Below are 115,343 nucleotides of genomic sequence, written 5' to 3' on the forward strand. Positions count from 1 at the left end.
GTGTCAAAACGTACAAAAAAATCGAAGCACTGACACAGCGAATGAACTGGGATGGCTTTACCACCGCTCAACTTGCTCAACATTTGTCTATGACTGTGCGTAATGCCCAACGGATTATGAGTAGCCTTTGTCAAATTAAGCTTGCCGAGATAGAAGGTGAGGAGCTACAAGCGCTACGAGGGAGACCACGCAAAATTTACCGTTTAACTCAAGTGCATAGTTCTTCTGAAGCATCACTTGAACAGACCAAGCACAGTCTAGATTAAAGGGGGAGCAATGTTGGATAAGAAGCTTATTTCATGGAGTAACGGGATCAAATTATATTACATTATTGTAGCGGCAGTCTGGGTTTTTCTGATGATCCGCAAATCAAATCTGATGACACAGGGCGCGAGTACCGCTCAGCAACAATCGTTGTATGTGGCAGTGATAACAGTAGGGATTTTGGCTATCGTTCCTGCTTTGATTCTGGCATGGAGAGGGTTGTATCGCTGGATAAGCAAATCACCGGATGTGTCTATATCTATGCGTCGTTTTCTGTTAATTATTAGTATTCCGATGTTGCTAGTGATTGGTTATATGGTGGAATTGATTCTCATTATGATTTTTGTAGGCTTAGGAGGATAACATTATGATCAATACCGATACGATTCATCGCTCGATAGACGATCGTCAACACAAATGGACAACGATCAGTGATCAGATCTGGGAATATGCAGAGACTCGTTTTGAAGAAAAGCAATCTGCTGAATTGTTATGCCTTGCTCTAGAGAACGAAGGATTCCGTGTGGAGCGTGGAAGTGGCGGTATTGAGACTGCATTTATAGCAAGTTATGGAAGTGGTCAACCTGTGATCGCTTTGTTAGGTGAATATGATGCATTATCCGGACTTAGTCAGCAATCAGGAAGTGCCATCGAACAAGCGGTTGTTGCGGGTGGCAATGGTCATGGATGCGGTCATAATTTGCTCGGAACAGGTGCATTAGCGGCGGCAGTTGCGGTGAAAGATTATATGGAGCAACATGGATTGTCTGGAACGGTACGCTATTACGGTTGCCCTGCGGAAGAAGGCGGCTCTGGCAAAACATTTATGGCGCGTGAAGGGTTATTTGACGATGTGGACAGTGCAGTGACATGGCATCCTATGGATTATCATAGTGTGATGTCGGTTCATACGCTGGCGAACTTTCAGATTTATTACAAATTCAAAGGCAAAAGCGCTCATGCCGCCGCCAGTCCACATTTAGGACGAAGTGCGCTTGATGCAGTGGAATTGATGAATATTGGCGTGAATTACTTTCGAGAACATATTATTCAAGAAGCTCGTATTCATTATGCAGTGACTCATACCGGTGGATTATCGCCTAATGTGGTACAAGCAAATGCAGAAGTGCTTTATCTGATTCGTGCGCCTCATGTACGAGAAGCCGCTGATATTATGGAAAGAGTCCATGATATCGCCAAAGGCGCGGCACTGATGACAGGCACAGAAGTAGAGATTGTATTTGATAAAGCATGTTCCAATATTATACCGAATACGACGTTAGAACAGGTTGTGTGTGAGCAATTTGCTCAATTTCCGATTCCTGAACATACTTCAGAAGAATTAGCATTAGCTACTGCTGTTCAAAATACATTAACTGTACAAGAAAAAAAGGGTAGCCAGCATCTTCCTGCTACGCTTCAAGGTAAAGTGTTAGCAGATCATGTGAATCCGTATCTGCATGGACTGATGTTGTACGGTTCAACCGATGTATCCGATGTAAGCTGGATTACGCCTACAGTACAATGTACTACAGCATGCTTTGCAATTGGAACGATGCCTCATAGCTGGCAATGGGTTACGTTAGGTGCAACGTCTATTGCTCATAAAGGCATGCTCTATGCCAGTAAAATTATGGCAGCTACCGCTATCGAAATCATGCAGAATCCACAGTTACGTCAATCTGCGCAAGCAGAATTGAAAGAGCGATTACAGGGCGAGACTTATGTATGTCCGATTCCAGCAGATGTTGTTCCTTCTGCGACCAAATAAAATCAGTAAGATCAACAGCAAAAAGCTATCTAAGTAGAGTATAGATGTACTCCTCATAGATAGCTTTTTGAGTTATTTTCAACTATTGAATGATATGCCTTGATTTCAAATCTTATTGTAGAGATTCGACTTCAAATACAGGGATCGTGACATTAGATTCTAGGTTAGCAGGAGCATCTGGAGCTTCTAAGCCATAGTCTGGTTCTTGCAATAGCCCTGTTTCATCTGTTGATTCGGTTGTTCCATTTTCTTCGGTAGGCGTACTATTTCCATCTGTCGAATCGGTATTGCCTGATCCTAATGTACTTGTAAATGGCTCAAATTCACCTCGAAATACACCGGAGACGACAAAGGAACCTGTATTCCAATTCAGTTCACCTCGAAGACGAATATATTGCTCACCGACTAATGCAATCGCTCCTTGATTATCACTATCAGTGGATACAATATTGACTTCAAATGAGACAGGTTGATTGAGATAGCTTGTTAATGTGCTTCCATCAATAGAAGTGTATTCATTTTGAGTCTCGGTACGTGTGTAATCTCCATCTTGATTGCGTGTGTAAATAGCAGTCTGCCCTTTAGCCAGATCAGATGGATTTTGGACTTGGATCGTTTGATTGTCACCGATTGTATATCCATCGGCTTCGACTGAAAGCAACGCGCGAAATCCACTATTTTCAACTGCATAAAAAGAAAAAGTAGCGGTACGATCTGTACTGGGCTCGGATTGGATTTCAATCACAGGTTGATCAGGTGTACCTAATGTATTCACAATCGCCAGACTACGGATCTGAGCCGCTTGTTGCGCAATCTCTCCAGACAAAATACTGGTATCTCCATTAGCTGTCATCCTACCGATATAAAGATGATTTGCTGTATCGGTTGCCAGTGCATACACATCGGCATTTAGCCCGTTCGTGCCTCCTACGACATGTTGATACGTCACCGAAGGGTTAGAACTTTGCAACACATAGAGCGGATCACTAGAAGCCCACGCAACCTTCGTCTGTGCTACCAGTGTCGTTGTGTCTTGGACAGGTTGTAATGCTTGATAGATATCAAGCGCTTGTTGATACTGTCCTGCTGTTACCATATTATTGGCTTCAAGTAGTAATGAATTAATCTCATTATTGATCGTGGTAGTTACAGGAGATGAACTTAAATTAACGCTTGTTACCCACTGATTAAAACTTTGAGCATGAGTAACAAAATTACTAATCTGCTGATTAGCAATATCTTTGGCAAGAGTCTGAGCTGCATTGTTTTGCGCCGCAGTCAGTACCCAGGTAGCACTCCAATCATGTTGTTGGTAACCCTCCCATGTGGTACGTGCTTGTTCTAGAAAAGCAGTGAAATCACCTGCTGCTGCCAGTCTTGTTAATTTGGTCTGATCATACGTTTTGAACAATGTATTCAAGTAAGCTTGACGTGTACCTTTGACTGCTAGATATTTTTCTGGAATCAGCAACAGATTCCATTTATCGGATTCATCAGTGTAATTGCGTTTTTGTAAATTATTTTGTAGCCCTGCTTCAAACAATTCACGAAAAGCTTGAAAATCCGTCTTGAGTTGCTCATTGATTTTCGATTCATTGGTAATTTGCTTGTATTGAACTGCATACCTTTTGTCAGCTTTTTGTTGCTGGCTGAGACGTTGTTGCCATAATTTATAAGCGGTAAGATACGCTTCAAATTGCTGTGTACTTGCGGCAGATTGAAGCTGTTGTTGACTGGAACTTACTGTCTGCTTCCAATCGGTAATCGGTAACAATTGCAATAACCGATTAGCAATATGTTCATTCTGGTATTGAATCGATGTGTTGGTATTCGCTTGTTGATAAAAGGTTTCAGCTTCTACCCATTGCTTCTGAGCGTAATAGCGATCTGCTTCTTGCACAGCCTCAATTTTTTGCGAAATTTGAATCCCTTTATAGACCGCTAGCCCCGCTGCTATAGCACAAGCTACGATTAACAGATTACGTAATGCAAATAAACGAATGATACTCATGAGATACCAATTCCAGGAACAGCAGGCTCAAAATCAGAATCGCCTTTATATAGCTCTTGGCGAATACTTTCTACATCTATCGCCATCGCACTGCCTTTTTGTGCAGGATCGTTATGGATCATCCGGTACAATCGCAGAAAGCGGTCTTTAGGTAAAAAGCGTGCATAACGGCGAACAAATCCAGGATACATCGTGACATAACGCTTCATTCGTACGGCAGCAGAAGTAACACTCACTAGAATATTCATTCCATTTTCTAATTTCAAAATCTGAGGTTCATTGGCTATCACATAGCGAATTGCTCGATCTTTCACCATTTCGCGTTTGATTTTGGCAATTTCACCGATATATTCGGCTAATAAAGGATCAAAATCATGCACAATCAATGAATCCAGATCAAGATCCATATCACTACGCAACCGGAAATTTTGCAATAAAGATAGTTGAGCCAGACGCAGACGATCATTATGCACAACAACGGCTGCTTGACGTAACATATGATATCCTTCTACATCTTCACCACTACGCACAGCAGCTACAGCCGTCGATTGATCACGTACAGTGCCCTCATAGATCGTTTTACCATCTGTTTTAAATAGTCGTGCTAACTGCCTTAGTGTTTCTTTGGATACCATACGGCGTTGGACTAAAAGAAGAGCGCTGATAAGTACTACGCCTGTAATCACAGAAATAACGATTTGGGTGATCTCTTTAGATAGCACAACCGCTATAATAGTAAGAAGAAGAGCAAATAGAATCTCATTCACCATTTTGCGTTTAGCACGCAGACGGGCTTGGTGAGTCACAGGAACCAGTGCTTGTTTGCCACAATCAGGACAAGCATCCCCGGGTAAAATAGTGTAATTTTGGCATTTCCGGCATATTCGCAAATTATCGTATACACGCCGGGTGCGGTGAAGTACCGGTAATTGAATCGATTTTTTAGTTGTTGTCATAGATTAAGATCACTCACTATACATCGTATTTATAAAGAACATCAGGAATCTGCTAACAAGGAATTGGGTGAATGTGCGAATCTGTTAGCTTCTTTGGTTAATAGTAGATAGTAACTGCTTTTCTAATTCATCTTCTGTTGGAACACGTTTGCGTTTAAATGCGTACATAGACAATCTTAGGATAACAAAAAGAAACAAAACAGCGAGACATACGTATGCAAACATATGACATTCCTTTCTTAATCAGATTTATCGAGTCTAACTTTAATCTAAGGGAGGATCGTGATTGCTCGTTGAATCATAAAGTGTTCAACAACCTCACTATACCTATATTGTAGCGCATAATCTATTACAGAATAGCGAAAATCGGGAGTGATATTCAACTTTTAGCCTATAGTCTAGTCGGTTCCCCCGTCTTAAGGTGGGGAAGAAATTTGCGAATATGCGTTATAATGGTATCCGGCTTGTTATGATAAATAGCGCATAGGTGTTTGTGATTTATGATCTAAAATGGAGTAAAATGGATATATCGATAAGAATAGTATCAAATTTTTCACTTTATGATTTTTAAGGCATGTTAAGGTGAATTTAACCGGCGCTTAATGCAAATGTCGTAAGATGGTGTACGATAGTGCCATCTATCTATCCAGTGAAGGAGTAGACTTATGTCCCGAAGAAATACAAACTTTATGTATATCCTGCTAGCTTTGGTTCTGTGTCTGACACAGTTGCCTAGCACAATGTTCGCTGCTTCAGCGACAAATAGTACTAATAATTCAACTACACCAATTGATGCGGTTTTGGTGCTGGATGCTAGTAATTCTATGAAATCCAGTGATCCGCAACAATTAGGCAGTGAAGCGATGAAATTATTTATAGATATGCTACCATCGCAAGGCGATCGAGTAGGAGTTGTATCGTATACAGATCGGATAGAACGCGAAAAGGCATTGACTGCTATTCAGTCTGCTGATGATAAAACACAGTTGAAATCTTTTATCGATGGTCTAACACGAGGAGCTTATACCGATATCTCGGTAGGGATGAAAGAAGCCGTTACTATTTTGCAAGACAATGCACAGCAAGGGCATGAACCGATGATTGTTTTGTTCGCTGATGGTAACAATCAATTGAACAGCAATTCTGGACGTAGTAACAGTCAAGCAGATGCTGATCTGAATACAGCGGTAGAACAGGCGAAAAAAGATGGCTATCCTGTCTATACGATCGGGCTCAATGCAGACGGTAAGCTAAATCAAGAAGCATTGAAAAAGATTGCTGATGATACAGGTGGTAAATCTTTTGTAACAACTTCGGCTGAAGAGTTGCCAGAGATTTTGAGTGAAATTTTTGCTGATCATCAAGAAGTTAATGTAGTACCGGTTGATTCGATCACCGGAAATGGACAATTTCAAGATGTAAAAATTCATATTCCGAATGCCAATGTAAAAGAAGCCAATATTTCTATTATGTCGTCAGAAGCGGTTGAAGTGAAATTAGTTGATCCGTCGGGCAATGCTGTAGCGGTACCGTCAGACAAAGTAAGCATGTCTACTTCCAAAAGCTATTCGCTTGTCAAATTACTCTCTCCACAACAAGGAGATTGGACATTACAGGTTAAAGGTGTCGATCAAGACAAGATTGATATTAATCTGGTGTTCAACTACAACCTGGAATTAGCACTAGATCCTATTCCGACCAAAGCGTACAGTAAAGGCGATAAAATCGATATCGTTTCGTATTTAACAAGCGGTGGTCAGAAATTAACAGATAATTCGCAAGCAAGCAGTATGAAAGCTGTGCTTAATGTGAAAGATATGGATACAGGAACAACCAGTCAAGTTCCTTTGACCACAGATGGTAGTGAATTTAAAGGTACATTTGAAGTGCCAGACAATCATGTCTATCAACTGGTTGCTCGTGCAGAAGAACAAAGCTTTTATCGTGAGACGGCTCCAGTGACAATCGATGCCAAAGGCGGTGTATCCGGTAGCGGTGAAAAAGCTGGATTGGGTCTGGTTACATGGATCATTATTGCAGTCGTTGCACTACTGATACTTGCAGGATTGTGGTTCTTACTTGGCTTCTTGAAAAAAAGAAACCGCGGCTTTGTCGGACAAATGGTTATCGAGATTCGTGATGAAAATACCGGCGAACGCTCCTATCCGCAATACAAAAAACTAACTACATTCCGCGGCAAGTTTAACCTGCATCAACTGGTTCAACTTGCACCAGAACTGAAAGAAACCGAAAATATTATTTTCACACCAAGCAGTAACGACCGCATTATGATTCGGAATAACGGAGATAATGTGATTGAAAAATCTGCTCGTGCGATCGATGCTTCGAAAGGCTTTGAACTCAAAAGCGGCGACCGCATCACAATCAGCTTACGTCAGGTCGACAAAACGATTTTGCTTGAATATCTAACGTAATCCTGTACACAAACTATTCATATGCATGAGGTATACTAAAAAATTATAAAATTCCTTATCCATCATCTAGCTTTTCTTTCCAAAATCTAATATTCATTCGTTACAATATATTATTGAAACCAAAACTCGTATTTTAAAGTATGTATCTCATGACATATATCTCGAAGTGAAATCTAGTACTCATCCTATTATCACAGTACTTCAAGCTTTTAAATAATGCGTAACTACAACCCAGCACCGGATTGCAAATCCAAGCGCATTCAATCTTTCTTCTTCCTACTCAAGCGCTCCAAAGTGGAAGGATGCACAAGCGAAGGGAATGGAATCGTTCTGAAAGTCGCCTTTAAGACTCGGATATCGACCACTTCGTGGTCATTCAAGATATCCGATCTTACCAGCGACGCCAAGAACGATTCCACCCCGTAGCGCTTGTCCTCACATCCACCCATCACCAAATAAAGAAATTTAATTCGCCCAAGGGGGATCATTCATGAAACCAATCGTTAGAGAACACATTCAACAACTGGACGTATCACTTGGCGGTGGTATTGTCAGTGATAAAATACGCGTCGATACGATCGACAACCCTATTTTGATTATTGGACTTGGTGGTACAGGTATTGATGCATTATTGCGCCTTAAATACCAGATCAACCGCCGCTTCAAGCTTCCAGAAGATCCTATGACTAAGAAAAAACAAGACAAACCCGATAACGTTGAATTTCTTGCATTTGAAACGAATGAACAAGATCGTAACAAAAAATATAAAGGTATCGGGCTTGATCCAATTAACGAATTTGTATTGCTGTCCAATGCAGAGATCGGTGGACTACTGCAAAACCGTAGCCTACTAGAACCGTATATCACGGAATGGTTATCTCCAGAACTAGGCATCACTGACGGTATGAACGGTGCGGCTGGTGTACGCCAAGCAGGACGTTTGCTGTTATTTACCAAAATTAATCAAGTCGTACAAAGTATCGATAAAAAAATCAAAACGCTGTCTGTCGGAACCAATAAAAAGCTTATGGTCTTTTTACTGACAGGGTTATCTGGTGGTACAGGTAGTGGTTGTTTCTTAGATATTTCGTATATCGTACGTGGTATTGTAGAACGCGATTATGGTGCAGCAGGGGTAGACCGTCTGAATATGCTAGGTTACCTATTTACACCGGACGTGAATTTATCCAATAAAAGTCTAAGTGAGCATACACGCGAATATATTCGCAAAAACGGGTATGCCGCTCTCAAAGAACTGGATTACTGGATGAATGTGGATAGTCGTGGTGAACGTTTCAAACAGCAGTACGGCAGTATACTCAATGTAAATTCACCGCTGGCACCATTTAATCTATGTCATTTGATCTCAGCAACCAATACCGAAGGTAAATTGCTTGAAAATGCTTATGATTACTGTATGAATGTAACGGCGGAAAATATCACTAACTTTATGGCAAGTGAAGAAAAAGCGTCTGGTGAAGAATTTGCGATCCATGACTATATCAGTAATATTCGTACGAATATTGCACAGATGAACCGTGCGTATCCTGCGAACTATGAATACAATATTATCGGTGCTTCTTCTGCGGTATTGCCAATTGAAGAAATGACCACTTATCTCGCTTATCGTCTGTTCCAAAAAATGGACAAAATGTTTGATCAAGCGCCAGATCAAGAAGCTGTTGAGAACTTTGCCCGCAAATTAGGGGTAGATGTCGAGACGATGACCAAAACATTTGAGTCTCGTGTACCTGAACCGTTGCCTGGATTTGAAAATAGTGAACGTCTAAGCTTCAATAATGTAGTTAAAATGCAAGCTGTGAATATGGATACGGAACTGGAGCAAACGTTCTTGATTCGTGCTCGTGAAGAATACATCAAAGCGAAGCAACAATTACCAGGCGAGATCGTCGGACAATTTTCGGATCAGATTCGCCGTATGTTCTTACATCCAGAACAAGGGCCTTTCTATGTATCACGTCTGTTGTACTCGGAAAAAGGATTCTCGTTATTGAAAATGCTTCTATCTTATATCGAGACATTGCGTGAAAGTCAGACACGTATTCCGCGTGATATTGAATCAGCGGCAGATTATGCGAACGAACGTCTGGGTGATGCGAAAAGTGCTTTTGTATCCAAAGACAAAAAGAAAAATGTATATATTGAAGCTAAAATCGACGAATACTGGTTGCGTGCTGATGTAGAACGTACGCAACAAATGATCGAATTTTATGAAGATTTGTATGAAATGCTGAATCGCGAAAATAACCGAATCTACGGTGTATTTACAGAAGTATTGAATGCATTAAGCTCTATTTTTGAGAAAAACGGTGAGTTGTTGACCAATGCGAATGAACAAGAGGATCATCGTGGTAACAAAACGTATTACTGGAATCTCGTTAGCGTACCAGATATCTCCAAAGCAGTGAGCGATATTATGGATAGCAAAGATGGCGATGATCTGATTCGTGATTTCTCTGCGCAATTGCTAGAACATTCTGATCAATGGGTGAAAGAGCAAGAAGTCGATATTGTACGCTCGATCTCTGATTTCTTGAGCGACAAATTCGGTGATTTGATTACACGTTCAATGGAAGACTTCTTAGTGATGAAATATGGTCAAGATGAGCCGATTGAGAAATTTGTAGAGCGTACTATTGCTAGCAAATTGGATGATGAAGCTGTACCGGTGTTCCATTTAAGCAACAGTGCAGGTAATCTGCATTTCCCTTCATGGGGATTTGTATCGGTACCGGTTCAAGCACCAAGTATTTTGCGCGGTATCCGTAACTTCCAGAACAATGCACTTGGTAAATCACACTTTACGATCAAAGAAAGTAAAGTCAAAAACCGTATATTCTGGTTGAACACTCGTAATGGTGTGCCATTGTTCGTATATACACCACTGAAAGTATATGAAGAGAACTATGAGCGTACGATTCTAGATCGTGAAGGTATTGGTCGTCATTTAGTACAGACTGAGAAAGAAAACTGGACATACTTGCCTTCGCCTATCCCTGAGCAATCATGGGGTGAAACGTACACTAATGCTCGTGTACAAAGCTATAACGCTCGTGTGCGTGCAGATTATGCGCGTGCGAAGCAATTAGGCATTATTGTAGAAAAAGATGCCGACCAAAATACAAGCAGTCGTTTTGCTGTTCATTTTACACAGCCATTCGATTTAGTGCCTACGCTTGCTAGTTACGATATGCGTCTGGATGCGCCTCGTCCGAATCTAGGTGAAGTGAAACGTGCATTAGCAGAACTAAGACGTTTGATGACAGAAGGCTTGCCACACGAATCGACGAAAGATATTTTTGGTAGCTTTAACGAAGATCTAGCACGCGAAAACTTAATTCGTTCACCAAAAATGATTGAACGTGTACGTGCAGAACTAGCGAAATATGAAAGTATTCAAGGCAAAATTGCAGAATTAGAAGGTATGTTAAGTCGTTACGAAGGCGAAGAAAAACTAACTGACCAGTTCTTACAAGCACTTTATACCGATACGATTACTAAAAAAGGTGCATTGTACGTCTATGATCGTGATCCTGAAGAAGAAGCTTGGGATGCATTTGCGAATCTGATGAAGAGCCGTAATTTTGTAGAATTTGAAGTATTTGAACATTTCCGCAATCTAGATCAGAAAAATCGTGCAACATTAATGCGTAAAGCAGATCGTCGCGACAATGAAATCACTTCGTCTGAAGATATTGCGCCACTGCTAAATAAATTAGATGAATTGTATGAAGCGTATCTGGAAGCAAGAGATCGCCTGGAATACGAACGTGTAGAATTAGCTAATGGAGATGAAGCTTACCAGTTCTACAAACAAATGGTTACCAAATTAAGCGATATTCGCCGGAAGTTGAAATAAGATGGACGTTCGGCTGAAACAATTCGCAGATGCATATGCTGCTGACGAGGAGAAAACAGCCGGGCAGGGAGATGGGCGGAGCAGTATTCACTACCCCGCCGTTTTCCTGTTTATCGGGGATCTGATTCAAGATGCTGTCCGTCCTGTTATGCAGATTAATGCTCAGAAGTGGGATAATAGTGCTGGTGTTATGTATGTAGAGATTGCTCCTGAGCCTACAGGAGAAGAACAGCAAGCTAGACGAGCTAATGAAGCCCGATATGAACAAGAACAGAATGTCAATTCTATGCGTACAGGTCAAAGTACTGGTTCGTTAGAAGCGCAAAAAATCACTACTTTTTTATCGCGTCCTACTGTTAATGATCATAGTAAAAAAACGCAACGACCTGATTGGCATCATCATTTTCAAAAAGATGGCAAGCATCTGCTGGAACTGAATCGTACGTTCCGGCAGGCGGCTCGCCGTTTAGCTGAGTTTGGACGGATGTATTCTTCTTTTGATCGATTGCATGTATCGGTGATAACGCGTGTCGATGATCCGATGAATATTTTGGTGCCAGAGATCTCGCTATTAGCACGTTCGATTCTAGGGCAGTCTTTCAAATCGGTACAGATGGATATATATGCGCTTATCTATGAAGGTGATCAAGAAGAACAATTTGGATATGCCAGTTCAGCCGGAGTAGCATTTCTAAAAGAATTGGAACATATACAATCAGCAGATTATACACTGACTGCACCATTACAACGTACTGAAGATGGATTAGCAGTGATGGTGCAACATTCACCATCGCCGTTATTTGAATTAGCTTATGTATTATCCGATCGTAATGAGCGTGGTATCTCGGTTAATGGTGGCATGGAAAGTAGTTACGATATTATTTGTCGGATCAGCTTGCTCAAAAATCGTCAACGTCTGGAAACGGGCGGGGAATCTTCTGTTTACGGCTCTGATTATAACAATAATGCGTTCAAAAATAATGTACGCAATGGAGAAGGTAATCAAGGGTTAGTTTCTGCTGGATTTGCTAGAGTCAGACGACCAGATCGAGCAATTGCTTTAACTGTTTTAGAGCAATTTTTCTATGGCATCATGAAGCGAATGAAACATACAACAATTCTAGGTAGTCGTGACAAGTTCGAACTATTAGGTCTGGACGAGCAACGTATCGATGAGCGAGTAGATATGTTAGTGCCTAACAGCAGTCGCTTGGAAGATATGAATGGTCTAATGACCCGTACAACAAGCTTTAGTCATCTGAAATCGCTGAGTCTACGTGAAGCAGAACATGCGCTATTTGAAAACGGTGGAGAAAGCTTTTTCTATGATAATTATGAACAAGAAATGATGAAGCGAATCGACCAATGGGATGCAGGACGTGAACTTCAAGCGAATATTACAGAGATGCTTCGTCAACATCCGCATCTCCATTTTTATCAGCTTGCAGAATGGACAGATGAATCTGGTGAACAGAGTATCTGGAATGATTATCATGCACGTACTCGTGATCTAATGAATACGCTTGAACGTGCACAGGCTGAATTGGACGAATGGTACGATAGCCGGGCAGACGATTTATCTTTTCAACGGTTACCTTTTATGGAAAAGCATAATATTCGCGGTCTAACCCGTGCATTGATTGATACGATTTATCCACGTAAACTGCATATTCTACGTCTACAAACCAGATTGCGTCTGTATCGTCGGTTTGAAGAACATCTGACTACTATCCATCAGGATCGTATGCAACAGGTGAAAAGTATGGATACGATCGGTTCTAATCTACAAGCGGCTGCAACAGACAGTATTCGTACAGCAGATGATTATATCGGTCAAAATATTCATGATTACTATAGTCGTCTTACTGCTGAAGTGATGGATGAAATTGAGGAAAAACGCGGCGATGGTGCTTTTTTTGAAGAGCGAAGTGTAGGCGATGTGACGCTACTGTTACAACAAGGAGCTTCTACACTTGTGGAACGTCTGATGGATGTGTGTCGTAAAGAATTATTAGCATCCCGTTCATTTACACAGACATTTGAACAAGAACTGCTGAATCGAGCAAATGTTACGATAGCGTATGAGAACAAGCAAGCTTTATCGCAGGAAGATTTGTTCAAAGAATTGTATCGTACGCTTGAAGATCGAGCAGTGATCCATATTCGTCTGCTAGATTATACGCACAAGCATCGTTATGAAGAAAAATATATGTTTGGTAATGCTAACGGTGAGTTTGTCCGTTATGCCGCAGGGGTAGATAATACGACTCGCATTTACAAAACAGGATTCGTTCATGAAGATCGCACCAGTGGTGTAGAAAAGCTGAATCTGATGGGTGGATTTACGATCGAAGATTTGATTTACTATCGTAATGGTAAAACATACTACGATACGTATATTGCAAACGGGTATGATTTTCACGTCTAGCTTTTACTCTGAGTTTGACCGCTTCGGGAAGGAATTACTCTTATCGTCGCTGTTGCAAGATTGTCCGTTGAATAACTGCTTTGCGGTCGGGACAATCTTGCAAAGGCGATCGCGGTTTATGCTTCCGAAGTAGCTTTCTTACGAAAGCTTGTAACTCTTTCAGAGCAATTTCCTTCCCTCCGCTCAGAGCGGGGAGTACATGCTAAAAGTTCAAAATAGGAGCGTTTGCCTGGCAGGGTGAGGCAAGGGATAAAGGATAAGAGCAAGTTACTTTTACATTTTAGTTTCTTGTTTTTTGAAGCGGTGTTCATCAAAACAAACCATCTACATAGCTTTTTCATCTATATCATTACAATTCAGATGTAATGATACACTTCAATCACTCAAATGTATAAACGGAATTTCACATATTCACATGAAAGGGGAGATGTCACGTATGCAACGCAAAGTGAATTGGCTTATGGTATTATTCAGCCTCATCGGAGGCGCGATCGGATTTATTATAGGAGAATGGTTGATCCATTCGTATTTTGATCGAATGCCACGAGTTATTTTAATCGGATTGTATTTTGGAATTATTAGTCTATTTATTGGTGGATTTTGTTTGTTAGCTGAAACCATTTCACCGAAGTTAAATGGAGCATCCTGGCGTCAGCGCTATGCAGGGCTTTCTTGGAAATTATTTGTGCCAGCTACATTGGTTCTTATGTTTCTTGGAGGTCTTGGAGGCGAAGCGATTTACCAGATCGGATTTAATGGAGTCAAATCGATTCGTGATGTTGTCGTAGTGATTGATAACTCCGGCAGTATGCTCGAAACCGATGCGCAAAACCAACGGTTTCAAGCGGTGAAAAATATGGTCAATTCGATGGACGATGACAAACGGGTTGGGATTATCGGATTCAGCGACCAAGCGAATGTCGTATTGCCATTGACTGAAATCAATGATGCATCCAAACAGCAGATTACGGCTACGATGGATGCAATGACAACGACTACGGGTGGTACTAATTTTACAGGTGCTTTAGATACGGCTATGCAACAGATCACTGCTCAAAATGATGATACTCGTGGTACTGTCGTTATTATGTTGTCTGATGGATACAGTGCATTGGATATGTCGGCGCTGGCCCCTTATCAAGCTAAATCGATCTCGATCAATACTGTTGGTTTGAATTTGACAGATGCAGGCGGCACTAATCTTCTTACAGATATCGCTAGTCAAACAGGTGGTAACTATTACAATGTAGCAGATGCTTCGCAATTGCCACAGACGTTCCAACAAATTTACGATACGTTAGATAAGCGTACACTGGTAACAGAACGTAGCGAACCTTTTTATAGTAATCTGTATTATGTGATTCTGCATGTGATACTGGTCATGTTATTAGGCGCATTGATGGGTGTAGGCATGGGATTGATGTTCGATAACCGCTTTTTGGCACGTAGCTTCGGAATCGGTGGCGGTGTAGCTGGATTACTGGCTGGATGGTTATTGGAATGGGGTATTGGCAAAACGGATTGGACAGATGGGGTTATACGCTTTTTAGCAGTTATGATTCTAGCACTGATTATTGCACTGTTCACACTGATTGTTCCGATTGGCGAAAATAGTAAACGTATGATCAAACGCAGTTCTACACCACCGCCACCTACACCTTCAGAAGGGCCGCGTCGCCGCCGGGGAACAAGTAGTGGTACATTTCAACGCTAACAATAATTGATTATAAAAAAGATCAACTCATAGATAGAAGTAGACTCAGAAGGGGGATCTGTATATGCTGTACACCGAACTGAAAACCAATCAAGGAATTCATGGCTTAACCGGGCAAGCACAAGATGGATTGTGTACATTGCGTTGGTTATGGCCACGCGATATAGAAGCGGTCTATATTGAAAAAGTAACACAGATGTCCGCAGTTGGCGAAGAAGAATATCGTTCATCGGATCAGCCAGATTCTTCTCCTGCTAGTCTACGTCTATATACCAAAGAAGAATATAAAGCGAACAATGGATATATCGAAAGAGTCGATCATTTTGGAAGAATGAACTATACCGTATATATGACGTATGAAGAACAAGGAGAAACAGTACTTGTACGTCAACCGGATGGTCAAAATACGATAGAACTTAGTGCAGGCAAAGCCAAAATTTATTACTCAATTAAGCAACAAGGTGTATGGTTTGGCAAACGTAAAACAGTACGAATCGAAGTGCATGCAGAAGTACCTATTCCGAAAGAAGTATTATGTTATGTGAAAAAAGAAGGCGGCTACGCTGTAAACAAAGACGATGGAATTGTATATCCATTCGCAGCTCCTTTTCAAGCAGGACGCAATGAATTACCGGCGATTGAAGTAGGCAAAAATGAATATGTAAGACTCTTTTTTACCGATGGACGTACATATGGACAGATGTACGAATTGATTTTGGAGTAGGGGGAAGATCGTTGAGATGAATATCTTCGATTGGTTCAAAAAGAAACCGGAAGCTGCGCCTAGACCGTTATTTTATGATATCGTTTGCCCGTTTTGTTTTAATAAATTTTCACCGGAAGAGGTAGAATTTCGCGCTTCGCATCATCGTGAAGATGATGAAGATTATGGACTCGGTGAAGATGCAAAGTTAAATAAATACCGTTCTCGCTTTGGACTGGATACAGTTCACGATATGGAAGCCGTATTGCTACCAACAGATGTTCCTGAAGAACAGCGTATTTATTCGGATCATGTGCTAGTAGGACTCAATGATCGCTATGGTGAAGTTACACGTCGCCGTCTGTGTCCGCATTGTCATAATGAATTACCTGTCACTTCCGGCAAAGTACCTAGTAATATTATTTCGATTGTTGGTGCTTCGCAGGTAGGTAAATCTGTCTACATGACAGCACTAATCCATACGTTGCAAAATACTACAGCAGAAAATTTTGATGCGGCTTGTATGCCACTGACGACAGAGATTAGTCGCAAATTCCGTATTAATTACGAAGAACCTTTATTTGAACGTGGCGATCTACTCGGTTCGACGCAAAAAGAACGGATGCAAGAACCATTTATTTTCCAATTCGTATTCAAAGATGAATCGAAGCCACCGTTAACACTGGTGTTTTTTGATGTGGCTGGTGAAGGTATGGTCGATCAGGATTATCTTGGATTACATGGTCAGCATATTAAAAACTCTGCGGGAATTTTATTTATGGTCGATCCACTTCAGATTCGCTCGATTCGAGATCGTATTCGGATCAAGCTTGGAGATGATAAGGGCGAATGGGTGTCTCGTTATGATGAGCCTCGTGATGTTGTCTTAACGTTATTTAGCGACTTTATCGCACATCAAGAAGACAGCAAAACCGATATTCCAACAGCTATTGTACTGACGAAAAGCGATATGCTGGAATCATTACGTGGAGATGAAGGCGAATATATCAAATCCAACAGTAATGTGTTCCATAATGTCATTCATCGTGATTATTTTGATTTGAATGAATTTGAAAATATAGATGGTGAAATTCGTCGCTTTATTGAGCGTGTCGATCGTCCATTTAAAGGAACGATGGATGTATATTTCAAAGATACCGCTTATTTTGCTGTCTCTGCACTAGGAAGTAATCCAATCGACCAGAAGCTACAAAGTGTAGTTAGTCCGATTCGTGTAGATGAGCCATTTATCTGGTTATTGTACAAACTGAATTATATCGAGGGGAGAGGAAACGCTTGAGTTTATTCTCGAATGCCCTGATCGATCAACAGATGTATACCCGGGAGAAAAGTGGTATTTTCCGCTCGACCGAAGGTTACGATACGATTGCCAAATCGTCTGGACTGGATAACCAGTTTATTAAAAAGTATATCCATCCATTATGTGTATACGATGCGCCAGCAGAGCTGTTAGCGAAAGGTGAAAAAGAAGATGCTTTATTTCCGTCTGCTTTACAACTAATACGACTGGAAAATGGCGATATCGTTCTTGGAAATAGCCATTATGTAAATGCTGATTTTACAGGGCTAAGAAGTACGTTTTTTTCTCACAATTATGTTATTCCTGCGGCACGTGCTGAAGAATGGGTACATCACTATGAGCGTTGGTTGCAAGCGAGTTTTGAGGAGAAATATGATGTCGAGCAAGGACAAGACTTGCCACAACTGCAAGATATTCCGTCTACTTCTACTCCTTCCAATCATATCGCTGTCTTAGAGCAATTAGGTATAGATGGAGCTACATTTCGGCAATTGATCGGTGCAGTGATGTCTGCGATTCATAAGCGTCGTAAAGTGTATATTTCACTTCATGTACCAATTACAGAATTGTCTGTATATGCGAAGCGACTAACAGCGGTGATTACAGAAGCTTTGCCGTATGCTTTCCGTCGTCGTCTAGGCTTTACCACTTATGCTAAAGAACCCGAAAGTCGCAAAGGCATGCAATTGATGTTTGTTGAAAGTGGTTCTATTCGTGCAGGTGATCGCAATATTGAGCGTGATTATCATTTTGATTGGAGTACAGGTCGTATTCATCCAGCTCAACCGGAAAAAGCAGGTCAAGTATATACCGAGTGGGTCTGGGAGCATATCACGCAACCGGATCAATTGCGTGCATTACAAGAATTTGCCGATAACGGGCAAGCTGGAATTGATGCTTCGACAGAAGAGTTACCTGATCCTGCTCAATATGATGAGTGGACGACTCTGTTTCGCGTAGAAGCAGGAGACGAACAATTGTATAGTGAGCATCCTGCTTCTATTTTGCAATCGTTGCTTACACATTTACGTCCGGCAGGTGCACTGGATTCAGCTATGCGTGTAAATGATTTATTTTTATCACGTTTTGATCGTGAATTTGATGAAGTACGGACAGGTGTTGTACCGGATATTGCGATTGCAGAATGTTTTGCAGAGTATTACGGTATCGATGAAGTACATACCGGACGCAAAATTGTAGAGTATTTTATCTGGGCGATTCGTAATGCAGTAGCAGCAGGACAGACAGCAGCAAGCCAGGCTTTATATATCATGATGGAGAAACATCCTGCTTTAAATGATGCTTTTATCAAAATGGCAGGCAGTCAGCCCAGTCTGGCGGTTATGTTATTAAATCCTTTAATAGAACGTAAATTCCATCAAGCACAGACTGTCGAAGAAGTTATTCATTTGGCTGTAGAATGGGGTACTACCTATCCGGATTTACTGGATATGGACGATTATTGTGATCGTGCAGGTCAATCTTTTATGGAAGCATTACGGCATAGCCCTGACTTGATGATAGCCACAGGGAAAGTATTTACTTTATTAGATGAAGTAGATACAGGTTCGCTACAGGGCAAAGTGATTCCGCCCGAAGCTTGGAGAAAATCAGGTCTAGGCGATGATATGCGAGCTTCTGCTGAACGATTGTTATTGAATGACTTGGAATGGTCTTCGTTGACTCGTGAAAAGTTGTTACAAGCCGATTTCCTTTCGCTTCCGTTACCAAGTGATGAATATCCTGAACGTGCGGATCGTCGTTTGAATGCCAAAAAATTAGCATTACAATTGTTATATATTTGGTTTACTGAAAAAGAATTATCCGCAGAGTTAATGAATTTACTGCATCAATTGCAACCGAATGAGAAAGACCAAGTACAACAGCTAGGACGCTTATGGCTAGCAGAGGATATTCGAAAAGGTCAATTTGGACGCTTGGCAGCGGCGTTTAGTTATAGTGCTGAGCCGAATGATTTGGATTATTCAGCGATGGTAGAAGCGGTTCGTCAGCATGCAAGTACTTCTGAACAAATCTATGATTTTTTCCATTGGTCAGAAGGACGTGCAGAATTTATGCGACCTGATCCTACTCAATCGGCTACAGATCAATTGTTAAATAAAGATATATCTCATAAAGCCGATACGACCCGAAAAGCATCTGGTCGCAAGTCGCCAAGTCCAACATTTGTACCTGCTTATGAGACTGCGATTTTAGCGTATTTTCGCAGACATGATCCAGAAGCATTTCGTAAAGGAGCACTGGCTTCGCAAGCGAAAGCTGATTTTCCAAAAGAAGGGCCAGCGTTGCGAACAGTATACCTCAAAGCAAGAGATGAATTAGCTACACCATTATCGAAATGGTTCAAACGTAATCGTAAACGTATGCCCTTATTAGCGCTACTAGCGATTGTATTACTGGTAGCGATCGGTGGATTATCTGTCTATGCGTTAAAAGTATTTGGCGTTATTACTGTCGAGCAAGCGGCGCCTGCGGTTGATCCAATACCAGACGTGACCGAACCGCCAACAGAAACGGTGCAATTGCCAAAAGTCGTAGTTACATTGTTGACTCCAGATGCGGGTACTAGCACAAAGCCAACAACGGGTACAGATGGTACGAGTAATAGTACTACTACAGGTCTAGCTTTTCATTTTGCTGATCTGGCTACTTGTGAAGCATTCAAACCTACTAAAGCTACATTGCTGATGGGGAACGGGCAAAAAGTAGATTATACTCAGTTAAATGCCAAGTCGATCTGCAAAGCACCAGCAAGCACTGGCGATACCTCTTCGGATTCTTCATCAGAAGATGCTACCACCAATAGTAACGACGATACAGCCAGTACAACAGGTGTCAGCGATAGTCCTAGTATAGCTACGGTATCAGCAACTTCTGAATCGATCACAGAATCGACAACCGATTCAGATACAACTAATACTACAGATACGAAAGGCTCAACAAATACTATTGATACAGAAGCAACCGATTCTTCTACATCCAGTACAACACCGATGGAAGAAGAAGCAGAGCCTGTATCTGAAGCTCAATTGACTGAAAGTAATCCGTATACAGTCACAATTGATTTACCAGCCAAAACGGATAGTCATAATATCAACAAAATCAAAATTGACAGTACTGAATATGCGATCACATCTATTAGTGCTGATTCAACTTCAACCGATTCATCTAGCTAGACGTTTTGATGTGTAAAAGCTCGCTTTTCTGTTTCTAAGAAAGCGAGCTTTTACTATATGTTGTACTATAAAATTACAACAACGGTAGTATGCAAAGGAGAGCATAATGGAAAAAAGATTGACGATTGGCATGATGATCGGCTGGAAAATACGATTAGATTTACCTCTGGCTTGTGCATTGATAGCACACAGTCAAGAAGTTGATTTTTTTTACTTTTATCCTTCGGGTGTAGATGAACAGGCGCGTACGATTGAAGGCCAAGCATGGGACGGTACACAATGGGTGGTTGGAACATTTGCCTATCCCGATGTTATCTATGATCGTATGCGCCGCAAAGGTTCAGATCAATTCGGTAATATTTATGAAAAATTAGAAGGAATTCCAATCACTCATACACTGAAAGGACGTTCTATCGTCAAAACGAAAGTCTATAATGCGCTTCGTCGGGATGAGAGTCTGAAAAAGTCACTGATTCCGTTTATGACGATGAGAGATCCTGAGAAAGTGATCGAATTTGTGCATAAGCATCAACGTGTAATTTTCAAAGCCGATGGTGGTGCATCTGCGCAAAATATGTTTACGGTAGAAGTGAACGAGGATCGATATGAAGTGTTCGATCAGACGTATTTGCATACCATGAATCAGGAACAAATGGTTGAGGTAGTGACTTTACTAATTGAACGTAAATACTGCGCACAGAAATTAATTCAAAGTACAACAGTGCAAGACTTTCCCTTTTTTATTCGTGTGCATGTATCCAAAGACGGTCAAGGGAAATGGATGGTGGCTTTCTGTTCCGTCTCTTTGTCACTTAATCCGATGATTAAAGTGACGAATAGCGAAAGTACATTTCGGGTGACAACCACATGGACTCGTTTTCTTAATCATCAATTTGGTGAGCAACCGGGTGGTTTAATGGATACTAAAATTCAAGCCTATGCGATTGAAATTTCGCAATATCTGGAACAGCAATGGGGTACAGGCTTTCATGAAATAGGACTCGATCTCGGAATCGATAAGCAAAATAAAATTCGATTGTTTGAAGCCGGCTTGGGGATACCGGATACTTCTTTTCATAATATAGAGCTGGCTCAGCCTGCGATCGCCTACTGTCAATACTTAGTGCGTCAGTCACAATCTTCTTGATAGGCGCTATTCGCTTGGGTCGCATTACACTTTGAGAAGAGCAAAGGAGAATAATATGAAGAAGCGATTGTCGATTGGGATGCTGATCGGTTGGAAAGTAGAACCCGAGTTGTGTCTGGCGAGTGCGATGGCAGCTAGCAGTCAGCAAGCGGATTTTTTCTATTTCTACCCTGGAGATGTGAAAGAAGCAACACGTACGATTCGTGGCAAAGAGTGGAATGGGACAAAATGGGTCTACAACACTTTTGATTATCCAGATGTTGTCTATGATCGAATGCGCCGTAGAGGTTCAGATCAATTCGGAAACATTTATGAAAAGTTAGCCGGTATTCCGATGACTCATACTTTGATTGGCAAATCGATGTACAAAACCAAAGTCTACAATCTACTGCTTGATGATCCCGAACTCCAACAGATTGTGATTCCTTTTATAACTATGCGCGAACCAGAACAAGTCATTGCATTTATTCATCAGCATCAGCCTGTTGTGCTCAAAGCAGATCGAGGAGCCAAAGGTGAGAATACATTTACCGCAGAATTCAAAGGAGACCTGCTTGAAGTATTCGATCAGACGTATATTCATCAGATGGATACCGAGCAAACGATGGCTTTGGTAAAGTTGTTGATTGAACGACGCTATTGTGCGCAAAAATTGGTACAGAGTTCTACTGCTATACAAGATTTTCCTTTTTATATTCGAGTGCATATTGCCAAAAATGGTAAAAATGAATGGATCGTTGCTTTTTGTTCAGCAGGAATTTCTTTAAAATCCAATATGAAAATCGTTAATAGTAAAAAAACACTGATGGTATCGACCACATGGAATCGGTTTTTGGAACATCAATTTGGTGAAGAAGTGAATGGGCCGATGGATCAAAAGATACAAAACACTGCATTGCAATTAGCCCGTTATTTAGAAAAGAAAATCGGCTCAGGTTTTCACGAAATCGGCTTGGATATCGGTATTGATGAAGATCGCAATATCTGGTTATTTGAAGCTGGCATCGGACTGCCATCGACTCTTTTTCATTACACAGAATTGGCTCGTCCAGCTATCGAGTATAGTCTATATCTAGCCCGTCAATCTTTGAAATAGGATGTCGTATTATCTTTGACATGAAAGGAAGGTAGATATGATCACTAACTCTGATATTGATCCGCATACGCCTGATTGTGATGTATTGATTGTGGGTGCAGGGCCTACAGGACTTACGCTGGCAATTGAACTAGCGAGACGTGGTATATCTTACCGGATTGTCGACAAAGCACCCTATCCTTCCCAATATTCCAAAGCGTTAGGTGTAATGGCGCGAACATTAGAATTGCTACATCAAGCGGATGTAGCAGATACTTTAATCGCTCAAGGGCATCAGGTTACAGGGATGCAAGCATCTAGCTATAACAAAGTATTGGCACAGGTGAACTTTACCTCATTAATCCAAAGCCCTTACCCGTACGTACTCATGGTTCCGCAAAGTATCACCGAACAGGTATTAATAGATCGCTTATTATCACTTGGAGGCACTGTAGAGCGACAAGTTGCATTAACTGCTCTGCAACAGTCAGATCAGCCCTATCAATATGTACAAGCCACGATTCAGCATACAGGTGAATCTGCTCGGTCGGAAGAACAGATACTGGCACGCTGGGTAGTCGGTTGCGATGGAGCTCATAGTACAGTGCGTCATCTCAGTCATATTGCTTTTGAAGGCGAAGTACTGGCTCAATCGTTTGCTTTGGCTGATGTACAGATTGATTGGAAGCAAGATCATAATAAGCTGTATGTCTATCTCAATAAAGGATATCTGACAGCGTTGTTCCCGATGCTGAATCATCGACACCGGATCATTATTGGTATGCCACCCGATCATTCTTTGACCTCTTCTGCTCACGATCAATCTATCGAATTAGCAGATATTCAAGCGGTGCTGGATATTTGTCTACCGATCAAAGTCACTATTTCAGATCCTATCTGGTTATCGAAATTTGCTGTTCATCAACGGAAAGTGAAGCATTATCGTACCGGTCGCATTTTTCTAGCAGGAGATGCTGCTCATATTCATTCACCTATCGGTGGGCAAGGAATGAATACAGGTATACAAGATGCTTTTAATCTAGGTTGGAAATTAGCGCTAGTGTGTCAGGGGTATGTTTCCGATATGATATTGGATAGCTATCATGCGGAACGTGAACCGATAGGACGACAATTATTACGTGGAACCTCTTTGTTCACCCGCTTAGCAACCACCCGTTATTCTGTACCGATTGCGATTCGAAATACAGTAGCTCCATTACTATCTTCACGTAAAGTGATCCAAAAACGATTATTCAGTCTTATCTCAGAAACAGGGTTGTCTTATCCTCACAGCTCTATTGTGCAACAAGGCAAAGGCTGGCAACGACCGATGCTTCATGCAGGAGAGCGCGCACCTGATGGAGGATACGGGCAATCGTCCCGACATACGTTACTTTTATTTACAGGAGAACATCCTGTGATCTCAAGCCCCAAGCCACCTACACTCGAAGATGATATCGAAGAGCCTGATCATCGTTCTTTGCTCACTCAAGTAGCGGCGAAATGGAACGATATTATCGATATCCATATTTTAGTACCGGATCAACCATTAATGACTCCTTTACCGCTACCTTCTCATATTCATGTAGATTCAGACAACGATCTTCATCAGCGGTATGGAATGAGCAAAGGTGGATATGTGCTAATTCGTCCAGATGGATATATCAGTTATATCGGTAATCTGAATGATGAAATGGACTTGATCGGCTGGGTTTATCGTTCTTTTCAGATTCCAGCCAGACCTCTATCATCTACCCAATTGTAGAAAATATGTAGAAAATAAAAAGAAATAAACGAAAATATGTTCGTAACCTATACCATTCTCCGGTCTGCTTCATGTATAATGGGATATTATGTTTACCAAACGGATCATCAATATTATTAAAGGAAAGGCAAGGAGTCTACTATGCATTCACCATCGCCACTATCCTATACAGACAGAACCTATACGGCATTATTAAGCTTCGAAGAAGATCGAGGCTTTTTCCTGCATATTTCGCGTGCCGATGGAGTCGTTGAAGAGGAGCAAGCTGAGGAAGTACAGCAGATGGTTATGGGTAAAACACTTCGTAATGCTGAACATAGATGGCAACACTCCTCTTACGGTCATAGCGAATGTCTGCTCAAACCGGAAGAAGCGCACAAATTATATACGCGATTATCCAGATTAGTACCGGGCACACTCGAATTGTTTGATGGCACACCGATTGAAGCAAGCTATGATGGTAGCGCTGAAGCTGTTCTTTCTGGTGGGAGCGAACCAACAACTATCGCTATCTCTACTTCTTCAGAATCAAGTTATGCAGTAGATGATCTGGATCATTATCTTGAAGATGTGCCTGATGAAGAAATCATCTATGGCATCGATCCTGCTTATGCACAAGATCAGTCTTTTCAAGTCGCTGAAGATTATATTCCTTATGCTGCTCCCGAAGAATTTACAGATAGTATTCATATGGATGCCAAATGGGTGCTCGAAGGCAGACGGGACGAAAAAAACGGTGTCGGACAAGTTACTGCTGTACCGATGATTGAGATCAGTGGGATTCGCTATCCTGCGGTAGAATTATCACGCCGTCTGGGTGCTTCTGGAACATATGTCGGCTTACATGAGCATGGACAGATCGAAGCAGATTTACTGCGCGAATTAGGGTTAGGGCCTATGGGTAGAATGGCTGACGGTACATCACTTGATAAAAATAGTAAATTAACATCACAAGAAATTATTCAGCGCGGTTCTGAACGATTAAGTGGGCCGTGGGAACAATTGCTTATTCCAGATTTGGCTTTGCCAAGTACAGAACGTGATCTAGAGCAACATTTTCATTTTTTGACACATTGGGGTATCTCTGGAGGTATCTTAGGCGGAGTTATGAATCATAGTGAGTCGTTACAGCATTTTCTGGAAGCTTATATTCGCAAATTTCCAGCGTGTAAGATTGCGATTATTGGTAAAAAGCCATTGCTGACTGGATTGCAAAAAGTATGGCAACCGACACTCGGCTCCTACTGGCAAGAAGCATCTGAATTACCGAGCAAAGCAAGCTCTGCCAAAAATAAATCAACATTACCCTTGATCGCTGTACCTGCTAGTCTATTAACTGGAAGAACAGCATTATTGCCAGGTGGAGTCGATATTGCTATTTATTTGGAACCTGATGAATTAACAGACAGTGTAACTAGCAAAGTGTACAAAGCAATGAACAAGTTAACGACTCGCTTACGTTTGGCAATCTATGCCGAAGGTCAACATCTAGATGAACCTCATATGCGAACGGCTCAGACCAGTCTGCTCAAATTATTTCATTCTGTAGTACGCGAATATGCGATTGTCGATCCTGATCATCCATTAACCGAGTTACCGCCTGCTTTTCCTATGGTGGTGAAGCGTGCACTTCAATCGGGATTGCCACAAGTGAGTGAACGCAAAGGTGGATTTGCTGAATTTGAATGGGGGACAGAAGAACGAGGGTTACGTATTCCTGAACGTCCTGCTGATCTTTCTATCGATACCAGCGACCCCACTTTAGACGAAGATTGGAAAAAAGATCATATTATCTATGACCATCAAGGCTGGTTACAGTCTTTTCAATATAAAAAAGAAGATATTCCTTCGGTTACTTTGCCACCGGAATCTACAGCAGATCAACCATCTACAATAGACAGAGAGCAGGATGATATAAGTAGCTACGAAATAAATCTTAATCAACCGGCTACTTACAAAGTAGTTCATTCTACTCCACAGAGTGCTTCTATTCCGGTCGATCCTGCTTCGATGTCTGCATGGACGATTCCACCTGTAGATGCTACTGAACATGAGGTAGTTCATTCGCAGAATAGAGCCCAAGACGATGGAGCAGAAGTCGATTCAGCGGGTAATCATCGTGTTGATCCTGATCACCATGCACCAGAGATTATGATCGATAGCGAAATTGCACCACGTTATGTATCGTATGCCGAGTCATCGAAATATGGTTCATCAGAGACCGATGAAGAATTACGTTCTCAATCATCAATTCAGACCGCAGAGCATGTTTTTGCGAAGCGTGCACATGAAATGATTGAACACCGCGAAGAAGAAGCTGAATTTGTACCTTTTATGAGTTATTGGCCGACATACGAGAGTATGACATGGCGGCAGAAAAAGTGGTATTTCTACTGGCGTCAAGAAGTGCGTGAAGGTCGATATCCGGCGACTGATTTATCTTATATTTTCTTAATGTGTTACGAAATTATCAATGGCGCAGGCTGGACAGAACCGTTAGAAGGACATCAATATCTAATGAATCTCTGGCGTCAGTATCGCAAAAAATTTATCAAATTAGATCGATATATTCCGCAGTGGGTGCTCGACTTTGGACAGGTGCATAATCTGCAAGAACCGCTAAGTGAATTTATGATCGAAGCATCGGATCATTTGCCTACTGAATTAGCGGATCTAGAATGGGAACGTATCTGGTCAACTCAACCTGTGCAGATTCCTTTTGTATTGATTCATCAATTACTTGATTATGATATGCAACGTAGCCGATTCTATATCGAAAAAGGTAGCGAATGGATACAAGAATATGTCCCTAAAGTGTTGGCTGCGGTAGATGCTTTTCTAGATAAGCAACAAGGAGCACGACTGATTCAGATTTTCCGTCCACCGGTATATCGCGAGACCGAGCGTTATTTATTCCGCAGTGCTGTGTATGATGCTACGATTTACGGGCGAACGGTTACAGTAAGACGATTGCCATTATGCGAGCACAAACCGTTACGAGAATTTTTGACAGGTATTATCAAATTAACAGAAAATGAATTTCGTCGTCATTTGGAATTTAGCGGTCGACTGCGTATCAATCCACCGGTTGAACCAGAGATTGCTCGCTTGATCGAACGGTATATCAAGCGTATATTTACAGTGCCAGAACAACTACCTGCACCAAGACAAGTGCAGATTGATACATCGGTGCTTGAACAATTACAGGCTGATTCTAACGTTGTACGCGAGATGTTGACGTTGCGTGAAGAACAGAAGATCAGCAATGAAGAAGAATGGACAACATGGATCGCTGAACATGCTTTAGCTGTAGATGCAGATCAATCATTGATAGAAGAAACTCCATTGATAGACACACAACAACAATCTATCCAACCAGTAGACGAAGAGAAGCAGACATCATTAACAGCTCAATCTCCTCTTGCTCAACAATCAACAGAAGAAGAGGCAAAAGCGGTAATGGCTCGATTGCCTGCTGAATTGGATGATGAATGGCAAGAGTGGATCGATGGCTTACAGACGCATCATATTCAATTTTTGGGAGCATTGTTAGATGAAGCAGATGATTCAGTGTTGCGTGATATCGCTAGTAAAGGTGGCACGATGCCAGCACTATTAGTCGATGAAATTAATGATCTGGCGATGGATACAATCGGTGACCTTTTACTGGAAGAAGGTACGATTATGGAAGAATATAGAACAGTGCTTGATGCAATCATCATGAGGTGAAAAGAAAATGAATGAAGTCAAAATACCCAAACGGATCACCACCGCATTAGTCAATTCTTTTGCGGCAGGGGTTGTTCCACGTATTGGTCTGGAACATGTAGCGGTTGGTCGTAAATATGAAGTAGAATCGATTTTGCGTGAGCTGGATAATGTAGCAGATGGCGGAGCGGCGTTCAAATTAATTACAGGTCGCTATGGTAGTGGGAAAAGCTTTTTGCTACAAATGATCCGCAATTATGCTATGGATCGCGGATTTGTTGTAGCTGATGCAGATTTGTCTCCTGAACGTCGTCTAACCGGTTCCAAAGGTCAAGGACTCGGAACTTATCGCGAATTGATGACCAATCTATCAACACGTACACGCCCGGATGGCGGAGCGCTTGAATCGATGTTACAGAAATGGATATCGACACTGCAACAGCAAGTGATGGAAGAAAATAATGTATCTGCAGACGATCCTTCAATAGGAATTGAAGTGCAACGTCGTATCCATTCTGTCACATCAGAAATGGAAGGCTGGGTACATGGGTTTGATTTTGCCAAAGTGTTATCGGCGTACTGGCAAGGTATTCGCTTGGGTGAAGATACGCTCAAACAATCGGCACTACGCTGGTTGCGCGGCGAATATCCAACCCGTACCGAAGCCAGACGTGAATTGAATGTAGGCGTTATTATTGATGACGATGGCTGGTACGATTATATGAAATTATGGGCAGAATTTGCCGCTCGTATCGGTTATCAAGGGTTGCTGTTATTTGTCGATGAAGGTGTTAATTTATACAAAATTTCGAATAGCGTTTCCCGTCAAAGCAATTATGAAAAGCTGTTAACAATCTTTAACGATACGATGCAAGGCAAAGCAGGTCATCTGGGTGTATTTATCGGGGGCACACCGCAGTTTGTCGAAGATCCGCGTCGTGGATTATATAGCTATGAAGCGTTACGTTCCCGTTTATCAGAAAGTCGGTTCGGTAGCAGTGGAACCAAAAATTTTGCCGGGCCTGTGATTCGTCTAGAAATGTTATCCCATGAAGAAATATTATTAATGCTCCAAAAGTTACGTGATATTCATAGCCAGCATCACAAATATGTATCGACATTAGAGCAACATCAACTGGTTGCTTTTATGCAAATTGCTGTATCACGCATGGGAGCGGAAGAATTGTTAACTCCTCGTGAAGTAGTACGTGATTTTGTTGATTTGCTCAATACGCTTCATTTCAATGAAGAATTATCATTCGATGAATTGTTAGGACAGTTAGCGACAGCATCGAACAATTCTCATGGCGGAGGATATAGTACTGATCCTGATGCGTTACCTCAGTCGGCTTCTAATCAGCGTACATCATCTGGAGGACCAGCTACACCTGCGCCCAAAGATGAAGTCGATGATTTTTTAGCGGAGTTTGATTTATGAGTAGAAATCATCCGTTTTATCGATTAGCTCCTTTTATTCAGGAATATATGTATCGTAGTGGCTGGAAAGAAATGCGTGAAGCACAGGTAGAAGCTTGTCGGGTGCTTTTAGATACATCGCATCATTTACTGATTGCGTCGGGTACAGCTTCTGGTAAAACAGAAGCTGCTTTTTTTCCAGCATTGACCGCATTACATGAACATCCGTCCAAATCGGTCGGCATTTTATATATAGGCCCTCTCAAAGCATTAATCAACGATCAATTTGAACGGCTCAAAGGGGTATTGCGTGATTCGGATATTCCAGTCTGGCACTGGCATGGCGATGTGCCTCAATCCCAGAAAACCAAATTGATGAAAAATCCTTCTGGTATTTTACAAATTACACCGGAATCATTGGAAGGATTGCTGATGAATCGTCCCAATTCAATTCCGGCATTATTCGGTGATCTTCGTTATATTGTCGTCGATGAAGTGCATGCTTTTATGGGAGCGGATCGCGGGATTCAGGTATTATCTCAACTGTCTCGTATTGAGCGGATGGGTGGCTGTCGTCCACAACGGATCGGCTTGTCTGCCACACTAAGCGATTACGAAAGTGCAACCCAGTGGTTGGCGGCTGGTACGGGTCAACCAGTTGAGATTGTCTCACCGGAAGGTAATCGCAAGTTGCGTCTTAGCATCGAACACTTTTCATTTCCAAATGCTCGAAATGAAGAACAAGCTCAGCAACTAGAATATGCGCAACAGGCGTATCATAACTTTATCTATGACCAGACTCATCATAAAAAAGCACTGATATTCACCAATAGTCGATCGGATGCTGAATACATGACTTTGGAAATGAGAGCTGTTGCCGCGAAGCGTCAAGAACCGGATATTTTTCATGTCCATCATGGCAGTATCTCTGCATTGCTACGAGAAGAAGCCGAAGCGGCTTTACGTGAAGGGTATGGCCCTGCTGTAGCGGCGGCGACACTGACACTTGAACTAGGGATCGATCTCGGAGAACTCGAACGTGTGATTCAATTAGGTGCGCCTTATTCATGTTCTAGCTTCGTACAGCGACTAGGACGTTCAGGTCGACGTGAAGGGTCTGTATCAGAAATGATCTTTGTCTGTCCTGAAGAAGAAGATGAAGAAGCTCAATTGCCGGCACGTATGCCATGGATAATGTTACGAGCGATTGCAGTGATTGAATTGTATGTGAAGCAGAAATGGGTAGAGCCTTTCAGTGCACGCAAACTGCCTGTCGGTATTCTGTATCATCAGACGATGAGTATACTCAAAAGTATGGGCGAAGCAGAACCTGCTGAATTGGCACGTGCTATTTTGACATTACCTCCTTTCCGGCATTTTACCGCAGAACAATACCAGTCGTTTCTTCAATATTTATTACAACTGGATCATCTTCAATATACCGAAGAAGGTACATTGATTATCGGACTAGCCGGAGAAAAGATCGTCAACAATTTCCGCTTCTATGCTGTATTCAAAGACGATGAAGAACATGCTGTCTATAACGGATCAGAAGAAATAGGTTCGATTACAACGGTTCCACCACCGGGATATTGCTTTTCACTGGCAGGAAAGCTCTGGAAAGTCGAAGAGATTGACAGTCGTCATCGCGCAGTCTATGTAAAATCGTCTAAAGGGAAAGTGGATACGCTGTGGCTTGGAGCAGGTGGAGATATCGATACGATGATTATGCAGAAGATTCGCGAAATTCTAGCATCGAATGATCATTATCCATATCTAGCGCCACAAGCCAAAACGCGATTAGAACGAGCACGCCGATTAGCAAGAGAAACCGATTTGCTCAAAAAAATCGTGTTACCTGCTGGTGGAGATTCATGCTTCGTATTGCCCTGGATCGGTAGCAAGTCATTCCGTACATTGGAGCGATTGCTCAAGCATAATCTATCCGAGCGTCTGGGACTACGAGCAGTAACTCCATTGGAACCATACTATTTTGTTGTGTCTGGTCAAGCAGATGCGGCTGAGATTGAAGCCGAGATTATAGCCGAATGTGAACGTATTGAGAATCCTGAACAATTGCTAGCAGAAGAAGAAGCTCCTTATATGGGTAAATACGATGAGTTTATTCAACCATTGTTAGTACGGCAAGCTTTTGCGACCGATGGATTAGATATCGATGGATTAAAAAGTGGATTAAATTCCCAGAAACCTCAAATTAATTTGTGATCTTCAACCGATAAAGAAGCTAGGGCATGCGTCGCTCTAGCTTTTTTCATATTTTAAAATAGATCGATAATCGGTACAATAAGCAAAAGTTGACAATGATTATTCTCTTAAATATAATTAACTTATTAAAAGTAAGTAATAAATATTATTATTCAAGCTATTATAAATAAAGCTACTGAAAAGCAAGGTAAGGAGAAGTATGTAATGGAAAAAGTGGCAGATGTATGTATTGTTGGCGCAGGCCCTGGCGGTGCATTATTAGGTTATTTGCTGGCTACACAAGGAGTATCCGTTATATTGTTAGAACGGCATAATCATATTGATAAAGAGTTCCGTGGTGAACATTTAAATACACAGGGTGAGCAGATTCTGAAGCAATACGGACTTTATGAAAAAGTGCGTGAAGCAGGATTATTGCTGATGGAACGTGTAGAATATTTTCAACATGGTCAAATCATCAAAACGATTCAACCTGCACCTGGAGAACAACATACAGGGATTCATGTTCCTCAAAAACATCTGTTACAGGTTCTGTTAGACGAATCTTTATTATGCCCTAATTACGAATTAATGATGAATACGACTGTGATTGATCTGATCAAAGACGACCAGTATGGTTATGTTAACGGTGTTAAAGTAAGACATGATGGACAAGAATTAGTGATCCATAGCGATATCGTAATCGGTACAGATGGACGCTATTCTTCGGTACGTAAGCTTGCCGGGATTCATGCGGATATTGTAAAACATGGATTCGATCTATTATGGGCACGTATTCCTGCACCTGCACAATGGCCGCCAACCGTACGTATGGCACTAGCACAAGATGCACAACTGTCTTTGTTCAGTCAGGAAGGTGGGTATATCCAGATCGGTTGGAATATTCCGCAGGATACGTATCCGCAACTACGCAAAACACCATTTCAGCCATTTGTGCGTTCATTAATCGAAGCATTCCCTGAATTACAATCTATTGTCGAGCAACATATTGTATCGTGGGAAGATTTTGTATTGCTCAAAGTACAGAGCTGTGTCTGTGATACATGGGTACAAGATGGATTGGTCATTATGGGTGACGCTGCGCATACATTTAGCCCGACTGGAGCAATTGGTGTGAATAGTGCGATGCAAGATGCTCATATTCTAACACCGATTATTATAGACGCACTGTCTACACAGAATTGGAGTGCGAACCGGTTAAAAGCATTTGAACAAGCTCGTCGTGCGGAGACGATGGCTGAACTGGATAGTCAATTTGTGAAAGAAGCTGCTTTCCGCGCACAATTTGCATCTTTCCAGCATGAAGGAATATAATCCATATCATTCAATACAACGTATCTTACAATAATATATATGATCCAACATATGGACTCTGGAGGTAATAACAATGATTAATCCTAAAATAACGGCTGCTTTACAAGATCATATTAAGATTGTACCAAGCGCTGATAAATCTATTTATCTGGTTGGACCGATTCGCTTACCTGTAAATTTGGATAATGAAACTGTCGTATTCCAGTGGTATTGCTGGTTGCGATGTGATAGTATGCCTGGCAATCTTTGTGGCGAAGGCGAATATGATCAAGCCGCTATTATTGAAATGTTATCTTCTTCTAATCTAGCAGAAGCACAACAATCCAGTGTGTTAGTGTACGGAGATTTCAAAGAATCACCGGATGCTTTGATTCGTATGCACAGTATTTGCCATACAGGAGATATCTTTGGAAGTAAACGTTGTGATTGTGGATTCCAATTGAAGCAGTCGATGAAAATGATTGCGGCGCATGGATCAGGTGCTTTATTTTATCTAGCTAATCATGAAGGTCGCGGTATCGGTCTATTCAGTAAAGCAATGGCTTATGTATTGCAAGAACAAGGATTAGATACAGTAGAAGCGAATTTAGAACTTGGATTTGAAGATGATATGCGTAATTATGATGATGCGATTGCAGTACTTAATCATTTGCGTGTATTGCCTGTGACATTGATTACGAACAATCCTCGCAAATTAGAAGCATTGCAACGCTCTGGTGCTGAAGTGAAAGAACGTGTACCATTGTGGGGAGATATTTCGGAATTTAACGAAAAATATTTAAAAACAAAAGTGGCTCGTTCAGGACATTTTGACTCATAAAAGAGTTTTGTATTGATGATTCACTTTATAATCTAAAGTACGTGTAAATCTGATATGGTAGAATTAGGAATCGTTTGGTAAAATTCTTAGAAAGTACTCTATTTTCATCTAGTACTATATTAGTGAAGACCATGATTGTAGAAGATTCATAGAAAAGAATGGTTTTCATTATCACGCTTGATATAAGATACCGCGGTAGGAGGTGAGTTTCTTGGAACATCTAAAAGAGATTGAGGAATCGATAGAACTAGAGCGCCGGGAACTTAATGAAATGGTGCAGTTTTACGACCTTCACGATCGCCGCGTATTGGACCAGTCTAGAAGAGTAGATTCCATACTTAATCAATACAACCATCTCAAGCAAGCTTTACTAGGCACTCGTAGTTCAATTGTAGGTTGATCGCTTATACTTAAAAGTTATTCAAGCAATACGTAGATACTTCGCTATTTTTATGCTTCCGGCAATCGTCGGAAGCTTTTTTGTATCAAAAAAAGCTTGAATGTACTACCGCTATCGCAGTACATTCAAGCTTCTATTGTTTATTTAGAAATCAAAGTTGTCTGGATCTGGGCCGGTACGCTCATTTTTGTTCAGCGCACTGATACGATCAATTTCTTCAACAGTCAATTTGAAATCAAAGATTTCAGCATTAGACGCAATACGTTTTTCTTTAACAGAACGCGTAATCACGACTACACCTTTATCAAGTACCCAGCGCAAGATCACTTGTGCAGGCTCTTTACCGTATTTATCAGCGATCTCTTTGATCACTTCATTATCAAATAATTTACCGCGTGCTAGTGGAGACCAAGCTTCCAATTGAATGCCTTTTTCTTCGCTATATGCAATCAATTCAGATTGCGTTAATAGCGGGTGGAATTCAACCTGATTGACCGCAGGAACCACTTCAGCATCTGCTAGCAAATCATCTAAATGATGCGTTTGGAAATTACTTACGCCGATCGCACGAATACGTCCGTCTTTGTATAGTTTTTCCATGGCACGCCATGTATCTTTATATTTACCGGCAACAGGCCAGTGAATCAAATACAGATCCAATACATCTAGATCTAATTTTTTCATCGTTTCTTCAAAAGCAGCAAGGGTAGATTCATATCCTTGATCTTTATTCCATACTTTAGAAGTAATAAATAGTTCGTCACGAGCAATCCCTGATTCTTTGATTGCTTTGCCGACGCTTTCTTCATTACCGTAAGCAGCAGCCGTATCTATTGCACGATAACCGCTTTTAATTGCAGCTTTTACCGAATCAATTGCTTCATTACCATCTTCAACCTGCCATACACCTAGACCAAACCAGGGCATATTTACACCATTGTTCAACTTCTTCACTGAAATTAAATCAGTAGTCATTATTTAGCTCCTCCTTTAAATCTGATCTCTTATTAAACATACCCGAATTTAAGGTTAATCACACAGGTTATGTTTAATTAGCTAGTAGAAGCCGTTTTTTCTTCTGGATGGATAAAGCCTTTGCCACCTGCCATCATACCTGTATACAAAATAATAAAGGTCGCAATAACCAGCAGACTTAAAGGTAATTTCCAGTTGCCAGTGATATCATGCAGTATCCCGAAAAGTGTCGGACCACAAGCAGCAAGCAAGTAACCGATAGATTGGGACATACCGGATAGATCAGCAGCTTGTGTAGCTGTGTGTGTACGCAGACTAAAGAACATCATCGACAAACTAAATGAAGAAGCACCTGCAATCCCTAACAAAATCAAACAAATAGCTGTCCACCATAAGTGCCCATCAACAAAAATAATACCAAGCAGTGAAATCAAGTACAGCATAACGGTAAATAAAACCAGAGGACGCTGTGTTTTGAGCTTCGCTGCCAGAATCGGAATAATAAAGTTAAAAGGTAACATCGAAAATTGCATTAGAGATAACATATATCCAGATTGAATATTCGTCAGTCCTTGTTCTTGCAAAATATCAGGTAACCACGCGATCGATACATAGAATATCATCGATTGCATACCCATAAAGATCGTGATTTTCCAAGCCAACGGTGAACGCCATACACTGCGAGTTGCTTGAGCGGTATGCTTGAGCAATTTGGCAGGTTGATTGTAACGTTGTTGCGGAATCCATAAGATCAGAGCAACCATTGCAAGTACTGTCCAGATCAAAATTGAACCTTTCCAACCGAGTCCTGCATTGGCTAAAGGCAAGCTGACCGCAGAAGCAGTAGCGGCAAATACATTCATACAGATCGAATAAATACTGGTCATAATACCAACACGAAAAGGAAATTCGCGCTTAATCATACCTGGCAAAATAACGTTAACGATCGCAATCGCAAGACCGGTCAAAAAAGTACCGATTAATAGCATAGTCAATCCGCCGAACGGACGTAACCAACCGCCAAGAGTTAAAATCATCAGCGATACGATAATAATACGTTCCATACCGTATTTGCCTGCCATTTTTGCCACAAAAGGAGACAGGATCGCAAAAGCAACTAATGGGATAGTCGTAAGAAATCCAGCCATAGCATTAGACACAGGAAAATCGTTCCGTATCAGATCCAACAATGGACTAATAGCTGTAATCGGACTACGCATATTAAGAGCGGTTAACAAAATACAAATCAATAAAAAAAGCGGATTACGCAGGGATAACCCTGATTCCGCAGTATCCAACGAATGACGATTCATTTCTATAGTCCTTTCTGCAACACATGGGATAAGCGTTGATCTTTCTAATTATGCGTGTGATTCTACGACGAGTGATCTAGCGACTGAAGTCGATCTGTAAAATAAGTAATATAATCGTCAACGATCAGCATAGCCTGTTCACTATTCTGTTCACGAATGGCTTGAATTAAATTGCGATGCCCTGTGCAATACGAATCGTTGAGTTCAGTAGTACTGCTGATCGACATTTGAATTTGCTCAAAAAGATGAGCATACAGATCAATCAATAATTGGTTATACGAAGCCGCTGTGATCGCTTGATGTAGCTTGAAGTCTGCTTCTACAAATTGTGGAATATCTCCAGCATCTATATGTTGCTGACACAAATTAGCATAATGATCCATTTGTTGTAGATCGTCATCGGTTCGTCTAAGACAAGCTAACGCAACAGCTTCTCGGTCGAGAGCATGGCGTACTTCTAGCACTTCAACAACTGTTGAATGTTGTACCCGTTTTTGCAAAACCGAATGTAGTTCACTATTAGCAACTACAAAAGTTCCGTCACCTTGTCTGGTTGCTAACAGACCGACATGAACAAGCGCACGAATCGCTTCTCGTAACGTATTGCGACTGACACCGAATTGCTCCATTAATTCAGCTTCTTTAGGAATTCGTGCTCCGATCGCCCAACTATTATTTTTGATTCGTTGTTCAATCTGAGTATAGACTTGATCCACCAACGACTGCTTTTCCAATTTATTAAAAATAGTATTCACTCCTAAAGGTAGGATGATTGGTCTATTGGACATTTTATCGAAATATATTTAGCTTGTAAAGCAAAAAAAAGACAAATTTGAAGTGATTTTCATGTTAGATTGTCTTATGCTTAACAAAAGTATAAAAGACAGTAACTTAATTGATGGGCAACCCTAGTTTGAATATAGCTGGATACAGTGATCAAACCTTTTGCTCTCAGCAATAGATAACTTATCAATCAATAGTGATTTGGAGTAAAAGGGGTACTGTATTTATGATCATAAAAGACTTGTTTATTAATTTTTGTATTATCTCTACTTTTTTATTTTTTGGTAATGCTCTTTTTCGAAGTGTACGCAACAATCAACATATCAACCCTCTTATATTAAAGATATCAACAGGAATCTTTTTAGGTATATTTGGTCTGGTTCAAATGCAATTTACGTTCAAATTAGATAACGGAACATTGCTTGATTTGAGACAAATTCCGATTATTGTAGCGACTGTACTCGGTGGCGGGCTAACAGGCATCATTACGACTATCCTAATTTCAATAGGACGTCTATGGTTTTCGACTTCGATAACACTTGTTTCTTTTTTTGGGATAGCTAATGCATGTATTACATTTGTAGTCGCTTATTTCGTATTTCGAGCGCAATTATCGTTTCAGCGCAAATGGCTTATTACAGCATTGTTATCGACTTTGAATTCGTTGCTGTTTTTTCTGATTTGGACAGGATTTTCAAAAGGAATAACGTTGCTTTTATTTATGGTGGTGCTTTTTTCATCATTTATATTTACTTGTGTACTGATCGAACGGTTAAGACGATATAACCAGATTTATGATGCGATGAGTAAAGAAGTACAATTTGATTTTTTGACAGGGTTATATAACTATCGTGGATTTATGTACAAGTACAATCAATTAAGTCAGGAAAAGAAAATTCCGTTTTCTTTATTATTGTTAGATATCGATTATTTCAAAATGATTAATGATCAATACGGTCACTCTGCCGGGGATGCTGTGCTAGCTCAATTTGCGGAAGTGTTACATAATAGCGTGCGCTCGTACGATTATTGTTTTCGTAAAGGCGGAGAGGAATTTGCTATTATTCTGGAGTATGTAGAAGAGCAAGCAGAAGCGATCAGATGGGCAGAGACTATTCGCAAAAATGTCGAAGAATATAAGTTTGTCATTCCTGATGGTAGAACGGTATCGCTGACCGTATCGCTTGGTATAGGGTTTTATCCTTTGTATAGTTGTGAGGAGTTGCTAGACAAAACAGATCGTGCATTGTATGAAGCCAAAAAAGGTGGAAGAAACCAGTTTGGTATTGCACGTTAAAATAATAAGTTTGGACTATTTAATAAATTCTTCAGACTGACGATGTAATAGATATACTTATTATTTTCGCAGTCAAAGGGAAGTGAACAAATGTTGTTCAAAGATTTATTTATGAATTTTTGTATATTAGCTACATTTTCTTTTTTTGGAAGTATGTTATTAAATTATTTAAATGCTCATTTCAAAACAAGTACTTATATAAAGCGCCAATGGATCGGCTTATTTTTTGGTTTGTTGGGAGCGACATTGATGCAATTTACTTTTCCGGTAGGCGATAATGTCTTACTGGATTTGCGTCAGATCTCGATTGTGCTGTCGATCAGTATGGGTGGAAGTTTAGCAGGAATCATTACAACTATTATTATTATGATTACCAGAATTATATTAAGCCCCACGATTGGATTAAGTGCGATATTAGGATTGATAAATGCGGCGACTCTTTGTATCGCAGCTTCATGGATTTTTTCACGTAATATCAGTTTTTATAGAAAATGGTTATATGCAGGTATTTCGTTAACGATTATTGCTACAATCTCGTTAGGTATAGTATTAGGTAAAGATGAAATAGATAAAGTGCTTATTTTTATTGTGGTAGAATCCGCGGCAACTTTATTTATTTTTATGCTTACTCGATCTTTGCGCAAAAATAATGAGTTATTTGAAAAAGTAAGCAAAGAGGCTCAATACGACTTTTTGACAGGATTACATAATCCTAGAGCGTTTGAGCAAAAGTTCGAACAATTACAGCACCAGGAAACAGATATGGCTCATTCACTGCTTTTTATCGATATCGATCATTTCAAAAAAGTAAATGATGAATACGGTCATCCTGCTGGAGATGCGGTGCTATTCCAGTTGGCTAATGTGATTCAACAAAGTATTCGCAGTACAGATTATGGTGCACGTAAAGGTGGAGAAGAGTTTGCTGTCTGGCTAGAATACTGTCAATTAACCGAAGCTAAAATTATTGCCGAGAATCTCCGAACCAATGTAGAGAAGAAGAAATTTATTTTACCTGATGGCAAAATAATTCATATTACGATCTCGATAGGTATTGGGATGTATCCTGCACTGATGTGGGATGAATTGTTAGAAAAAACCGATCAAGCGTTATATGAAGCCAAGCAACAAGGACGCAATCGCTCTTGTCTTGCTCAGTTTTAAGCGCTATATATCTAGCTTTTTATTAGCATGCAAAAAAATAGAAATACGATCTCATATCATAAATGAGGTCGTATTTTTTGGTTTGTATACAAAGTTTGTACATATTTAATTTACTTTTAATTAAAAATTTACATAAAAGAGGAATTAGATAGACAAAATAGAATTAGGATAATAAGAGAATCAGAATCATTATTCTGTCTCTACCTATTCAAAGGAGGAATTGTTATATGCATAAGGTGGTCACAAAGCGGTTAACAGTAGTGCTTCTAACAGCATTATTGATGTTCATTTCTTTATTGGGTGGGTATCGTCCGGTAGCTGAAGCGGCAACAACATTAACGGTTGCACAAGCGATTCAAGCTCAAAGTGGTGGCTCTACGATTACAGTTAAAGGTATTGTGGTTGGACATGCTTCAGGAGCTTCTACAGGTGATTTTGCAAGCCCGTTTGCTAATGATTTTAACGTGCTAATCGCAGATAGTAGCAGTGAACGTACAACTAGCAAATTAGTAGATGTGCAATTAAGTAGCTCTTTCCGCTCGCAATTCGGTTTACAGAGCAATCCAAGTCTTATTGGCAAAACGATTGTCGTTACCGGTACAGCAGGTGCATATAACAATTTTGCAGGTGTTAAAAACCCAACGTCGGTTACTTTAGATGGCGGTACAACGACACCTCCTACTGAACCAGGAACAGATACGCCTCTTCCTAACGGTACAGGTAAAAAAGTATTGTTCGATAACACTCATGCTCAGACTGCCGGTGCAGCCGATTGGGTGATCGATGGTGGATTCTCTGATTTTGCCAATGGACTCAAAGCAGATGGATTTACAGTTGATTCACTTACTCGTCCAATACCATACACATTTGGAGAGCAAGCGATTACTTACGATAAGCTTAAAGGATACGATGTATTCGTTATTGCTGAACCTAACGTTCCTTTCAAATCAACAGAACAAGCAGCTATGCTTCAATATGTAAAAGGCGGCGGTAGTATTTTCTTTATTGCCGATCATTATAATGCAGACCGTAACAAAAACCGTTGGGATGGATCAGAAGCGATCAATGGCTACCGTCGTGGTGCTTACAGCAACCCGGCTAAAGGTATGTCAGCCGAAGAAGCGGCTTCTCCAGCAATGCAAGGTGTTAGTGGTTCTGACTGGTTAGGTACGAACTTCGGTATTCGTTTCCGTTACAATGCTATAGGTGATGTGAATGCAAATGATATCGTTGCTTCATCTCAAGCGTTCGGCATTACAGCAGGTGTGAGTTCAGTAGCAATGCATGCAGGTTCTACATTGGCTATTTTGGACCCTACCAAAGCAAAAGGAATCGTATATTTACCGTCATCTGTATCCAAATGGAATAATGCTGTTGATCAAGGGGTATACAATGGCGGCGGACGTGCAGAAGGGCCTTATGCTGCTGTTTCTAAAGTAGGAGCAGGTAAAGCAGCATTTATCGGTGATTCTTCACCAGTCGAAGATGCGTCTCCAAAATATCTACGTGAAGAAACAGGCGCTAAAAAGACAACTTATGATGGATACAAAGAAGTAGATGATGCGAAGTTATTAGTACAAACAGTAAGATGGTTGGCTGTTAAAGAAAGCTATACCAGCTTAAATCAAGTATCAGGGTTAACATTAGATAGCCCAACATCATTGATCTCTATTGAGACACCTTCTACATCTACAGAGCCACAAGCTGAACCTTGGGCAGCTCCAGCGGCAGGTTACAAATGGTATGATCCAACAACATTCAAAAGCGGTTCTTATGGAGCAGCTTCGTAAGAGGTAGTAAGCAATACACGTCATCAATAGGATCAAATAAAAACAGCTTTCGATCTGGGTACATTAAGCAGATCAGAAAGCTGTTTTTTTATCGTTTTATCAGTATATTTACTATTTACATCACAAATGTTCCAATCACAAAGGAAATCCCGATAATCAAAGAACGTAACAATTGAGCAATCGCCATATTGCCTTTTTCAATCTGCTTGGCCTCTGACCATTCTATATATCGCAGAGGATAATACATAGTGTTCACTCCCTTTTGAATAATACATCGATAACGATTCCTTTTTACGTCGTAATTTGTAAAAAGATGCACATTTTCCAGTATACCGATTTCTTTGCAAATGAAAACAAATATTTCATCGCCTATCCGTTCAATTCGGTAGAAAAAAGAATATGAATAACAAATTCGCAAACAGCAAAGACTTGCTTGTATAATGAGCCTAACAACGTTTGTTGATAAGGTCGAGAAGAGCATAATCGCCTTATTTTCTTGGAACAACGTCTGCCACTTTTGTACAGATACAAGGAGGTATGACTTATGACAGATATAGTCGCTAGCCGCACACAAAAGCAAAAACATATGCCTATAGTTCCAATAACCGAATGGATCGCATTATTAATATTATTGGCAATAGGGCTATGGATACGTGTATGGTTGGGAAGCCATTATGCGGGATTTATGAGCGATCAGAATTTGTTTGTACAGTGGATGAATGAAATACGGCAATATGGTCTGGGAACGGTCTATATTCATGATTCTAATATTAATTATCCGCCCTTATTTTTGTTGATTATGCAAGGATATGCTGCGCTTGTACATGGATTCGGAATCACGATACAAGCAGGTCAACTGTCTTTTAAGTGGTTGCTCATTATCCTTGATTTATGTGCATGTGTGATAGTCTTTTGCTGGTCACGTCATATCAGATCAACCGCTACTCGCTGGATATTATTCGGTTTATTTGTATGTAATCCAGCCTTGATCGTGAACAGTTCCATCTGGGGACAAGTCGATATATTAAATGGAATACTGATGGCGGGTGCGCTACTGACTGTGGTCGCTTTTCCTTTGCTAGCAGGTCTACTATTTGCAGTAGCTCTGTTTACGAAATTACAAGCGATTGTGATAGCCCCTGTATTTGGATGTTATCTGTTAAAATGTGTCTGGCAACGCCAGCTAAAACCTTTGATTCATATGGTAGTAGGCGCGATTATTCCTGTTATAGTAGTAGTGATTTATTTTGCTTATTATGGTGGATTACAAGCGATGTTCAAAGGTGCTTATATCAGTGCGGTAGGCTTGTACACTCAGGTCACTTTGAATGCGTTAAATATCTGGTTTTATGTGATCGGAACGGTTCCAACTACCAGTGATACAGAAAAGCTCTGGAACCTCATTTCACTGCGTAATCTAGGATTTATGTTATTGTTACTCGCTGTAATCTACACAGCAATCTATCTCTGGCAATGTCGGGAAATAACAACAGCCGTATTGCTCAAAGCTGCGGCATGGATCTCATTTGCTTTTTTTATGTTACCTACTGAAATTCATGAACGATACAGTATTCCTGCACTGATTCTACTGTTGCTTGTATCTATGTTAGACCGGAAATGGATAGCCATCTCATGCGTATTGAGTGTAACGATTACGTATAATCTATGGGGTGTGCTGACTAGCAACCTTCCTCGTATTCCAGGCATGATCGTAGTATGGGTTCATATCTTGGTGCTACTGTGGATGGGATGGCTAATGTATCGGGACATGCGGAAAAACAGCAAAATATCAATGATGTAGAGTCCAAATACATGTCATTGTTATGAACAACATTCTTATATTCACCGACATCTTGTTGTACGCGATTATTTACGTGCTTACTCTCAAGAAGTCATTCAATATAGCTCATTTAAAGAAAAGATTGCATAGCAATTCATGAGTACAGTCTAGCCTAAAAAGAATTTGCGACTCGATTAGAAATAGCGTGCTTTGCTATGGTCTGCTTTTCAATAAATCAAAAAACGCCTACAAACATCATGTCTGTGGGCGTTTATTCATTTGCCGGAAGGAAGCTTACATACTGGATTCAGATTTTTATCTATAGGATTGGCATGCAGTAAGAAAGAAATGATTCCTATAGCAGACTCTCTAAATAATCACCAATCTATTCAATCGGAGGATTGTTATAGCATTTGCGACACACTGGATAATAACTTTCATTGCCACCAATTTGAATCTGTTCGCCTGTATACACAGGCTTGCCATCTTTGACCCGCAGATTCATAATCGCTTTGCGCTCACAGAACCAGCAGATCGTTTTCATTTCTTCAATTTTATCTGCATACAGTAGCATATATTGGCTACCTTCGAATAGATTATTTTGAAAATCGTTTTTGAGACCGAAGCCCATCACCGGAATATGTAACTCATCCACGATGCGTACCAGTTGCAAAATCGCTTCTTTTTTCATAAATTGACACTCATCAATCAATACACATGAAGGCTTTGGCGCATAATTTTTGACGATACTATAGATATCGGTATCATCATGAATCGCAATCGCCTGACGACGTACACCAATGCGAGAAGAGACATAGCCCGTTTCATCGCGATTATCTAGGGCAGACGTAAAAATCAGAACATGTTTCTCCTGTTCCTCATAATTGTGGGCAACTTTTAGAATTTCAATCGATTTCCCACTGTTCATTGCACCGTACTTAAAAAATAACTGTGCCAATAGTCGTAATACCCCTTTCTGTAGATCGTTCTTTCTGTCAGCGTGATCTATTGTAGCAGGAATTACCGGGAGAGACCAATGGAAAATCTAACGAAAAAGCAACAAATTCAAATCAGTTCTATACAGTATTAAAGCTATATCAGACCTGTGCCGAAGAAGCTTGAGTTAGCAATTGATCGAGTGTAGTTACCATTTTACGCAATTTATGGATATCTTCTGCTGTCCATACATGATCTGGTTGGTATAGAATGTAAGTAAGAATCTTTTCACAGATGTGATCAATATCTTCATATGACAGCGTAAGTGCTAATCCTTTGATCGCATGAGCATGACGATGAATGCAGTCAGGTAATGTACGTTGATCTGCGGATAATCGACCATGATCATAATCTTCGAAGCGATGTTGTAAATCTTGCATTTTGAGAGAAGCATCCGCCAAAAACCGAATTCTAGTTTGTTGGATGATCTGTTGATACCGATCTGCTTTTGACATGGATCTTTCCCTCCCTATTTTTCTGCAAAGGACGTGTAACCGTTTCATGAAAAAAATAGTCATTATTGATGATAGTGCTCCATTTACATTGTTAATCAAACAATTGTTGGAGACAGAAGATGTAATTGTAGAATCGTATGAGGATGCAGCAGATTTTCTAAAAATCCCTTCACGTATTACAGGGTATGATCTGATTATTCTAGATATTCATTTACCAGATGTGGACGGGCTACATGTACTAGAAAGTCTGAAAAACAAACCAGCTACTAAAGATATCCCTGTTTTGTTATTGTCAGGTGATTCTCGTTCTGAAATGGTTATTCGTGGTATGCGTATGGGCGCTATTGATTTTATGACAAAACCAATTGATCCTGCACAACTGATTGAGCGAGTACTGGATCATTTAGACAGAGGAATAGAGGGATCATGAATTCGCTTTTACAGGGTACATTTTAGCACAAATTTAAAGTAAATAGACAGGATGTTTTGTCTGTTATAGGTATAATACTTACTGATTAATCGGCGAAATGAACATGATATTTGAGATGGTTTTGAATGAATTGTAAAAAAAACAGCCTATCGTTAGCAAATAGGCTGTTTGTATTGTACATAGAAGCCAAAATGATTGGATAGGTAATACATATAACTTCATCCTTGAATACCCTATGGGGGTATGTTAAGATAGTATTATAAACGATCAAGGGGGATACTTTATGGAGAAGGTAGATCATCTGAATACAGAAGATTCACTTCATGAGCATCATGAATCTTGCGATCATAGCCCGGGACAAGTTCGTCGTAGCCATCATTCAGATGAGATGAAGAGCAATATGATCCGCCGTCTTAATCGTGTTGAAGGACAGATTCGAGGAATTAAAGGCATGATTGAGAAAGACACTTATTGTGATGATGTGCTGAATCAGATTGCAGCCGCTCAATCTGCACTAAACTCTGTCGGTAGATTGCTGTTGGAAGGTCATATGAAGAGTTGTGTGGTCGAACGTATCGAAGCAGGGGAAAATGAAGTGATTGACGAGCTACTGATAACGATTAATAAATTATTGAAATAATATAACGTATAAGATAAGGGAGGAAATTATCATGGCAAATATCAAATTAGAAGTAGAAGGTATGTCTTGCAACCACTGTGTGCAAGCAGTAGAAGGAGCACTTCAAGAGATCGGTGCAAAAGGTAAAGTGAATTTGGAAGCCAAGTCTGTAGATATAGAATACGATGCGGATCAAGTCGATATTATGAAATTGACCGATGCTATCGAAGAGCAAGGGTATGATGTTGTTTCTACAGGTGGTTAATAGTTCATTTGTAATATTCTACTTGGATCAGGTAATGTCACGTAATGACTTCAAGCTACAAGTAGAAGTATAGTGAACCAAGTAAAGATGTTGCCCTTAGTGATGCTCGGGGCAACTTTTTTTGAAAATTTAAATACCCTATAGGGGTATAATAATGAGATTAATACTATTCAAAAAGGAGGTTATTGTAATGAATGTATCATCTAATAGTAATGCCAGTGATTCCCATCCCTCAACGTCTACTTCTGCTTCAGATCAGACCAAGCAATTAACGTTGCAGATTGGCGGAATGACGTGTGCTGCTTGTGCTACACGTATTGAAAAAGGATTGCGTCGCCTTGATGGTGTAGAAGAAGTGAATGTGAATCTGGCTCTTGAGCGTGCTTCTGTAACATATGAACCATCTACTGTAAATAAAGAACAAGTAGAACAAAAAATCGAACAGTTAGGTTACCAGTCGCTTAAAGAAACGGTCGATTTGGATATTTCAGGTATGACTTGCGCTGCTTGTGCGACTCGAATCGAAAAAGGGATTAAGCGTATGGAAGGAGTGTCTGCGGTCAATGTGAATTTGGCATTGGAGACGGCTAGAGTGCAATACACACCGGGCACGCTAGAAACGGCAGATATTATACGCAAAGTAGACAAATTAGGATATACCGCTTCACCGAAAAAAGAAGAAGGTATTCAACAACGACGAGAACATGAAGCAACTGTACGTAAATGGAAGTTGATCGTATCTGCTATATTATCGTTACCTTTACTGTGGGCGATGGTCGGTCATTTTAGCGTAACTTCTTGGATTGGTGTACCGATGTTTTTAATGAATCCATGGGTACAGTTGATTCTGGCAACACCGGTTCAGTTTGTAATTGGTGGTGCTTTTTATGTAGGAGCATACAAAGCATTACGTAGTGGAAGTGCGAATATGGATGTGCTGGTCGCACTGGGAACATCGGCTGCTTATTTTTATAGTCTATTTCTGATGATTCGTTCGTTGATTGTACCGGGAACGAGTGTTGAATTGTATTTTGAAGTCAGTTCGATCTTAATCACATTGATTCTGTTAGGAAAATGGTTTGAATATCGCGCCAAAGGACGTTCTTCTGAAGCGATACGTAGTCTTATGGGATTGCGTGCATTAACAGCCCGCATTGATCGTGATGGAGAAGAAGTAGAAATTCCTGTCGATGATGTACAAGTCGGACATATCCTTATCGTCAAACCTGGTGAAAAGATTCCGGTTGATGGGGAAGTCGTAGAAGGTCATTCTTCTATCGATGAATCGATGTTAACCGGAGAAAGTCTACCTGTCGAAAAAACAGTTGGCGATCAGGTGATTGGAGCCACTATTAATCAAAATGGACGACTCAAATTTCGAGCTGTTCATATTGGTAAAGAAACAGCGCTTTCTCAGATTATTCGTGTCGTTGAAGAAGCTCACGTCTCCAAAGCACCGATTCAGCGTCTAGCCGATGTCATTTCAGGTATTTTTGTACCGATTGTTGTTGGGATTGCTTTATTAACATTTGCTATCTGGTTCTGGGGTGTCGCTCCAGGTGATTTTAGTGGAGCACTGGAAAAAGCGATTGCCGTTCTGGTTATAGCTTGTCCTTGTGCATTAGGGCTTGCTACACCGACATCGATTATGGCAGGATCAGGTCGAGCTGCGGAATACGGCATTTTATTTAAAGGCGGAGAACATTTAGAAGCAGCACACAAAGTAGATACTGTAGTACTCGACAAAACAGGTACAATTACGCGCGGAGAACCGGTTGTTACTGATATTCAATTTGCTAACCCTATGCAAGATATGTCTGAACAGAAATGGTTGCAATGGGTAGCAGGTGCAGAATCGGCATCTGAACATCCACTTGCCAAAGCGATTGTAAATGGTATCAAAGAACGCGGATTACAACCACAATCGGTAGATACATTTGAAGCGATACCTGGTAAGGGTATCCATGCTACGATTGGAGAACAATCATTATGGATCGGAACCCGTCAGTTGTTGCAATCTCAGCAGATTGATGTAAGTGAGCAGGAAGCAGAGATTCAACAGGTAGAGCAGCAGGGTAAAACAGTGATGTTAACTGCAATCAACGGACAATATGCAGGTTGGATTGCTGTAGCCGATACAGTCAAAGAAACATCGCAAGCAGCGATAGCTCGTCTCAAACAAATGGGCTTACACGTGATTATGATTACAGGTGATAATGAACGTACCGCTCAAGCGATCGCTGCGCAGACTGGTGTAGATCAAGTATTGGCAGGTGTACTTCCTGAAGGCAAAGCGACTGAGATCAGCCGTCTGCAACAACAGGGTCGAATTGTAGCGATGGTCGGTGACGGTATTAATGATGCGCCTGCTTTGGCTACCGCCAATACAGGAATCGCGATTGGGACAGGAGCAGATGTAGCCATAGAAGCCGCAGATATTACTTTAATGCGCGGTGATCTTCATGGAATAGCAGACGCAATTATGCTAAGTCGGCGTACAATCCGCAATATTCGGCAAAATTTATTCTGGGCACTGGCATACAACGTAATCGGTATTCCGATTGCAGCGATAGGTTTGTTAGCACCGTGGCTTGCTGGCGCAGCAATGGCTTTTAGTTCAGTATCAGTTGTATTAAATGCGTTACGCTTACAACGTATTAAATTGTAATAGACTTGCATTAACGTATAATTAATATGATAATAGTTATATATAGTCAGTTAGTTATAAATGATTAGTAGACAGGAGTGTTCTTAATATTTATGAATGATACTATTTCTTTATTGATGAAGCACCGTTCGATTCGTAGCTATAAATCTGATCCTGTAACCGAAGAACAATTAGAAGCAATCATTGCTGCCGGACAAATGGCATCTAGTTCTAGCAATGTGCAAGCATATAGCGTGATTGCTGTTACAGATCCAGAGCGCAAGTCCAAGTTATCTGCTCTAGCAGGCAACCAACCTTATATCGAGCAGTGCCCTGTATTTTTAGTATGGTGTGCCGATATGTATCGTCTGGAAAATGCCGTTCAACAACATATGCCTGAAGCAGAATCTTATGGCGATGCCGCAGAGAACTTTATTGTTGCTACTGTTGATGTAACATTAGCCGCCCAAAATGCTGCAATAGCCGCAGAATCTTTAGGACTTGGCGTTGTCTATATCGGTGGGATTCGTAACCATATTGAAGAAGTCTCTGATTTCTTGAATTTGCCTGATCATGTGTACCCTGTATATGGCATGTGTCTGGGTTATCCGAATCAAGAGCCAGGTATTCGTCCACGTTTACCTCAGAAAGCGGTCTTGCATCGTGAATCGTATCAAGCAGATACTACATTAGAAGCGATGAAAGAATACGACGACACCATGGTTCGCTATTTGTCTGAACGTACAGGCGGAGTCAAAACAGCACCCTGGTCTGCGTTGATGGCTGAGAAAATGACAGCTCCTTCACGTATGCAGTTAAAATCGTTCTTAGAGCGCAAAGGCTTTAATAAACGTTAATTCAAATCAATCACAATAGGATGAAAAAAACCGTTATCAGCTCTTCTTGCGAAGATAGTCTGATAACGGTTTTTTGTATATTATTCTGAAAAAATTTTGACCCAACCTAGAATAGAAATAATCACAAGAATCAATGGAATAATCGATATACGTAAAATACGCGGAATAGAAATCCAATACTTTAACAGTTTCCATTCAAGCTCTTTCCATTTTTCCCAATCGATCATTGTAGAGATCACACTCCTATACATCGTGTAGTGTGGGACTCTTCGATTGTATCGTCTTTGTTAGCTACGTTCCAGTGCAGGTTGAGCAGAAGGCTGACCTTGAGGTGGATTACCTTTCGGGGCTTCATGTTCTCGAATTGCATTGAACAATTGCTGACTGGATGGTAAAAATAGCGCAATAATCAGATTCAAAACAGACACTGCAAACATCAATATAAATACATAATGAATACCAGAAGCTAGTTGAGATGCTGTACCTGTTGTTACAATCGCATTGAACACCATCCCGAATACAGCTACACTAATAGTCTGTCCTAGTGAGTTCATTAACGTATTCGTCGATGTAGCCACACTACGCATCTGGAAGCCAACCGCACCTTGAATAACGACAAGAGATGGAGTAACGATAAAGCCCATACCAAGCCCGATCAGAATCAATGAGCCTACAATCACTCCGTACGAAGACTGAGCATGCATAAGAGCAAGCCATAGACTGCCTCCTAAGACGAGTGCAGAGCCAAGTACAATCAATAATTTGGCGCCTACTTTATACATCCAGCGTCCGGCTAATGTTGAAGCTACAGGCCATGCAATCGACATCGGCATAAGAGCCAGTCCAGCACTGGTCGCACTATAGCCGAATACATCCTGAATCCAGAGTGCACAGTAAACGGTTACCCCCATTACCATCCAACGTGTAGAGAATCCAAGCACATAGGGAATCGATAAAATGCGGGAATGAAATAACGATAACGGTAACATAGGTTCCACCGCTCGTTTTTCAATTCGCAAAAATAAAAACATAAAAATAATAGTGACTATAAATAAACCAATAATCATTGGCGATCCCCAGGCGTATTCTTCTCCACCTGTCAAAAGAGCTAACAATAAAGCTGTCATCCCAATTGTAAATGTGATCGCTCCTGCATAATCGATCGATTTTTGCTTTTTCTCAAAAGATTCATGAAAATAAATAAAGATAAACAAAATCGCTATAATCCCTACAGGCAGATTGATAAAGAAAATCCAGCGCCATGAGATATAATCGACAAAATAACCGCCTACCAGTGGACCAAACAGTCCGGCTACTGACCATACGGATGAGAAAAGTCCTTGTACTTTCGCACGTTCTTTGCCAGGATACAGATCACCGACGATAGTAAATGTTACCGGCGTAAGCGCACCTGCACCGATTCCTTGAATCGCACGATACCAGATCAATTCAGTCATCGAGTTAGCGAATCCGCACATAATAGAACCGAGAACAAATACACCCAGTCCGATAGCGAATATCGATTTACGACCGAACAAATCGCCTAACTTACCAAAGATAGGAGTAGCGATACAGGTTGTTAATGTATAGATAGAGAAGATCCAACTAATCAGGCTTAATCCTCCAAGTGAAGAGATAATACGTGGTGATGCTGTACTAACTACAGTTGAATCGAGGGCACCGATAAATAAGGCTGCAAGCAAACCTATAGTGACCATAGACCGATTGGTTGCTTTGGACATAGATACTGTTCCTTCTTCCTGAGTAAAGATGTGTATTATTAACGAAAAGAAGACGATTTGAAGCACTGCACATCGTATATCAGAATATTTTTAACGTCAAGGTTATTTGGAAAATACGAACACTTGTCATGAGCAGACCATTTTTTACAAAAAAAATGAATGTAATCAAGACAAGCGCAGGAATTTAGCGTATTCTTGATATAACCATATCTTTCTACAACAAAATGAAAATAGCAGAACAGAGAGGAAGATTGTCTAGAAAATGAATTACAAAAAACAGCAGATTTTGGGATTTAGCATAGTTCTAACCGTAGCTATTTTATTTATGGTTATTGAATTTATGATATTTCGAAATAGCTCTTCTACAGGTATGGTACTAACCATTGTACTATTAGCTGTTATTCTGATTGTGATTGGCATAACGATTGCTTTATTGACGATCAGGAGAACGACTGATCAATTAAAACAAGTCACCACAGTGATCCAACAAATCGATTTTGATTCATCAGAACCTTTACCACGTCTAGATATCAAAGCTAATGACGAGATTGGTAATCTAGCTACAGCTTTTAACAAAATGTCTGACACATTACAATCGCATACTCAAAAGGCTAATGAATTTAATACACATATAGAAGAAAGTAATTGGATACAGACACACTTAGCCCATATTGGAAATGTATACCGAAATGTAAATGCTATTGATGAGCTAGCAGAACGATTTATGAGTGAGTTAGCACCTGTTGTCGATGCAGCATATGGTATTTTTTATTTTTGCGAAGAGCAACAGGAGACTAATGTTCTCAAAAAACAAGCTTCTTATGCTATGTATAGTGATATGAATGAAACGTTAGCTGAATTTAAAATGGGTGAAGGTATCGTTGGACAAACGGCTCTGGAGAAAAAGACACGTATTATTCAAGCTCCAGCCGATTACCCTATACGTATTCAGACAGGTGCAACTTCAATTGCACTTCAAGAGATTATGATTATCCCGATTTTATTTGAAAATCGTACTGTGGTCGTGCTTGAATTGGGAACGATTCACCACTTTTCGCAAACCCATCAACAGCTTATCGAACGGATCGCATCTACGTTTGGTGTGGTTGTTAATAATATCGATAATCGTATGCAAGTGGATCGATTGTTACGCGAATCTCAGACACTCACAGAAGAATTGCAAGCGCAACAAGAAGAATTACAAGTACAACAAGAAGAACTTCAAGCGACAAATGAGCAACTTCGTGAGCGCAATCATTATGCCGAGATCAAAACAGAAGAATTGCAAATTACACAAAAAGAACTTCAACTTTACTCTGAAGAATTAAGTCGGAGCTCACAATACAAATCAGAGTTTTTAGCAAATATGTCGCATGAATTACGCACTCCACTGAATAGTATTTTGATTTTGTCCCAATTGATCAGTGAAAAAGAAAAAAGTCATGAAGATGATGATACCCCTCATTTTGGAGAAGTGATTCATCGTTCAGGGCAAGATTTGTTGACATTAATCGATGATATTTTGGATTTATCCAAAGTCGAAGCAGGCATGGTTGAAGTACAACGTGATTCTGTAGCCGTATATGATCTTCCTGAAGTGATGGGATACAGTTTTGACAAAATTGCCGAGAAAAAAGGGATAGAGTTCCAATCTCTTATCGATGAGAATGTACCGGACGTGTTCTATACAGATGAGAAACGATTACAGCAAATTCTCAAAAATCTGTTATCCAATGCTTTTAAATTTACCAGTAAAGGTTCCGTTACGATCCATATTGCTTTAGCAGATACATCGATTGCAGCTAAAGGATATAGTGTGCCTGAACAAATGGATTATATGCTAGCGATCTCAGTAACAGATACAGGCATAGGAATCAAAGAAGACAAGCAAAATTTAATTTTTGAAGCTTTTCAACAAGAAGACGGTACGACCGATCGTCAATATGGAGGAACCGGACTAGGATTATCGATTTGCCGCGAGTTCTCTAAGCTTTTGGGCGGGTATGTTACGGTTCAAAGTGAATTAGGCAAAGGAAGTACATTTACATTATATCTTCCTTCTCTTATGGTTAATGCTGAAGGACAACCTGTAACGAAGCCATTACCACCAACATGGATGGATCAAGAAGAACAACAAGATTCATTAGCGCGTTTACAAGGTAAAAATGTGCTTGTAGTGGATGATGATTTACGTAATATTTTTGCTTTGGAAGGTGTGCTTAAAGGCAAAGGCATGCATGTGCGTAGTGCACAGAACGGAGAAGAAGCGATTGCGTTATTAAATGCGGAACCTGCAGACATTGTGTTGATGGATATGATGATGCCAATTATGGATGGTTATGAAGCGATGCGTTGGATTCGCTTAGAAGATAAGTGGAAAGACTTACCGATTATCGCGCTAACCGCCAAAGCAATGAAAGATGATCGTGAATTATGTATCGAAGCAGGAGCATCGGATTATATCAGTAAACCAATGAATGTGGAGCAGTTGTTATCTGTTATTTTAGTATGGTTAACCGACTCGAAGCTTTCGGATAATACGATTGTACAATCATAACAGTGACTGATAATCCAATATATAATTAATGAAAAAGGCACATCGTCTGATACATAGACAATGTGCCTTTTATTATGTGTAAAACGATACTGTATTTTGATAGAGTAGATGGCGAGCTTCTTGCTCTGATAACTGTTGAATCTTTGCCCATGTTTGAGCTACATTGGCAGTCATACGTGGATGAGTCATCTGTCCGGCAAAAGTACCTTCAAATTCCCATGGCCCATCGGTCTCAGCCATAACGAGATGCCGGGGATATAAAGTTGCTAACTGCTGAATCTCAGCTTCATATTCAATATCTGGCGTAAATGAAATATGATAACCATGTTCAATCATACGCTGGATCGTAGCGGGGTATCCTTTGAACCAGTGAAAATGAGCCTGAGTGACACCATATTTCTCTAAAAGGTCACAAGCGATCTCTGCATCTTCATAGACTGCATGTAAAATCACCGGCTTGTGATAAAAGGCAGCAAGTTGTAGCAAAGCAGACAATACCTCTATATATCCTTGTTCATCTAATTTCTCGCCACGTGCGATCGCTTCTTGTCGCAGATAATAAGGCAATCCAATCTCACCAATCGCTACGATCTGATCTATACGTTGCTCTATCCACAACAATAACGTCTCTAGCTCCTGCGAGTCGGGTAGAGGCTGTTCAGGATGATATCCATAAGCAGGTCGAACTACAGACGGATATTGCTGGAACAGCTTCTCATTGCGCTGACAGGATGACAGATTCATTGAGACAGTAATTAGCGACTTGATCTGATATTCGGGCAGTGATTGCATCATCTGCTCAATCACTTGATCTTGATATTGATCCAGATGGATATGACTATCGATTAGTGGAGCATAGACAGGCTTCATCACAGATCACCTTCATCAGAATGACGCATCGCATTCATCAATTGTCTACGCAGAGCAATAAATTGTGGATCATCGGTAATCTCTTCACGTCTTGGACGGGGAAAAGGAACAACAATATTATGCAATACAGTAGCAGGGCGACGAGACAGGACATAGATTCGATCTGAAAGTAGTAACGCTTCTTCAATATGATGCGTGACAAAAATAACCGAACGTCTATTTTCTTCCCAAATATTCAATAGCCATGATTGCATTTCACTGCGTGTAAAAGCATCCAACGCACTAAATGGTTCATCCAGACAAAGAAGATCACGAGGGCCTAGCAATGCTCTTAAAAAAGCAACCCGTTGTTGCATTCCTCCAGATAAAGTGTGTGGATAAGATGATGCAAAATCACCCAATCCCACTTTATCTAACCATTGTCTGGCTAATGCTAACGATTCTTTGCGTGGTAACCCTGCCACTTCGCGCGCTAGAATTACATTATCTTCAATCGTACGCCAGGGCATCAAAGCAGGTTGTTGAGGCATATAACCGCTCAATCCTTTACGACCGGTTATATTTTGCCCGTCCAACAGCACTTGCCCTTGATCGGGAAGCACTACACCACCAATCATTTGCAAAAGGGTGCTTTTACCGGAACCGGAAGGGCCGATAATCGATACAAATTCACCTTGCTCTACATGCAGTGAAATCTCCTGAAGCACATGTAACGATTGCTTACCCTGTGTAAAAGATTTGCCGATTCCTTGTAACGCTAATAGCGGTGTAGAGCTGTTGATCGATGAAGTGGCATGTTGAGGTTTATTTAGCGACATCTTTAGAACCTCCTTTGACAGCACGCATTTGTACAGGATGATGCCAGCGAACACACCATTTTTCGAGCATATTAATTAGCATAAATAAAACAAGACTGATCACTACCACTACCAGTATTGCCAAAAACATATGATCGGTGCGGAAAGCTGATTTTTGCAACATCATATAATAGCCGATACCTTCACTGCTGCTTATCCATTCAGCGATAATCGCGCCCATCACACTATATGTAGCAGCAATTTTAACTCCCGAAAAGATCGAAGGTAAGCTAAAAGGTAATTCTAATTTCCAAAAAATCTGGTGTTTAGAAGCACCGATCATTTGCATATAATTAAGCATCGTGCGATCGGTTGTCGCTAGTCCGCTAAGCGCCGCAATCGTAACCGGGAAAAAACACACCAGAATAATAACAATTAATTTAGACAATATTCCAAATCCGAACCAGATCACAAGTAACGGCCCCAGAGCAATCGTAGGGATATTTTGGCTCAAGATCAATAAGGGATATAAGGCTGAACGTAGAAAAGGAATATAATGAAGAACTCCTGCGACCAGTAATCCAAAAGCAACACCGATACTAAAACCGGATAGCGTCAATTGTAAAGTCGCCCATGTATGCAAGCCGAGTCGATCTTTCTCGCTCCATGCTTCATGTGCAATCAATGCAGGGCTGGGAAGAATCCATGTCTCAATATGGAATAGACTGGTCGCAAGTTGCCAGATAATCAGTAATAAAACAACCGCCCCGAGGGGCGGCCATAACCGTTTCCACCATGTATTCATCGTAGACATTAGCGGTACTTCTCGGTTAATCCATCCATACTGATTCCAGATGGACTATGCGCAATTTTGATCTGAGAAATAATACTAGGGCTTCCTTTTTCCACCAACGCTTCGTGCATTTGCCGAACCACTTCCAACAATTCGCTGAGTTCGCCTTCCATCGTGGTCTCCAGTGGATGCACTTCATATTTCACACCGGATGCTTGAATCACTTCTATTGCCCGATCAACATAATCGTAAGAATTCTCACCGGCTTGAGTTTTGGGAATAACCTGAATACTGAGAAGGGTATGTGCCATAGTAGTTATCTCCTTAAATATCGATTTATGATTTGGTTGCTTCAGGTAAATAATCGTTGGTATACGCTTTGGTTGCATCTAACGGTTTATCCAGCAATTTCTGCTTGAACATCCAATCTGCATAACCTGCCCAGACCGATTGTTTTTGCTCGCCCCAGCGTTTGGCATCATCTTGATAACGTGGAGATAACCATTTTTGACTGGCTTTGACCAATGCAGGATCAAGATCAGGTACTGCTTTAAGTAAAATATCTGCTGATTCGTCTGGATGAGCAATCGCATACTGATACCCTTTACTTGTTGCCGCCATAAATGATTTGACCAATGCAGGATCAGTAGTGATCTGCTTCTCATTGGTGACGATAACAGGTGTATAATAATCGAGCTTATCTGAATAATCTTTTACATATAACATATCTAACGGTTGCCCGCGAAGTTCTGCTTCAATTCCTGTCCAACCATAGAATATCCAAGCAAAGTCGATTCCTTTTTGTACGGCTGTAAAATAATCCGCATTACCGATATTCACACTTTTGACTTTGCTGACATCGCCGCCATCTGTATCCATAATCGATTTCATGACAGCTTCTTCAACAGGCGATCCCCATGCACCATAGGATTTGCCTTCCATATCTTTAGGGCTTTTGATTCCGCGATCGGTAGGAGCGGCAAAGCCAGATGTATTATGCTGGATAACTGCTGCAAGAGAGACTAACGGAACACCTTGTACCCGCGCTTGAGTTACACTTTCTTGATAGCTGATTCCAAAAGGTACTTCACCAGAAGCAACCATCGTATCTGCTCCCCCTTGACCAGGAGCGATAATTTCAACATTTAATCCTGCTTCTTTATAGTAGCCCTTAGCTTGAGCAACATATAAGCCGGTATGATTCGTATTGGGTGTCCAGTCTAGGACGACTTTAACATCTTTCAGTCCAGATGTTGATCCTGTTGGATTAGCTGTATTACTTGTGCTTGTTGCTGAACCACATGCAGTGGTGATCCATAATAAGCCTACCATTAACCAGGGTAAGCTTTGACGCCACCTTTTTTGAATTCTCATGAACAGTCATCCTTCTTTCTTCTAGCTCAAATAGTCAATCCTGTAGTACTGGATAAAAGGCATAAAAAAAACGCCCCCATCGGGACGACATAGGTGCAATTATAAGCTAGAGTACAGCATATAACGACTTGTTACTTTCCTACGCTGGCATTATCCAGATCAGGTATAAGGGTCTGTATTTATCACAATACACTCTCAGCCAGTTGCAACTAGCTCCCCTGTACATATGCGGTTTTTTTACATTGTAATTATAGACCAGAGGGTATCAACTGTCCAGTAAAGAGAATCCGGTGTCATCAGCAAAAGAGAGTGCATTTCGGTTCAGTCTCGCTGTCTAAGGGTATTTACATATACGGAAGTTTGTAACTAACAAAAGTTCCATTCAATATTTTTCTATACGTATCGAATCGATATACATAGATACAGATATTGAATACCCATACGTTTATATACAGGAGGAGATTGATCATGAGTAAAACAGCTGAAGAACAAGCCATTTTGACCGCTTTAGAAGGTAATCCATTTTGCGCACTAGGTACAGTAGAAAATGACAAACCTAAAGTACGCTACATGGCACTATATAACGAAGGCTTAAATATTCATCTCGCGACAAACCGTAAAACACATAAAGTCGAAGAGTTAGAAAAAAATCCGAACTGTTATGTATTGTTGGGTTATGAAAAAGGCGGCACTAATCAAGTCGTTGAAATCGAAGGTGTAAGTGCTGTATCTACCGATGACGAATTGAAAAAACGTGTCTGGAAAGAAGAATTTAAAGAATGGTTCTCCGGTCCAGAAGATCCTGATTATGTGATCTTAGATATCAAACCACAAACGATTGAATATACAGATCAAGACGGTAACAAAAAAACGTGGACTGCGTAATCTGATCAAGCTTTAAGTGTTCAGTATTGCAGTCATCACATAAACGACTCGGAATTTGAAATTTGCGAAACAAGAGAATGACTGCAAAATTCAAATTCCGAGTTTTTTCGTCTTTATTTTTCCATAAAAAGGATAAAATAGGTACTTGAGGAACTTGATAAGGTATACTCAAATAAGGTATAAAAAGGTATATAGAAATATTCTATAGGATAATCTGTAAATTGACGATGATGGAAGAAAATGAGAGTTCCATGTATAGCAAGATATAAGGAAATATACTGGAGGTGGTTTCCTTGAACTTAAAACAAATAGAACAACAGATTGAGCAGGAACGCCGCATATTGAACCAGATGGCAGAAGAACATGGTATGCGCGATTATCGTGTGTTAGACCAATCAGAACAATTAGATCGAATTTTAGATATGTATTTTCAATATAAAGATCGAAATACTAATTTTTTAACACCTTAGTCTTAATAAATTATCAATTATGAAAAGAAACATGACATAATCATGTAAATTATAGGATTTTTCGCAAATTAAATCTTATTTTCATAAAAAATAGAACTAATAACCCTTCAAATATATCAGCCGATAGTATACAATTCTATCATGCGTTTCTTTTGGTAGCCTTTTTCCTATATATCTGCCTACTCTAAATCATGATTTTAGATATGATTTTTCTAAAAATCAGCATGTAAAGTGTAGTGTCACTGTTTGGTCATGCTGTTATACATATAAGGCGAAGAGATTATATAGGAAAAGGTGGAGCAAATGCGAATATATTTGGGAGGGGTTTTTTATTTTGAATTTGGGAAACAAAACATTTAAAAAAGCAATTACTGTCATCGCAGCGCTGCAATTGTTTGCAGTGTCGGCAGTTCCTGCTTTTGCAGCCGAAGCCACTTCTTCTGAAGCTACAGTGAAATTGCGTTTGTTGGAGACGACAGATATTCATGTGAACGTGATGAACTATGATTACTATTCAGATGCAGCCACAGATCAATACGGATATGCCAAAACAGCGACATTGATCAAAAATGCGCGTGCCGAAGCAACCAATAGTGTATTGATTGATAATGGTGATCTATTGCAGGGTAATCCGTTAGGTGATTATGTAGCCAAAGTTAATCCTTTAAAAGCAGGCGAAGTGCATCCTGTCTACAAAGCGATGAACCAATTGGGATATGATGCAGGAAATATCGGTAACCATGAATTTAACTATGGTCTGGATTTCTTGGGTAATGCTATCAAAGGCGCTAACTTCCCGTATGTAAATGCAAATATTTATACAGATGATGGTACAGGCAAAGGCGAGAAAAACTACTTTACGCCTTACTTGATTTTGGATAAAGAAGTAACCGATGAAAGTGGAGCCAAACATACTATTAAAGTAGGTGTTATCGGCTTCGTACCTCCACAAGTTATGCAATGGGATAGCGCAAACTTGTCGGGGAAAGTGGTTGCCAAAGATATCGTTGAAACAGCGAACAAATTTATTCCACAAATGAAAGCAGAAGGCGCAGATATTATTATTGCTGTTCCGCATTCTGGTTTTGAAGATATTCCTCAGACAGAATTGATGGAAAATTCCGTATTGTACTTGAGCAAAGTGCCAGGTATCGATGCGATTATGTTCGGACATGCACACAAAGTATTCCCTAGTGCTGATTTCGCTGGTAAAACAGGCGTTGATCTAGAAAAAGGGACAATTAATGGCGTTCCTTCGGTAGAGCCAGGTTTCTGGGGCGATCACCTAGGTATTATTGATCTTGAACTCAAACAACAAGGCGACAAATGGACAGTATCTAATTCTAAAGTAGAAGCTCGTCCAATCTATGATACGGCTACCAAAAAAGCATTAGTCGATGCAGATCAAGGCGTAGTTGATTCTGTATACCATGAACATGAAGAAACATTAGGTTATATCCGCGGGCCTGTAGGTGAATCAACAGCTCGTATTACCAGTTACTTTGCACTGGTAGAAGACGATCCATCGATCCAGATCGTAACCAATGCTCAAAAATGGTACCTGGAGAAACAACTTCAAGGTACAGAGTATGAGAACTTGCCGATTCTTTCTGCTGGTGCTCCATTCAAAGCAGGTGGACGTTCAGGAGCAAATTATTACACAGATATTCCAGCAGGAACAATAGCGATCAAAAACGTATCTGATCTTTATGTATATCCAAATACAGTTCACGCTGTTCTTGTAAATGGAGCAGAAGTGAAAAACTGGTTGGAATGGTCAGCAGGACAATTCAATCAAATCGATCCAGCTAAATCTGGTGAGCAAGCGTTAATCAATATGGATTTCCCGACATACAACTTTGATGTTATTGATGGGGTTACGTACCAAATTGATGTAACACAACCACCTAAATATGATGCAAAAGGTGCTGTTCTGAACGCATCTTCTAACCGTATTGTGAATTTGCAATTTAACGGTAAAGCGATTGATCCTGAACAAAAATTTGTAGTAGCGACGAATAACTATCGTGCTTCTTCGTCCAAATTGGCGAACCCAGATGGCAAACGCATCATTCTAGCTGCACCAGACGAGAACCGCCAAGTGATTATCGATTATATTCGTGAAAACAAAACAATCAATCCGGCTGCTGATGGCAACTGGTCACTTGCACCAATCAAAGGCAATCCAACAGTCACATTTAACACTTCTCCAAAAGCAAAAGACGCATTGTCCAGTGCCAAAGCAGTAGCAGGAGCAGATCCAATCGCTTATGTAGGTGAAGCAGCAGATGGCTTTGCTAAATATTCGATCAATCTGTCCAGCGCGGCAGCAGGTAGCAAGCCAGCAGTAACACCTGCTAAACCGGTGAAACCAGTAACACCAGCGAAGCCTGCCAAACCAGCAATAAAACCAGTTCCAGCTCCAAAACCAACCAAACCGGCTGTAGATAAGCCAGCTAAACCTACAGACAAGCAAACGTATATCATCAAAAAAGGTGATAATCTGTATCGTATCAGTCTGAAATATGGCGTAACTTGGGAAGAACTTGCAAAATATAATAAAATTACAGACCCAACGAAACTTCAAGTTGGAGATGCGATCGAGATCCCTGCTAGTTAATAGCAACTTGAATAAAGTGGGATAATAGACGCATCAACTTCAAAGACTGCAATAGTCACTATATTGCAGTCTTTGGTGTATTCAAAAATACGACTATGAAGCCGATAATATACTGAATGCCTAATGTGGTCTTGGGTTGAGGATGTTATAATAAAAGAAATTAAAAATAAAGTAACTCTCTTTAAAGTCGATTAATTTTCATGTGTATTCTACGTTTTTGTTTTAATATTAAGGAGGATTTCTATGAATTGTAGCGGTTGCAGTTATGTTCAACCGATAGAAGACCAAGGAACAGTGTCCTTGCGACCGCTTTCTTCTTCTCTTGAAAATCTAATTCGACAACAGTCTTATGATACGTATATCATGGAAGATATTTGCTCTATTTCATATCAATCAAGAGAACAGATGCTGGATATTATGCACTGGGTACGTAGTTTACCTGAAGAAATTACATCTTGTGTATCTGTAGGTTTGTTAGGTTCAGACGATATTGGTGGCGAGCCAGTATGGTTGCCATTGTCTGTATTTGTTAACCGACTACAACATGATGATGTTGTCGAAATTATTCGACAAAAGCAGTTTACCAGTCATATGCAACCGATTGTGAATCAACATGAGCAAGTAGTGGCTTACGAATTTTTGTTACGCCCTATTATGCATGGGCCTACATTTCAACCATATCGCTTATTCGATATTGCTCATCAGACAGGGTTACATTCATTTTTGGATCGGGCGGCTCGTATTTCAGCGATTGAGACGAGTGCTCAATATTTACAACCAGGGATCAAACGTTTTATTAACTTTTTACCCTCTTCTATCTACAACCCGCAGTATTGTTTAAGTCATACGTTTGCCGCTATTGAACGTCTCCACCTGAATCCGAAAGACTTTGTATTTGAAGTGGTAGAAACAGAAAATATTATCGAAATGCCTAAATTACAAAATATTTTTGATGTCTATCGTAGCAATGGAATTTCTGTTGCTTTAGATGATGTAGGTTCAGGATTTTCCAAGCCTGAATTAATCGATCACCTTCAACCCGATTATGTCAAAATCGATCGTAGCTTAATTGATTATTGTGATACCTCGCCTGAGAAACAGCAAAAAATTATTCATATTTTGGAACGCTCTCAAAAACATGGTTCGACGGTGTTAGCAGAAGGTATCGAACGACGTGAAGAATACGACTTTTGTCGTAGTATCGGCATTGAATTAGCACAAGGTTATTTATTTGGGAAACCTGAGGAACATCCTCGTCAAAAGCTAGGTTAATTCATTGAATATTGAATGTATAATTAAGTGGAATTATGTATAAAAAAAGCAAGGTATACTCGATGTATGCCTTGCTTTTTTTGTATATTTAGCTTTTGAATGATTTTAATTCTTCATAAGCAGTGATTACTTTATTGTAGTCATCACTATCTTTAGCAAAGCCTGTGACATCGCTGACTACTGCGCCAAAGCCTTCTGCTTGAATGCGTCCTTGTAGTTCTGCTGATTGAGGATCGGCTGTATTGTCATAATGGAACGCAGCGGCAATCCCTTTGAGCAAATGATCGCGTCCTAGATCAAATTCAGTCGCCATTTTCACAGGGCCCACCAGACGGTCAGCTTGTCCTAATTTGCGTAAAGGTTCACGACCCACACGAATCACTTCATCACGAATATATGGATTTTTGAAGCGAGTTTCGATTTTATCGATATATTTAGCATGTTCATCTGCATCAAAACCATGTTTTTGTACTAATGCCGCGCCACTTTCTTCCATCGCAGGGCGTACGATCGCACGTACACTGTCATCTTGAATACTTTGGTCAATCGTTTCTAGACCTTTCAAGAAACCGATATACGCTGTAATGGCATGACCTGTATTCAGTGTAAACAATTTACGTTGTACATAAGCCACTAGATTGTCTGTCAATTTCATACCATCAATATCAGGCGTACCGCCTTTAAGCTTAGGTTCTTCTACAATCCACTCATGGAAAGCTTCTACACCTACGTCTAGAATACTGTCACCCTGGAAAGGAGGGACGATACGGTCTACAGAACAGTTTGCAAATCCTACATGTTCTTCCGCATAAGCTTTGCCTTCTTCTGAAAGGTGAGTCAATACTTGTTCTTGTAGATGGCTTGTTGCACCGACCATATTTTCACAAGCGATAATATTTAGCGAACCGCCACCAGCATTACGTCTCGCTTCGATCCCTTGTGCAATCGTTGGTGCGATAAATTTCAAAACGTTAGGGCCTACCGCAGTAGTAATAATATCTGCACTAGCAATTTCGTCAATAATATCTGTACCGTTAGAAAGACAACCGGATACGTTGGTAATCGTTTCTACACTTTTTTCCAGATCAAGAATATGAATCTGGTAGCTCTTTTTCTCATTTAGTTCGTTGATCATCTGTTCATTAATATCTGCAAATACCACATGGTAACCTGCATTAGATAGTAGAGCTCCAATAAATCCACGACCGATATTTCCTGCACCAAATTGAATCGCTTTTTTCATAATATTGCACCTCCGTAAGTATTTGTAAGATTGTCTCTTCTATAAATAGACAGAAGACATCCTTAATGTGTAGCTTATATAAGCAAAAGTAGATATAAACAGGTCAAATCAGCAACGAAATCGCTGCTGATTCAACCGGAATAACTATAGGATTAGATTGAGAATGTGCGATAGATTTCTTCAGCATCTGTAACTTTAGCTAGATGTTGTACAGTCGCTTCATCTTCAATCGTTTCAGCAATCTTAGTAAGGATTTGAAGATGTTCTCCACCTGCACCAGCGATACCGATAACAAGATAAGCCAGTCCGCCTTCAAACGTTACGCCATTTGGATATTGTAAAACGACAATACCTGATGTTTGAATTTGTTTTTTCGCTTCACCGACACCATGAGGGATCGCTACACCGTTACCGATATAGGTTGAAGCTACTTTTTCACGCTCATGCATCGCTGCAATATAATCATGTTTGACATAACCTGCTGCGGCTAGCATTTCGCCTGCTTTGGCAATCGCATTTTCTTTCGATGTGCTTTCAAGACCTAATACGATATTTTCTTTACGCAAAATGTTAGAACCTGCGTTAGACGTTGTTGTATCTTGTACCACATGTGGAGCATTGTGACTCAATACATCACTGACTTCTTCTTTCACACCAGCAGCATTATCTGGAATAGAAGAGTCCGGGCTACCTGCTGTAGCTGCTTTGAGACGTTCAATCATATCATCATAGATCGGATTGTTAATAAAGTTATCAATCGATACATGCTGTGCATTTGGCGCTTTGCCTTTCGCACGACTGGTTAGATTTTGTTGAGTTACGACGATATCTGCATCAGAAGGAATCGCATCAATCGCTGTATTGGTTACATTGATCGGTAGACCTGCTTGTTGTACTTTTTTACGGAAAGAGGAAGCACCCATCGCACTTGAACCCATACCTGCATCACAAGCGAACACAATTTTGCGAACTTCACCTGTTTGAAGATCGTTAGCAGATGTCAAAGCAGGACCGCCAGCATTACCACCAGACTTCATGTTTTTGGAAGCTGCTTGTGCTTTTTCCAAATCTTCGTCACTTGGTGCTTTACGCAAGAAGATTGCTGAGAAAATAAAGGAAACGATCGTTGCAGCAGCTACACCCGCTAATACAACAAGGTGACCACCTTTTGGAGCAAGACCCATAATAGCCAAGATACTACCTGGAGAAGCAGCACTTGTTAGACCACTACCTAGAATACTGTTAGTGAATACGCCAGCCATACCGCCAAGAATAACAGCGATAAACAAAATTGGACGCATCAATACATAAGGGAAGTAGACTTCATGAATACCGCCAAAGAATTGAATAATAATTGCACCTGGAGCAGAACCTTTAATTGTACCTTTACCGAAGATCCAGTAAGCCAACAATACACCAAGACCTGGGCCTGGATTTGCTTCTAACAGATAGAAAATGGATTTACCAGTCTCTAGAGATTGTTGCGCACCTAGCGGTGTAAAGATACCGTGGTTAATCGCATTGTTCAGGAATAGAATTTTACCTGGTTCTACAAAGATTGAAACCAATGGTAGAAGATCATGAGCAACCAAGAAGTTAACGCCTGATTCTACAAACATAGTAAATGCTTCTACTAATGGCCCAATACCGACAAAGCCTAGAATCGCAAGCAACATACCGATAATACCTGCGGAGAAGTTATTAACCAACATTTCAAAACCAGATTTTACTTTACCTTCGATCAATTTATCGAACTGTTTGATCACATATCCACCAAGTGGACCCATAATCATGGCACCGATAAACATTGGAATGTCAGCGCCGACAATAACACCCATTGCAGCAATCGCACCGAGTACACCACCACGATGATCAGCTACGACTTTACCACCGGTATAAGCAATCAATAAAGGAAGCAAATATTTGATCATCGGATCAACCATTGTTGCTAGTGTAGCATTAGGCCAGTAACCTGTTGGAATAAATAGAGCAGTTAGTAGACCCCAGGCGATAAAAGCACCGATATTCGGCATAATCATAGAACTTAGAAAACGTCCGAATGCTTGTACGCGATCGCGAGCACTTTTTCTTTCTTTTGTAGCTGTCTGCACAGAACTCATAATTGTTCGACCTCCATCATATATTGTTCGATTTTGCGAGTATATAAATCTTTCATTAAGCTAGAAATCTCAGCCGTTAATTCAGCGGCACTACCCGATACGACTCTAGTCACAAATCCAGGACGGTCGATCAATGATTTACTGACTTCGTTAACTGCTTCCAGATATGATTTACTGCTGTCTTTAGGAGCAAGCAAGACGATCGCGGCATAAAGATCAACCGATTGAGAAGCGGCTGATATCGGATGTGCAAATCGCATCACGCCTAGAAAAAGCTTAGGAACGACAGAGGAACGACAGTGTAACAGAATCAATCCATCTTGCGAAAGAACCGTTTCACCCAATCGTTCACGTTCATGTAACTCTTGCTCTAACACATGTGCTCGTTCTGTAGAAGCGGTAAAAGTTGTTGCAATCTGATGAATCAAGTCACTCACTGAAGAGGAACTGTATCCATCTCGTATCACTAATCCTTGTGTTAAATCTAAGATGCCGGTGAGTGTTTCTTTATGAGTGCTTAATGTTTCAGTTAAGCGCACACTCGGATCAAGCGATTGTTGTAATTCATGGTGAGTATGCTTAGAAGTATCTAGCTTGGATAATGTTTTACGAATATCTATAATGTCTTCTGATGAAAGTAAAGGCGATACGCGTACCATTGGAATTAGACTATCTACTTCTACAGTTGAGATAATAATATCAGCCCGCTTTTCTAAACGAACCGCTTCCGAAGAAGAGACGACATCAATAATTTGTAATGCTGGAAATTCACGTTTGACTCGAACAGACAGCAAACTGGATGTTCCCATTCCACTAGCACAAGCGATTAATGCTTTAAATGGTTTTTTCTGAGCAGCCGCATATTCAGACATCGCGCCGATATGCATCGCCATATAGCCAATCTCTGCTTCCGGTACTTCTTTGCCTGTAAACTGAGCCAGTAGCGTCGAACACTTACGAGCGACTTCAAAAGTAGGGCCATATTGTTCTTTGATTTGTGCGAGCAAAGGATTACGAATATCTAGTCCTAATCGCAGTCGCTCGACCGCAGGGCCTAGATGGTTAATAAATCCAGCAAACAACTTGCTGTTTCCTTTGAGCTCGAAGCCGGTTTCACTTTCCGCCATTTTCAGTACATCTCGGGCAAGCTTGACCAGTTCAAAGCTAACATGTTCATAATACGGATCAGATTCGACGCTAAGTCTTGTTTCAGCGCCTTTGAGATGCATGGTGATATAACCCATCTCATCTTCAGGAATCACAATATCGAAAGACTGTTCTAACTTGATCGCGAGTGTACGTGCGGTCTCAAATTCACTGAGTTGCTTGAGCTCATCCAGTATACGAGGAGCAATCGTGATGCGTTGACCTCTTCGTATACGTTCTATCGCCAGCGCTAAATGAACAGCCAGCCCGATATACGCGCTATCGGTTAATTTCATATGCATTTCACGTTCCAGATCACTCAAGTACTGCTGAAGCTGGTTCATCATTCCATCATCAACCAGGTTCAGCAGGCGATTGCGGATATGGAATTGTACGCGTCCCGGTTGTTCTTCAGTAGGAAAACGATCACGTACTAGATGATTCAACTGGTATTCGTCTACACTTTCATAGAGAAGATGTACCAGTGCAGAGCGGATACTACTTTCTGTTCCTTCAATATAGACACCAAGTCCGGGTCGGCGAATCAATGTAATTTCAAAAGCTTGAAGCCATTGTTCGATACGATCCAGATCATTACTGAGTGTGCCTTCTGTGACTTTGAACTGTGAAGCAAAGGTGTATAACTTAATCGGTTCTTTGGAAAGTAGAAGTTCACTTATAATGAAGTAATGCCTTTCTTCACGGGTGTAGTCTTTCTTAGGTGTCTGTTCTTCCAGTTCTTGCTGTACAATAGCCAGATGTTCTGGACTACCTTCCAGTGCAAGCCCTGTACCCGGTTTGCGAATCAGGGTTAGCTGTCTTTGATGCAACCAGTCTTCAACGCTTGGCAATTCACGCTTGACCGTTTTCTCACTCACATCTAGATGATCGGACAAGTCCCTGATTGTAATATAGTCACCATGAGAGGCAACCAGAAACTGTAGCATCATCGTGAGGCGAGCGGTCAGCTTCTCCAAAATCGATATCCTCCTTTCCAAAGTCCGATTGAAAACGATATCATAATCGTAGAGCTAAGAAATAAGAACTATTAGTGAATACTTCAAAGTTTAAGGTTTTAACATGAAGATATCAATTGAAAGATGATACGATTTGTCCTTTGTGTATAAGGGACAAAGGTAAAGAGGGAGTAAATAAGCAGCCAAAAACGAATAATCAAAAAGGATAAATAAAAATAATGTTTTGCGATAAAGGGTGTATAAAGTCTTACTTTTGCAAAAATAAATTCGACAAAAAATGATAAAAAATTGTTACTAAATACTAAATAATGTATAAACATAAACCGAAATAATACTTGTTGAAACACTTGAATAAAATGTAAAAAAGCCTGTCATTTTGAATATCGGAAATTGATTATAAATAGTTGATATTTATCACATAAATAAAAACCTACTTTCTCAGCAGAAAGTAGGTTTTTATTATAAATTAGATATAAACAAGTGAAGATATACCTTTATTTCACTGCTTTTAAAATCAAAAATGCAAAAGCAGGTAGCTTTTCTTCTAATTTTCCATTATCAACTTGAACTGTAGACTGATCTAACATGTTTTCCCACTTGGATGTTTCTACATCAATACTCACTGTTACCGGTTCAGAAGAGCTGTTCATCGCAATAACAAATGTGTCTTTATCATCAGAACGCTCGTAGATCAGTCCATTATTGCCTTCTTTGGCATGCAAGAACTTAAATGTACCTTGACGTAGAGCAGGATATTGTTTACGTAGACTAATCAATTGTTGATAAAAAGCAAACAATTCTAAATCTTGATCTTTCTCATCCCAGACCATACAACGACGGCAATCCGGATCATTTTCGCCTTCCATTCCAAATTCATCTCCATAATAGATACAAGGAGTACCACTATAGGTCATCTGGAAAGTGACGGCTAATTTCAGACGATCTTTGTTACCTTTAGCAAGCGTCAGCGCACGCGCTGTATCATGACTGTCTAGTAGGTTAAATGATACTTCAGTTACCTGACGAGGATAGCGTGACATCTGTGTCCCAATCGCATGAGCAAACGTTAACGCATCGGTCGTATCTTCTATAAAGAAGTCAGTTACAGCATTTTTGAACGGATAATTCATCACCGCATCAAATTGATCGCCTTGCAACCACGGAGAAGATTCATGCCAGATTTCGCCCAAAATATACACATCTGGATTGATATTTTTTACCGTTTGACGGAATTCACGCCAGAAATGATGATCGACTTCATCGGCAACATCTAAGCGCCAACCATCGATTCCAAATTCTTCGACCCAGTATCTAGCTACATTCAGTAGATACTCTTTGACTTCAGGATTTTCAGTATTTAGCTTTGGCATTAATGGCTCAAAATCAAACGTATCATATGTTGGAATCCCATCTTCGACAGCTAACGGGAATTTACGTACATGGAACCAATCTTTATATTTAGATTGTTCACCTTTTTCCTGCACATCGACAAATGGAGCGAAGGTTTTACCGGAATGATTAAATACCGCATCAAACATCACGCGAATCCCTTTATCATGGCAAGTGTTAATTAATTTCTTCAATGTTTCTTTATCCCCGAAATGAGGATCAAGTTCCATATAATCTTCTGTATCGTATTTATGGTTAGTGGTCGCTTTGAAAATAGGAGTCATATAAATCGCATTGATACCTAGCTCGGTCAAATGATCTAAATGATCGATAATCCCTTGTAGATCGCCACCGAAAAAGTTAAACCATTCCGGCTTTTCGCCCCACGGTAATGTGTCTTTCGGATTGATCGAAGGATCGCCATTAGCAAATCGTTCCGGGAAAATTTGATAAAAAACAGCGTCTTTCACCCATGCCGGTGGTGTAAATACATCGACTGGATTGATAAATGGAATATCGAATAAACGATCCATTTTCGGCTCTTCTTTGCCAAATTTATCTTCATCCATCCAAATCTCTTCATCATCATTTTTGAGAAGGAATCCGTATTTGATACGGCGGAAAGGAGGAACGACTTCACATTCCCAATAATCGAACAAATCATCGGTGGCGAACACATGCATCTGTACGCGTTCTTTAGATTTTTCCCACATGTATTTGTCACCAGCAAGCGCCCAGACTTCTTTCACATCCTGTTTTTTGGTGCGTAGACGTAAATGAATCGTTTCACGATCATAAGGATAACCCCAATTGAGCTTGGGACGATGATAGACAGCTTCGATTAACATAGATGTTCCTCCTACTAAGATATGTATTAGACTACGTATGGTCTATCGATTTATACCCTAAAAAGAATTATAGGAACCAACTAGAAAGCGTCTTGATCAACAGATAATTGTAGATCGTTTGACAGAATTGAGATAAAGACAAAAAAGGTTACAATAACAAGCTATACCTAAGCTTATTATCGTAACCCAATTGCTGAAGTTCAAAGATTATTTTAGATTAGTCATTATTATTGATAAAGGATACTTCTATTTATTTGTATAGAATCAATAAATCAAAAAGAATGTTACATATTTTTCGGTAACCACTCGGGGCGATTAGATCCTCTTGGTACCAGTACAGTGTTGTAATGTCCTGGTGTTTCAGACATTTGTACTTGATCGGTCACTCCTTGATAATCTCCACAGATCGTTTCTGCTGTAAATAAGTCAGGATCAAGATACAGATGTTCGTCAGAAGAACCTGCTGTCGCATAAGCATAATCTTTATCGAAAATACCCATCGACATTAACCATAATGATACACGACTGAGTGAAATGTGTACTTTATAACTGCCGCCTTCTTCGGCACGTCTTGCTAGAGCCGCCATCGCGCCAGCCGCCGCAAGCCATGAAATAATATAGTCATTCACTACTAGAATAGCGGGTAATTGTGGTTTCTCCGGTGTTCCTTCAAGACACATAACGCCTGTCACCGTTCCTGCGGTCTGATCGAATCCAACTCGATCTGCCCAGACACCTTCTTCGCCATGAAGAGAAACAGATACATGAATAATACCTGGTCGAATAGCAGCAGTTTGTTGTGGATCGAGTTCAAAACGATTCAGATATGAAGGTCTACGATTCGCAAAAAAGATATCTGCATCTTGTAACAATTCTTGCATTTTGGCATGACCTTGTGGTTCGCCGATCTCTAACGTAGAAGAACGCATACCTACACTAGATGTGTAGTAAGTGGTATCGACTTCCCAATCGGATGGACGCCAGATATTGAGTACATCTGCTCCTTGTAGCGCCAGTGCCCGTCCTATACCTGCTCCAGCGATCACATGTCCCATGCCTAGCGCACGTATACCTTCCAGTGGAGAAGATACGCCTTGCGATAATGGTTCTGGATCACTTTCACCGATTTTTTCAATTTGAATAAGTGGTAATTTGGCAACATCGGCAAATGTAGGTTCTTCGATAAATTCTTCTAATGTACGTGCCATCGGCATAACTACGCCTACTTTGGCAGCAGCATCTTCCAAATCTTTGGCATTCCATGTAGAGATGGCTTTAGCGACAGCTTCCGGTGTATCGGCGCAATCTAATAATTTAAGTGTATTGATTTTGAGTTTAGGATAAGGTTCCAGTGGCATCACCCAGCGATGATCTTTCGTTTCGTAAAAGCCAAATTTGAGCGCTTGACTAGGATCAGAAGGACTAGCAGGTGAATATCCGTTTAATTTTTCCCATTTACGATCATAGAAAGGGGATAATCGATGTAGAATTTTACGCAAATCTAGTGAAATATCTTGTCCTTTACCACCACGAAGTCGCCATAGATTAGCAGCGGCTACAGATTTGGCAACCATTCCAATTCCTGCGGAACTTGCAAGGCGGAGAACACTAGGTACAATTGGGTCTTTGCCTGTAAATGAAATTTCTCCGCCGCTATCTGCGGAAGATAATCCGATATCTTGTAATACGTTTTCCAATTCTGCATGAATATCAAAATCAGTAGTCGTTACACGATTACGCTGAGCATCTAAAATCCGTTGTTTGATTTGATCGATTGTGTTCATTTCGATATTAGTTGAATTACTCATTGCTTTCACTCCATCCATAAGTAAATGTATACATATAATTATAAACTTACCCAAAGAAGGACTCAATAACCAGCATAGTGTGAAATGGGGACAAAGCCACACATAGTCAGTAAATGTGTATAAAGTGTAATTTAAGTTATTTAATTCCGCTTTTAATTTCATTTGTGGAACGTAGTACATATTCGAAAAGCTTATCAATAATTATTGATAAGCTTTTAATAACTTTTATTCTGAAATTCAGTTTATACATTTGTAAATACAAATTAAGAATATAGATGCACGAAACTAAAAAATGAAATTCTATAAAACTAGTAAAGGATGGAATGACATTGAATTTTTTAAATAAAAAAAGATCAAAATGGTTATTAGCTATAATTTTTTTGTTAGTATTTATGCTTGCATTGGTACTCTCTTTTTTTAAAAGTGGTGGTATTGATAGGTGGAATAAGCCTGATACTCAACAGCAATATTATTTAGGTACTATTACTAAAATTGAAGAAAAAAATAATAGGATTGATGGGGAAGTTGTTTTATATGAAATCATATTAGATAATAAAACAATGCACTCTGTTTCTAAAAACTCAAAGTTTTATAAAATGATAGACAATTATGCTCAAAATGATAAAACATTAGGCTATACAAAGGTTCGAGAAGAAACAACCTTATCTAATATATCTGTAGGTGAGAAAGTTGAATTATGGAAAAGACAATTGAATAATCATTTATCTGAAATATACGAATTAACAGTTTTAGAATAAATAAAAACCCTATGCAATTGCACAGGGTTTTTATTTATTCCTATATTAGTCTTTATTTTAAAATCATTCTCTTATGAATTACGTTTTAGAATACTTTTGTGATGAGAGAATAATTCAAAGCTTTGTTGTCCATGATAGGAACCCATACCACTGTCACCAACACCGCCGAAAGGTAGGTAGTGTGAAGTCATATGAGATAATGTTTCGTTAACACAACCGCCACCGAAAGACACAGTATTGAATACTTGATCTTGTACTTCTTCATCATTGGTGAATAAGTATAGAGCAAGTGGTTTAGGGCGATTGGTGATTTCGTCTAAAATAGGATTAAGATCGTTGTATTCAATCACAGGCAAGATCGGTCCGAAGATTTCTTCTTGCATCACCGGTGAACTCCAATCCACATTACCTAATAGTGTAGGTTCAATGACCAATTGCTCACGAATCGAACGACCACCGATTAAGAACTCACCATCTTCCAAAAATTTCGCTAATCGATCAAAGTTACGTTGGTTCACGATATGCGGGAAGTTTGGATTTTGCGTCGCATTTTCTGTATATTTATCGTTGATTTCTGCTTGTAATAACGAAATAAATTCTTCACGTACATCTTCATGTACTAATAGATAATCAGGTGCTACACATGTTTGTCCTGCATTCAAAAATTTACCACGAGCAAGTCGTTGAGCTGCAACTTGTAAGTTCGCATCTTTGTGAACGATACTTGGGCTTTTACCGCCTAATTCCAATGTCACTGGAGTTAAATGTTCTGCTGCTGCTCTCATCACCACTTTACCAACCCCTGTACTACCTGTGAAAAAGATATAATCGAATTTCTCTTTGAGCAATGCTGTACTTGTCTCAACTTCGCCTTCCATAACAGCAATATACTCGCTAGGGAATGTATCTGCGATCAATTCAGCAGTTACTTTAGATACCGCAGGTGTTAATTCAGAAGGTTTGATCACTGCACTATTACCGGCTGCCATCGCACCAACCAACGGGCCAAATGCTAATTGGAAAGGATAATTCCAGGGAGCGATAATTAACGCTACACCATAAGGTTCTGGATGAATAAAGCTTTTCGAATCTGGCAAAGTAGAAGCAGTAGGTACTTTGCGTGGTGCTGCCCATTGTTCTAAATGTTCTAACGTAAAGTCGATTTCGCCCAAAACGATACGAATTTCAGAACCGAAAGCTTCAGGCTCCGATTTGTTCAAGTCGCTTTTTAAAGCATCCAAAATCGGTTGATGGAATTTCTCGATCGCTTTTTTAAGACGATTTAGAGCTTGAATACGGAATGTTACATCTTTGGTGTTACCTGTATTGAAAAATTGTCGTTGTTGTTGAACTAACTCATGTGCTGTTGTCATGTGTAAAACTCCTTTTGATATCTGTTTTTTTATAATAGACAAATCTGATTAGCTTAATATATATGAATAAATTGTCATATTAAATTGTGATAAATTGAATTATACGCTATTGATCACATAGTTACAATAACCAAACTGTATCAAGGTGTGGCAAAAGCGACATCTGTGCATAAAGTGGGTAATAAGATAGAACAGATAGATTATGATCAAAATTATCCATAAACATCCAACCCACCCTAACAGTAGAAGGAGGAATTAGGTTGCCAGACCAAAAATTAGACCCTCGTGTGCGACGTACACGCCGTTTGTTACAAGATGCGTTGATCGATCTGATGGATCGCAAACCGTATGTGCAGATAACAATTCAGGATATTACCGACCTTGCCACCTTAAACCGTAAAACATTTTACCTGCATTATGAAACAAAAGATCATTTATTATATACAACCACCGACGAGATTTTGGGCAAATTATTTGGAGATGCCAAAGAAGCATCGGTTATTAATGCTTCGATCGATGATCTACAACGTTATATTGCGCAACGCATTTTTGAGTATGTGATCAAATACAAAGAGTTTTTTCGTGTGATGTTTGAACGCAACGCCAGTATGAATTTTATCCAGTATATGAAGCGGTATATTACAACTTTTTATGAGCAGAAATTTTCGCGGTTTGACGATGATAAATTATTTGTCCATAAAGATGTGATTGCTAGTTATATCGGGTCTGCGTATGTAGGCGTGATCTATTGGTGGTTAGATAATGATATGCCTTACACACCGGAGAAAATGACCGAGCAGATGATCCAGCTTAATTCGCGTGGGCCGATTCAGATTATTCGGATGTATGCAGAAGATGAAGAGTAGCAGACATAGCAAAAAGGCAAATCCCACTTTTTAAAGTTAAAAGAGGATTTACCTGTTATTTATACAAGCTACAAATTACATTATGCGTACATTAGTTAGACATTACTCATAGGGATTGATGGTGAAGCAGCGATTGGACAGATCGAAGGCGCAGTTGTGCTTGCGTTATCACGAACTTTGGTAAGCAGACGACGCAATACCACCAGTTCTTCTGCTGAAATCCCATCTACCAGTTCTTGACCGACTTCTTCCATCACAGGGCAGACTTCTTGTTCCAACTGTGCACCTGCGGGAGTCAGGTATATTTTGAAGCAACGACGATCATCTGTGCATGTAATTTTGCGGACAAACCCTTTATTTTCTAAATTAGAGATCATACGCGTAATATTGGTTTTGTCTTTCCCTAAGCGCTCACCAATTTCATTTTGTGTAATCCCGTCTTTTTTCCATAACAGCATCATAATAAAATTTTGCTCGGGCGCTAGGTTAAATGGAGATAATTTATTTTTAATATGACCGGAGATTGCGAGATGTACATCACGAATCAATACGGTATAACTCTTTTCTACGTCATAAGGCATAACATTCACCTACTGTTTTAGTTGTTATAGCAACCTTTTGTGCAAAAATAGCCTATCACTTGTAACCGTTATTGTCAACGAAGCTATTCACAAGTCATGCCAAAATACCGATAATAAATTGACGGAATAAGTAATGTTCATTCTGAAACTTTCATTTTTATCCTTGACATTGTTCGACACAAGGTCTATTGTGGATTTTGTAAACAGTGTCTGTCACAAAAGAGACACAACGACGGATTGACTTTAAAGCGAGATTTGGATATGCAACGACTTCTTTTATGTAAAGTCGTACATAATAAAAAATGCTCGTTTATTTTTTGGCGATATAGTTGCTATATCAACCGTATCTTTGTAGCAAGAATGAACACACCACATGTCACGTAGATAAAATATACCCGCACGATAGAATAGAAAATGTGTTGGAGTAGGGTACTTTGGAGGAGAAACGAATGGAAGCAATGACTTTTGTATTGTTCGGCTCAACAGGGGATTTAGCAAAACGTAAAATTTTCCCTGCTTTGTATAACTTGTTTGTAGATAGCAAAATGCCTGAAGCTTTTTCAATTATTGGTTTAGGAAGAAAATCGTTCAATGATGCTACATTCCAGACTTACGTAGAACAGGCACTAGAAGAATTTTCACGCAACAAACCAGAAAATCGCGAATCCGTAGATGCTTTTCTTCGCTCGATTCGTTACCATATCTTAAATGTTGATGATACAGCAGGTTACCAAGAACTGCTCAAAATCGTCGAAGCTCGTGAAACAGAATTAAATATCCCACAAAATCGGATGTTCTATATGTCTGTCGCTCCTGAATTCTTTGAAGTGATTGCGACGAATATCAAAGATAGTGGACTTGGAACAACAACAGGCTGGAAACGTCTGATTATCGAAAAACCATTTGGACATGATCTTTCTTCTGCTCGTCAGTTGAATGAACAATTAAGCAAAACATTTGCAGAAGAAGAAATTTTCCGTATTGATCACTACTTGGGCAAACCAATGGTGCAAAATTTGGAATCTTTAGCTTCTACCAATCCAGCTATTCAAGCACTTTGGAACAACCGTCATATTGCTAATGTACAGATTACAGCAGCAGAAACAGTTGGTGTAGAAGAACGTGCAGGTTATTATGATCATACAGGTGCTATTCGTGATATGATGCAAAACCATATGTTGCAAGTGTTGATGATGACTGCAATGACATTGCCTGCTGGTCATACAGTAGACGATGTACGCTCTCACAAAAAACATATCGCTCAGTCTTTACGCTCCATTTCTAAAGAAGATGCGCACAAACATATCGTACGTGCTCAATATAGTGCTGGTGAAAGCAATGGCAAAGTATTAGCTTCTTATCAGGATGAGCCAGGAATCACTCCAGGTTCAGTGACAGATACATTTATCGCGGCTCGTGTATGGGTAGACGATTTTTCTTGGCAAGGCGTTCCTTTCTATATTCGTACAGGTAAACGTATGAAAGAGAAATCCACTCGTATCGTAATTGAATTTAAAGACGTGATGAAAAACGAAGATATCTGTGTAGCTTGTGATGCTCAACCGAATATGTTGGTGATCAGCATTAATCCAGATCAAAAAATCACACTACAATTAAATCATAAAAATGTGATCACAGGTCGCCTTGAGCCGATGACTGCTGAATTCAAAGTCGGTTCAGATAACGAGCCAGAAGCATACGAATTGCTTATCAATGATGCACTACGTGGAGATGCAACATTCTTCGCGCACTGGGATGAAGTTGAATTGTCTTGGCAGTGGGTACAACCGATTTTAGAAGCATTTGCAGATAACGATTTGCCAATACATCATTATCCAGCAGGTACGTATGGACCTGAAGCTTCTAATGAATTGCTTGCTGTTGAAGGATTCCAATGGTTAAAAGATCAACCTGTTCAAGCTTCTGCTCCAGCAGCAGTCGTTTAACAGATACCATAAAATGGGTAATACGCTCTGGTATATGTTTTACAGAGCGTATTCTACATGTGATCTAAAGCTAAGATTTGGCTTTGTAGATATAGATCAATAGAGAAAAGACTTATGGATAGTGAGTAACAAGGACTTTTATAAAAAGACACGGAGGGTTACACAAATGAAAATCGGATTAGTTGGATTAGGAAAAATGGGTATGAATCTTGGACAAAACTTGATGGATCACAACCACGAGGTTGTAGCATTTGACTTGAACAAAGAAGCGGTAAAAGAAATCGCTGATTTGGGTGCAACACCTGCATACACATTAGCAGAAGTTGTATCTAACTTGGAATCTCCACGTATTCTTTGGATCATGGTTCCTCATGGTGTAGTTGATTCTGTATTGGGAGAAATCGCTCCATTGTTAAACGAAAATGATATCGTGATCGAAGCAGGTAACTCTCACTACAAAGAATCGATTCGTCGTTATAACGAATTGAAATTAAAAGGTATTCGTTACATGGATGCAGGTACTTCAGGCGGTATGAGTGGTGCTCGTAACGGTGCTTGTTATATGGTTGGTGGCGACAAAGAAGCTTGGGATGTAGTTGAACCGGTATTCCGCGATACTGCTGTTGAAAATGGCTTCTTGTATGCAGGCGAATCAGGTAGTGGTCATTACTTGAAAATGGTTCATAACGGTATCGAATACGGTATGATGGCTGCAATCGGTGAAGGATTTGAAGTATTAGAGAAAAGCCCGTACGATTTCAACTACGAAAAAGTAGCACGCGTATGGAATAACGGTTCTGTTATCCGTTCATGGTTAATGGAATTGACAGAAAACGCATTTGCAAAAGATGGTAACTTAGAAGAAATTCAAGGAATCATGCATTCTTCTGGTGAAGGTAAATGGACAGTAGAAGAAGCAATGGATCTACAAATGGCGACTCCAGTTATCGCATTGTCTCTATTGATGCGTTACCGTTCTCTAGACAACGATACATTTACAGGTAAAGTGGTAGCAGCTCTACGTAACGAATTTGGCGGACACGCTGTAGAGAAAAAACAATAATCTAGCGCTTGGCAATCAAAGCGCGATATCTTCTAGTACAATCGAAGAATGATTTTTAAGATAGCAAAATCGAGAGGCACTTCATAGGATAGTCATTTTATAGCCGTCAGGTTATAGAAGGATACCTTATGAAGTGTCTTTTTCTATATAACAAAAAATACATATAAATTTGTGATATGACATTGACGTTAACGTGAGATAGTAGTATTATAGTTACATAATCAATATGTAATTATTTTTATATAAAATATTGAAGCACAAACAAAGTGAGGGATAACAGATGACTCTCTATAAGATCGATGAAGTAGCCACTGCCTGTAACTTAACTAAGCGTACACTTCGTTATTATGAAGAGATTGGACTTGTTTCTCCTCAACGTAGTGATGGCGGAACAAGGCTATACAGTCAGACAGATATTGATCGGCTCAAAAAAATTATTAATGCTCGCGATGTGCTAGGCTTCTCGCTTCAAGAATTACAGCATTATGTCAAAGTAACCGAGATGCTCAATGATCAGCGCGAGCAATACCGCAACACTACGGATGAAGAAGAACGTCGTCAGCAATTGATCGAAATGAATAAGACGTTAGATCAACAGCTACATATGGTGGATGAGAAGTTAAACCGTATCTATGCGTTCAAAGCCGATGCAGAATTATTGCGTCAACGGATTCAAGAAGGATTAGCTCAATTAAATTAACGTTTTCCAAGGAGGAATACATCAATATGAGTACCAAAACATCTACTTTAAAAGAACTGCCTGAACGTGGCGGGTTGTTTTCTCAACCTAAAGCCGTCTGGGCTGTTGCTTTTGCTTGTGTAATCTCATTTATGGGTCTGGGTTTAGTTGACCCTATTTTGCCAGCAATCGCCAATCAATTACATGCAAGTAAAAGTCAGGTCTCGTTACTATTTACCAGTTATAATCTGGTTACTGGTCTAGCGATGTTAATTACAGGTTTTGTATCCAGTCGGATCGGGGTTAAATGGACATTATTAAGTGGAATTTTGCTTATTATCGCGTTCTCAGCGTTAGGCGGAGCATCTGATACGATTGCTCAAATCGTTGGTTTCCGCGGTGGATGGGGATTAGGTAATGCACTCTTTATTGCAACAGCATTGTCAGCAATCGTAGGATTATCTACATCCGGTACAGCGAAAGCGATTATTTTGTACGAAGCGGCACTTGGACTAGGGATTTCTGTAGGGCCTTTGCTTGGTGGAGAATTGGGTTCGATCTCTTGGAGAGGTCCTTTCTTCGGAGTTAGTGTCTTGATGGTGATTGGTTTCTTATTTATTTTATTCGTTTTACCGAAAATTCCAAAACCAACTAAACGCAGTTCACTCGCTGATCCATTCAAAGCACTTAGCTATCCAGCACTCAAAACATTAGCGATTGTTGCTTTCTTATATAACTTTGGTTTCTTTACATTGATGGCTTATTCTCCTTATGTCATGGGCTTAGACGAACATGGACTTGGCTATGTATTTTTTGGATGGGGAATCTTGCTTGCTTTCACTTCAGTATTTGTAGCACCTAAATTACAAAGTCGTTTTAACCTTGCTGCTTCCATGGGTGTGATGTTGACTTTATTTACACTTGATTTGCTAGCGATGGGTATCGGTACATTTATGGGTTCACCAACCACTGTTATTGTGGCTGTTATCGTTGCAGGTATTTTCTTAGGTATTAATAATACGTTGATTACAACAGCAGTTATGGAATCGGCTCCTGTAGAACGTTCTGTAGCTTCTGCTTCATATAGCTTTGTTCGTTTCTTAGGTGGTGCAGCTTCTCCTTGGTTAGCAGGTAAATTATCTGAATGGTATAATGCTCAGATGCCATTTTACTTTGGTGCATTAATGGTATTTATCGGGGTATTGGTATTGATTGTACGTCGTCGTCATTTACGTGATATCGATGTATCTCATGCTCACTAATCTTAGGTTCTACATCTAATTTTTGATTCTATATATAGAAGGAAGAGGATAACCATGACCAATATTCAATCACAAGAACAGATGCCAACAGGTTCCGTATTTCGTAAAATATTAGTGGCTGTAGATGGATCAGAACACGCAGATCGAGCATTACAGAAAGCGATCGAATTGATTCAATCGTTATCAAATAAGCCTTCACTAACAGCGGTTCATGTTAATCCGGTTATGATGGTTGCTGAGCCACCACTAGGTATTGATGTGGATGCGAAGTTGAACGAAGAAGGGCATGAAATGACAGAACCTTATCGTCAAGTGCTTAATCCTACAGGTATCCAATATGATATTAATTATCAGACAGGTGATCCAGCGACGATTATTTGCGATCTGGCGAATAGCCAAAATTACGATCTAATCGTGATGGGAACGAGAGGAATGAGTAAAATGTCTGAACTGTTCCTCGGCAGTGTTAGTCACAAAGTGATCCAGCATGCCAACTGTCCGGTATTAACTGTAAAATAACGCACAGAATACAAATAGATGAATAGGTAATCCAAGCAAAAGAGCTATACGATCTGATTATTCAGAAGTATAGCTCTTTTTTTGATTTGATAGTTGATAACGATTTAGAGTAATCAGCTAGATTTCTTATGAATAAGGCAACAGCTTAGACAATGCCGATTATAGGGTGAGTATCGGGATAGTATTGCAGTAACAGAATAAGACAGAAATCTCTTTATACCAGAAGTGGGATAACCAACAGCTACGAGCATTTCTGATCCGTATACTGCGGATTAGGCTACCGGTAGCAAGTGTGGTATTCTTACTTCTGGTTCTGCTTTTAGGGCAGTCATTCTGTTTATAATATAGAAAAAAATAGAATTGGAGAGATGATCGGATGAAACTGGTTCCCCCTCAGTCATTTACTTATCGCGGAGGAGCAAGGGCTGTACTGCTATTGCATGGATACACCGGCAATACACTGCATGTCCGCAAACTGGGACGTTTCCTGAATGATAGAGGATATACCTGTCATGGACCGCTGTATAAAGGACACGGCACTATTCCAGAGGAACTGCTACACACCAAACCTTCGGCATGGTGGGAAAGTGCTGTGGAAGGTTATGAATACTTAGAGCAGGCAGGATATGAAGAGATCGCTGTAGTGGGTGTATCACTAGGCGGTGTGTTCTCCCTACGGCTGGGTACTTTGTTTCCCGCCAAAGCTATTGTTTCTATGTGTGCACCGATACGTGAAAAAGACAATGAGGATATCCTTAGACGGGTACTCGAATATGCCCGCTGGTTCAAGTCGATTGAGGGCAAAGAAGAGCCGCAGATTGAGCAGGAACTGATACAATTGGCTGAAGAGCCACTGCACAGTCTAGATCAGTTACGCAAACTAATTGCTTCTACCGCTAGTCAGGTGAAGCGCATTTCCGCACCGACATTAATTATGCAGGGCGAGCTCGATGAAGATCTTTATCTGGAGAGCGCCCGGATTATTTATGACGAGCTGACCATGCCACTTAAAGAGCTGAAATGGTATAACCAGTCCGGTCATATTCTGACGATGGACAAGCAACATGATCTGGTATTTGAGGATATATATCGATTCCTAGAAAGTCTGGAATGGAATGCAGTGTCTGGTATTGGAGAGTAATGAGAAGGAATATGTAATACGGCTTTCATAACTGAATATCTAATCCAAGCCAAAGAGCTATACGATCTGATCATGTCAGAAGTATAGCTCTTTTTTTGATCGGATTAATTTATAAATATCATTGTGAAATAGCTAGATTGGTTATTGCTTAGACAACATCGCTATTAGGAATGACCACAGGTAGAACAGCTTCGATACCATTACGAATTTGCTGACAAGAGTATTCGAATTTGGTCTGCTCTTCTTTACTTAGTTGCAACTCAATAATTTCTTTGATTCCTTCGCCACCGATAATCGCAGGCACACCTGCACATACATCGTATTGTCCGTATTCGCCTTCTAATATAGAAGAAACAGCAATAATCCGTTGTTCATCATTAAGAATCGAGCGGGCAATATATGCAAGCGCATTGCCGATACCGAATTGAGTATTGCCTTTGCGGGTAAAAATCTCCCATCCTGCATCTTTGGTTTTGCGAGCGATATCATCGAGATTCAGATCAGGAAAACGAGCCGTATGTTGATCCAAAATATGAAGTAATGGCTTACCACCAATCGTAACATGTGACCATGCGACAAATTGAGATTCTCCATGTTCTCCAAGTGCATATCCATGTACACTACGTGGATCGATCGAAAAGACATCGGAAAGTAGCGTCTTGAGACGAGAAGAATCGATCGATGTACCTGTTCCGATCACACGCTCACGCGGGAAGCCTGAAATTTGCCATACAAGATGAGTGATCACATCTACAGGATTAGCCGCAATAATAAATACACCGTTGAATCCACTAGCAACGATAGGTTCTGTAATTTCGCGAGCAATCGCAGCCGTCTCATGTAAAATATTCATCCGGTTATTTTGCCCGGGTACAGGATTAGCACCAGCAGTAATAATTACAATATCCATATCTCCACAATCTTCTAATGTACCTGCATAGACTTTGGTACGGTGAGATGTAAATTCCATACAATGTGACAAATCCAATGCTTGTGCTACTGCACGCTCATGTGTACGTCCGATCATCATAATCTCATCACCTATCGATTGATTAATCATCGAATATGCACAACCTGCGCCTACCATTCCTGCACCTACGATAGCCACTTTTCTTGATTTTCTCCGCATAGCTAACCTCCTACTTATCCTTTTATGCCATGTAATATTGGCTGATCTATATTTAATAAAATACAACTAAAGTGCATTTCAATGTCAATTAACTATTCATCATCACTTATAATATTACTTTATTTTGCTTATTATTAACAGATGTGTCATGAAACTTAACTTAATATTTATTTGAAATGATTAGAATGTGATAAAAATGTGAATACGCGATAGAATTGTCGTTTGAGGGTAATAATAAGGAGTAAGCCAAACAAGGAGGAATAGATCATGTCTACGATTCAAAATGAACGCATTCTACTGGTAAGCCGTCCTAAAGGTGTACCAACCGCAGAAAACTTTACGATTGATCAGCAACCACTTGAGGAAGCTGCTGAAGGACAATTGCAAATTCAGACTTTATATATATCTGTCGATCCGTATATGAGAGGGCGCATGAGTGAAGCGAAATCTTATGCTGCTTCTTATGCTCTAAACGAACCTGTGAGTGGTGGTTCAATCGGTAAAGTTCTTCAAAGTAACGATTCTCGTTATCAAGAAGGCGATATTGTTGTCGGTGGATGGGGATGGCAACGATATGCGGTTGTTGATGCAGACACTTGTCGCAAAGTCGATCCAGAGCTCGCTCCGATCTCGACTGCTGTAGGTGTACTGGGTATGCCTGGACTCACTGCTTATTTTGGTACACTTCGTATCGGTAATCCGCAACCGGGGGAGACATTGGTTGTCTCTGGTGCAGGTGGTGCTGTAGGGATGTTAGTAGGACAGATTGGTAAAATCAAAGGATGTCGCGTTGTCGGTATCTCCGGTTCTGAAGAAAAAAATCGTTATTTGTTAGATGAACTTGGATTCGATGCAGTCATTAACTACAAAGACGAGAAACCTGTACGTGAAGCGCTAGAAGAAGCTTGCCCGGATGGAGTCGATATTTATTTTGATAATGTCGGTGGTGAAATCTCTGATGCAGTTATTGATCTACTTAATACGAATGCACGTATTCCATTATGTGGACAGATTTCTCTGTATAACAATGAAAAACCGGATATTGGCCCACGTATCCAGCCTACACTACTCAAACGTACAGTGTTGCTAAAAGGATTCTTGGTTGGCGATTATGCCGCCGACGCAGCAGAAGGATTAAAAGAAATGGGTAGCTGGGTTAAAGAAGGCAAACTCAAATATCGCGAAAATGTGGTAGAAGGCTTTGAAAATACACCTCAAGCTTTTATCGGATTATTCAGTGGCGAAAATCTAGGTAAACAATTGGTGAAAGTGACCGATTAATGATATGCTAGCTCATTTATAAAATGGCATGATAACCACAACAATAGAAATAAACAAAAACCGACTTCTGTTTTGTAGAAGTCGGTTTTTGTGCGTTAATACAGATTATTTAGACAAAGGAATCGCTTCATCTGATGTCATTTTGCGATATTGACGGTACATCGATATTCTCCAATGCAACAATGTTCCAAAAGCGAGAATAAAAAATACGCCTGCTGTCTGCGGAATCGAAATATATTGCTCAATAAATCGGTGTAAAAGTAAACGAATCATTAATAGACCTATTAAAATAAACAGAAAACTTTTGGAACGTTGTACCACGATATCTGTACCTGAACGTTCAAACTTGGTACCTCGAATTAACGGATACGAAAAAATAAACCAACCTGCTAAAAAAGCACCCAAAGCCCATATCCAGGAAACCCGGAAATCAGCTACAACGAACATTAGAAAACCAGTACTCATTCCCATAGGTGGGATCAGAATTTTTTTGGCATTGACCGGTCTGTGATTTGTACGAGAACGCACCAGAATCGCTGTTATCGCAATCACTAACAGACCTACAGTTGATCCGATCTGTAAAAATGAGGGACTAAATTGTAGCATAATAAAGGTCAAACCCCTCTTCTGCAATTAAAATGGAATTACGCTTTCATTATATCATATTACCAGTAGTGATCGTTGAGATCAAAGCTTGCAAAGTGGTCTATTTTGTTAAAATTTTACTTATAGTGTGAAAGACCTACAACGATAAAAAGTCATTTTGTCGAAATAGTAAAATATAGTAAAATGTAGAGTAGATTCATCAAAATATACAAGCTCAGTATAGCCATATCATGTTCTATAATCTATTACTACAAAGGGGAATACAGTGAAATGACAACCTATCAAATTTTAATTGCAGAAGATGAACCGGCTTTGCGCTTTTTGCTTCAAGAAACGTTAGAAGATGAAGGCTACAACGTGGTCGAAGCAGAAGATGGTAAGCAAGCTCAAGAAAAGCTGTCGAGTCACCCTTTTGACCTTGTGATTTTGGATTATATGATGCCTGAAGCTACAGGAATAGAAGTATGTGAATGGTTACGTCAAAGCGGTGGAGTCAATGCGCAGAAGCCTGTTATTTTACTTACAGCCAAAGCACAGGAGAAAGATCGGATTCGTGCGGAACAAGCAGGAGTGTCTTTATATATGTCCAAGCCATTTAGCCCACTGCAATTAATGGATGCAGCAGAAGAATTACTGTCAGGCAGTGGAGGGGATGAGTAATGAATCCAGCCCGCGGGGGTCTGGCACGTCGAGTCGCTTTATGGACGATTGTTCTTTTTTTAGTTTTTGGCATTATTATTTTTGCAGTCGAGTGGTTTTTTAAGCAACAGACCGCAGATATTACCAATGATATCAATACACATCTTAATCAGCAAAATCAGATTCAAGATATGGATGAAGATTATCGTACAGCAGTGTCTGATTTTCGGGCATATTTGGCATATGATCGCAATGAATTTTTCCTCGAAGCAGAGAGCAGTCGCGATGAATTTATAACACGTTTGGATACTTTTAAAAAAGTTCAGGCTGAAGATTCACGTCTGGATGAATTATCGCGCAAAAGTACAGAGTACTTTAGTTATTTTCCAGTGATGCAAGCACTCAAACAACAAAATAATCAAACTGAAATCAATCGTATTTCACAGACGATTACGACCGCTCTCGTCCAATCGGTCAACAGCGAATTGGATCGATTAATGCAGATTGAACGGCAAGAAGTAAATGATCTGATTGCCAAAAGCAAACGTATCAATTCTTTGATCTTGTTTGTACCGTTGGTGTTGATTTTGTTAGGGCTAGGAACAGCAGTGATATTAATCCGGTATTTACGCAAATCGATTATTCACCCGATTGCCCAGATGGAGCAAGCTGTTGAGCGGATCAGCAAAGGGGAATATATTCATTTAGAACATACCTTTTCGCAAGATGAAATTGGCGGTCTAGTAACGGGCATTAATCATATGAGCGACCAGTTGAAAGAACGTCATCAAGAACTGGAAGAAAGTCTACGTCAAATGGGAGAACAACATGACGAATTGGAAGCTCAGAATGAAGAAATCCTAATGCAACAGCAAGAACAGGAAACGATTTTGGGACGCTTAACCGAGCGAGAGACACAGTTACAATTGATTAATTCTTATCAAGAAAAGCTGACCGGCTTTGCACAGATGAGTGATTTTTTGGAAAGTAGTCTGCGTGCGTTAATGCAAGCTACCCGCCATGATGCGTTGATGCTGGTTATCCAGGAGGAGATAGGCAATCCTGCTTCATCACGTATGATGTATTCGATCGGATGGCCGCATACGATACATGGAGAAGCGATTGACCATTTATTTGGCCCGGCATTACAAGTATTAGAAGAAAAGTCTCCAATTGTACGTAGTCGTAGTCTAAGCACTGAAGAAAAAGGAGTTCATCAAGGATATGAACGTGCAGATGATCATTACTATCCTATTTTTAATGAAGAAATGAATGTGCTTGGGTTTGTGCTTTTTACAACGTATGGCAGTCTGATGGTGCATATCAAAGATAAATTAATGACCGAAGGGCTTATCGGACAATTTGGATTGGCATATCAAGCGCAATTAGCAAGTGAAGAGCGCCGCAAGCAAAGTGTTCGTCTGGAAGAACTTAATGCGGAATTGGAACTGGAAAAGCGGATGCTCAAGCAACAACGGGATACGATTCAACAGATTATCGATTCTTTGCATGAAGGATTGGTACTTTGCGATCCACAAGGAACGATTTCATTTTGCAATCAACAGGTAAGTCGTGTGAATCCAGAACTGATTACAGGAGCCAATATTACATCGCTGACAGAATACTTGGACAATCATACAGTAGAACATACGATGTTGAGCGAGCAGATTCAGCAGCTATTAATCGAAGAAAGCAAAGAGTGGAAAACACAGTTTTCACTGCAAGGACGTGACGGATCTATTTATTATATGGAAATGTATATGAATATGATCAAAGGCATGAATTTGGAAAATTATCATCTGTTTGTATTCCGCGATCGCACAGAAGAAGAGCAAGCAGATCAATTGAAAAATGAATTTGTAAGTATTGTATCGCATGAATTACGGACTCCACTGGCAAGTATTTTAGGCTTTGTCGAGATATTGCTTCATCGCGAAGTCAAACCGGAAAAAGCGAAAAAATACATGGAAACCATACATGGAGAAGCGAATCGCTTATCCAATCTGATCAGTGATTTTCTGGATCTACAACGGATGGAATCAGGCAAGCAAAATTATACACTGATTCCGTTTGATATCAATCCGATTGTGCAAAGTGTAGCCAAACAGTGGGATAACAAGCAAGGCTATACGATCGGAATCGATGTACCTGAAGAAGTATGTCTGGTACGAGCAGATAGCGATCGAATCACACAGGTTATGCATAATTTGATCAGTAATGCGATTAAGTACTCACCCGGTCAAAATCGTGTCGATGTTCGCTTGATCGATGGAGATACTCACTGGATTGCTGCGGTACAAGATTATGGACTGGGTATACCTGAAGAATCGAAGCCACATATGTTTGGCAAATTTTATCGGGTAGACAATTCAGATCGTCGTCAGATCGGTGGAACAGGCTTGGGACTTGCGATTGTCAAAGAAATCATAGAGGACTTAGGCGGAGAAGTGTATTTTGATTCTATTTTAGGTGAAGGCAGTACATTCTATATTAAATTGCCCAAATTCCAGCTAGATGTACTGGATCACAAAATTGTGGTGCTAGAAGACGATGAAAATTTAGCCCGTCTGATCGGTGCTACCTTTGAAGAACAGAATTATGATATTTTGCGTATGGATACCGCAGAAGAAGCATTGCTTGCTCTGGAATATAGTCAGCAACCACCGTTATTATGTCTGGTGGATGTACAGCTACATGGCTCGCAAAATGGATGGGATTTTATTCAGGCACTCAAAAATAACAAAGCTTATCGGCATGTGCCTGTAATTATCTCGTCTGCATTAGATCAACCGGACAATTATGCAGAAACATCGAATGAACGATATTTACAAAAGCCATTTAGTGTAGAACGGTTGTTAGAACTAGGAATGAACTTGATCCACAGCGATACAAAAAGTACAGGATTGGTTGTCGCAATGCAAAATGAAGATACTGTCAAAACAACCTTGCAAAAAAATGGGCTAGGTGAAGCTGAATTGCAGTTGAATGAAGATTTTATACACGTAGATTGGATTAAAGAAGATACACCGCCTCATGAGTAATCTGTAAAAGATAAAACACCTTCTGCTTTCAAAGTATGCTGAACATGATGATGTGCATCTACAGCGACTGAAGTCAGAAGGTGTTTTTGTAATGAGCCAGATAGTTAGGATTTACTCTATTCATTTTATATGATATTATCGCAATACTACATATAACAACCGATTTATTTTGCTTACATACGTAATGATTTAAATTTATTTAGCGATATAACCTTGAAATTAAAGGAGTGAACATTCATGGATCAGGTGGATCAACATATTCTACTCTGTCTGCAAACCCAAGCACGTATTTCAATGACCGAACTGGGGAAAGAAGTAGGGCTATCTCAACCGGCAGTGACCGAACGAGTACGTCGAATGGAAGAGAGTGGAGTGATTCAGCAATATAGAGCCATCGTTGCACCGGATAAGATTGGCAAATTGACAACAGCGTATTATTTATTCCGAGCGAATGATGGAATAGCGTTTGTACAATTTTGTCAGGAGACGGCTCAGATCGTAGAATGTCACCGAGTTAGCGGAGATTACAATTATTTGATCAAAGTGGTAACAGCATCTATTATGGATTTGGAACCGTTTGAAGATTGTATTACTAGCCACGGTTCATACACTGCGTTAATCACTCTTTCTTCTCCTATCGATCACAAATCTCTTGTACCTACGATGAGCAAAGATCAGCATATGATCTAATATGATTTGGTGTTAGACCAAAAAGGATCTTGTAGAGACAAGATCCTTTTGCATGCTATAAACGGCTTGGATAGTTATGATACTGTTACTAAGGCGTCTCTAACGTACTGATTCGATGTTGATAATGCCATTGTTCATAGATTCCACCTATGTCAGAAAAAGCTTGATTGGCTTGAGCTTGAATAAAGGGTTCATCTGTATTCAAATAAGAAGAATCCTGTTGCTGACGTTGTAATCGGTCTGTATGTAGAATCAGTTGAATTGTATTTTCTAAAATCCAGTACACCACATCATCTACATCAGCAGTCAGTTTATGTAGTATTTGTCCATTTCTTTCATACATTTTTAATACATAACCTTCGTTGGTCATCTGAATATAAGGCGAAAGTTCAAATCGTTCTTGATCGAAAAAAGGAGCATGTACCCATTGAAAGTGTTGTTGTTGATCATAGATCGTTGTTTTCTGAAGTAACGATGTGATCTTTTCTATAATCTGCTGTGCGGTATAGATCATCATTCAAACAACCTCATTTCTAGAGCTTTATTACAGATCGAGTGTTATGTAGCAGTGTCTACTATAGTATAAATAAAGGCGATTACCGATTCAATCTTATCAAATAGTTACAAAATCTCAACCTGCAATCGCTTTCACATCTAGTCATATGTATGTTTTAATAGATATACATCACAATTTATAGCCAAAGGAGTGTCTACAGCAGATGCAAATTTCTTCTTTTTTACTGCCTAAAGAACAAGTCGCTTATATTCCTTCAACAATCTCAATGTTTGAAGCATTAGAAATATTAGAAAGTCATTTTTACACAGCATTGCCGATTATCGATGAATCTGGACGATATGTAGGTACTCTTTCTGAAGGGGACTTATTATGGAAACTCAAAAATACATGCGATCTTAATTTTGAAAAAATGCGTGAGATTCCTGTCTACGATATTCAAAAACATGTTCGTAATGAAAGTGTTATTATTACAGCCGCTATGGAAGATATGTTATCGCTTGCCGCCGATCAGAACTTTGTACCTGTAACAGATACCAAAGGTATATTCCTCGGCATTATTCGTCGTAAAGATATTATTGAATACTATAATGATAATATTACAGACTAAATCATCGATAGCTCCTTATTGGATAACCACCTATCGTATACGATTGCAAAATCATACAAGCCTAACTGCTCATATCAAATGAACAGTTAGGCTTGTATTTATAATATGATCCAGCTACATCTTACTGACCAAAATCAATCGTTGCAATCGAAGCGCCAATACCGGGATCATTTGGATTGTTGATTCCGCGGGGTTGATCAAAATTGCTAATATATAACGTATTGCCTACAAAATGAAGACTGGCAGGAAATTCTAAAGGGCCTTTGTTATCATTACTAGCAATATCACTCACCTGTCCATTCAGACTAACACGCACAATAGCGTTACGTTCATTCGCCGCTACATATATCGCACCATCCGGTCCAAAGTTCAAGCCATCTGCTCCATATAATAGAGGACTTTGAGCTACCAGTTGTCGTTGTCCTAAAGAACCATCATTGTTGATCGCAAAGCGATTGACTTCTCCAGAGCTGGTATTACTTACATATAATTGCCCGTCTGTGCCAAAAGCGATACCATTCACCACGATTTTCTGTTCTTCTCGTGTCGGTACGATCCCGCTTGCATACGTACTGACTTGTCCAGTAGAAGATACTTTGTAGATCGCTCCTGTCGCTCCGCCACTCACATACAAATTGCCACTACGATCAAAAGCTAATCCATTTGCTCCAGGTACACCACTGGCATAAGTGACTACTTTGGATGAATCAAAAGCGGCACTGGATAAATCTTCTTCATTAATTCGATAAATAAGACCTTCTTCGCCTCCGCTGGCGATATACAGATTACCCTCAGTATCGAGTGCCATACCTGTTCCAGAACGCGGTAATTCAGTCAACGTATCGATCTTTCCGGTATCTGCGGCAATTCGATATAGCTTTTTACTACCCATTTCAACAGTAAAGACTTGATTATCTTCATTAGCAATCACACCTTCTATCCGTAGGCCTGTGGCTGTACTTGGATCAAGGTCTGTTAAGATCGATACTGATCGGTACGTGTCTGAAGTGACACTTGGTTCAGGATTGTTAGTCCCGGTAGACACGGATTGTATATTTACAGAACGAGTAGCAGGAGTATAGACCACTTTGTAATCAAAAGCTTCGAAAACTGCTCGTACAGGCACCAGTATATTATCCCCTACAACCTGTAGTGTATGATTCGCTAGTGATGTGCTATTAGCAGATGTAGCATCTTTATACAACGTGAATGTCATATCTTCTTTGGTCAATGTTAATACATTTTGCTCTGTATTCCATGTCGCTTGAGCGCCCAACTGAGTAGCGACTACTGCATAAGGACTGTATAGACTTTTTCCTATCAAATGGCTACTCCAATTGGTGCTTGTGCCTTCAATAAGTGTTCGGATATCTGAATCTACTGTATCTGCTGCCCATCCTGTCGATGGAGATAACAACAGACACCCCGTCATAGCGACAACTACGCCAATCGACTTACTTTTTTTCAAAAATAATCCCTCCTGTACGTTTAATTTGGCTTTATCAGCCTAACGGTAGCATTCGTTACAAGGCAGAATTATCCTTCTTTTAACAGCAAAAAGACAATAGTTACATATCCATAAAAAGTATAAAGCCAAATCAAGACCAGTCTAGAGTGTGCGCTGGATGTTATTTTTTCTGGAATTATATTACATTTAGAAGAAAGAAAAATATAATTCCTTTTTTTTATATTAAAAAAATAACCTGATCTCATATTTATCGTCTGTATAAGTGAAAGGCGTATTGATCACAAAGGAGAGTATGCAGGTGGAAGATAATGAAATTGTAGAACTATTTATGACGCGTAATGAATCGGCTATTATCGAATCTTCTCGTCAGTACGGAAGATATTGTTATACGATCTCTTACAATATTTTGAGTGATTCGGAAGATGCAGAAGAATGTGTTAATGATACATGGCTTCGCACATGGAATGCGATTCCTCCACAACGACCGAATAAACTATCTTTTTTTGTAGGCAGAATCACCAGAAATCTTTCACTGGATAAATTCAAAGCCAAAAAAGCTCAAAAGCGCGGCGGTGATATGACGATGATTCTGGGTGAACTCGATGATTGTATTCCTTCTGATCATGATGTAGAACAAGCGATTTTGGAAAAAGATTTGAGTCAAACGATCAATCGATTTCTGCATACATTACCTGAACGAGAGTGCAATTTATTTTTAGCCAGGTATTGGTATAGTCATTCACAAGCAGAGATTGCCGGGCAATTCGCTATGAAAGAAAACAATGTTAAAGCCAGTCTTTTTCGTACACGTACCAAACTCAAAGCGTATCTTGGGGAAGAAGGAATCTATCTATGAACAGTGAACAACTTTATCGTGCTATCGGGCAGATTGATGATGAATTATTGACCCGTTATGAAGCACGCCGTCAACCGAAGTCTGTCTATTGGCTGAAGTGGTCTAGTGCTGCTGCTTTTGCCGCGGTGGCTGTCATTATTGCTTTTACGGCTACAAATGTGTGGGATCAACAAAATCCTATCTATACAGCATCTGGAACTGTGATTCAAAGTGAAACGATGCCTTCAGACGGTATTCCATCAGATAGTTATGCTACACCTACTAATGGAAGTACATTCTATAGTCCAGAAGTGCAACAAGCTTTGAAGAAACATGCAGGGAAAGATGTGAAATACTTTGTAGCGATTGATCTATTTGCCAATATGAACCCTGTAGAGTACAACAGTCCGCAAGCTCAAGCTGAATTACAACGTCTGACTGCACTTAACTATAATGTTGGTTATGCTACAGCATGGACGTATCAAGGCAATCAACAAAAAGTGGATTATTCTTATATTGCTGGATATTTTACAGCCGATCAGTTACAGAATTTTGTAGCAGATTCACACTATGGTTATGGATTCCGCTTTGCTACCAATGGTGATGGAACACCTGTAGATGCAGAGCAAGGTATTCATATCGATTTTAAAAAATAATATAAATCAAAAATAACCTGTACAGCGAAACGTCGTCTTTTATAGTGTAAGCCATTATTGTTCAAACATTCGAGGAGGAATTAACATGAATAACAAAAACAAAAACAAAAAAATCGTAACTTCGATCTTATCTGCATCTATCTTATCTTTATCACTAGGAAGTATGTCTTTTGCAGCTACATCTAGCGTTCAAGATTTGAAAGGTGTAACCGGACAAGAACCAATTGTGAAACTACATGCCCAATCGACTACTAATGGGGTTAGCAATACAACTATTGCATCCAGTAAAACATTAACACAAGCACAAGCGAGCCAAATGATTGAAAAAGCATTCCAGGTGAAATCCAAAGCAGCAAATCCTAACCAAAAGATTAGTCGTGAACGCTATATTGATGAAGTGATGACTGCTCTAGAAACAGCGGGAAACATGCCAGCGATTGATGTGATTACACCTCATATCAAAGATATGAAAAAGTTAAATCCTTCATTCTTAGGTTCAGTACAAGTGGCTATCGTACTTGGGATTGTGAAGTTAGATCATAACCAAAACTTGAATCCGAAAAAAGAAATCACTCGTGCAGAAGCAAATGTGATCTTAAATAATGCTGTAGGATATTTGAAAAAGATTAAAAGCGATAAAGCAGCAAAACCGAAAGACAAAGGAGTAAGAATCGACGTATTACCGCACGAGAAAAAAGTACCACAACCTCAAAAAAATCAAAATAGTGGAGACATGGTATCTGAAAGTTATGCAGCACCAAGCAATGGCGAAAAATTATACGTTAGAACAGTGAAAATGGCGTTAGATCAATATGCAGGACAAGATGTGAAGTATTTTGTAGCGATTGATCTGTTCTCGAATGGAACTCCTTTAGAAACCAATAGCAAAGAAGTGCAAGCCGAAGTAAAACGTCTACAAGGATTGAATTATGATGTGAATGTTGCCAAAGCATGGACATATGAAGGGAATGCACAAAAAGTAGACTATACGTATGTAGGTGCTTATCTTACAGCAGATCAATTGGAACATTTCAAAGTGAGTACTAACTACGGTTATGCGTTCCAATTTGCTAGTAATGGCGATGGTTCACCGGTAGAAGGGAAAGCAGGCAGTATTACCGGAGTAAGTGATAACAGCAATCTTGCAGACTAATATCATAAAATAGGTATAAAAAAACGACTGTAGATAGCATACAGTCGTTTTTTTGCATTGATATCATTTAGGATCAATCAAATAAAATTCGGAAGAACTAACGCGCCATATACAAATGCCGCTAAAATCACAAAAGCAGGATGGATTTTGCGGATTTGCATCGCCCAGAAAGCAACGATAGCAATACCAAGACTTTGCCAGATCCCTATCGAGACAAAAGAACCTGCGGTTAACTGCCATGTCAGTACAGCCATCATGACAGCGATAACCGGCTGAACTAGCAATGTTAATCCTTTGACCACAGAAGAAGTACGGTATTTTTGCAATAGGTTAAGCAGTAAAATCAAAGCAACCGCAGAAGGCACGATCGTTGCAAATAAAGCGATGAATATCCCACCGATCCCTGATACATCATAGCCAACAAAAGCAGCAATTTTGGTTGCGATTGGCCCGGGAAGTGTATTACCAAGCGCTAGCACATTTGAAAAAGTTTTATCATCTAACCAGTGATAATGAGTGACGATCTCATTATACATTAGTGGAATCGAAGCAGGGCCACCACCATAACCCAGTACATTGGCTAGAAAGAATCCCCAGAATAAACGAAGCCATTCGATCCATTCAATAGCAAGTGTATGCATTACACCTCACCGCCTTCGTTGTTGTTCACAGGCGGTTGAGGTGGATTACGCCGATCTTTTAACCATTGTACAAACTTGAAATGAACAGCTCCATAAGCTAAAAATAGTGCAATGACGATAGCCGCATGAACACTCAACAGTTGCAATAAAATAAAAGCAAGAATAAACAATCCGATGCCTACTTTGATCCCTAATCCTTTGACAGCTTTTTCACCAAACTCATACGCCATCACGCCTAACATAACAGCAATCACAGGCACAACAGCAGCAATCATCCCTTGAATAATTTTGGAATGACTCAAGTAAGAGACAGCAGATAACAATACAATCATCGCCAGACAAGAAGGCAAAATATGAGCGATCACTGCCAAAATAGCACCTAGTACTCCTTTGCCCCGATAACCCAGATATGCCGCCATCTTGGTGGCAATTGGGCCTGGTAGTGCATTACCAAGCGCAAGAATTTCGCCAAATTCATCATCACTTAACCAGCGATAACGGGTAACTGCTTCGTACCGGAACAGCGGCATCACTGAAGGCCCGCCGCCATAACCGAGAATACCCGTACGTATCATCGCCCATGATAATTCACGATAGGTCGCTTTATGATAAGACGAAGGGGTTGAACTATGATCTGAAGATGTTGGTGGTTGTGTACTCATCGATTACAACCTCATTCCCATCCGGCTTTTGTAACGGGTGATCAACACTTGACAGTCCACGCTCATAATACCGGGCATATTGTATAATTTATCTTTAAGAAACGATTCCATTTCTTGATTGTCCATAAATAATCCATGCATATGCAATTTACTCGGGCCTGTCATATGATAAAGACTGGTGACAAAAGGCTCTTCTGCTAATTGATCTGCTGTTTCTTGCAGATGCTTGGGCTCTACTTCTACATTAAAAAAGGCAGAAACAGTAATCCCAATTTTGGCAGGATTAATTACAGCAGTGAATCGTTCGATCACTTCATTTTCGATTAATGCATTAATTCGTGCTTGTACAGCTACACGAGATAATCCAATATCTTTAGCGAGATCGGTATACGAGATTCGACCGTTTTTGTTCAGAATAGTAATGATTTTGCGATCAATGTCATCAATATCGACCGGTTGGTTATCAGATGTAGAACGATGATGGTTCATAAATAAATGTGCCCCCTTATATGCTATATGTACGATTGATTTTATTTCATTTTGATTAAAAAATAACTCTTTCATTTACGATATGTTTAAATATATAATGATTAAAAATCGTTTTCAACATAAAAATCAAAATTCACTTACACAAAGCTTACGTATTCGTGTAGTGATATACAGAAATAGTATCGGTAGGAGGAATAGATATGGGATCAACATGGAATGCCTTTATGAATGAACAATTGACGATGACTTCATCTTCGCCTCTAGCGGTAAAAGGATCACTGTCTGGATGGACGTTCGGAGTCAAAGATGTATTTGCACTTGCAGGTCATACTTCTAGCGCAGGTAATCCAGATTGGTTGCGTACTCATTCACCTGCAACGCAGACTGCATCGGCGATCCAGCGATTACTCGAAGCAGGAGCTATTCTTCAAGGAACGACTCATACCGATGAGCTAATGTATAGTTTGAATGGACAAAATATTCATTATGGCACGCCTACCAATCCGCAAGCAACAGATCGTATTCCAGGAGGATCATCTAGTGGCTCTGCTGTAGCAGTAGCGGCAGGTTTGCGAGATTTTGCTATCGGTACAGATACAGGCGGTTCGGTGCGTATTCCTTCGTCGTATTGTGGAATTTATGGAATGCGCCCTACACATGGGCTGGTTCCTATCGATGGAGTGATTCCACTTGCACCGGGATTTGATACAGTAGGATGGATGGCTAATTCTGCCGACGTGTTATTAGAAGTAGGTAAAGTATTAATCGATCATGCCGAAGAAGAAGCAGAGCACTCTGCATTTGACCATATCTACTTTCCAGAAGAAGCATGGGCTTTGGCAGAGCCAGAGACACGTCATGCTTTGCAAGAATGGATGGAGCAGATCACCTATCATATGACCAGCACTAACGGTCGCACGTCATGGACAGAAATAGCTCCAGAAGGATTATCCGCATGGATGACTGCATTTCGTACAGTTCAGGCATTAGAAATCTGGGAAGAACATCAAGAATGGATCGAAACGGTACAACCTGCTTTTGGCAAAGACATAGCAGATCGATTTGACTGGGCTTCGACGTTACGTGTAGAAGAAAATCAACATTCATTTGCTTTAAAACAGCAAGTTAGTGAGCGTCTGCATCAATTGTTAGGTACTCATAAATTACTCGTATTGCCAACAGCAACAAGTTCAGCACCTTCGCTTGATATTGAAGGAGAAGCCAATGAGCGTCGTCGCTCTCAAACGATGCAATTATCGTGTATCGCAGGTCTATCGGGTCTGCCACAGATCAGTATTCCTGTAACTACTTTACAAGGAGCACCTATTGGTCTATCTATTATCGCAGGCAAAGGTCAAGATATCCGTTTACTACAATGGGTTAAAAACTGGGCTGACACGATCCAAAAATAAGTAAATACAGTACAAGCTCTATACCGAAAATACCTTGATATGACAAAAGGTTTTCGATATAGAGCTTATTTTGTTTTAGACAATATGAGGAGTAAATTAAACACCATTTAACATATGTTGACAAGCGATTAGCATTTCTATTACAATAACAATGAATTATATAGATAGTTACTAAATATTACTTAATTCAAAAATGAAATTATGTTAGTTTATACGTTTAATAACCCCCCACCCAAAAGGAGAATACACTCATGTCTAATGCTATTAAGCCAGAAACTATTCAAGTGATTGAGCAACGTCATTCTGTAAAATCGTACGAAAAAGGTTACCAAATTCCACAAGAAGATATGGATACAATTATCAAAGCGGCTAATGATGCTCCTTCTGCTTGGAATCTTCAACACTGGAAGTTTCTTGTCATTGATGATGAAGCGAAAAAGCAAGAATTGTTACCAATCGCTTACAACCAATCTCAAGTAGCAGACAGTTCTTTTGTAGTTGCTATTCTAGCTGATCTAGAAGCAAACAAAAATGCAGGTACCATCTATGATGCGGCTGTTGAAGCAGGTGCATTGACTCAAGAAATTCGTGATTCTTTAGTGGCTCAAATTGATGGAGCTTATCAAAGTGCTGAATTTGCACGTGATAGCGCCAATATCAATTCTTCTTTTGCAGCGATGAACTTGATGCTTGCAGCAAAAGCACTTGGTTATGATACTTGTGCTATGGGTGGATTCGATAGCAAAAAATTTGCAGAGCATTTCAATGTACCGGCTCGTTATATTCCTACAGTTTTAATCAGTGTAGGTAAAGCAGCCAAACCTGCTTATGCTTCTGGACGTTTTGATTTGAACGAAGTAGTCATCAAAAACTCATTCTAAGAGATAACGTATTTCTATTTATATATACTTTGCCTGGCGATCTCTGCGCCAGGTTTTTTCTATATTTACCAATTAAATCATTAAATAGTTAACGAATACGTTCAATACTATGAACTATTTAGCGCTAAATGTCGAAATATAAGAAAGGACATAAAAGAGATAAAATAGGATGTGATAGTAGATCTTATGGCGATAGACTTAATTAACAATTTAACATTAACATCAACTTTTTTATTTCTGGGAAATTTGTTGTTAAATAAAATTCGCAATCAATTTATAAATCGTAAACGACTGTTTATTGGTCTGTCAGGTATAACTTATGGTTTATTCGGGTTGGTTCTTATTTTGTGGGGATTTCATTTACCAGAAAGTCATATATTAATAGATTTAAGAGCATTAGCAGTGGTAGGAGCCGTCTATACAGTAGGTAGTGCATCCGGTCTTATTGCCGCTGTAATTATTATCTCAGGTCGCACTCTGCTTTTTGAATATGGTAATATAGATATATTGGTTGTGGGCGCAAGTATTGTTTTGATAGCTTGGATGTTATCTTCCTTTTTGCTAAAAGGAGATCATCGATTATCTTTAAGTCGCTGGTTGATTATTATTTGTTGCTCGATGATTTTGCCTTCTATTTTGCTTTATTGTACGTTACAGACTCGTATACTCTGGCAGCTTATTACGATTTTAGTCGTATTTCTGGTAGGCGGATTATTTACGTATATTATTCTGGTGTATCTTACACGCTCTAATCATTTATTTGTATTATTAAAAGAATTGGCTAATCGAGATCATCTTACAGGATTGCATAATCCTCGTGCTTTTGAAGCTTTATTTGAAGAAACGCTGAATTATGCCAAAGCTAATCAAAAAAGCTTTTCGTTGTTGATGCTTGATATCGATTATTTCAAATCGATTAATGATACGTATGGACATAGCAGTGGGGACGCTGTTTTATCGCAAATAGGAGAATTACTTCAAGATTTTGTACGCTCTGGCGATGTCTGTGCTCGTAAAGGTGGAGAAGAATTTATTATTATTCTCAACTATTGCACTCGTAATCATGCGATTCATGTCGCTGAAAAGTTACGGGTGTTGATTGAGCAGAATAAATTTGTATTGCCCAATAATCTTTTATTATCGATTACTGTCTCTATCGGTGTAGCTACATTTCCTGATACGAAGTCTAATGTGATGCTGGATCAAGTAGATGAAGCTTTATATGAAGCGAAGCATCAAGGGCGTAATCGAGTGCATGCTGTTTGAGAAATGACTAGAATGGTTGGATATAAGAAGCAGTGATTTTATTTTTTATATACGATAAGGAGGTGAACCAGAGTCGTTCGTAAGACTCTGGGTTATTTATGAAAATTGCAGATCATATCGAAATGTTAGAACTTAAAGTACCGATGGGTGGACATGAAATGGTCATTCATCCTGTTGTTATCTATGCAGATCATCAAGCTGTACTATTGGATACCGGGGTTCCTGGTTGTTACGACAAAATTATCGAGCAGATCGATCCAGCTTATCCAGTCCAATCGGTTATTTTGACTCATGATGATCTAGACCATATTGGTAGTTTTCCACAATTTGTAGAAGCAGCTTCAGGTACATTAGATGTGTATGCTCAAGCGAATGATGCAGACGCTATTAACGGAAATAAACCTTTTTCCAAAGCCAAACCTGAACGGGTCAATATGGTATTAGAACCATTTCCAGAGTCTATCCAACAATCGTTTCGTAGCGTTTTTTCAACCGATACACCGGATCATGTGAATCATGTGTTACAAGGAAATGAAGTGCTACCTTTCAGTGAAGGGTTACAAGTGATACATACACCGGGACATACGCCAGGGCATACAAGCTTTTATGATATCGCTAGTAAAATACTGATTGCCGGAGATGCGATGATCGTAGAAAATGGTGAATTGCATGGGCCTAATCCAGCATTTACATTAGATATGGAGCAAGCGATTAATTCTTTGCGAGCTTTTCAAAAGCTGAATATCGAAGCAATTGTTTGTTATCATGGTGGATTGTTTAAAGGAGATATTCAGCAACGACTTAACGAGATCGTGAATCATTCGTGATTGAGCCAAAGCCTTGGGTTAGATGGTTATATACACTCGCACTTGCTTTAATCGGTGGACTATTATTTAAAGTTGCTCATTTACCTATTCCATGGTTACTGGGACCGATGATTGTTATTTTTATCGGTTCCAAATTATTTCCTTCTATGCCGCCGTTATGGCCGGGAGCCGCACGTAATGCAGGTATGATCATTGTCGGTTATTCGATCGGATTATCATTGACTGCTGCTACATTGCAACAGATTGGCGGACAATTGCCTTCTATGATCGGCTTAACCACATTGCTGATTGTATTTGCTGTGCTGACCGCTTATATTATTTTCAAAATTTCAGGGATTCCTTTTCCTACCGTCTTGTTAGGCAGTATTCCAGGCGGCTTAACTCAGATGGTTATTCTAGCAGAAGAAGTCAAAGGAATCGATATCACCGTTGTTACTTTTCTACAAGTTTCCCGGTTAATGATGATTATTATTTTTGTACCGTTATTGATATTTAGCCCTATTTTCGGTGTTGATATGGATCTGGTGACACAGGCATTAGAACATTCCACAGCCAGTTGGAGCGGGCTGTTTCCGAATATCTTTTTATTTGCTATAGCTTGTACAGGTATGGCGATAGTAGGGAAAAAGATTAATTTTCCTACTGCATTTATTTTGTTACCGATGATTACAACTGCACTTATTCAATTTGCAGGTATTTCTGCACCGGCTTTACCTTCTGCGATATTAGATCTTGCTCAATTATTGATCGGTAGTGCGATTGGTCTGATGCTCAAGCCTGAACTGTTAACTAACAAAATACAGATGATTGGGCTGGCGATCGGTAGTGGAATCGTGCTGTTGCTGTTTGCATGTATCCTTGCTTTTATATTGATGCAGTGGCATCACGTCTCTCCAGCTACCGCGATGTTAAGTATGTCGCCAGGCGGTATGGATCAGATGAGTATTATTGCGCATGAAGTGAATGCAGATATTGCGACCGTAAGCTGTTATCAGTTATTTAGAACACTGTTTATTTTTCTGGCTGTACCGCCTTTGTTAAAGTTGATTTTCCGGCGAATTGCTAGATAAATGATTCAATCCCTTATCGGGGTCGTTATAAGATAGAGGAAGTCTTTATCGAATTGATGATCTGAAAGGGGATATAATCATGTCTGTTTTTGAAAATGAAGTCTGGTTCTATATCGGTACGTACGCAAGTGAAGAAGAAGTAGGTATTCAAACAGCAGTCATGAATACAGATACAGGTGAATTGCGTCTGGTAGGTGGGATCAAAGGAATCGAAAACCCTTCGTATCTTGCATTATCTACAGACAGCACTGTATTATATGCCGCGAGTGAAAAAGATGAAGGTGAAATTTTAACGTACAAGATCAATCCAACAACACGCGAACTGCATTTGTTAGATCGTAAATCTACAGGTGGAGGCGCTCCTTGTTATGTGCAATTGACTCCAGATGGTAAGCATCTAGTAGCATCGAATTATACTGGTGCTAATGTGAATGTATTTGCGGTAGGGGATCAAGGCGCTTTATCTGGAATGACAGGTGAAGTTAAACATACTGGAAGTGGAACCGATCCAGATCGTCAAGATGCTCCACATCCACATTCGGCTGTTTCTTCTTTAGATAATCATCATGTGTACGTATCTGATCTAGGGTTGGATAAGGTATTTACATATCGTTTAGAAGATAATGGTACATTAACCGAAGAAGGCGCTACTGAGCTTCCAGCACAAGCAGGGCCTCGTCATTTGATTTTCCATCCTAACGGGCAATTGGCTTATGGAATCAATGAACTTAATAGCACTGTAACAGCATACGGTCGTCGCCCAGAAGATGGTCAATTGGAGATTATTGGTCATGTATCGACATTGCCAGAAGACTTTACAGGTGAAAATACAGGCGGAGATATCCGTATTTCTCCTTGTGGACGCTTTGTCTATGCTTCGAATCGTGGACATAATAGTCTAGTACATTATAATATCGATGAAATGTCAGGTGCATTGACGCCTATCGAATGGGTACCTGTTAAAGGAGAAACGCCGCGTAATGTTGCTGTTGTACCGGGCGGATATATTCTGGTCAGCAATCAAGATAGCAACAATATCGTGCAATTTGCGATAGAAGCGGATACAGGTAAACTGTTGCTAACAGGTAATGAATTAACACTGAATCGTCCGGTGTGCGTAATGGCTGAACAACCAGAACCTGGCGTACAATAAATAATTACATCAACACTATATGATCACTGGTGATCAATTGATACGCTATAGATCATAGTATATACAATATAAAAAACACTTCAGTATCAGCAGACCTTATCTGCTGTAATACTGAAGTGTTTTTTTGATGTGAAAATTATCTTATTCGTATTCGCCTACAAAAGGGCGCTCTTTGCGCTTAGGCTCGCGGGTAAAACGGAATCCAGTTACAAAAATAAGAATCTGGGCAATCAGCAGATAAGGAGCGGCTTGAAGACTGAATATATGTATAAAGCATAATCCGCTAATAAACAAAGCTAACCAAATAAATACCAGTCTGCGCGCATTTTCACGAAAATCGGCTGTAATCACAGCATACAGTACAATCAAAGCTCCTGTGCAAGAGATAAAGCGCAAAATAGCAAATAACACTTCAGAAGAAGGTTGTGCAGACCTAGCGGTCAACAGATCATTCCATAGATTCCATAACAATAATGATTCGGCTATGATAACAATAAACGGAATTGCTGGTCGAATCGTTAGCCACAATAACAATCCCCAGCGTGGATGTTCGCCACGAGCAAGTACCATTTTGCGCTCACGAGTTAAGCGGCGAATATCACTATCCAAAGTCCGATAAAGTAACACAAGACTTTTGCGATCTTTTTCTTCCATATACTGATCGATTCGCTCTAACAATTCATCTGAAGCATACGTAGCCGCTTTGCAAGCCAGTACACTTTCAGCAGGAACAGGGAAAGAGTTTTGATTGGTATAAGCAACCTGATTTTTGTTCATTATAGCTGGATAGACTTGTCCTGCTGCCCGGGTCAATCGATCCAGACTATTTTGGATTCGGCGCATACGTTCATCATCTCTATATTTACGTTGCTTGGCTGTATATCCATACACCACTGCAAAAGCCAACAGTCCTCCTATCCCGATCATATATAATCCGAGAGCATGAGAATGCAGTAAAATAGACCAATCCAACAGATTCACTCCTTTAGCGATCATCCGTACTTGAATATATCGTTTTTTGTGCGTACATCTTATCCTTAACCAAAATGGTTATTACAGAATAAGTACACTTACAATAATTCTCAGTACAACCGAGTAACTTTCTTTTAGAAGTATAACTCTTTGATGTATACTATAGTATATAAGTGCTTGAAATAAGATGCTTTTTGAAGTGTAGTATTTATTTTATTTTTCAAAAAAACCATTCTTATATAGATAAGTATCATATAACCTGTTGTATTCGTTATAAACAGACAAAGAAGTAAATAGATGAAGAAGGGGTGTACGTTATGGCGTATAATAGCCGTTTTGCTGTGGCTATTCACACATTATCGTTACTGGATGCAAGTGATGGACATATCACTTCAGAATGGATTGCTGCAAGTGTGAATACCAATGCTGTTGTGATCCGGCGGATGATCAGTCAATTAGCCAAAGCAGGTATTGTTCGTACTCAGCCAGGGGTGGCTGGAGCACAGATGACACGTCCTGCGTCTGAAATTACATTATTAGATATTTATCGTGCAGCACAAAATGATACCAAAGATGAGCTATTTGCTATTCACGAGAATCCGAATCCCAATTGCGAGATTGGGCGTAATATTCAAGCTGAACTTGAAACGGTTTTTCAACGTGCACAGAAAGCAATGGAACGTGAATTAGAACAGATTACACTCAAGCAGGTGACTACTGATTTGCAGGAAATGGAACAGGTTCGTCAAGCGATCCAGAACTAATACTGAATCATCATCGGCTGAGCAGGGTATGTAAAAGAAAAGACCGCTCATGACGGAAAGGATGAAACCACAAATGAAAATAGCGATTATTGGTGCAACCGGAACAATCGGACAACGCCTTGTACAAGAAGGGCTACGACGTAAATATGAGATCACAGCAGCGACTCGTGATTCTTCCAAAATTGACAAAAATACAGACCGTCTACAAGGAATAAGCTTAAATGTGCTTGATCCGATCAGTGTAGAAGCTGTTGTCTCAGGACATGATGTAGTAATCAACGCTTATGGCCCTCAATTTGGAAATGAAGGTGAATTAACAGAAGCGGCAAGTGCGATTGTAGAAGGGATGAAAAGAGCAGATGTACAGCGCCTTTTAGTTGTTGGTGGCGCTGGAAGTTTGGAAGTAGAGCCTGGTGTACGATTGATGGATACTCCTGATTTTCCAGCAGAAATTAAACCGCTGGCACAAGCTCATGTCGATGCTTATGAAATCTATAGCCAGAGCGATCTGGATTGGACTTATATCAGTCCGGCAAGTTGGATCGAACCGGGCAAACGGACAGGTAATTTCCGTATCGGAACCAATCGCCTGATTACAGATGACGAGGGAGCAAGTCGCATCTCAGTAGAAGATTATGCAGCAGCTTTATTTGATGAAGTAGAAGATCCGTTATTTACACGCACTCGTTTTACAGTAGCATATTAAGTTGTATGGAGTACGTAACTATACTTGATCAGAACACCGTCTATACAGGCGGTGTTTTTGTTATGTGCCAAATACGGTTAATACATAGTAAATAGATTGTACAACTTAATCAGCAAAGCCAAACATCAAAACGTTTAGCTATAGAGGAGCGAATCGATAATGTATATTGTTACCGCACAAGAAATGCGTGATCTGGATCAACATACGATTCAGAAATTAGGGATTCCAGCATTATCTCTTATGGAGAGTGCAGGCAAAGCTATCGCTGAAGAAGTCATCTATTGGGGAAATACTGCTAAGCAAGAACAAGCAGATATTCCTTTTGGCAAAAGTCTGTCAAGAGTGGGTCAGATTCGCAACGACAATACATGGAATGTTCAAGAGCGTCATCAACACTGGCTTATTCTTGTCGGCAAAGGAAACAATGGTGGCGATGGATTAGTCGTTGCTCGTTATCTTCAAGATGCTGGCATCGATGTGACTGTGTTATATGCTCAAGATCCGGCAGAATTAACAGGTGATGCAGCCACTCAGCGTGATGCTGCAAAATATTCCGGTATCCAATCGGATGTCTGGAGCGATCAATGGCAGACAGAATCGCGCTGGCAAACCTACACAGGAATCGTTGATGCGCTGTTAGGTACAGGCAGTCAAGGAGAGCCACGTGCACCGTATGATGATATTATCCATGCGGCGAACCGAAGTGGCAAGCCAATCATTGCAGCAGATATTCCAAGTGGATTAAATGCAGACACAGGTGAAGTAGCTGATACTTGTATTCAAGCCTCTTTAACAGTAAGTCTTGCTTTTCTCAAACGCGGATTAGTGCAGTATCCGGGAGCAGCGGCGGCAGGCGATGTGGTTGTGCGGAATATTGGGATTCCTCGCTTTACCGCTTCAACTCTAGGGGTAGATACTTATTTAGTCACAGAGCAAGTATTGGAAGATGTGTTGGAAGTTGATCCTGAACGTGCGCGAGCAGTAGATGGACATAAAGGAACATACGGACATGTACTTATTATAGGTGGCAGTATGAATATGAGTGGTGCAGGGTTATTGGCTTCACGAGCAGCATTACGTATCGGTAGTGGACTGGTGACATGGGCACTTCCGCAAGCATTGTTACCGCATATTGCAGGGCATGTTCCTGAATTGATGCTTGCTCCTGCGGTCGAAGGAGCAGAAGGAAAATGGGAATCGAAGAGTGCTACATCAATTCTAGCTTTGGCAGAAAAGTGTGATGTATTAGCTATAGGGCCTGGTCTAGGTCGATTTGAACAAGATGGAGAATGGCTACAGACACTATGGGAGCAAACCGATCAACCACTTGTTTTAGATGCAGATGGTCTAAATATGATCGCTGAAGCAGACGGATTAACTACATGGCAACAGCGAAAAGCCGATACAGTACTGACTCCACATCCAGGAGAGATGGCTAGATTAGCAGGCATCTCTACATCGGAAGTGCAGCGTGACCGAATCGGCATTGCTCGTGAATTTGCAATGAAGCATCATATCACGTTAGTTCTTAAAGGCGCTAGAACAGTGATTGCTTCACCAGAAGGTACAGTATTCGTAAATACTACCGGACATCCGGGAATGGCAACAGGCGGGTCTGGTGATGCGTTAACAGGCATTATTGTAGGATTACTGGCTCAAGGATTAAACGGAATACAAGCCGCAACATTTGGTGTACATTTGCATGGTCATGCTGGCGAAGTTGCGGCTCATCAGCGTACAGGTAATCCGGCTTCTTTACTTGCAGGTGATCTTATCGAGTCGTTGTAAGACCGAAGGCATGATTCAAGCAATTAATATCTAATAGTGAAATATGTGTATAGTCTTCTTCAACGCAACGTGTTATCCAGGGGTATGTAGACGTAGCTATCCATAGATGTTGAGGATAAGTTGCGATTCTGCATACTCGATCTACATATAAGCCCAAAATAGCTTGATTATGCTGTCGTAAAATTAAAATGCGTGCTGTAGCTGATGTTTGTGCACGTTCATCAGGATTGATGATCGCCTGATGGGTCTGCAAACGGATCACAGGCAATGTATTGCCATACCAGCAAATCGTACCTAATACTTGAGGATCTGATTGTGGGGTAGGGGTAAATAACTCAAAACGGATAATTTCCTGTACCCCATGAATAGGCAGAGCGATCCGTTGGTTATCAGCCATACATTCAATATATTGGTCGGACGATCTGATCATAAGTAGTACCTCCAATTTTTGTTATTTACCGACTAACCTACATTCCAGATTAGATTTTAAAAGTATTTACAGATGAATGAAGTTGATCTGCTAAATGAGCCAGTGTCTGAGAAGAAGACGCTGTTTGTTCACAAGCCGATGCCACCTCTTCGGTAGCTGCTGCAATTTCATTGACAGAGTGCATAACATCTACAGATTGAGCGCTTTGTTGTTCACTAGCTGCTGCAATACCATTGATTTTGAGTGAAGAATCACTAACACGATGAACAATATCTTCAAAAGCATTGCTGGTTAATAACGAATGTTCTGCATTGCTATTTACCGCTTCAATACTATGCTTCATATTGGTCTGCATAGAGCGAATAATGCCTGTAATTTCTTTGGTAGCGGCGCTACTACGCTCGGCTAGCTTACGTACTTCATCAGCAACTACAGCGAATCCAAGACCTTGTTCACCTGCGCGTGCGGCTTCTATCGCTGCATTTAGAGCCAGCAAATTAGTCTGATCAGCAATCTCATCAATCACTTCGATAATATCGCCTATACGAGTAGAATCATGTTCAAGTTTGGACATTTGTTGCGTAACTTCTTGAATCGCTTGTGTACCTTGAGCTACAATTTGACCGCCCTGTTGTGCTTTTTCGACGGTGGTATTGGACAGTTCAGCCGCTTGCTCTGCACTGCGAGCAACATCATCGATTGCAGTAGACATATCTTTAAATAATTGAGCGATTGATTGAGCGGATTGTGATTGATTAGCACTACTTCCTGCAATTTCTTCTGTACTTGCCGAAATTTCTTCCGAGGTTGCCGCTACACTTTGAGCCGATTCGATAATATCCGCAATCAGACCATTTAGACGGTTAGTCATATCATTGGCGGCAATCGCTAATTGTCCGATTTCATCTTTACCGACCAGTTGAGATTGTTCACGTAGATCACCAGCCGCTACTTGTTTAAGCAAGCGACTAATCTGTTTCAATGGCACACTGATCATACGAGAAATAATAGTTCCTAATAAAATACAGAACAAGAACGCTACAACAATCCATAAGGTAGTCCAGAACTTAGCACTGGCAAAAACGGCTTTGGCATTATTGTTAGCAGCACTCGCTGTTTGCTCGTTAATCTGATTTAATTTGGCAATACTCTCATACATATCAGTCCCGGCAGGAACGACACTATTTTGAACATAAGTCTGAAATTCGGCTGGAGTCGAGTTCTCTGCCAGATTCACAGCTTGACTGTAGACATCGTTATAATTTGCCCAGAATTTATTGAAATTTTGCAATTCATTTCTTTCTTGATCCGACAATGGAGTGTTGCTGTATTGAGACATATTTTCTTGAACAGCAGTAATAAGGTCAGGAATAGATTCAACAACTTTTTTCTTTGCTGTATCGTCCGCAGTTAACGCAATATCTCGTGAAGCTACACGCATTTTTTGCAAAGACAGTTCAGCAGCAGATAGGGCTTGCATCGAGACTAGATTATTATTGTACAAACCGTTTACACTTTCGTTCATCCGATTCTGATTAATCAAACCATATAAGCCGATAGCCGCTACAATTAAGGCTACTAAGATAAAAGCAGTAATTAATTTAGTAAATGTTTGAAAATTAGCACCTATTCTCATTTTGTCCACTCCATATCGATATGTAATTCATTTATCAATTACATCGATCAAATTTTAAAAGCAGCTTACTTTCGTTTTTGTGCAAAATAAGCTTTTATACTTACTATGTCGTCTTATAAATTACAATTATTAATACTTTTTTTCAATTTTATGTAAATAAATTATGTAAATAAGTGGATAACAATTCAATTGCTAAAAATGTAAACCGTAAAATAGATATATCTATTTGCTAGCTGTATAACCTACAAACCTTATAGCTAAAGGCTTTTTTTACAAGTGCTTTTTATAAATAATACAATCTTGTGTAATACTGATTTTGATAGTCTATACATTTTCTCAAATAGTTTCCTTACTGACTGGAAGCATGGAAGCATATATACAAAAAAGCGCCTGAAGATCTTCGAAATGATAACCATTTCTAGATTCAACAGACGCTTTCTGTATCGCTACTATTTATTCAGTATCACGTTTATTAGCAGAAACGTTCGCTTTTTTTCGGCGAGCGCTTAACCACTTCCAACCGATCCATACAATAAGCACAACAAGAATAACAATTGCTACTGGAGTTAAATATTGAGAAGCGAGTGGACCTACTTCTTCCCAGCGCGGCCCTAACTTATACCCTAGATATACATAAAGACTGGTGATCGGTAACATTGCAGCAAAAGTATAAATGCTAAATTTCCAGACATTCATATTTGCCATGCCGCATGGAATAGAGACTGCTGTACGTACTCCGGGAATAAATCTTCCGAAAAAAGCTACGCCACTTCCATACTTTGCAAAAAACTGTTCAGCTTTAACGATTTCTTTTTCCCGAACCAGAAAGTACTTACCGAAGCGAAGAACAAGCGGTCTTCCTCCATAACGACCCAGTGCATATAAGGTCAATGGGCCAGTAACTCCACCAATTGTACCTGCTAGAATCACCAGAATAATATTAAAATCACCTTCATATACCCAGAAGCCGGTGAGTGGAAGAACCAACTCTGCCGGGACGAATTCGAAAGTCAGAGCTAATGCAATGCCAACATAGCCCAGACTTTTGAATCCTTCGATCAGACCTATTAACCATTCATGCATAAGCTAATTATAGATCTTCTTTAATCTCTTTTTCGACTTCACGTACAGCATTGTCTTCGTCTTTTACTTCTACTTTGCTAGATAACAACCAACCGCAGACAGCGATCGCTACAAGTACAATATAGAACGACAATTTCCAGATCGTATTTTCAGGGAAATGCTCAGGCAATACACCTAGTGCTGGATGCGCAAGCGTGATAACAGCAAGCTTCACACCTACCCAACCTACGATAACAAAAGCAGCAACTTCTAGACCTGGACGGCTTTGCAACAATTTCACGAAATACGAAGCAGCAAAACGCATAATGATTAGACCGATAAATCCACCCAAGAAGATAACGATAAAGTGTCCGCCATCCATACCGCCGATAGCAGGCAATCCACTTGCAGGCAATGCTACAGCTAGTGCAACAGCCGCTAAAATAGAATCTACTGCAAAAGCAATATCAGCAACTTCAACTTTGAATACCGTCATCCAGAAGCCAGATTGCTTTTTAGGTTTGCCGTCTGGCCCTGGTTCTTCAGCAGCTTGATCAATTTTGGAGCGATGGGAAATAATTTTACGAATGATATGATTGAACGCGATATACAGAAGGTACAATGCACCAATCGCTTGAACCTGCCATACATCGACAAGGAACGAAATAATAAATAATGAACCTAGCCTGAAAACAAATGCACCGAATAATCCATAGAACAATGCTCTTTTGCGTTCTTCTTCAGGTAAATGCTTAACCATAATTGCAAGTACCAAAGCATTATCTGCTGCGAGCAGACCTTCCAGTACGATCAGTACAAGTAATACCCATCCATACTCCAATAACAATGCTACATCCATAGAATTGCCTCCCTAAATCTTGTTTTTTTGTGCGTTAGTATATAAAAAAGACCTTTACCATGATTGGTAAAGGTCTCCCGAAAAATAACGAGTCTTCACCAAAACATGGTAAAGGTCTCGCTAACAATGTTTATCATTGCCAAGCAAAACCGGGGATAAATCCCGTAATGACGACTTTGCCTGTACAGCTACTCCCCTTTAACAGGAATATAGAGTTATGTGGTTAGTAAATCTCTTACAATTCTTACTTAACCATTATCTTGCTAAACAAATCATAAGCAATTTAAGAAAATAAGTCAATTATGTTAATGTAGTCATAGCGTTGATATCAGCAATTTTGATAGTACATGTCACTGGATTGATATAAAATAGCTTGCCCCTGTATAGCACTTTGCTGAATATCGATGATTCGTTGATTGCGACTCCCGCGGTAACGCAAAGAAACATCACGTTGTTGTTCGATAAATTTGCCATCGATTAGTATGTCACATTGATGTAACAACATTTGAACACCCGCTACAGAAGAACTATTCAATTCTTCCCATGTATATCCGCTGTAGATCCAGATGGAGAAATTAGGAATCTGTTGACGGACTTCTTGCACAAAAGCAGAGACTTCAATAGCGGAGAAAAAAGGATCTCCTCCGGCTATCGTTAATCCGTTTAACAAAGGATTCTGCTTCATTTCGTCTATAAGTTGGTGCTGTAACTTGTCTGTGAATCGTTCCCCTGCTTGAAACGACCATGTGCGTCTACTAAAACAACCGACACAGCCATGTGTACAACCACTGATAAAAATCACTGCTCGTAACCCATCGCCTTCATTGACGGACTCGGGAATATAACCGCAGATATTCATCGTGAATGTTTCAACCGATCGCGCACTTCGGCTTGCTTGGCAGGATTGAATCGAGTCTGATAATCACCTGTCAGATACCCGGTGACGCGGCGTAAACGGGCGATAGGAACGTCCAGCTCAGAGACACCACAAGCAGGGCAATGACTTCCGATAATGCCTTCGTGCCCACAACCTGTACACCGATCAATAGGGTGATTAATACTGAAATAACTGATCTGTTGAGCAAGCGCATATTGAATAATCTGGTGCATCGCTTGTAGATTGTGACGAGCATTACCATCCAGTTCTATATATGAAATCGCTCCTGCATTACAATAATGGTGAAACGGCGCTTCTAACTGAATTTTACGAGCGGCTGTAATCGAATAATAGACAGGAATATGAAAAGAATTAGTGTAATACTCACGATCGGTTACCCCTTCGATCGAACCGTAGTATTCACGATCTATGTTAACGAATTTGCCAGATAATCCTTCTGCTGGCGTAGCCATCAATGAAAAGTTAAGGTTATATTGGTCGCTAAGTGTATCACAGGCTGTTTTCATATACGCAATCAAGGAGAGTGCATGCTCATAAACAGTATCATTTTCCCCATGATGTTCACCGTACAAAGCTTTCATACATTCAGCAAGCCCGATAAAGCCAATCGATAATGAACCATGCTTAATACACTCTTCTACAGCATCATCAGGAGCAAGCAAGTCGCCACCTTCCCATACCCCTTCACGCATCATAAAGTCAGACGCTTTGGCAGGTTGAGACGCTTGAAGACGATAACGATGCAATAGACCTTGAGCAGCAAGCTCGATACATTCATCAAGTCCACGATAGAACCCTTGTTCATCCGCTACCGAGCGCTCCCCAGTAATACCATAATCAATACCTAACTTCACCAGATTAATCGTATTAAAAGACAGATTGCCTTTACCAGATAAATAATTGCGTCCAAATCGATCTGCCATTACGCGTGTACGACAACCCATCGTTGCAAATTCAGTATCCGGTTCACCTGGAATTTCATGTTCACGATTGATAGGAGCATCCAGATTGGCAAAATTCGGATACAGACGACGAGCCGAACAATCTATTGCTTGTAGAAACAGATCATAGTTAGCTTCACCAGCTTGTTGATTCACTCCTTGTTTACATTTAAAAATTTGAATAGGGAAAATGGGTGTCTCACCATGACCTAATCCACGTACTGTTGCAGAGAGCAGAGATTGGACTATTAATCGTCCTTCTGTCGATGTACATGTGCCATAATTAATACTGGTAAATGGAATCTGTCCACCTCCACGACTGGACATCGTATTGAGATTATGGATTAGGCTTTCGGCGGCTTGCAGTGTCTCGACTTTAGTCTCTTCAAGTGCATATTGATAGGCGCGTGGATAATCGATAGCTAACGTAGTATCGTCCATAACCGCAGTCTGCACAATAGTATCATCTATGTTGCTTTCTTCTTGAAAATACCGTAGTCCTTTACATAGATGCTTGCGAAACGATTTGGTAACATAAGGAGCAAGATCATAATCAAGCTTATTGGCTGCTACACCGCCATACTGCGAATTTTGCTGACATTGAAAAATAATAGCGACTTGCGCCATAGCGGTCATAATCGAATTAGGTGTCCGTAGACTACCGTTACCACTACTGAATCCATCTCGTAACAATTTATCAAATGGAATAAAGATACAGTTCGTAGTACCAACTGCATAATGATCTAGATCATGAATATATATACGATTTTGAGTGACTGCTTCAGCGATCGGTTGAGGTAACAATTGGCGTTTGGTATACCATTTTGCATACTCACTACCCAGACGACTCATTTTACCGGAAAAGCTTGCTCCATTAAGATTAGCATTTTCACGTGCCGATTCATGTTCGCCTTCAATAATATGTTCACCCATATCAAGTACCGATTGTAGTTCGGAAGATGTTGGTGGTGTTATGTAAGCTGTTGTAGTATGTGGAGTCAAAATAGACATTAATCACACTTCCTTTCACGAAATATAAAACAAATATCAAATAACCAATAAAGTAAAACCCGACATCATAAAGACAACTGGTGTCGGGTAGGAGGAATTACATCAAGATCAGGTCAAATCGGTCTGTAGGTCATCTGATTTAGAAAAATAGTGTACTATCACACTTGATATCTATATCTAGTGAACACTTTATTAATTTATATCAATATATTGATTATGTAAGTGATAATTG

General features: G+C 40.1%; 94 protein-coding genes and 1 riboswitch (1 of these 95 only partly in view). Of the genes, 58 read left to right on the top strand and 36 right to left on the bottom strand.

The genetic code is table 11. From position 1 onward, the window contains the following. The 3 genes in view from ACFSGI_RS00315 to ACFSGI_RS00325 are tightly spaced (at most 13 nt apart) and all read left to right on the top strand, a layout consistent with a single transcriptional unit that may run on beyond the window. Positions 1-266: the 3' end of a hypothetical protein gene (locus tag ACFSGI_RS00315; RefSeq protein WP_204826396.1), read on the top strand. Its footprint begins 1,096 nt before the window's first position; the window shows 266 of its 1,362 coding nt (coding positions 1,097-1,362); the start codon falls outside the window, past its left edge; the stop codon is at positions 264-266. Between the two features lie 13 nt (positions 267-279). Further along, the gene (locus ACFSGI_RS00320; RefSeq protein WP_204826397.1) at positions 280-627 is read left to right on the top strand and encodes a hypothetical protein; all 348 of its coding nucleotides are present in this window, start codon (positions 280-282) and stop codon (positions 625-627) included. Between the two features lie 4 nt (positions 628-631). Continuing rightward, positions 632-2,035: a M20 family metallopeptidase gene (locus ACFSGI_RS00325; protein ID WP_204826398.1), complete on the top strand. Its 1,404-nt coding sequence runs from the start codon at positions 632-634 to the stop codon at positions 2,033-2,035. A 112-nt stretch (positions 2,036-2,147) separates the two neighbouring features. Here ACFSGI_RS00325 and ACFSGI_RS00330 read toward each other — a convergent pair whose 3' ends face one another. Together ACFSGI_RS00330 and ACFSGI_RS00335 are read right to left on the bottom strand one after the other, a co-directional pair. Then, the gene (locus tag ACFSGI_RS00330) at positions 2,148-4,046 is read right to left on the bottom strand and encodes a hypothetical protein (RefSeq protein WP_204826399.1); all 1,899 of its coding nucleotides are present in this window, start codon (positions 4,044-4,046) and stop codon (positions 2,148-2,150) included. Continuing rightward, positions 4,043-5,002 carry a hypothetical protein gene (locus ACFSGI_RS00335; protein ID WP_204826400.1) on the bottom strand — a complete coding sequence of 320 codons (960 nt, stop codon included), beginning with the start codon at positions 5,000-5,002 and terminating at the stop codon, positions 4,043-4,045. Before ACFSGI_RS00335 ends, ACFSGI_RS00330 begins: the two co-directional genes overlap by 4 nt. A 665-nt stretch (positions 5,003-5,667) precedes the next feature. Between ACFSGI_RS00335 and ACFSGI_RS00340 the strand changes: the two genes are divergently transcribed. From ACFSGI_RS00340 to ACFSGI_RS00415, 16 genes are all read left to right on the top strand, one after another. Continuing rightward, positions 5,668-7,437, top strand: coding sequence for a vWA domain-containing protein (locus ACFSGI_RS00340; protein ID WP_204826401.1), 1,770 nt, complete (start codon positions 5,668-5,670; stop codon positions 7,435-7,437). A 490-nt stretch (positions 7,438-7,927) separates the two neighbouring features. Then, on the top strand, positions 7,928-11,317 hold the full coding sequence (locus ACFSGI_RS00345; protein WP_204826402.1) for a tubulin-like doman-containing protein: 3,390 nt from the start codon (positions 7,928-7,930) through the stop codon (positions 11,315-11,317). Between the two features lies 1 nt (position 11,318). After that, a complete protein-coding gene (locus ACFSGI_RS00350) occupies positions 11,319-13,745 on the top strand; it encodes a transcription initiation factor TFIID (protein ID WP_204826403.1) in 2,427 nt (808 codons plus the stop codon). Between the two features lie 436 nt (positions 13,746-14,181). Next, on the top strand, positions 14,182-15,459 hold the full coding sequence (locus tag ACFSGI_RS00355) for a vWA domain-containing protein (RefSeq protein ID WP_204826404.1): 1,278 nt from the start codon (positions 14,182-14,184) through the stop codon (positions 15,457-15,459). A 64-nt stretch (positions 15,460-15,523) separates the two neighbouring features. Then, positions 15,524-16,183: a beta-mannanase gene (locus ACFSGI_RS00360; protein ID WP_204826405.1), complete on the top strand. Its 660-nt coding sequence runs from the start codon at positions 15,524-15,526 to the stop codon at positions 16,181-16,183. A gap of 16 nt (positions 16,184-16,199) precedes the next feature. Then, positions 16,200-17,462: a TRAFAC clade GTPase domain-containing protein gene (locus tag ACFSGI_RS00365; protein WP_204826406.1), complete on the top strand. Its 1,263-nt coding sequence runs from the start codon at positions 16,200-16,202 to the stop codon at positions 17,460-17,462. Continuing rightward, positions 17,459-20,680: a GAP1-N2 domain-containing protein gene (locus ACFSGI_RS00370; protein ID WP_204826407.1), complete on the top strand. Its 3,222-nt coding sequence runs from the start codon at positions 17,459-17,461 to the stop codon at positions 20,678-20,680. The genes ACFSGI_RS00365 and ACFSGI_RS00370 overlap by 4 nt, the downstream gene beginning before the upstream one ends. Positions 20,681-20,786: 106 nt before the next feature. Continuing rightward, positions 20,787-21,827: a YheC/YheD family protein gene (locus ACFSGI_RS00375; protein WP_204826408.1), complete on the top strand. Its 1,041-nt coding sequence runs from the start codon at positions 20,787-20,789 to the stop codon at positions 21,825-21,827. Between the two features lie 55 nt (positions 21,828-21,882). Continuing rightward, a complete protein-coding gene (locus tag ACFSGI_RS00380; RefSeq protein WP_204826409.1) occupies positions 21,883-22,923 on the top strand; it encodes a YheC/YheD family protein in 1,041 nt (346 codons plus the stop codon). 37 nt (positions 22,924-22,960) lie between these two features. Continuing rightward, positions 22,961-24,667, top strand: coding sequence for an FAD-dependent monooxygenase (locus tag ACFSGI_RS00385; protein ID WP_204826410.1), 1,707 nt, complete (start codon positions 22,961-22,963; stop codon positions 24,665-24,667). 141 nt (positions 24,668-24,808) lie between these two features. Further along, positions 24,809-28,396 carry a TerB N-terminal domain-containing protein gene (locus ACFSGI_RS00390; RefSeq protein ID WP_204826411.1) on the top strand — a complete coding sequence of 1,196 codons (3,588 nt, stop codon included), beginning with the start codon at positions 24,809-24,811 and terminating at the stop codon, positions 28,394-28,396. Positions 28,397-28,403: 7 nt separating this feature from the next. Beyond that, positions 28,404-29,813, top strand: coding sequence for an ATP-binding protein (locus ACFSGI_RS00395; RefSeq protein WP_204826412.1), 1,410 nt, complete (start codon positions 28,404-28,406; stop codon positions 29,811-29,813). Continuing rightward, a complete protein-coding gene (locus tag ACFSGI_RS00400; RefSeq protein WP_204826413.1) occupies positions 29,810-32,017 on the top strand; it encodes a DEAD/DEAH box helicase in 2,208 nt (735 codons plus the stop codon). The genes ACFSGI_RS00395 and ACFSGI_RS00400 overlap by 4 nt, the downstream gene beginning before the upstream one ends. A 204-nt stretch (positions 32,018-32,221) precedes the next feature. Continuing rightward, positions 32,222-33,331 (top strand): FAD-dependent monooxygenase, encoded by a 1,110-nt coding sequence (locus ACFSGI_RS00405; RefSeq protein WP_204826414.1) that lies wholly within the window; start codon positions 32,222-32,224, stop codon positions 33,329-33,331. Between the two features lie 73 nt (positions 33,332-33,404). Beyond that, positions 33,405-34,151: a GTP cyclohydrolase II gene (locus ACFSGI_RS00410; protein ID WP_204826415.1), complete on the top strand. Its 747-nt coding sequence runs from the start codon at positions 33,405-33,407 to the stop codon at positions 34,149-34,151. A 211-nt stretch (positions 34,152-34,362) separates the two neighbouring features. Continuing rightward, positions 34,363-34,551 (top strand): Spo0E family sporulation regulatory protein-aspartic acid phosphatase, encoded by a 189-nt coding sequence (locus tag ACFSGI_RS00415; RefSeq protein ID WP_204826416.1) that lies wholly within the window; start codon positions 34,363-34,365, stop codon positions 34,549-34,551. Between the two features lie 144 nt (positions 34,552-34,695). Here ACFSGI_RS00415 and ACFSGI_RS00420 read toward each other — a convergent pair whose 3' ends face one another. The 3 genes from ACFSGI_RS00420 to ACFSGI_RS00430 all read right to left on the bottom strand — a co-directional run bounded on the left by ACFSGI_RS00420 (position 34,696) and on the right by ACFSGI_RS00430 (position 37,585). Further along, positions 34,696-35,526: an aldo/keto reductase gene (locus ACFSGI_RS00420; RefSeq protein ID WP_204826417.1), complete on the bottom strand. Its 831-nt coding sequence runs from the start codon at positions 35,524-35,526 to the stop codon at positions 34,696-34,698. A gap of 77 nt (positions 35,527-35,603) precedes the next feature. After that, positions 35,604-36,839 (bottom strand): CynX/NimT family MFS transporter, encoded by a 1,236-nt coding sequence (locus tag ACFSGI_RS00425; RefSeq protein WP_204826418.1) that lies wholly within the window; start codon positions 36,837-36,839, stop codon positions 35,604-35,606. 62 nt (positions 36,840-36,901) lie between these two features. Continuing rightward, a complete protein-coding gene (locus ACFSGI_RS00430) occupies positions 36,902-37,585 on the bottom strand; it encodes a FadR/GntR family transcriptional regulator (protein WP_379282253.1) in 684 nt (227 codons plus the stop codon). Positions 37,586-37,848: 263 nt separating this feature from the next. On the opposite strand from ACFSGI_RS00430, the gene ACFSGI_RS00435 reads away from it, so the two are divergent. The 3 genes from ACFSGI_RS00435 to ACFSGI_RS00445 all read left to right on the top strand — a co-directional run bounded on the left by ACFSGI_RS00435 (position 37,849) and on the right by ACFSGI_RS00445 (position 41,873). Next, positions 37,849-38,919 carry a diguanylate cyclase gene (locus tag ACFSGI_RS00435; RefSeq protein WP_204826420.1) on the top strand — a complete coding sequence of 357 codons (1,071 nt, stop codon included), beginning with the start codon at positions 37,849-37,851 and terminating at the stop codon, positions 38,917-38,919. Positions 38,920-39,030: 111 nt separating this feature from the next. After that, positions 39,031-40,083 carry a GGDEF domain-containing protein gene (locus ACFSGI_RS00440; protein WP_379282139.1) on the top strand — a complete coding sequence of 351 codons (1,053 nt, stop codon included), beginning with the start codon at positions 39,031-39,033 and terminating at the stop codon, positions 40,081-40,083. A 227-nt stretch (positions 40,084-40,310) separates the two neighbouring features. Next, positions 40,311-41,873 carry a DUF6359 domain-containing protein gene (locus ACFSGI_RS00445; protein WP_204826422.1) on the top strand — a complete coding sequence of 521 codons (1,563 nt, stop codon included), beginning with the start codon at positions 40,311-40,313 and terminating at the stop codon, positions 41,871-41,873. A gap of 115 nt (positions 41,874-41,988) precedes the next feature. On the opposite strand, the gene ACFSGI_RS00450 is transcribed toward ACFSGI_RS00445, so the two are convergent. Further along, a complete protein-coding gene (locus ACFSGI_RS00450; RefSeq protein ID WP_379282141.1) occupies positions 41,989-42,120 on the bottom strand; it encodes a hypothetical protein in 132 nt (43 codons plus the stop codon). Positions 42,121-42,417: 297 nt separating this feature from the next. Here ACFSGI_RS00450 and ACFSGI_RS00455 point away from each other — a divergent pair, with 297 nt between their 5' ends. Next, entirely contained in the window at positions 42,418-43,674 is a 1,257-nt protein-coding gene (locus tag ACFSGI_RS00455) for a hypothetical protein (RefSeq protein WP_204826423.1), read from the top strand. 364 nt (positions 43,675-44,038) lie between these two features. Here the strand turns inward: ACFSGI_RS00455 and ACFSGI_RS00460 are convergent, their stop codons facing one another. Together ACFSGI_RS00460 and ACFSGI_RS00465 are read right to left on the bottom strand one after the other, a co-directional pair. Next, positions 44,039-44,611, bottom strand: coding sequence for a thymidine kinase (locus ACFSGI_RS00460; RefSeq protein WP_204826424.1), 573 nt, complete (start codon positions 44,609-44,611; stop codon positions 44,039-44,041). Between the two features lie 139 nt (positions 44,612-44,750). Beyond that, complete coding sequence (locus ACFSGI_RS00465) at positions 44,751-45,104, bottom strand: Hpt domain-containing protein (RefSeq protein WP_204826425.1); 354 nt, start codon at positions 45,102-45,104, stop codon at positions 44,751-44,753. A 46-nt stretch (positions 45,105-45,150) separates the two neighbouring features. Between ACFSGI_RS00465 and ACFSGI_RS00470 the strand changes: the two genes are divergently transcribed. From ACFSGI_RS00470 to nfsA, 5 genes are all read left to right on the top strand, one after another. Next, entirely contained in the window at positions 45,151-45,534 is a 384-nt protein-coding gene (locus ACFSGI_RS00470) for a response regulator (RefSeq protein ID WP_204826426.1), read from the top strand. A gap of 283 nt (positions 45,535-45,817) precedes the next feature. Next, a complete protein-coding gene (locus tag ACFSGI_RS00475; protein WP_379282144.1) occupies positions 45,818-46,174 on the top strand; it encodes a metal-sensitive transcriptional regulator in 357 nt (118 codons plus the stop codon). Between the two features lie 31 nt (positions 46,175-46,205). Beyond that, complete coding sequence (locus ACFSGI_RS00480) at positions 46,206-46,418, top strand: copper ion binding protein (protein WP_204826427.1); 213 nt, start codon at positions 46,206-46,208, stop codon at positions 46,416-46,418. A 190-nt stretch (positions 46,419-46,608) separates the two neighbouring features. Beyond that, on the top strand, positions 46,609-49,086 hold the full coding sequence (locus ACFSGI_RS00485) for a heavy metal translocating P-type ATPase (RefSeq protein WP_204826428.1): 2,478 nt from the start codon (positions 46,609-46,611) through the stop codon (positions 49,084-49,086). 92 nt (positions 49,087-49,178) lie between these two features. Then, complete coding sequence (gene nfsA / locus ACFSGI_RS00490; RefSeq protein ID WP_204826429.1) at positions 49,179-49,922, top strand: oxygen-insensitive NADPH nitroreductase; 744 nt, start codon at positions 49,179-49,181, stop codon at positions 49,920-49,922. Positions 49,923-50,002: 80 nt separating this feature from the next. Here the strand turns inward: nfsA and ACFSGI_RS00495 are convergent, their stop codons facing one another. Both ACFSGI_RS00495 and ACFSGI_RS00500 read right to left on the bottom strand, forming a co-directional pair. Next, entirely contained in the window at positions 50,003-50,149 is a 147-nt protein-coding gene (locus ACFSGI_RS00495) for a hypothetical protein (protein ID WP_204826430.1), read from the bottom strand. A 60-nt stretch (positions 50,150-50,209) separates the two neighbouring features. Further along, positions 50,210-51,664 (bottom strand): MDR family MFS transporter, encoded by a 1,455-nt coding sequence (locus tag ACFSGI_RS00500; protein WP_204826431.1) that lies wholly within the window; start codon positions 51,662-51,664, stop codon positions 50,210-50,212. A gap of 262 nt (positions 51,665-51,926) precedes the next feature. On the opposite strand from ACFSGI_RS00500, the gene ACFSGI_RS00505 reads away from it, so the two are divergent. Further along, complete coding sequence (locus ACFSGI_RS00505; protein ID WP_204826432.1) at positions 51,927-54,221, top strand: ATP-binding protein; 2,295 nt, start codon at positions 51,927-51,929, stop codon at positions 54,219-54,221. Positions 54,222-54,293: 72 nt separating this feature from the next. Here ACFSGI_RS00505 and ACFSGI_RS00510 read toward each other — a convergent pair whose 3' ends face one another. The 5 genes from ACFSGI_RS00510 to ACFSGI_RS00530 are packed head-to-tail and all read right to left on the bottom strand — an operon-like array spanning position 54,294 to position 58,055. Next, positions 54,294-55,091: a TatD family hydrolase gene (locus ACFSGI_RS00510; protein WP_204826433.1), complete on the bottom strand. Its 798-nt coding sequence runs from the start codon at positions 55,089-55,091 to the stop codon at positions 54,294-54,296. Then, the gene (locus ACFSGI_RS00515) at positions 55,091-55,909 is read right to left on the bottom strand and encodes an ABC transporter ATP-binding protein (RefSeq protein WP_204826434.1); all 819 of its coding nucleotides are present in this window, start codon (positions 55,907-55,909) and stop codon (positions 55,091-55,093) included. The genes ACFSGI_RS00510 and ACFSGI_RS00515 overlap by 1 nt, the downstream gene beginning before the upstream one ends. After that, complete coding sequence (locus tag ACFSGI_RS00520) at positions 55,896-56,693, bottom strand: ABC transporter permease (protein WP_204826667.1); 798 nt, start codon at positions 56,691-56,693, stop codon at positions 55,896-55,898. Before ACFSGI_RS00520 ends, ACFSGI_RS00515 begins: the two co-directional genes overlap by 14 nt. Before the next feature lie 8 nt (positions 56,694-56,701). After that, positions 56,702-56,992, bottom strand: coding sequence for an MTH1187 family thiamine-binding protein (locus tag ACFSGI_RS00525; protein WP_069329593.1), 291 nt, complete (start codon positions 56,990-56,992; stop codon positions 56,702-56,704). A gap of 25 nt (positions 56,993-57,017) precedes the next feature. After that, a complete protein-coding gene (locus ACFSGI_RS00530; protein WP_204826435.1) occupies positions 57,018-58,055 on the bottom strand; it encodes an ABC transporter substrate-binding protein in 1,038 nt (345 codons plus the stop codon). Between the two features lie 118 nt (positions 58,056-58,173). Continuing rightward, positions 58,174-58,285: riboswitch (TPP riboswitch) on the bottom strand. A 238-nt stretch (positions 58,286-58,523) separates the two neighbouring features. On the opposite strand from ACFSGI_RS00530, the gene ACFSGI_RS00535 reads away from it, so the two are divergent. The 4 genes from ACFSGI_RS00535 (at position 58,524) to ACFSGI_RS00550 (ending at position 63,302) form a co-directional block, all read left to right on the top strand. Beyond that, positions 58,524-58,940 carry a pyridoxamine 5'-phosphate oxidase family protein gene (locus ACFSGI_RS00535; RefSeq protein WP_204826436.1) on the top strand — a complete coding sequence of 139 codons (417 nt, stop codon included), beginning with the start codon at positions 58,524-58,526 and terminating at the stop codon, positions 58,938-58,940. 293 nt (positions 58,941-59,233) lie between these two features. Beyond that, positions 59,234-59,410 (top strand): aspartyl-phosphate phosphatase Spo0E family protein, encoded by a 177-nt coding sequence (locus ACFSGI_RS00540; RefSeq protein WP_204826437.1) that lies wholly within the window; start codon positions 59,234-59,236, stop codon positions 59,408-59,410. 334 nt (positions 59,411-59,744) lie between these two features. Beyond that, positions 59,745-62,030, top strand: coding sequence for a bifunctional 2',3'-cyclic-nucleotide 2'-phosphodiesterase/3'-nucleotidase (locus ACFSGI_RS00545; RefSeq protein ID WP_204826438.1), 2,286 nt, complete (start codon positions 59,745-59,747; stop codon positions 62,028-62,030). Between the two features lie 243 nt (positions 62,031-62,273). Continuing rightward, positions 62,274-63,302, top strand: coding sequence for an EAL domain-containing protein (locus ACFSGI_RS00550; RefSeq protein ID WP_204826439.1), 1,029 nt, complete (start codon positions 62,274-62,276; stop codon positions 63,300-63,302). An 88-nt stretch (positions 63,303-63,390) separates the two neighbouring features. Here ACFSGI_RS00550 and ACFSGI_RS00555 read toward each other — a convergent pair whose 3' ends face one another. The 5 genes from ACFSGI_RS00555 to ACFSGI_RS00575 form a co-directional block, all read right to left on the bottom strand. Further along, positions 63,391-64,545 carry a mannitol-1-phosphate 5-dehydrogenase gene (locus tag ACFSGI_RS00555; protein ID WP_204826440.1) on the bottom strand — a complete coding sequence of 385 codons (1,155 nt, stop codon included), beginning with the start codon at positions 64,543-64,545 and terminating at the stop codon, positions 63,391-63,393. Positions 64,546-64,697: 152 nt separating this feature from the next. After that, entirely contained in the window at positions 64,698-66,665 is a 1,968-nt protein-coding gene (locus ACFSGI_RS00560) for a PTS mannitol transporter subunit IICBA (RefSeq protein WP_204826441.1), read from the bottom strand. Next, entirely contained in the window at positions 66,662-68,788 is a 2,127-nt protein-coding gene (locus tag ACFSGI_RS00565) for a BglG family transcription antiterminator (RefSeq protein ID WP_204826442.1), read from the bottom strand. The genes ACFSGI_RS00560 and ACFSGI_RS00565 overlap by 4 nt, the downstream gene beginning before the upstream one ends. Positions 68,789-69,282: 494 nt before the next feature. Continuing rightward, entirely contained in the window at positions 69,283-71,025 is a 1,743-nt protein-coding gene (locus tag ACFSGI_RS00570; RefSeq protein WP_204826443.1) for an alpha-glycosidase, read from the bottom strand. Between the two features lie 284 nt (positions 71,026-71,309). Further along, complete coding sequence (locus ACFSGI_RS00575; protein WP_379282153.1) at positions 71,310-72,833, bottom strand: CoA transferase; 1,524 nt, start codon at positions 72,831-72,833, stop codon at positions 71,310-71,312. 329 nt (positions 72,834-73,162) lie between these two features. Between ACFSGI_RS00575 and ACFSGI_RS00580 the strand changes: the two genes are divergently transcribed. Beyond that, positions 73,163-73,591 carry a hypothetical protein gene (locus ACFSGI_RS00580; protein WP_204826444.1) on the top strand — a complete coding sequence of 143 codons (429 nt, stop codon included), beginning with the start codon at positions 73,163-73,165 and terminating at the stop codon, positions 73,589-73,591. A gap of 71 nt (positions 73,592-73,662) precedes the next feature. On the opposite strand, the gene ACFSGI_RS00585 is transcribed toward ACFSGI_RS00580, so the two are convergent. Further along, on the bottom strand, positions 73,663-74,964 hold the full coding sequence (locus ACFSGI_RS00585) for an aldehyde dehydrogenase (RefSeq protein WP_204826445.1): 1,302 nt from the start codon (positions 74,962-74,964) through the stop codon (positions 73,663-73,665). Between the two features lie 260 nt (positions 74,965-75,224). On the opposite strand from ACFSGI_RS00585, the gene ACFSGI_RS00590 reads away from it, so the two are divergent. Next, the gene (locus tag ACFSGI_RS00590; RefSeq protein ID WP_204826446.1) at positions 75,225-75,830 is read left to right on the top strand and encodes a TetR/AcrR family transcriptional regulator; all 606 of its coding nucleotides are present in this window, start codon (positions 75,225-75,227) and stop codon (positions 75,828-75,830) included. A 95-nt stretch (positions 75,831-75,925) separates the two neighbouring features. On the opposite strand, the gene ACFSGI_RS00595 is transcribed toward ACFSGI_RS00590, so the two are convergent. Further along, positions 75,926-76,411: a MarR family winged helix-turn-helix transcriptional regulator gene (locus tag ACFSGI_RS00595; RefSeq protein ID WP_204826447.1), complete on the bottom strand. Its 486-nt coding sequence runs from the start codon at positions 76,409-76,411 to the stop codon at positions 75,926-75,928. Positions 76,412-76,860: 449 nt separating this feature from the next. Here ACFSGI_RS00595 and zwf point away from each other — a divergent pair, with 449 nt between their 5' ends. The 6 genes from zwf to ACFSGI_RS00625 all read left to right on the top strand — a co-directional run bounded on the left by zwf (position 76,861) and on the right by ACFSGI_RS00625 (position 83,021). Then, complete coding sequence (gene zwf / locus ACFSGI_RS00600; RefSeq protein ID WP_204826448.1) at positions 76,861-78,357, top strand: glucose-6-phosphate dehydrogenase; 1,497 nt, start codon at positions 76,861-76,863, stop codon at positions 78,355-78,357. A gap of 166 nt (positions 78,358-78,523) precedes the next feature. Further along, the gene (gene gnd / locus ACFSGI_RS00605; protein ID WP_204826449.1) at positions 78,524-79,420 is read left to right on the top strand and encodes a phosphogluconate dehydrogenase (NAD(+)-dependent, decarboxylating); all 897 of its coding nucleotides are present in this window, start codon (positions 78,524-78,526) and stop codon (positions 79,418-79,420) included. 280 nt (positions 79,421-79,700) lie between these two features. Beyond that, positions 79,701-80,120: a MerR family transcriptional regulator gene (locus ACFSGI_RS00610; RefSeq protein WP_204826450.1), complete on the top strand. Its 420-nt coding sequence runs from the start codon at positions 79,701-79,703 to the stop codon at positions 80,118-80,120. A gap of 26 nt (positions 80,121-80,146) precedes the next feature. Beyond that, on the top strand, positions 80,147-81,361 hold the full coding sequence (locus tag ACFSGI_RS00615) for an MFS transporter (RefSeq protein WP_204826451.1): 1,215 nt from the start codon (positions 80,147-80,149) through the stop codon (positions 81,359-81,361). Positions 81,362-81,415: 54 nt separating this feature from the next. Then, on the top strand, positions 81,416-81,880 hold the full coding sequence (locus tag ACFSGI_RS00620) for a universal stress protein (RefSeq protein ID WP_379282157.1): 465 nt from the start codon (positions 81,416-81,418) through the stop codon (positions 81,878-81,880). Between the two features lie 376 nt (positions 81,881-82,256). Continuing rightward, positions 82,257-83,021 (top strand): alpha/beta hydrolase, encoded by a 765-nt coding sequence (locus tag ACFSGI_RS00625; protein ID WP_204826452.1) that lies wholly within the window; start codon positions 82,257-82,259, stop codon positions 83,019-83,021. A 148-nt stretch (positions 83,022-83,169) separates the two neighbouring features. Here ACFSGI_RS00625 and ACFSGI_RS00630 read toward each other — a convergent pair whose 3' ends face one another. Next, entirely contained in the window at positions 83,170-84,150 is a 981-nt protein-coding gene (locus ACFSGI_RS00630; RefSeq protein WP_204826453.1) for an L-lactate dehydrogenase, read from the bottom strand. Between the two features lie 267 nt (positions 84,151-84,417). Here ACFSGI_RS00630 and ACFSGI_RS00635 point away from each other — a divergent pair, with 267 nt between their 5' ends. Next, positions 84,418-85,431 carry an NADP-dependent oxidoreductase gene (locus ACFSGI_RS00635; RefSeq protein ID WP_204826454.1) on the top strand — a complete coding sequence of 338 codons (1,014 nt, stop codon included), beginning with the start codon at positions 84,418-84,420 and terminating at the stop codon, positions 85,429-85,431. A 105-nt stretch (positions 85,432-85,536) separates the two neighbouring features. On the opposite strand, the gene ACFSGI_RS00640 is transcribed toward ACFSGI_RS00635, so the two are convergent. After that, complete coding sequence (locus ACFSGI_RS00640; RefSeq protein WP_204826455.1) at positions 85,537-86,037, bottom strand: CcdC family protein; 501 nt, start codon at positions 86,035-86,037, stop codon at positions 85,537-85,539. Positions 86,038-86,307: 270 nt separating this feature from the next. Between ACFSGI_RS00640 and ACFSGI_RS00645 the strand changes: the two genes are divergently transcribed. The 3 genes from ACFSGI_RS00645 to ACFSGI_RS00655 all read left to right on the top strand — a co-directional run bounded on the left by ACFSGI_RS00645 (position 86,308) and on the right by ACFSGI_RS00655 (position 90,407). Beyond that, positions 86,308-86,697, top strand: coding sequence for a response regulator transcription factor (locus ACFSGI_RS00645; protein WP_204826456.1), 390 nt, complete (start codon positions 86,308-86,310; stop codon positions 86,695-86,697). Then, entirely contained in the window at positions 86,697-89,717 is a 3,021-nt protein-coding gene (locus ACFSGI_RS00650; protein WP_204826457.1) for an ATP-binding protein, read from the top strand. Before ACFSGI_RS00645 ends, ACFSGI_RS00650 begins: the two co-directional genes overlap by 1 nt. Positions 89,718-89,954: 237 nt before the next feature. After that, positions 89,955-90,407: an Lrp/AsnC family transcriptional regulator gene (locus ACFSGI_RS00655; RefSeq protein WP_204826458.1), complete on the top strand. Its 453-nt coding sequence runs from the start codon at positions 89,955-89,957 to the stop codon at positions 90,405-90,407. Positions 90,408-90,495: 88 nt separating this feature from the next. Here ACFSGI_RS00655 and ACFSGI_RS00660 read toward each other — a convergent pair whose 3' ends face one another. Beyond that, on the bottom strand, positions 90,496-90,924 hold the full coding sequence (locus ACFSGI_RS00660; RefSeq protein ID WP_204826459.1) for an Imm63 family immunity protein: 429 nt from the start codon (positions 90,922-90,924) through the stop codon (positions 90,496-90,498). 202 nt (positions 90,925-91,126) lie between these two features. Here ACFSGI_RS00660 and ACFSGI_RS00665 point away from each other — a divergent pair, with 202 nt between their 5' ends. Further along, positions 91,127-91,531, top strand: a complete 405-nt coding sequence (locus tag ACFSGI_RS00665; RefSeq protein WP_204826460.1) for a CBS domain-containing protein — start codon at positions 91,127-91,129, stop codon at positions 91,529-91,531. 121 nt (positions 91,532-91,652) lie between these two features. Here the strand turns inward: ACFSGI_RS00665 and ACFSGI_RS00670 are convergent, their stop codons facing one another. Continuing rightward, the gene (locus ACFSGI_RS00670) at positions 91,653-92,999 is read right to left on the bottom strand and encodes an SMP-30/gluconolactonase/LRE family protein (RefSeq protein ID WP_204826461.1); all 1,347 of its coding nucleotides are present in this window, start codon (positions 92,997-92,999) and stop codon (positions 91,653-91,655) included. A gap of 298 nt (positions 93,000-93,297) precedes the next feature. On the opposite strand from ACFSGI_RS00670, the gene ACFSGI_RS00675 reads away from it, so the two are divergent. The 3 genes from ACFSGI_RS00675 to ACFSGI_RS00685 all read left to right on the top strand — a co-directional run bounded on the left by ACFSGI_RS00675 (position 93,298) and on the right by ACFSGI_RS00685 (position 95,643). Further along, positions 93,298-93,855: an RNA polymerase sigma factor gene (locus tag ACFSGI_RS00675; RefSeq protein ID WP_204826462.1), complete on the top strand. Its 558-nt coding sequence runs from the start codon at positions 93,298-93,300 to the stop codon at positions 93,853-93,855. After that, complete coding sequence (locus ACFSGI_RS00680) at positions 93,852-94,490, top strand: macro domain-containing protein (RefSeq protein WP_204826463.1); 639 nt, start codon at positions 93,852-93,854, stop codon at positions 94,488-94,490. Before ACFSGI_RS00675 ends, ACFSGI_RS00680 begins: the two co-directional genes overlap by 4 nt. Positions 94,491-94,575: 85 nt before the next feature. Continuing rightward, positions 94,576-95,643, top strand: a complete 1,068-nt coding sequence (locus ACFSGI_RS00685) for an S-layer homology domain-containing protein (RefSeq protein ID WP_204826464.1) — start codon at positions 94,576-94,578, stop codon at positions 95,641-95,643. A 77-nt stretch (positions 95,644-95,720) separates the two neighbouring features. Here ACFSGI_RS00685 and ACFSGI_RS00690 read toward each other — a convergent pair whose 3' ends face one another. Genes ACFSGI_RS00690 through ACFSGI_RS00700 form a run of 3 tightly spaced genes read right to left on the bottom strand, consistent with a single transcriptional unit; the run spans position 95,721 to position 97,435 of the window. After that, complete coding sequence (locus ACFSGI_RS00690; protein WP_379282165.1) at positions 95,721-96,284, bottom strand: chromate transporter; 564 nt, start codon at positions 96,282-96,284, stop codon at positions 95,721-95,723. Continuing rightward, entirely contained in the window at positions 96,284-96,946 is a 663-nt protein-coding gene (locus tag ACFSGI_RS00695; RefSeq protein ID WP_204826465.1) for a chromate transporter, read from the bottom strand. The genes ACFSGI_RS00690 and ACFSGI_RS00695 overlap by 1 nt, the downstream gene beginning before the upstream one ends. A gap of 3 nt (positions 96,947-96,949) precedes the next feature. Next, entirely contained in the window at positions 96,950-97,435 is a 486-nt protein-coding gene (locus ACFSGI_RS00700; protein ID WP_204826466.1) for an Lrp/AsnC family transcriptional regulator, read from the bottom strand. Positions 97,436-97,635: 200 nt separating this feature from the next. Here ACFSGI_RS00700 and ACFSGI_RS00705 point away from each other — a divergent pair, with 200 nt between their 5' ends. The 6 genes from ACFSGI_RS00705 to ACFSGI_RS00730 all read left to right on the top strand — a co-directional run bounded on the left by ACFSGI_RS00705 (position 97,636) and on the right by ACFSGI_RS00730 (position 104,044). Beyond that, positions 97,636-98,847: an amidase gene (locus ACFSGI_RS00705; protein WP_204826467.1), complete on the top strand. Its 1,212-nt coding sequence runs from the start codon at positions 97,636-97,638 to the stop codon at positions 98,845-98,847. 251 nt (positions 98,848-99,098) lie between these two features. Then, a complete protein-coding gene (locus tag ACFSGI_RS00710; RefSeq protein WP_204826468.1) occupies positions 99,099-99,728 on the top strand; it encodes a nitroreductase family protein in 630 nt (209 codons plus the stop codon). 171 nt (positions 99,729-99,899) lie between these two features. Continuing rightward, positions 99,900-100,994: a GGDEF domain-containing protein gene (locus ACFSGI_RS00715; protein WP_204826469.1), complete on the top strand. Its 1,095-nt coding sequence runs from the start codon at positions 99,900-99,902 to the stop codon at positions 100,992-100,994. Positions 100,995-101,092: 98 nt separating this feature from the next. Continuing rightward, positions 101,093-101,821, top strand: coding sequence for an MBL fold metallo-hydrolase (locus tag ACFSGI_RS00720; RefSeq protein ID WP_204826470.1), 729 nt, complete (start codon positions 101,093-101,095; stop codon positions 101,819-101,821). Beyond that, on the top strand, positions 101,818-102,891 hold the full coding sequence (locus tag ACFSGI_RS00725) for an AbrB family transcriptional regulator (protein ID WP_204826471.1): 1,074 nt from the start codon (positions 101,818-101,820) through the stop codon (positions 102,889-102,891). The genes ACFSGI_RS00720 and ACFSGI_RS00725 overlap by 4 nt, the downstream gene beginning before the upstream one ends. 79 nt (positions 102,892-102,970) lie before the next feature. Continuing rightward, the gene (locus ACFSGI_RS00730) at positions 102,971-104,044 is read left to right on the top strand and encodes a lactonase family protein (protein WP_204826472.1); all 1,074 of its coding nucleotides are present in this window, start codon (positions 102,971-102,973) and stop codon (positions 104,042-104,044) included. A 141-nt stretch (positions 104,045-104,185) separates the two neighbouring features. On the opposite strand, the gene ACFSGI_RS00735 is transcribed toward ACFSGI_RS00730, so the two are convergent. After that, on the bottom strand, positions 104,186-105,016 hold the full coding sequence (locus tag ACFSGI_RS00735; protein ID WP_204826473.1) for a hypothetical protein: 831 nt from the start codon (positions 105,014-105,016) through the stop codon (positions 104,186-104,188). A gap of 317 nt (positions 105,017-105,333) precedes the next feature. On the opposite strand from ACFSGI_RS00735, the gene ACFSGI_RS00740 reads away from it, so the two are divergent. From ACFSGI_RS00740 to ACFSGI_RS00750, 3 genes are all read left to right on the top strand, one after another. Next, on the top strand, positions 105,334-105,780 hold the full coding sequence (locus tag ACFSGI_RS00740; RefSeq protein WP_204826474.1) for an Rrf2 family transcriptional regulator: 447 nt from the start codon (positions 105,334-105,336) through the stop codon (positions 105,778-105,780). A 73-nt stretch (positions 105,781-105,853) separates the two neighbouring features. Next, entirely contained in the window at positions 105,854-106,486 is a 633-nt protein-coding gene (locus ACFSGI_RS00745; protein WP_204826475.1) for an NAD(P)-dependent oxidoreductase, read from the top strand. A gap of 159 nt (positions 106,487-106,645) precedes the next feature. Then, positions 106,646-108,274: an NAD(P)H-hydrate dehydratase gene (locus ACFSGI_RS00750; RefSeq protein ID WP_204826476.1), complete on the top strand. Its 1,629-nt coding sequence runs from the start codon at positions 106,646-106,648 to the stop codon at positions 108,272-108,274. Here the strand turns inward: ACFSGI_RS00750 and ACFSGI_RS00755 are convergent. The 6 genes from ACFSGI_RS00755 to ACFSGI_RS00780 all read right to left on the bottom strand — a co-directional run bounded on the left by ACFSGI_RS00755 (position 108,258) and on the right by ACFSGI_RS00780 (position 115,111). Continuing rightward, positions 108,258-108,704 carry a chemotaxis protein CheW gene (locus ACFSGI_RS00755; protein ID WP_204826477.1) on the bottom strand — a complete coding sequence of 149 codons (447 nt, stop codon included), beginning with the start codon at positions 108,702-108,704 and terminating at the stop codon, positions 108,258-108,260. The genes ACFSGI_RS00750 and ACFSGI_RS00755 overlap by 17 nt on opposite strands. Positions 108,705-108,753: 49 nt before the next feature. Further along, a complete protein-coding gene (locus tag ACFSGI_RS00760) occupies positions 108,754-110,340 on the bottom strand; it encodes a methyl-accepting chemotaxis protein (protein WP_204826478.1) in 1,587 nt (528 codons plus the stop codon). 453 nt (positions 110,341-110,793) lie between these two features. Beyond that, positions 110,794-111,423: a DedA family protein gene (locus ACFSGI_RS00765; RefSeq protein ID WP_204826479.1), complete on the bottom strand. Its 630-nt coding sequence runs from the start codon at positions 111,421-111,423 to the stop codon at positions 110,794-110,796. Positions 111,424-111,430: 7 nt separating this feature from the next. Then, positions 111,431-112,261, bottom strand: a complete 831-nt coding sequence (locus ACFSGI_RS00770; RefSeq protein ID WP_204826480.1) for a TerC family protein — start codon at positions 112,259-112,261, stop codon at positions 111,431-111,433. A gap of 328 nt (positions 112,262-112,589) precedes the next feature. Then, positions 112,590-113,120 (bottom strand): anaerobic ribonucleoside-triphosphate reductase activating protein, encoded by a 531-nt coding sequence (nrdG, locus tag ACFSGI_RS00775; RefSeq protein WP_204826481.1) that lies wholly within the window; start codon positions 113,118-113,120, stop codon positions 112,590-112,592. Next, complete coding sequence (locus ACFSGI_RS00780; RefSeq protein WP_204826482.1) at positions 113,117-115,111, bottom strand: anaerobic ribonucleoside triphosphate reductase; 1,995 nt, start codon at positions 115,109-115,111, stop codon at positions 113,117-113,119. Before ACFSGI_RS00780 ends, nrdG begins: the two co-directional genes overlap by 4 nt. Positions 115,112-115,343 lie beyond the last annotated feature (232 nt).

It is taken from the genome of Paenibacillus nicotianae (assembly GCF_042681745.1).
GTDB classification, from domain to species: Bacteria; Bacillota; Bacilli; order Paenibacillales; family Paenibacillaceae; genus Saccharibacillus; species Saccharibacillus nicotianae.

Coding starts and splice junctions, on each gene's coding strand:
- ACFSGI_RS00740 (WP_204826474.1), top strand. CDS start 105,334: ATGGCGTATAATAGCCGTTTTGCTGTGGCTATTCACACATTATCGTTA.
- ACFSGI_RS00470 (WP_204826426.1), top strand. CDS start 45,151: ATGAAAAAAATAGTCATTATTGATGATAGTGCTCCATTTACATTGTTA.
- ACFSGI_RS00335 (WP_204826400.1), bottom strand. CDS start 5,002: ATGACAACAACTAAAAAATCGATTCAATTACCGGTACTTCACCGCACC.
- ACFSGI_RS00575 (WP_379282153.1), bottom strand. CDS start 72,833: ATGAGTAATTCAACTAATATCGAAATGAACACAATCGATCAAATCAAA.
- ACFSGI_RS00360 (WP_204826405.1), top strand. CDS start 15,524: ATGCTGTACACCGAACTGAAAACCAATCAAGGAATTCATGGCTTAACC.
- ACFSGI_RS00710 (WP_204826468.1), top strand. CDS start 99,099: ATGTCTAATGCTATTAAGCCAGAAACTATTCAAGTGATTGAGCAACGT.
- ACFSGI_RS00660 (WP_204826459.1), bottom strand. CDS start 90,924: ATGATGATCTATACCGCACAGCAGATTATAGAAAAGATCACATCGTTA.
- ACFSGI_RS00620 (WP_379282157.1), top strand. CDS start 81,416: ATGACCAATATTCAATCACAAGAACAGATGCCAACAGGTTCCGTATTT.
- gnd (WP_204826449.1), top strand. CDS start 78,524: ATGAAAATCGGATTAGTTGGATTAGGAAAAATGGGTATGAATCTTGGA.
- ACFSGI_RS00760 (WP_204826478.1), bottom strand. CDS start 110,340: ATGAGAATAGGTGCTAATTTTCAAACATTTACTAAATTAATTACTGCT.
- ACFSGI_RS00745 (WP_204826475.1), top strand. CDS start 105,854: ATGAAAATAGCGATTATTGGTGCAACCGGAACAATCGGACAACGCCTT.
- ACFSGI_RS00410 (WP_204826415.1), top strand. CDS start 33,405: ATGATTAATCCTAAAATAACGGCTGCTTTACAAGATCATATTAAGATT.
- ACFSGI_RS00780 (WP_204826482.1), bottom strand. CDS start 115,111: ATGTCTATTTTGACTCCACATACTACAACAGCTTACATAACACCACCA.
- ACFSGI_RS00340 (WP_204826401.1), top strand. CDS start 5,668: ATGTCCCGAAGAAATACAAACTTTATGTATATCCTGCTAGCTTTGGTT.
- ACFSGI_RS00685 (WP_204826464.1), top strand. CDS start 94,576: ATGAATAACAAAAACAAAAACAAAAAAATCGTAACTTCGATCTTATCT.
- ACFSGI_RS00695 (WP_204826465.1), bottom strand. CDS start 96,946: ATGAGTACACAACCACCAACATCTTCAGATCATAGTTCAACCCCTTCG.
- ACFSGI_RS00515 (WP_204826434.1), bottom strand. CDS start 55,909: ATGTCGCTAAATAAACCTCAACATGCCACTTCATCGATCAACAGCTCT.
- ACFSGI_RS00440 (WP_379282139.1), top strand. CDS start 39,031: ATGAATTTTTGTATATTAGCTACATTTTCTTTTTTTGGAAGTATGTTA.
- ACFSGI_RS00765 (WP_204826479.1), bottom strand. CDS start 111,423: ATGCATGAATGGTTAATAGGTCTGATCGAAGGATTCAAAAGTCTGGGC.
- ACFSGI_RS00750 (WP_204826476.1), top strand. CDS start 106,646: ATGTATATTGTTACCGCACAAGAAATGCGTGATCTGGATCAACATACG.
- ACFSGI_RS00385 (WP_204826410.1), top strand. CDS start 22,961: ATGATCACTAACTCTGATATTGATCCGCATACGCCTGATTGTGATGTA.
- ACFSGI_RS00705 (WP_204826467.1), top strand. CDS start 97,636: ATGGGATCAACATGGAATGCCTTTATGAATGAACAATTGACGATGACT.
- ACFSGI_RS00500 (WP_204826431.1), bottom strand. CDS start 51,664: ATGTCCAAAGCAACCAATCGGTCTATGGTCACTATAGGTTTGCTTGCA.
- ACFSGI_RS00465 (WP_204826425.1), bottom strand. CDS start 45,104: ATGTCAAAAGCAGATCGGTATCAACAGATCATCCAACAAACTAGAATT.
- ACFSGI_RS00380 (WP_204826409.1), top strand. CDS start 21,883: ATGAAGAAGCGATTGTCGATTGGGATGCTGATCGGTTGGAAAGTAGAA.
- ACFSGI_RS00400 (WP_204826413.1), top strand. CDS start 29,810: ATGAGTAGAAATCATCCGTTTTATCGATTAGCTCCTTTTATTCAGGAA.
- ACFSGI_RS00650 (WP_204826457.1), top strand. CDS start 86,697: ATGAATCCAGCCCGCGGGGGTCTGGCACGTCGAGTCGCTTTATGGACG.
- ACFSGI_RS00585 (WP_204826445.1), bottom strand. CDS start 74,964: ATGACAACAGCACATGAGTTAGTTCAACAACAACGACAATTTTTCAAT.
- ACFSGI_RS00610 (WP_204826450.1), top strand. CDS start 79,701: ATGACTCTCTATAAGATCGATGAAGTAGCCACTGCCTGTAACTTAACT.
- ACFSGI_RS00350 (WP_204826403.1), top strand. CDS start 11,319: ATGGACGTTCGGCTGAAACAATTCGCAGATGCATATGCTGCTGACGAG.
- ACFSGI_RS00445 (WP_204826422.1), top strand. CDS start 40,311: ATGCATAAGGTGGTCACAAAGCGGTTAACAGTAGTGCTTCTAACAGCA.
- ACFSGI_RS00640 (WP_204826455.1), bottom strand. CDS start 86,037: ATGCTACAATTTAGTCCCTCATTTTTACAGATCGGATCAACTGTAGGT.
- ACFSGI_RS00375 (WP_204826408.1), top strand. CDS start 20,787: ATGGAAAAAAGATTGACGATTGGCATGATGATCGGCTGGAAAATACGA.
- ACFSGI_RS00570 (WP_204826443.1), bottom strand. CDS start 71,025: ATGTTAATCGAAGCTGTCTATCATCGTCCCAAGCTCAATTGGGGTTAT.
- ACFSGI_RS00355 (WP_204826404.1), top strand. CDS start 14,182: ATGCAACGCAAAGTGAATTGGCTTATGGTATTATTCAGCCTCATCGGA.
- ACFSGI_RS00325 (WP_204826398.1), top strand. CDS start 632: ATGATCAATACCGATACGATTCATCGCTCGATAGACGATCGTCAACAC.
- ACFSGI_RS00505 (WP_204826432.1), top strand. CDS start 51,927: ATGAATTACAAAAAACAGCAGATTTTGGGATTTAGCATAGTTCTAACC.
- ACFSGI_RS00345 (WP_204826402.1), top strand. CDS start 7,928: ATGAAACCAATCGTTAGAGAACACATTCAACAACTGGACGTATCACTT.
- ACFSGI_RS00680 (WP_204826463.1), top strand. CDS start 93,852: ATGAACAGTGAACAACTTTATCGTGCTATCGGGCAGATTGATGATGAA.
- ACFSGI_RS00405 (WP_204826414.1), top strand. CDS start 32,222: ATGGAAAAAGTGGCAGATGTATGTATTGTTGGCGCAGGCCCTGGCGGT.
- ACFSGI_RS00755 (WP_204826477.1), bottom strand. CDS start 108,704: ATGATCAGATCGTCCGACCAATATATTGAATGTATGGCTGATAACCAA.
- ACFSGI_RS00485 (WP_204826428.1), top strand. CDS start 46,609: ATGAATGTATCATCTAATAGTAATGCCAGTGATTCCCATCCCTCAACG.
- ACFSGI_RS00690 (WP_379282165.1), bottom strand. CDS start 96,284: ATGCATACACTTGCTATTGAATGGATCGAATGGCTTCGTTTATTCTGG.
- ACFSGI_RS00635 (WP_204826454.1), top strand. CDS start 84,418: ATGTCTACGATTCAAAATGAACGCATTCTACTGGTAAGCCGTCCTAAA.
- ACFSGI_RS00365 (WP_204826406.1), top strand. CDS start 16,200: ATGAATATCTTCGATTGGTTCAAAAAGAAACCGGAAGCTGCGCCTAGA.
- zwf (WP_204826448.1), top strand. CDS start 76,861: ATGGAAGCAATGACTTTTGTATTGTTCGGCTCAACAGGGGATTTAGCA.
- ACFSGI_RS00455 (WP_204826423.1), top strand. CDS start 42,418: ATGACAGATATAGTCGCTAGCCGCACACAAAAGCAAAAACATATGCCT.
- nrdG (WP_204826481.1), bottom strand. CDS start 113,120: ATGAATATCTGCGGTTATATTCCCGAGTCCGTCAATGAAGGCGATGGG.
- ACFSGI_RS00730 (WP_204826472.1), top strand. CDS start 102,971: ATGTCTGTTTTTGAAAATGAAGTCTGGTTCTATATCGGTACGTACGCA.
- ACFSGI_RS00645 (WP_204826456.1), top strand. CDS start 86,308: ATGACAACCTATCAAATTTTAATTGCAGAAGATGAACCGGCTTTGCGC.
- ACFSGI_RS00700 (WP_204826466.1), bottom strand. CDS start 97,435: ATGAACCATCATCGTTCTACATCTGATAACCAACCGGTCGATATTGAT.
- ACFSGI_RS00615 (WP_204826451.1), top strand. CDS start 80,147: ATGAGTACCAAAACATCTACTTTAAAAGAACTGCCTGAACGTGGCGGG.
- ACFSGI_RS00550 (WP_204826439.1), top strand. CDS start 62,274: ATGAATTGTAGCGGTTGCAGTTATGTTCAACCGATAGAAGACCAAGGA.
- ACFSGI_RS00665 (WP_204826460.1), top strand. CDS start 91,127: ATGCAAATTTCTTCTTTTTTACTGCCTAAAGAACAAGTCGCTTATATT.
- ACFSGI_RS00770 (WP_204826480.1), bottom strand. CDS start 112,261: ATGGATGTAGCATTGTTATTGGAGTATGGATGGGTATTACTTGTACTG.
- ACFSGI_RS00630 (WP_204826453.1), bottom strand. CDS start 84,150: ATGCGGAGAAAATCAAGAAAAGTGGCTATCGTAGGTGCAGGAATGGTA.
- ACFSGI_RS00390 (WP_204826411.1), top strand. CDS start 24,809: ATGCATTCACCATCGCCACTATCCTATACAGACAGAACCTATACGGCA.
- ACFSGI_RS00720 (WP_204826470.1), top strand. CDS start 101,093: ATGAAAATTGCAGATCATATCGAAATGTTAGAACTTAAAGTACCGATG.
- ACFSGI_RS00525 (WP_069329593.1), bottom strand. CDS start 56,992: ATGGCACATACCCTTCTCAGTATTCAGGTTATTCCCAAAACTCAAGCC.
- ACFSGI_RS00475 (WP_379282144.1), top strand. CDS start 45,818: ATGGAGAAGGTAGATCATCTGAATACAGAAGATTCACTTCATGAGCAT.
- ACFSGI_RS00555 (WP_204826440.1), bottom strand. CDS start 64,545: ATGAAAAAAGCGATTCAATTTGGTGCAGGAAATATCGGTCGTGGATTT.
- ACFSGI_RS00420 (WP_204826417.1), bottom strand. CDS start 35,526: ATGACTACTGATTTAATTTCAGTGAAGAAGTTGAACAATGGTGTAAAT.
- ACFSGI_RS00480 (WP_204826427.1), top strand. CDS start 46,206: ATGGCAAATATCAAATTAGAAGTAGAAGGTATGTCTTGCAACCACTGT.
- ACFSGI_RS00535 (WP_204826436.1), top strand. CDS start 58,524: ATGAGTAAAACAGCTGAAGAACAAGCCATTTTGACCGCTTTAGAAGGT.
- ACFSGI_RS00560 (WP_204826441.1), bottom strand. CDS start 66,665: ATGAGTTCTGTGCAGACAGCTACAAAAGAAAGAAAAAGTGCTCGCGAT.
- ACFSGI_RS00450 (WP_379282141.1), bottom strand. CDS start 42,120: ATGTATTATCCTCTGCGATATATAGAATGGTCAGAGGCCAAGCAGATT.
- ACFSGI_RS00655 (WP_204826458.1), top strand. CDS start 89,955: ATGGATCAGGTGGATCAACATATTCTACTCTGTCTGCAAACCCAAGCA.
- ACFSGI_RS00625 (WP_204826452.1), top strand. CDS start 82,257: ATGAAACTGGTTCCCCCTCAGTCATTTACTTATCGCGGAGGAGCAAGG.
- ACFSGI_RS00435 (WP_204826420.1), top strand. CDS start 37,849: ATGATCATAAAAGACTTGTTTATTAATTTTTGTATTATCTCTACTTTT.
- ACFSGI_RS00495 (WP_204826430.1), bottom strand. CDS start 50,149: ATGATCGATTGGGAAAAATGGAAAGAGCTTGAATGGAAACTGTTAAAG.
- ACFSGI_RS00425 (WP_204826418.1), bottom strand. CDS start 36,839: ATGAATCGTCATTCGTTGGATACTGCGGAATCAGGGTTATCCCTGCGT.
- ACFSGI_RS00395 (WP_204826412.1), top strand. CDS start 28,404: ATGAATGAAGTCAAAATACCCAAACGGATCACCACCGCATTAGTCAAT.
- ACFSGI_RS00510 (WP_204826433.1), bottom strand. CDS start 55,091: ATGAAGCCTGTCTATGCTCCACTAATCGATAGTCATATCCATCTGGAT.
- ACFSGI_RS00530 (WP_204826435.1), bottom strand. CDS start 58,055: ATGAGAATTCAAAAAAGGTGGCGTCAAAGCTTACCCTGGTTAATGGTA.
- ACFSGI_RS00520 (WP_204826667.1), bottom strand. CDS start 56,693: ATGAATACATGGTGGAAACGGTTATGGCCGCCCCTCGGGGCGGTTGTT.
- ACFSGI_RS00595 (WP_204826447.1), bottom strand. CDS start 76,411: ATGCCTTATGACGTAGAAAAGAGTTATACCGTATTGATTCGTGATGTA.
- nfsA (WP_204826429.1), top strand. CDS start 49,179: ATGAATGATACTATTTCTTTATTGATGAAGCACCGTTCGATTCGTAGC.
- ACFSGI_RS00330 (WP_204826399.1), bottom strand. CDS start 4,046: ATGAGTATCATTCGTTTATTTGCATTACGTAATCTGTTAATCGTAGCT.